This is a genomic window from Crocinitomicaceae bacterium (assembly GCA_016708105.1).
Taxonomy (GTDB): Bacteria; Bacteroidota; Bacteroidia; order Flavobacteriales_D; family Crocinitomicaceae; genus JADJGJ01.
The window spans coordinates 230,686-346,028 of record JADJGJ010000001.1; the positions used below are offsets into that span (position 1 = coordinate 230,686).

A 115,343-nucleotide genomic window follows, 5' to 3' on the forward strand; every position below is an offset into this window, starting at 1 on the left:
TAGAAATTTACCGAAAATAAAAAAGGGCACACCAACGGCTGCCCCGGAATCACAATTTCATTTTTTCAACTAGTTTTTATTTACCAATCTTTTTGGACGCAGCATGTGTAACACGCCCAGCGTTAGCCAGAAAGGAACAATAAATCCCATTAAAAAAACTAAAACCCAAAAAGCCAAAAGGCCAACACATAGAAAGATTGCAAGTCCGAGTGATGTCATGATGAGTAATTATTTAATTTTGTTTTTTGACGGGATAAAGTTAGTATTAATTCTGAAATAAAAATAAAAATGGAATATAGAATTGAAAAAGACACCATCGGTGAGGTAAAAGTACCTGCTGATAAATATTGGGGCGCACAAACTGAGCGTTCACGTAATAATTTTAAAATTGGCCCTGCAGCTTCAATGCCCATTGAAATTATCAGGGGCTTTGCATACTTAAAAAAAGCAGCAGCCTTTGCTAACTGTGAGTTAGGTGTATTGCCGGCTGACAAGCGTGATAAAATTGCTACCGTATGTGATGAAATTCTAGCCGGTAAGCTGGATGATCAGTTCCCGTTAGTTATTTGGCAAACCGGCTCAGGTACCCAGTCTAATATGAATGTGAATGAAGTAATTGCACATCGCGCACACGTTATTGCAGGTGGTAAAATGGGTGAGGGCAAAACTCTTGAAGCCAATGATGATGTAAATAAATCACAATCATCTAATGATACCTACCCAACAGGCATGCATATTGCGGTGTATAAAATGGTGGTTGAAGTTACCATTCCGGGTGTTGAGGCTTTAATCAAAACATTAAAAGCAAAAACTGCTGCATTTAAAGATGTGGTTAAAATTGGTCGCACCCACTTAATGGATGCAACACCACTTACCCTTGGGCAAGAATTTTCAGGTTATGTATCACAACTTGAGCACGGCATAAAAGCATTGCGCAATACCTTGCCACATTTGGCTGAACTTGCACTTGGCGGCACTGCCGTAGGTACCGGTCTTAACACCCCAAAAGGGTATGATGTGGTAGTGGCAAAATACATAGCGCAGTTTACCGGTCATCCATTCATCACGGCTGAAAATAAATTTGAAGCGCTAGCAGCGCATGATGCCTTTGTTGAAACACATGGCGCTTTAAAACAATTGGCTGTTTCACTCAACAAAATTGCTAATGATGTCCGCATGATGGCATCCGGTCCACGTTCAGGTATTGCTGAAATTATCATCCCTGCCAATGAACCGGGCTCATCTATTATGCCGGGTAAAGTAAATCCAACTCAGTGTGAAGCGCTAACCATGGTTTGTGCACAGGTTATTGGTAATGATGTAGCTGTTGCATTCGGCGGTGCCCAAGGGCATTATGAACTCAATGTGTTCAAACCCGTAATGGCAAAAAATCTACTTGAGTCAGCTCGTTTATTGGGTGATGCTTGCGTGTCATTTGATGAGCATTGTGCACAAGGTATTGAACCAAATTATCGTCGTATTGAAGAACTGTTGAATAATTCACTCATGCTGGTTACTGCACTCAATACTAAAATTGGTTATTACAAAGCAGCTGAAATTGCAAATGCCGCACACAACAACGGCACTACGTTGAAAGAAGAGGCTGTGCGCCTTGGCTACGTAACCGCTGCTGATTATGATGCTTGGGTTGATCCAACAAAAATGATTGGCTCATTACAATAATATTTTTCAGGGCATGCCCCAGCAAAAAAAGCTGGGTCGTGCTTTATGCTACAAATCCTCACCCCCGCTTTAATGGCGGGGGTTGCGGGTTTTCCGCGTCAATCACTCATGCGGCTTTTATACTTTAATACACAAACTCCTCACCATGGACAAACGCACTGAACTTGAAAAATTAGGTGAATTCGGCCTTATTGACAAACTTACAGCCAATACAAAAATTCATCATGCCTCCACCATCAAAGGGGTAGGTGATGATGCCGCCGTTATTGATACCGGTGATAAGTTTATGCTCGTCACCACTGATACGCTGGTTGAAAATATCCACTTCAACCTCATGTATACTCCGCTAAAACATCTTGGCTACAAAGCTGCCGTTGTCAATTTTTCTGATATCTATGCCATGAATGGTGATGTGCGTCAAATTGTTGTTTCAATTGCAATCTCCAATCGTTTTTCGCTTGAAGCTGTAGAAGAAATTTATGACGGCATAAAAAAGGCGTGTGAACTCTATCAGGTTGATTTGGTTGGCGGTGATACCACATCTTCACAAAGTGGTTTAGTTATTACAATTACAGCCATTGGAGAAGTGGCAAAAAATGAAATAGTTTATCGTTCAGGCGGGCAAGACAAAGAACTACTTGTCGTTAGTGGCAATCTTGGCGCTGCATATATGGGGCTTCAAGTGCTTGAGCGTGAGAAAAAAGTTTTTCTTGAAAATCCCGGCATACAACCCGTGCTTGAGCAAGTTGATTATATTCTTGAAAGGCAATTAAAACCTGAAGCGCGTAAAGATATTGTGCATTTTCTCAAAACCATTGGCGTGCAACCAACATCTATGATTGATGTGTCTGATGGCCTCGCTTCTGAATTGTTGCATCTCTGCAAAGCAAGCAACCTGGGTTGTATCATTTATGATGAAAAAATACCGGTTGATCAAGAAACCTTTCGCGTAGCGCGTGAATTTAATCTTGATCCCACCACATGTGCCCTCAATGGCGGAGAAGATTATGAACTGCTTTTTTCTATTCGTCAAACTGATTATGATAAAATCAAAGACAATCAACACATGAAAGTCATTGGTCATTATGCTGATAAAAATTCCGGTGCGCAAATCATTGGTCGTGACGGAAGCTCAGTACAGCTGCAGGCTCAAGGGTGGAATCATTTTACATCACATGAATAAATTCAGTGCTATTTGCCAATACATTAACCAATTTTTAACAAAGCCCGCTACCAACTTTTAGTAAATTTAGTCGTTCTAAACCTTGATCATACATTACAATTATGTACAAATATATTCTGGCAATCGCTTTAGCAATCAGCACTTCTCTAAATTCAAAGGCTGATGAAAATTTAACCTGGTACTCAAATCTTGATACAGCAATTACGTTGTCAAATGAAAGCGGCAAACCGGTATTTGGTTTTTTTACCGGCAGTGACTGGTGTGGCTGGTGTATGAAATTGCAACGTGATGTATTTGCTAAAACAGCATTCATTGAATGGGCTCAGGCAAATGTAATATTACTTGAAATTGATTTTCCGCGTACCAAAGTTTTGCCTGACGCGTTGCGCAAACAAAATCAAGAATTGCAAGTAGCATTTGGTGTACAAGGGTATCCTACCATTCATTTTTTTACCGGCACTAAAGACACTGCCAAAGGCACCTTTGCGCTTACCTCATGGGGTCAGTGCGGTTATCCAGGTGGCGCTGAAAAAGGCAAAGAAGAAGTAAAATTCCTTGAAACCGCCAATGGCATTCTTGCTAAAAATCCAAACAAAAAAACTACTACTGAATAAACTTTTGCTTATTCATTCCAACTCACCCATTGATTGAATTCGTCTGTTGAAACTATAGAGGCGGTGAGGCGGTTGGTTGTGTTTAACATGTTGTAATCATACTTAGCCATCACCAATTTATCTTTGTGAATAGCTACTATTGCAAATTCCATATTAGGCACAGCTGTAATTGAATAGCTATTGTTTGCATTGGTAAATGAAGTAATAACAGCGTTGTCACTCGGACAAATTTGGTAGTATTTATTGCAATCGAACTCCTCTCCATTCATGAACAATTGAACCGTTTTACTAACCAGAATTTGTTGTCTGTAATAGCGATCACAATTGTAATATCCCATTTGAGTGATTGAAAAAACACGTACTACATCTTCATTCAGCATTTCGGTTTTTTCTTGTTCAACCAAAGCCAAACTATCTCTTATCCAGTTATCTTTCTCTACTAAAAGTTGTTCAGCATAGCGGCGCATCTTTTCATCAAAAATTTCCTTTTGTTCTTTGTATTTTTCTTTCTCAAATAATGGTTGAACCACTACATCTTCATTAAACCATTCATTCTCTTTTACCCCATCAAAGCGCAAATTAAAATAGCCTTCGCGTTTATGTTGAGTTAAAGCCATTTCATACCACCAAATTCCTTGTTCAGCATATTTCAATTCTTCACCACGTGCAAGCATAAATCGTGAATTGTGCCAAGGTGCCAGCACTGGTCTATCAGGTGCATTTTGAATATCAACATGAATTATTCTATTCGTATCTGCCTTGTCGGCAAGTGCAGGTTTTAAAGGCATATCATCATCAACCACTGCGGCAATACTATCTTTCAGTTTCTGCCATTCGCCTGCAAGGGTATCAAAATAGTACAAGTTGTAGTCATCGTCTTGTGCTTTGTTAAGCAAGCCAATGTCAATCTTTTTATTTTTATCAATAAAAACAGGTTCTTGATTTTGAAAGGCGGCAACATAGCACATACCGGCTGATTGAAAAGTTTCTTCTTTCCCACCGTCATTAATTACCATAGGTATACCTGAAAAAAAAATGTCTGCGGCGTTTTTGTATTCTGTGAAATGAAAGTCAATTTCTCCCGTACAAGGTTCACCTGTTTTTGTTACAAAACAATTTGAAGGCACATGAATAAATGAGCCGTTTTCGCTTAACAAAATTGTATCATGTTCAGCAATTAATGCATAGTTTTCATTCATAGGTTCTGACTCGGCAATTGGAGGAATTATTTGAAGTGTTTTGGTATTTTCAACTTGTCCAATTTTGTCTTGCTTATCAACACAAGCGGTCAGTATGAGCATAGACATTAGAATGGAATTTTTCATAAAGATCATGTATCTTTACTTGAAATGATCCAATTGAAAAAAGTAACAATACTTTATTTGATAATTATTGAGTTGGCGCAAACAAAAGGAAAGGCGGGAACAAAAAAAATTCACCCCAATTTTCTGATACTAAAAACAGCAAACAATAAACTGCTCAGTAAAAACACAGCCATTAATTGGTGAATAACGCCAAGTGAAACCGGCACAAGATTTAAAAGGGTTATTACACCCAACACAACCTGTAAAATCGTAAAATAAAATATAACACTTCCGGTTTTCTTTACTAATGAATTTTGGCCTCGGGATTTGATGAAAATGATCACTGAAAATGCGGTGACCAAAATTGCCAGCCAGCGGTGTATGAATTGCACTACAAACGGAGATTCTGTCAAAGCTGAAAATCCTTGAGTACTGAATGCGCCACTCACGGATTGCGGTATCCATTCAGTGCCCATTTTTGGAAAAGTTGGGTAGAAGAGACCGGCTTTTAAACCGGCAACAAATGCTCCGTAAATAATTTGTAGCACAAGCAAAACCAGGGTTATCTTCAAAAATTGGTGCAATGATTTTTGAATTGAAACGGCCTTGTCTAATTCAGGTTTGAGAATTCTGATAGCATAAATAAAAAGTACGCTGAACAAAAGCAGCGCAAGGCATAGGTGTATAGCAAGTCGGTAGTGACTTACAGCAGGTTTGTCAACTAGTCCGCTGGCAACCATGTACCAACCGGCAAAGCCCTGCAATAGACCGAGCAGAAAAATAACAATCAATTGTCGGATGATTTTTTTATTGTTGAATTTTTTTCTGATTAAAAAATAGATGAATGGAATAATAAATGCAAGACCCATTACTCGCCCAAGTAGACGATGATAAAATTCAGGCCAATAAATTTCTTTGAATTCCGCTAGCGTAAAATCATAATTACGCAATTTATATTCAGGGCTGGTTTGATATTCTTGAAATTCGGTTTGCCATTGAGTTTCATTCATGGGCGGAATAACTCCCGTAACCGGTTTCCAGGTTACCATTGAAAGTCCTGAGTGAGATAAGCGTGTGTACCCGCCCAAAATAACCATGGCAATAACTAATGCTGCACCTGTGAGCAGCCAGTAGCCAATTGATTTTGAAACAGGAGAGGGCTGTGCTGTGTTGTCCATTTAATCGTGCCGGTTTCCTTTGAGTATGCCAAAGATATGCAAGACTTGTGGAAAAATTGCATCCATACTTTCTTTTGCTCCATTAGTTGAACCGGGTAAAGCAAGTATGAGCATATCTCCCTTCACCCCGGCAATACTGCGTGATAACATGCTATACGGTGTGCGGTCTTGACCATAGCTGCGAATAGCTTCTTCAATGCCTGAAATTCTTCTGTCAAGCATAGGTTCAAGCGCCTCTGGCGTCACGTCTCTTTTTGACAAACCGGTGCCGCCTGTATAAATCACCATGCTGTATTTTTCTTTGTAAAATTTGTTTACGCAGGCTTGAATTTGATCTTTTTCGTCCGGAATAATTTCATACGCACCAATTTCTACTTGACTCTCTTTCAATTTTGCAATAATGGCTTTTCCTGCTTTGTCTTCTTTTTGTCCTGCTGATATGGTATCTGAACATACAATGACAGCCGCTTTCAAATCATGTCGGTTGCGGAATTTATCTCTGAAATCTGATTTACCTCCCTTTTTTTCAAGCAGTTTAATGGATGAAATTTCAACTCCTTTATCAATTGGTTTCAGCATATCATACATGGTCAATGCAACAACACTTACCCCGTGCATGGCTTCAACTTCAACACCTGTTTTGTAAATGGTATGCACTTCTACTTCTATGATGATTTCAAGCCCTTCAACCCGATAGCGCACAGCCGTAAATTCTATTGGCAGTGGATGACAATCAGGCAATAGATCAGGTGTTTTTTTTACACCTAATAAGCCGGCCGCTTTTGCCATTTCAAACACATCGCCTTTTGGTACGGTGCGATTTAAAATGGCATCAATAGTTTCTTGCTTTGATACTTTTACAATGCCCGTGGCTGTTGCCTTTCTTAAGGTGTTTGATTTGGTTGTAATATCTACCATAAATTGATTTTATCTTGTAATGATTCTGAGAGTGTATTAAGGTTGATTTACTTTCCACTGATGTGTTTCATCTTCAAAAATTTCTTTGCCAAAAACCGGAACACGTTTTTTAATTTCTTCTACAATATAACGGCATGAATCCATAGCCATTTTACGATGTTTTGATGAGGTAAAAACAAACAGACAAATTTCACCTGCTTTTACAATGCCAACACTGTGATAAATGTGCATACACGTGAGATCATATTTTGCAAATGCCTCTTCACGTATTTCATGAAAAATATTTTCAGCCATTTCGGCATAACATGAATATTCAATAGCGGTTACATTTTTTCCTTCAATAGCATCAGCCCGCACCTGACCTAAAAAAATATCATGTGCACCAATATTTGTTTTCACTTGATGATGCGCAATAGAATCTGCAATTTTTTGCGGACTGATGGGTCCGTCCCAAAGCACTTTTTTCATATTATGTTATTTTACAATAGTTAGTATTATTTTCATCATCATCAGTTCTCAATATAAGCTCTGATGCCGTTTTTCAAATTTTTTAATCGGGTAAAGCCATACTCTTTTGATAGAATTTCTATTGCTGTTTTTGATCTTCCTCCGCTTTGACAAATCACCACGATATCTTCATCTAACGGCAACTCATTTTTACGCACGTGCAAGGTGGCAAGTGGTATATGCACTATTTTTTCATGAGCAAGTTTTGGCTCTTCCCATTCTTCTCGTACATCTAATACCAATATTCCTTGATCAAGCATTTTACTGAACGTTTGGTTGTCTAAATCAAGCGTATTGAGTTCACATTTTTCAGTAATGTTGTAATCTTCATTGCTGCCCATTTTTTGTATTTCTGCATGTGCGCTTCTGGTAAGTTGCAGGGTGTAAGTTGAATTGTGAAGTGTATTGAAGAATATAATTTTTCCGTTTAATAATTCGCCGGTGTTCAGTATAAGTTTAATGGCTTCAGTTGCCATGTAGATACCTGCCATGCCTGGTAAAACACTGAGTACACCTGCTTCAGCACAATTTGGCTCATTGCCTGGTTTTTCAGGGAATAGACAGCGATACGTGGGTCCGTTTTGATAATTGAAAACAGATACTTGTCCCTCAAATCTAAAAATTGCACCATACACCCAAGGTTTGTTTTCTAAAACACAGGCATCATTTACAATATAACGTGCTGAAAAATTATCAGTGCCGTCAATAATTAAATCATAGTTGGCAATAATCTTACGCGCATTTAGTGCATCTAATTTTTCTGTATAAACTGTTGTTTGAATGGTTGGATTTAATCGTTGAATTTTTTCAGATGCTACTTCTGCTTTGAATTTCCCTACATCATCCGTCTGATATAAAATTTGCCGATGAAGATTTGAAATATCAACTTTGTCATGATCAATGATGCCGATTTGTCCAACACCGGCTCCGGCTAAATATAATAGAACCGGGCAGCCCAATCCGCCAGCACCAACAACTAATACTGAAGATTGTTTCAATTTGATTTGCCCAGCCTCTCCAACATTGGGTAGATTGAGTTGTCTGCTGTATCTATATTTTTCTTCTTGACTCAGCATGTTCATCCTCCGGCAAATGGCGGTAAAAAAGCAATGCGGTTATTTTCAAGCGTTAGATTTGTAGCATTACTTGTCATCATTTCATTCAGCGCTAACCGATAATTCATGCTGCTGATTGCAGGATATTTTTTAAGAACAAATTGCTCAGCATCATGGACAGTTATAAATGAATCACTGCATTCAAATTTGTCGGTTCCGGCAGCTTCGGCAATCATCCCAAAAAACAAAAAGGTAGTATTCATACTTAAATCATGATTAGTTTGAATGAGGCAAAAAGCAAAACCAGAGCAAGAACTCTTTTCAGCATCACGCTATTAAATTTAAAAGTTCCAAAGTAAGATCCGGCAAAACCGCCTGCGGCTGCAAGGGCAATCATGATGCCGCTTTCTGGTGAAAGTGTGATGCCGTTAACCAGTTGACCTCCCAGCCCTGAAAGTGAATTAACAAAAATGAAAAGGGCAGATATTGCAGCGGACTCTTTTACAGTACTCCATCGCAATAATAAAATAACAGGACTTAAGATAATTCCGCCACCAATACCAATCAAACCACTTAAAAAACCAATGAGTGCGCCAATAATTACTGCTAATATAAAATTGGGTGCTTGAAGATTTTCTTTTTCAGTCAAAGATTTTTTATCAAAAACGCCTAGCAATTTCAGCGTGGCAAGAATCAGAAAAATACCCAGTGTAATTTTATACAATTGCGGCTCTACTTCAATCATTCCGCCAACAAATGAAAGCGGAACCGAACCAGCTGCAAATGCGAAGAAAATTTTTGATCTGAAATATCCCGCTTTCCAAAAATAGAAGAATGCGATACCTGATACCAATACATTCAAAATTAATGCAGTTGGTTTCATAATTTCAATGCTAAACCCTACAATACCCATCAAGGCAAGATATCCGCTTGCACCGCCGTGCCCAACTGAGGCATAAAGGAATGCAATCAAAGGGAGTGCTGCAAATAATATCCAAATGGAGGTAGTTGAATCCATAGAGTTAATCGTTATGCTAAATTATACATAACGACGCAAAGATACGTCATCATCCTATTTCAAAAATGATGATCGTCATTTTATACATGAACTTGATTTAATCTTGAAATTAAGTGGTGTGAGTTCACTATTTGACATGGCTGAATGATGATATGCTTTTAACCTGGCAGCACATTGTTTGCATTGGCTTTATCTAAGACAATCTATTTTATCAAAGGCTACTGAGTTAAACCGCCACATTATCAGTCAACTAAATTAGCATCACACCTGTTTTTAATCAGCTATTATTTAGGCTGAAACGAATTACAGACATGACATAAATCATGTAAAGGAATGACCTTGCATTCACCGCTTTGTGACTGAAACAAGCTAACTTTACAGAAAATTAGCCTGTATGAAGAATGCAAAAGTAGAGATGCCTTCTTGTGAAGACTGCCCAAATAAGGGTGGTATGTTTTCATGCCTATCGCGTGAAGACAAGGCACAATTAGGTGAGGACAAAGGCAATAATTTTTATAAAAAGGGACAAGTCATTTTTTACGAGGGAAATCACCCGCATGGTCTTTATTGCATTTACAAAGGCAAAGTAAAAATTTCCAAACTTGGTGATGAAGGCAAAGAGCAGATTGTGAGGATTTCAGGCAATGCGGATACGCTGGGTTATCGCTCTCTTTTGTGCAATGAACCATACAAGGCAACCGCAACAGCTCTTGAAGATAGTTACGTATGTTATCTTTCTAAGAAAAAATTCTTTGAATTATTAGAGTCAAACAATACTCTTTGTTTAAATACCATTCAATTACTGGCGCGTGAATTACGTCAATCAGAGCAGCAATTGGTAGATATTACGCAAAAAACGGTGCGTGAGCGTGTGGCAGAAGTGTTGTTACAATTGAAAAGCAAGTTTGGGGTGAAACAAGATGGTAAAACATTGGACATTCGGCTTACTCGCCGAGAAATTGGTGATATGGCAGGAGTCACAACGGAAACAACAATCAGAACCCTATCTGAGCTGAATAAAGAGGGATTCATTGCTATTTCAGGAAAAGACATTCAATTACTGTCTCTTGATAAACTTCAGGCTCTTGCCAATATTGAGGATTAATCCAAATTTTTTTAGGGTTTCAAGATGTGCTATAATTTAGTGTTGTGAAATCAGTATAATTCCTTGAAATTTCGGGCATTTTCAAAACAAATTCAATTCGATTCTCCGACAATTTTATGATTCAACTCATTTTTTTCGGTTTGAGATTACAGCAAATTTGGTCAGAATTACAAGTTGGCCTGATGCAGGATTTTGAAAATCTTATAAAAAAATTTGGTGGTCGTGAAAAAACCTATCATGCCGGTGACGTTATTTATGACCAAGAGTCAGGCATTGAGGGAATTTATTATTTGAAAAACGGAAAAATCAGAATTGATAATTCAAGGGTAAAAAGCAAGCGTGACGTTTTGGTTTGGCTGCTTTGTTCAGGAAATTTCTTTGGTTTATCTTCATATTATAATGGTTATGTTGCTTACTCCTATATAACTACTGTAATTAGTGAAAAGGCTGAGGTGATTCTTATTTCGCGGGATGATTTTATCAGACTTCTTAAAGCGGAAAAAGAATTCAGAGCATATATCATCAATTTGCTTTACAGACGAATGGATTATATTGAGCAAAGAAAAACGTATTCAAGCAAAGTAAGTTTTTTAAAAAAATTAGCTGACGCAATTGTTTTTTTAAGTCCTTCTCATGCCGTACCTTCGGCCACTGAAAACAATAAGCCATTGCGAATTGAAGTTTCTATCAGTGAACTTGCTGCAATTACCAACGCTAATAGAAAGCAGCTGCTGCATTCGCTAGATGAATTGTGTAACAAGAAAATTCTTGACCGCGACGGCGAAAGTATTACTGTCAGAAATTTTGAAAAATTAATTCATGTAGATTGATGAGTCTTAAAACCAGAAGGACAATTTTTTTCACGCTTTTTATTGGTTATATCGGATATAGCATATTTGTATATACCATAGGTACTGAAACTAATGCACCAATAAATGAATTTGCGCGAGAAGGCAAGCGCGTTTTCCAGGAAAAAAATTGCATTGCCTGCCATCAGTTTTATGGGCTGGGTGGTTACATGGGACCTGATCTTACCAATGTCATATCAAATAAAGGCGAAGCTTACGTGCGTTCATTCATCGCTAATGGCACACAGAAAATGCCAAAATTCAATTTGAGCATTCAGGAAATTGATTATCTGGTGGCGTATCTGACATATATTGACAGTACCTCAAAATATCCACACAAAGATGCCAGTGTAACTTGGTATGGAATGGTTAACAAGAATTTAGAAAAATGATTAGTATAGGCAGATTATTCATTGTAACGGGGATTGCCTCGTTAGTATTAGCGTTGATTTTTGGAGTGATTGCCGCTATTCAATTTATTTTTCCTGATTTCATTCCTGATATTGCATTTTTTAAAACACGCCCACTGCATGTTTCATTGGCAATTGCTTGGATATTTTCTCTTGGTATTGGGGCAGTTTACTCTTATCTAGAAGAAAAAAAATTACTTCGATTTTATTATCTTGGTCTTGCGCATTGGGTTATCTATTTCGTTACAGGTATTCTCATTATTATTTCATACCTCACTGGTACATTTGGTGGTCGTGAGTATTGGGAATTTCCGCCGGTGTATAGTTTGCCAATTTTATTTTCATGGATTTTGTTCGGCATTAATTATTTCACCGCTGTCTGGAAAATCAAAAACTGGCCTGTCTATCTATGGATGTGGGCTACCGGCATTGTCATTTTCTTCATTACATTTTCTGAAGCTAACTCATGGATTTTTGACTATTTCAGTAATTCTCTTGTGCGTGAATTAACTGTGCAATGGAAGTCATACGGCTCTCTGGTTGGTGCATGGAATATGTTTGTTTATGGTGCCGGGCTCTACGTAATGGAAAAAATCAGTGGAGATGATTCGTATGCAAAATCAAAAATGGCTTTTGTTCTTTATTTTGTAGGATTGACCAACCTATTCTTTAACTGGGCGCATCACGTTTATATTGTTCCCTCATCACATTATATTGGTACTATAGCTTATATTATCAGTATGACTGAGTTGTTCATCATTGGCCGTATAATTTGGAAATGGAAATCAACGCTTACCACGGCTCAACGGTTTAAAAATCGCAACGCTTACTTATTCATTTTGGCTTCTGATATCTGGGTTTTTTTAAATCTTGCCTTGGCAATTTGTATTTCTATACCGGCAATCAATTTATATACACATGGAACCCACATCACCGTGGCACACGCAATGGGTAGCACCATTGGAATTAATTCCATGATATTATTGGCATTTGTTGTATTTCATTTTCAGAATATCCGGTCGGCATGGGTGCGTATTCCCTTTTGGTTAATTAATTTATCGTTGGCAATTTTCTGGGGGGCATTAATTTTTTCAGGAATTTTGAAAGGGATAGCCACCATTGAAACTGATCAGTCTTTTGCGCAGATAATGGCTGATATTGAACCTGTTTTGCGTGTTTTCATGTACTCAGGTGTTTTTTTAGCACTAGGTTTTCTTATCCTTCTTTTTCATCTTGTATTTGAGTATTTACAAGACTTTCCAGAGAACATGAAGTCAAAAAACTGAATTATATCAGTTTTTCCTAATCCTGACAAGAAACCTAGAAAGTATGACGTATATCATTTTGTACCCATACTTTATTAATGACTTTTGACTCGTTAACAGCACTCAAAAAAAATCAAACGATGGAAACGAATATGTATAAGTCCGCAAAAAGCTTAGCTCTGGGCGTGTCTTTCCTGTTCCTGTCTTTTCAGGCAACTGCTCAGGATGGAGCTCAGATATTTCAATCTAACTGTGCGGCATGCCACAAAACAACAGGTGACAAGCTAGTAGGTCCTGGTATGGCCGGTATTACTGAAAAAAGATCAGCCGACTGGTTGAAATCCTGGATTAAAGATTCTCAGGGATTAATTAATTCTGGTGATGCAGATGCTAAAGCCATTTATGCTGAGTACAACAACTCACCCATGCCTGGTTTTCCGCAACTTTCAGATGCTGACATGACAGCGCTGATTGACTATCTTGGAACGCTTGGTGCTGCTGCTGCCGGTGAAGCTGCTCCGGTGGTTGAAATAAATTATACCGATGCACAAATTGCAGATGGTAAAAAATATTTCACCGGTGAAAAAGGATTCTTTAATGGTGGTCCTTCTTGTATCAGCTGTCACGATGTAGCTGCTGAAGGTGTTGTTGGAGGATATCTTGCAAAAGATCTGACTGACTCATATACAAGAATGGGTGAAGCCGGAATTCTTGCTATGGTGCAAAATGCCCCTTTCCCTGCAATGAATGCTGCTTATTTAAATAATCCTGTTACAACTGCTGAACAAACAAGTATTGCAGCTTTCTTAAAATCTGTTTCTCAAAACCCACTTGAACCAAAATCTTCTAGTATAATGATGATGCTGATGATTTCAGGTGCCGGATTTATTGGGATTTTGATCATCATCATTTTAATTTGGAACAAACGCAAAAAACACTCGACGAAAGACCAAATTTTCGCGAGACAAGTACGAGCAATTAACTAACAACTAATACCTGGAAATAATGAGCTGGATAGAAGACATAATCTCCCCTAAAACCAGAAAATGGGAAGAGTTTTACAGAAATAGATGGCAATACGATAAAGTTGTCAGATCTACACACGGCGTCAATTGTACCGGTGGATGTTCTTGGGCAATTCACGTGAAAGATGGAATTGTGGTGTGGGAATTACAACAAGTAGATTATCCACAATTCAACAAAGAGGTTCCGCCTTATGAGCCTCGTGGATGCCAGCGTGGTATCTCTTATTCATGGTATCTTTATAGCCCAATCAGGGTAAAATACCCAATCGTGCGTGGAGCATTGATTGATCTTTACAGAGAAGCAAAAGCAAAACATAATAATGATCCGGTTGAAGCTTGGGCAAGTATTCAGGCTGACCCAGTTCAACGTCACCGTTATCAACGTGCACGCGGTAAAGGTGGTTTCAGAAGAGTTCATTGGGATGAAATTCTTGAACTCATTGCAGCATCTAATATTTATACTGTAAAAAAATATGGCTCTGACCGTATCATTGGTTTCTCACCAATTCCGGCTATGAGTATGTTGAGCTACGCATCAGGTGCTCGTTACCTGCAGTTGATGGGTGGTGTTAACTTAAGTTTCTACGACTGGTATTGTGACCTTCCAAACGCGTTCCCTGAAATTTGGGGTGAACAAACTGACGTGTGCGAAAGTGCTGACTGGTATAAATCAAAATATATTGTAGACATGGGTGCTAACTTGGGTATGACACGTACTCCGGATATCCACTTCTTCTCTGAAGCTCGTCACAATGGAACCAAAACCGTGGTAATGTCTCCTGACTTTAGCATGGTGGCTAAACACGCTGATCAGTGGATTCCTGTTCACGCTGGTTCTGATGGTGCTTTCTGGATGGCTGTTACTCATGTTATTTTGAAAGAATTCCACGCTGACAGACAAGTACCTTACTTCATTGATTACGTGAAGAAATTTACTGACTGTCCTTTCATTATTAAATTAGATCAGAAAGATGGTGTTTATCATCCTGGTAAAATGGTGAAAGCAAGTGAAATTGCTAAATACAAAGATGCTGAACATGCAGCATGGAAATATCTTAACTATGACTCCAAATCAGGAGAACTTGTTTGTCCTGGTGGAACAATGGGTCACCGTTGGCAAGAGAAAAAAGGAAGATGGAATCTACTCTTCCAAGATGGTGAGACAGGAAAAGATTATGATCCTGAATTGACGTTCCTCAATAAAAAAGATGGAGTATTACAAGTAGAATTTGTTGACTACGGACACAAACGCAAATATCTGCGCGGTGTTCCGGTTCGTTATATCAATGATGTAAACGGAAATAAAGTAGCCGTTGCAACTATCTATGACGTAACCATGGCGCAGTACGGTGTAAGCCGTGGTCTTGAAGGAGACTATCCAACAAGCTACGACGACAAAGAACAATCTTACACTCCATCATGGCAAGAAATTTTCACCGGTATTGGACCAAAAACAGTTATTCAGATTGCACGTGAATGGGCAAGCACAGCTGAAAAAACTGAAGGTGCTTGCATGGTGATTGTTGGTGCCGGTATTAACCACTGGTTCCATGAAAACTTGATGTACCGTTCTGCAATCATGGCTCAAATGCTAACCGGTTGTAACGGAAAAAATGGTGGTGGTATGAATCACTATGTGGGTCAAGAGAAATTGGCTCCAATGGATTCATGGTCTGCGATCATGAGTTCAAAAGACTGGGGTACTGTTCCGCGTCTGCAACAAGGTCCACTTTGGCATTATATCAATACAAGTCAGTGGAGATATGATGGTAACCAACGTTTCTACAACAGCGTTCCTGATAATAAATTAGCCAACATGCACACTGCTGACTGGGTAGTTAAATCTGTGCGCAACGGGTGGATGCCTTATTATCCTCAATACAATCAAAACAACTTTGAATTGGTTCAAGAAGCTCAGAATGCAGGAGCCGGTGATGATAAGGCAATCGTTGATTACATCGTTAAAAAATTGAAAACAGGTGATTTGAAACACGCCTGCGTTCAACCGGATGAAGAGATCAACTTTCCACGTGTTTGGTTTATTTGGAGAGGTAATGCTCTTGGAACATCTTCTAAAGGACACGAGTACTTCCTTGATCACTATCTTGGAACACATACCAACCAAATTGCGAATGAGGTAGCTGAAGATTTAGTAGAAGATATAGAATTCAAAAAAGTAGGTGCACGTGGTAAAATGGATTTGGTAATTGATATCAATTTCCGTATGGATACTTCGGCGCTTTATTCAGACATCGTGTTGCCAACAGCTTCATGGTATGAAAAAGCAGATATCAACTCAACTGATATGCACTCGTTCATTCACCCGTTATCTGAGGCAATTCCTCCGGTATGGGAAGCTAAATCTGACTGGCAGATTTTCCAAACGCTGGCTAAAAAAGTTCAGCAAATGGCGCCAACCTATTTGCCAAACGTGATGAAAGATGTGGTGAACTCACCTTTGTCTCATGACTCAAAAGATGAGATTTCACAGTTGACTATTCAAGATTGGGCACATGGTGAGTGTGAACCAATTCCTGGAAAAACAATGCACAAAATTGCTATTGTTGAGCGTGACTACACTAAAATTTATGACAAGTTTATTTCACTTGGAAAAGGTGTTGCTAAAAATGGCTTAGGTGCTCACGGTAACAGCTACATGTGTGATGATGTATATGATGAAATGCTTACTAATCGTCAACACATTACAAAATGGAGCGACGGTACTGAATATCCTTCATTGAAAGATGATGTAGAAGGTATCAATGCAATTTTGAAACTGTCTACACTTACTAACGGTAAATTGGCAGACAGATGTTACCGCAACATGGCTGAGAAAATTGGTGTTCCTGCGATTGCAGAATTAGGTATGCCATACCGCGATATTCAAATTGAATACCGTGACTTGCAGGCACAACCTAAACGTTATAATTCATCACCACTTTGGTCAGGTTTAATGCATGACGGAAGAACGTATGCAGCATATACGTATAACGTAGATTTCTTTGTTCCATGGAGAACACTTACCGGAAGACAACATTTCTACCTTGATCATGATGCATACATTGCGTTTGGTGAGCACCTTGCAACCTATAAGCCATCACCAACTCCTGATGTATATGGTGACATGCGTGTAACCGTGAATGATGGAAAAGCAAAAGTGCTGAATGTACTTACTCCACACGGTAAATGGCATATTCACTCAACGTATGGTGATACACTGAGAATGTTAACACTTTCAAGAGGTGGTGAACCATGCTGGTTAAGTGAAACAGACGCTGCGTCACTGGGTATTAAAGACAACGATTTTGTGGAAGTGTACAATGACCATGGTGTATATGTAACCCGCGCCTGCGTGAGTGCTCGTATCCCAAGTGGTGTATGTATTGTTTACCACGCGGTTGAAAGAACTTATAATGTTCCAAAATCTCAAATCAGAAGAGGTAAAAATGGTGAACCACGTCGTGGAGGTATGAACAACTCATTCACTCGTGTTCACTTGAAACCAAATCTGCTTTGCGGAGGTTACGGACAATTTACTTACCACTTCAATTACTGGGGTCCTGTAGGTGTGAACCGTGATACTCACGTTCTGGTACGCAGAATGGATGTAGTAGAATATTAATAAGCGATAATAATTAGGAATTAACGAAAAAGAAAATATTATGGACGTTAGATCACAAATTTCAATGGTATTTCATCTCGACAAATGTATCGGATGTCACACCTGTTCTATCGCTTGTAAAAATATCTGGACTGACAGACGCGGTGCAGAATACATGTGGTGGAACAACGTTGAAACAAAACCCGGAACCGGTTATCCTACCAAATGGGAAAACCAGGATATCTATAAAGGCGGATGGGAAAAAAATGGAGATTCAGTATCTCTTAAAGGAGCAGGAAAACTGAAAGGATTGAAAAATATCTTTCATAATCCTTATATGCCGGTATTGGAAGATTACTATGTTCCGTGGGCATATAAATATCAAGATTTGTTCACAGCTCCTGAGGGAGACGATCAACCAACTGCACGTGCGGTATCATTGATCACAGGTGAGCATATTGACATTCAAAGCGGACCAAACTGGGACGATGACTTGAGTGGTACTCCGGATTACGCCCGCAACGACGTAAACTTTAAAAACCTCACACAGGCAGAACAAGAAAGTATGTTCCAGCTTGAGCAAATGACCTTGCATTATTTGCCACGTATTTGTAATCACTGTTTGAACCCTGCCTGCGTTGGATCATGTCCTTCAGGTGCATTGTACAAACGCGGTGAAGACGGTGTAGTATTAATTAATCAAGATCGTTGCCGTGCATGGAGAATGTGCGTAACAGCGTGTCCTTACAAGAAAAGTTATTACAACTGGAATACCGGTAAATCTGAAAAATGTATTTTGTGTTATCCACGTCTTGAGTCTGGTCAGGCTCCTGCATGTATGCACTCATGCGTTGGTCGTATCCGTTATCTGGGTGTGATGTTGTATGATGCTGATAAAATTCAAGCAGTAGCTGCATCAAATGATGATCAGTTATTAGAAGCACAAATGAATATTTATCTGGATCCATTTGATCCGGAAGTGATCAAAGCTGCACGTGAAAACGGAGTGCATGACTCTACAATAAAAGCAGCACAAGAATCACCGGTGTATAAATTTGTAAAAGAGTGGAAAATTGCTCTTCCTTTACACCCTGAATTCAGAACTATTCCAAACTTGTTCTATGTTCCACCAATGTTGCCTGCTATGGCAAGTGTTGAGAATGGTACATACGAGACTACATCAGAACACATGTTTGCAAATCTTGATCAGCAACGCTTACCAATGAAATATTTGGCTTCACTTTTCACAAATGGGGACACGAACAGAATCGCACAAGTGATGAAAAGATTACTTGCGGTGAAAATCAATCGTAGAGATATTACCGTTGGTGACTATGACAAGATTGAAGTGAAAAAAGCACTTGAAGTTGCAGGTTATGATGTTCATACAGCAAACGCAATTTTCCGTTTAACTTCACTTGCAACTTTTGAAGAGCGTTTCGTGATTCCGCCTGCACACCGTGAAGAATCAATTGAAATGCTTGAAGCAACTGCTGACGCAAAAGGTGAAACCGGATTTGGATTTAAAACCCGCCCTGAAAGAGGATTATGATAACTAACAGAGACCACTATAAGGTGCTTGCGCAGGTGTTCAAATACCCAACGGACATGAATTATGTTCGTGAGGTGAACAATTGCCATGACTTGATCAGGGAGAAATATCCTGATCTGGCATCAGGGTTCTCACCATTTGTATCATTCATCAATGACAGTGACTTTTTCAAAATAGAAGAAACATTTAATCTGACTTTTCATATTCAGGCAATTTGTTTTCTTGATCTTGGATATGTGCTATTTGGTGAAGATTATAAACGTGGAGAATTTCTGGTTCACATGAAAACAGAACATGAAAAAATAAATCATGACTGTGGGTGTGAATTGGCTGACAACCTGCCCAACGTGCTTGAGTTGATGAGTTTGTCCGAGGATGATGAATTTATCAAGGAACTAGGAGTACGGATTTTAATTCCATCACTTGAAAAAATGGTGAAGGAATTTGATCAGGCCAGAATAGCGATGAGACATAAAATCCATAAAAAGAATGACCGAGTAGTTTTGGATAAAGAAGAAATCACCGGGAATATTTATGGAAACGCAATTGAAACATTGTATGCCATTGCTCAACGTGATTTTGCCGGCATTGCCTACGATGCCGGATTTCAGCCAGAGTACGGACGTAATTTCCTTGCAAATTGCGAAGGAGGTTGCAGCACGAGCAGCACAACCAGTGGGACCACAACAACAAAAATTAGTCAATAATTAATACGAAAAGAACATGTTAGAGACAGTAAAAAATCCAGGTAAAATTTCAAAACTTGTTTGGTTTACACTGGTGGCACTTTTTGCTACGATATCAAATTATAGTTCGGCTCAAACAGGAGAAGAACTGTTTAAAAACAATTGTGCGGCCTGCCACCGTCTGACTGCTGATAAGCTTGTTGGGCCCGGTTTGCTTGGTGTAGGTGAACGCCGTTCAGAAGAATGGTTACTGAGCTGGACAAAAAACAGCGCAGCACTTATTGAGAGTGGTGATTCAACAGCCGTTGCACTTTTTGCGGAGTTCAATAATTCACCAATGCCTCCATATGAGCAGCTTGGCGACAGTGCGATTTTGTCAATTTTTGACTATATCGCCACTGCTTCAGAAGCACCTGCTGAGCCGGTAGTTGCTGAAGCACCTGCAGCTGAAGCACCTGCTGCACCTGCGGCTGAAGAACCGGTAGCCACTGACTATACAGGAAAAATGGTTTATTGGTTTGCAATCGTTATTGTGTTACTTGTAGCTTGGATGCTTTGGGGCACATACCGCAATGCTAACCGTGCGATGGATGAAAATGGTTTTGTTGGATACAAAAATTACAACAAAAATTACCTCACCACTTTTGCTATTGTGTTGTTGTGTACTATTCTGGTTATTTATCTATTAAAAGAAGCGCTTGCTGAAAAAACACCGGGCTTCTCCTACTTGATGTTTGGTGCATTCCCATATGTTGCACTGATTATTTTCTTAATCGGAAGTATCTTCAGATACAAAAATCTTGGATTCAAAGTTTCATCTTTATCAACTCAGTTTTTAGAAGGTCGTCAGCTTTTCTTTGGTAGCCAACCTTTCCACTGGGGTATGTTGATTATTTTCTTTGGTCACATTACTGCGTTTTTAGTGCCACGCGCAATTATTGTTTGGAATGGTCATCCACTTCGTTTATTAATTCTTGAAGTTTCATCGCTCGCGTTTGCACTTGCTGCATTGATTGGTTTAGTTCTTTTGATTAAACGTCGCTATAGCCATAGCAAACTGATGGTGTTGTCAAACAATATGGATACCTTGGTTTATGTTATACTTCTTGTTCAAATTGTTTCCGGTATTGCTATTGCATTATTCTCACGTTGGGGATCAACTTGGTTTGCAACTTCATTAACTCCTTACCTGAGATCAATCTTTACATTTGATCCACAAATTGGAGTTGCTGATGCAATGCCATGGTGGGCACAAATTCACATTGTATCTGCGTTCTTCATTATTGCTATCATTCCGTTTACCCGCTTTATGCACTTCTTGGTTTATCCTATTGCATATACTTGGAGAAGATATCAAGTGGTTTATTGGAACTGGAACAGAAAAGCAATTCGCAAATCAACTGCACATACTTACGGTAAATTACCACGCAATCATTAGTTGTCCAATCCGGTGTGGTAATTACTTTACCCAGGCCTTCGGGTCTGGGTTTTTTTTTCAAAATCACCATAATTTGCATTGAATGTTTTTTTAGCAGACTAATAATAAACACCACTGGAGTATGAAAAAAAATAAGTCAGAAATTCGTTTACGTGTGTGGATTGAAAAGGGTGACAAACCTTTTATTGGTCCTGGCAGAATTACCCTATTGGAAAACATTGCCACGTACGGTTCAATTTCCAAAGCGGCCTCTGAAGTAGATATGTCATACCGCAAGGCGTGGCAATTGATTAGAGATATGAATGCCTCAGCGGGTTCAGTGTTGGTTGACCGGCAAATTGGTGGAAAAACCGGTGGTGGTGCTGTATTAACTGACGAAGGAAAAAAAGTAATTAAACAATATCGGCAATTAGAAAAAGAAATTGATAAAGCACTGAAGAAGTACGAGGGTAAAATGACGATTTAGTTTGCACGATCGGTATTCTGATGACTTGATAAATGAAGAACTTTGTAAATAATTGGTAGCTACTAAACTTTAAACAAATGAATTGGCTGTGCTTTAATTATAAGATTTATTCTCTGGTATTTTTTTTCATGATTACTAATTTCAGTTTACATGGACAATCAAATACCCATAGCAACCAGCAATGGGTTCAATATTATGCCCAGAAAAAAATTAGCGATAAATTTTCACTTGGTGGAGATGTAGGTTTTAGATGGCGGAATTGGATGAACGAACCTGCTCAATACATTGCGCGCGTTTCATGTTGGTATAAATTGAACAGTGGTTTGAAATTAGGTGGAGGTGTTGTGCACAGCGGTTTTTTTGCACAAGATTTGGCGAATGATACTTATTTTAGTTCGTCAGAATTTAGACCATATCAGGAGATTGGATATGACATGAAAAAAGAAAAATTCGTTGTCAACTTTAGATATCGTTTGGAAGAAAGATGGTTTACGCAATTTTCAATATTTGATCAAAAGAGTCATACATTTTTATTGCGCAATAGATTGGCAGCAAATGCGCAGTTCAAATTATTCAATATATCAGAGAATAAAGAAACCAGTTTATGGTGGCTTATTGGCAACGAACTTTTTTTAAACTGGATTACGCCTGATGCCACCGGAGCTTATGATCAAAACCGTATAATGACAGGTCCGGTACTTAAGTTTTCTGAAAACTTGTCTTTGCAATGTATTTATAATTTGCAGATAACAAGCTCAAAACTTACAAATGCAAACCACATGTTTACTCATGTTATTTGGGCTTCAGTCAGGCATTCATTCTAAAAAAAAATCCGCCACAGCGCGACGGATTTTCATGTACATTTAGTCAAAGGAATTATTTTGTCAATATGATTTGACAAACCGCTGTACCTGTCCGTTCTGGGTTTGAATGAAATACACACCCGGTGCAAGATCAGAAATATCAATCACTGTTTTACCGTTGGCGTATTGAGTTGAAATTATTTCTCCGGTAATATTTACGATGTTAAAACTAAAAAGCTGATCAGTGATGATGGTTAATTCATTTTGTGCAGGGTTAGGATAAACGTCAAATAAGATTGATTCATTCTCATGAACACCGGCAGTGAGATCTTCAACAGTTACAAGTATCACCCCCATGCAACCCAAAGAATCCATCACAGCAATAGTGTAATCACCCGGTGTCAGACCATTTAATGTCATAGGTTCAGCATACGAAACCATGATGCGCGTATTTTTTCCGGTTCCAAAGCAAGGGTCATAACCAAAGGTTGCATTAGCGCCCATAAAAGTGCCTGAGTAATTTCCAAGGAGTGAATCTTGCACGGCCTGCATTGTTTCTGGTGAATGACAATTTGCATAAATAAATTCACCGCATGTTCCTGATGGATTACCATACGATGCAAAATTTACCGAAGTAAAAGTTGCTAAACCCGGAGCAGTGAGCGTTGAAAGATTTGCTTCACTCATAGTGCTGCATACTTTGCCTGATGTTATGGTTGTGAAAGTACCTCCGTTGAAACTTACCTGGTAAGGTGCGTGACCACCACTTACATTGTAGTTGATGACACCTGTGTTTGAGGAGGTGTTAGTGACATTGATAATATCAATAGCAATATCTTTGCAATACACTGCTGACATTTCATATAACGTATCAATTTCTTCAGCTGACAATACGCGATCATAAATTCTAACGTCATCAATAGCGCCTTGAAAAAAGCGATTTGGTGCAGCACCAGATCCATTCACATCATTGTATTGTGCACCAATAGTAAGATTTGTACTGCTTGTTGTGTTAGTGTAAAAACCACCGGGCGTGTAGGTAGAAACCAGGCTATTGTTTACGTAAAGGTTTTGCTGATTGGTTGTTTTATTAAATGTAAAAGCAACAAAGTACCAACCTGTTGTTGACATGGGTAGAGCAACAGACGTTCCCATATTGTTAATGGTGCGAATGGTGTACACACCGTTAAGGCCATCTTGATAAATCCCGTATTCCTCATTGGTTGCGTCATTCCATTTTGCAACGATAGCTCGCATGCCTGAAAAACCATTTGCCGGTTCAATCCATGCAGTGATGGTAATTTCATCCATGTTGTCAAGATTGGTAGTGGCGTTATCACCAAAATAAACAAAGTCTGCTCCATCAAAATAGAGTGCCATATTTTCAACACCAAACCGATCATCTGTTGGAGTTGCGCCTATATTATAACCGTGATTTGTACCTACCTGATCAAATACGTTTCCATAAGTAAATGGAACATCCATCACCAAGCCATCATTGACTTGTGAAAACGAAAACGATGCCGAAAGCAGCCCTGAAAGAAGTATAATTTGCTTCATAATGAATTTAATTTTGAACAAAGAAAGTCTCTTCACTATGAAATAAAAACAACCGCTTCATGAATGGTAGATTTGAATTCATGAAGCGGATGAAAATGTTAGGATCTAAAAATCAATGCTTGAATGCCGCGATGGTTTCATGCGATACCGGAACCAATGCCCCTTGAAAACCGGCCATATAAGTTTTTCCGTAGGTTGAACCGTCCCAGTTTTGTTTCATGATTACCGGAATGTATCTTCCTTCACTGCCTTCTGTCCATCCGGTTGAAACGGCAATTACCGTGCACCATCTGTGAGTTTTTACATTGCCTTTATATTCGTCTTTCCAATCTGTATTAATATAGCAGTAAATAAATTTATCAGCCCAAGCAACCGGCTTATCTTGTGCGGCCATACCTGAAATGATTTCAAAATATTCTGCCTCGCGTGTGTCATCATCTATTGCCAGTTTTGGCAATGCAACTAATTCGCCCAATGATTTGCTAACGTAGTCTGCATTCAGTTTTTCATATCTGAAAAGTTCTGTTACAATTTTTGTACTGTCCCAATTTTCAAGTTTTGATTTATCTTTTGACAGTGCATTCAGATTTCCTCCGTGTGAAAAACTTTGATCATAATTCACTCTATTTTCTTTTGCGTAAACGCTTCCAAATACAAGTACATCCGGATCTTCAACCGTGCGATACATCATACCGCTTTTAAAAGCACCACTTTTGCTTACACCCATAATTGAACCAAAGGTGTAGTTTTTGCAGTTTACTTCTATTGCAATGAAATTAAATAGACGACAAACATTTTTTTGTACATCTTTTAATCCGTTTGCATATAATTCATACATGTTTTCTAATTGATATCCGGCAATGCGAACGGTGTTTTCAATGGCATTATCAACCACGTGTATTCTGCCGGTAAATGTTGCCGGGTCAAATTCAATTACAAGTTGGTCAACGGTAAAAGTTTTATATGCATTCATGGCATTTTTATACATGAATTGTACGGGAAAACGCAAAAAATACGTGCCGGAAATTCCAAGCGAATCAGTGTGAGTTTTTGAATAGGCCGTCATTCCTTTAGGATACTCATTCAGCGGGTCAGTTGCAGTGCCATTCAATTTGCTTTCAAGATTTTTACCTAGTTGGCAGAAGCCTGTATAAGCAGAAAAAATGAGAGCCGTAAGAAAAATAATTTTTTTCATAGTTGGTCAAGAATTTAGTTGCTGCAAAGCAAAATAATTTTAACCGGATAAAAAATTCTAATTCGTGAATCGTTAGTTTTAATTCACTAAAGAAGATAGAATTAAATGACAAGCGTCAAATCAGTTTTCAAGTGAGCGATGAATATGCTGAATAGCCGTTTCAAAATCATGCTTGCGATCACGGGCTATTGGAATTACAGCGCCATTATCCAGCGTAAGTTCATGATCTCCTTTGTTAAATTTGCTCACGTGATAGAGATTGATAAGATAGGAGCGATGAGGCCTGAACATGAAGGGAGTATCTTCTAGTGCATTTTCAAAATGTTTCAATTTTTTACTTACCAGCATTTTTGTTTGGTCAGTTTTGAAAATGGTAGTATATGCTCCTTCAGCTTGCAAATATAGAATTTCAGTAAGCGGAATTAAATGCGTTCCATCTGATGAAGGCACGGCAATGCGTGTTAGTGGATTGCCCTTAAATGACTGCTGTAAAATTTCAAGACGCTGATAAATATCGTTTTTGTGCAAGTTATTTCTTACTTTTTGAACAGCAGTTTTTAGCAATTCCGGATCAACAGGTTTCATTAAATAATCAACTGCTGATACTTCAAATGCACGTATTGCATATTCACTGTACGCAGTGACAAACACAACCTGAAAATCAATTTCACGAAAAAAACCAAACAATTCAAATCCGTTATATTCGGGCATTTCGACATCCAGAAAAACTAAATTGGGTTTAGTGCGATTGATTGCTAAAACAGCAGACGGAACATCTTTACAAATTTCTAAAATTTCAACATCAGAACATACCAATGCAAGTAAGGCTGAAAGAGCGCTGCTTGCCCTGCCTTCATCATCTACCAGTATGGCTGTAATTTTATTCATTCTTATGCTGCGCTAAAGATATCAGAAATTTATTTTGATTATGCGCTGGTTTCATGAACGGTGCATTTTACTTTATAAAAATCTGATGCACCTCACTTTTTTTGTGTTAATTTATCTTTTACATCAGCGGTGACAGTGATGTTTACTTGCGTGCCTGCAGCCTCATTGTCTGAATACAAATCTTCAATTGCAAATGTTACACGGTAATCATCACGGCCGTTTAGTAATTCTAGTCGCTGTTCAGTTGCGCGTGTTGCAAATGACTGGTGACTAACTGCCATTCTTTCTTTTATCTCTTGAGATCTTTTGCGCCCTATTCCATTATCCCGAATAGTACAATGTATGGTACACGATTCATCCTTTGACCGAGTCACCTCAAAATGGATGTATAATTTTTTTTCTCCTCGCTTATGAAGCAGACCATGCTTGATTGCATTTTCTACAAATGGCTGAATGAGCAGTGGCGGTAGGTTCGCATAATAGGTCTCATTTTCATCAGGGGTATGCAATGCGTATTCAAAATCATCGCCAAAGCGCAGTTTTTCAATTTCGAGATAGAGAGATAGAAATTTTATTTCATCAGCCAGACTGATTTCATCTGTATCTGTGAGGTCAATAACCATACGTAGAATGCTTGAAAATTTTGTAAGATAGAGATAGGAATTTGAAATATCTTTTTGTAAAATTAAATCCTGAATTGAGGTGAGTGAATTAAATATAAAGTGTGGATTCATTTGCGCTTTAATAGTTCGCAGTTGATACCGGATCAATTTTTCTTTGAGTAAACTTTTCCTTCGTATACTTCTGATTTGCCAGGTATAAAATAATGCTGCCAACATGCCGGTGAGCAAAACAATCACCAGATAAAACCACCATCGTTGCCAAAATGGAGGATAAACCACCAGCTGAATTTTGAGAAACGATTCACTGCTGTACCCATCTTCATTTACTGCATCTAGCCACAATTCATATTCACCTGAAGCAAGCGAATTGAAGTAGAGTTCACGGTTTTTTCCATCAACATAATTCCACGCATTATCTTTCGAAAATTTGTATCTGAAAAAGAATTGACCCCGGCTCCTAAAAGAAGCTGCGTTGAATAGAATTCTGAGATCATCATCATAATACATTTCAATAGGTTCAACCGATGACACAGGTTGATTGTTGATTAAAACATCTTCAAGTTGTACCTGAATTTTTGTTTTATTTTTTCTCAATGCATTTAACGGATATTGATACAATCCACGCGTGCTGGCAATAAATAGATAATCATCATGCAAGGCAAGCGCATTGATGTCTTTGGTGTTGATTCCATCTGTTAAGTCAAGCAGAAAAGTTTCTCTAGTATCCGAAAAAATTAATTGAATTCCTTTTTCCGTTGCACATGCAATAAGCTTATCATTGATAGCAAAGGCAATAACGCTATTGCCCATGAGTACGAGTTGATTTTGCCAATGATATTTTACGCTGTCGTTGACAAAACCATATAATCCCTGATCAACAGTACCCACCCATAAAACACCGCGATGAAAAGACATAGTGGATGGAAAAATTCTCTCACCCTGATGTGTCAAATAAGTGAGACTATCATGCCCATAAACTGCCAATCCTTCACTTTGCGCAAACCAAACTTTATGATTGGTTGTATCACATTCAACTAAACGACCACTTTGTTTTGATATCATCACCGTGGAATACAAATTGGTTTGCAATACTTCATCAGTATAATTAAAGTATCCTGAGCCAAGAGCAGATGTAAAATAAAATCGTCCTTGATCAACCGCGATATCACGTGTATAATTTGTGCTTATGGTTTGTTCATGCTTAAATAAAGAATCAAAAACTGAAATATAATTTCTTGCTATCAACCACTGGTTATTGTATTTGAAAACAGACGAAACTGTGCGGTATCTCAGTTCTGCATTTTGACTTAAATAATTTACTTCACCAGTTGTTATATTCATCAAAAAAGATGAACCGTCAAATGAACCGCAAATCAAGGTAGAATCATTCATCACATGAATTGCGGATATGTTTTGATCTTTAATTAGATTGTCTGTTTCACTGTATATACGCATGTCAATTTCAGGAATCACATACATGCCGTTTTCAAGTGAGGTGAACCAATAATTCCCTTCACGATCAATCAACATATTTGAAATTTTTTCTCCGCTGAAAAGATGCATTCTAAGTTTTTGGCTTGGCAAATCATAACACCAGGCTCCGTTTGTGGTTGAAATCCAAACCGTATTTTCGTCGGTTTGATAAAAAGTATACCATAATGAATAACCTGCACCTGAAATCGGTAAAAAAGTTTTGTTAAGTACTTGATGGTTTTCCAAATTCAATACATGAAAAATCTGACTTGAATTATTTGAAAACACGGCGTAACCCGGTTTGTTTCTTTTATCAATCCAGCATGAATGTATGGGTTCATTCACTGTGTTTAATGGAATAATATTTTCTGAATTCATCAGTAAATAATAGAATGAACTTTGATTTTGCACCAGCAGAGAATCGCCTCCTAAATAGGTGATTTCAGTGATGTCTATCTGGTCTTTAAACAGATGTTTTTTATTGCCCTCATCATCAATTATCAAAAGTCCGTCAGGCAGACCAATGAACAAGTCACCTGCTTCATTGAAATCAAAGCCCGGGTGATTTTTGATTTTGTCTTTAACATCAGCATAAATAATCAAAGAATCATTTCTTACCAGATAAATTTGTCCTGCAAAATTCTGACACCATAATCTGCTTTGATTGTCAAAACGAAGAGAAGAAATAGCTCTTCCATTTTGTTTCAGATTTGTATAATGTTTGAATTCAAACCCATCATACCTGAATAATCCGGCTTCGCAACCAATCCAAATGAATCCTGACGAATCTTGCACCGCACAATAAATTTCATTGGATGGAGCACCGGTCTCATCATTCACGCCGTAGTAATAAGGCGTCTGTCCCTTCATTGCAAAGCAGAAGAGAGCACCTATTACAAAACTAATCAGACGAGGCATGGAGCAAAGATAGGATATGAACTTGATTTTTATTAGGCACAAAAAAACAGCCCTCATAACTGAGAGCTGTTAACTATTGAATTTATTATCAATTAATTTTTTTGGATTTTGAAAGCATTTTCATTTACAAATAGAATGTATGTTCCGTTTGAAAATGATGACAAATCAAAACTCATAGAGCTGTTGATTGCCTCTTTTGAAAGGAGCAATTTTCCATCAACGTTATAAATGATAATTAGATCACCAGTAGTCAATCCGTTTAATGTAATCAGGCCAGTTGTTGGATTTGGAAACACTTCAATATTTTGTGAATTGTTGTCATTCAGACCCAGACATGCCGATACGGTAAAGGTCACAGTATCACTTGAGCTACATCCATTCCCATCAGTATAAGCGTAGACAACATCATAATTTCCGGCAGTTTGATTTGGGTCAAATGTTCCGCCAGAAACACCGGTTCCACTAAAAGTTCCTCCTGCAGGTGTTCCTTCTGTTAAAGTAACCGGAGCAAAATAATTACACAGCGTTGTGGCTGTCTCGCTATAAGTAACAACAGGTAATGTAAACGCGTCAATTACTACCGTTGCATCATAGGTACAGCCGGTAGATGTTACGGTTCCTGTTACGGTATAAGTAGTAGATCCTGCTGTTGCGGCAAAAGCTACCCCATCAGTAACACCGTTGTCCCAAACGTATGTGTCAGCACCTGTGCCGGTAAGTGTTATCATTTCTCCTTCGCAAGGAGTGGTTTCAGTTGCATTAGCTGTAACGGTAACCGGCGCACACCCAGATGCACTAAATTTTACTGCCAGAGAATTTGTTGGCATATTTCCGGTTTGGTCACATACGTATTCAAGTCCAAGAGTTGGATCATTTTGAATTCCGATTGTGAAGAAATCCGTACCCATATTTGATAACTCTTCATATTGCATAACAATGTCACCATTGTCATAGAGAATTACTTGCCATGAATCTCCATCACCAGGTCCGCAGCATGGTACAGCGTCATAAAATTCTATTACAAAATAATTTGTGAAAGCCTGATAATATACTCCGCCTTGTGAACTTGGATCAATATCACCCCACATGTGCGCAATAAAATTATATTGCGTCATGGTGTAACCAGGAGTACCCGGTATACATGAGTTGCTATATCCTAAATATACGTCTTCAAAATAAACGGTTCCGTTTGAAGCAATAGAAATATCGGTGAAGTTATTTCCATAAAAAGGGAAAGTAAATCCCAATGGGATACTTGCAATATGACAGTCATCACAAACTAATCCTGTTGCAAAAGTACCGCTACCTCCTGCAGGCACTGCAATTTCAATCCAGTTATAAACAGGGCCGCCTGGTTCGTTAGAGTCAATATAGGTATATCCAAATGCATCTGGTCCGCCAACAGCAGCCATAGATGTTAACCCAAGCAATGAAGCGAAAGTTAGAAGTAAAGTCTTTTTCATAAGTTTAATTAGTCAACGTTTTTAATTTATTTTCTGCAGCAACAATTTCAAGTTCAATAATTGCTTTCAAAGAATCATCCAGATACAAATCTGAATTGCGCAAAGCTTGAATGTACGATTGATAAACCGCTTGCTGATCTTCAGTGCGCACTTCTGCTTTTGTGTTTAATTTTTGTACTGAGCTCCACTTCGCAGAAATTTTTGAGTCAGTGAGTAACTGAGCAAAGTCTTCTCGTGAGACTTCACTACTTAGTTGAGTATGCCCTACAAATGAAATTGCGAGTAGACCCAGAGAGAAAATAGTTTTTTTCATAATTAGATTTTAAAAGACAAATATATATAAAATGTGTCTGAAGGCCTGTATATTGCATTGAAGAATATAAGTGACCAATGAACACTTTTATAAGAATTGCAAATTGATAATAGAAAACGTCAATAACCGCAATTTTCTATTTGACAAAGAAAAAGCAATAATAAAACGTATTAAATCGGAATACTGATGGGGTTAGACACAAAACAGCATTTAGATGGAATAATCTTTCACCCATGTACAATTTTACATACTTCTTTAGTTGGCTTTCTTTTTGAAAGCATGAAATCAGTATTTTTACTTTTGGGGTTGTTAAGTCAACCTACCAAACCAACGTCATGAAAAAGTTCCTCATCATTATTGCTGTATTTGGAATTATTTATGTCCCGTGTTTGTTTTTAAATTTTCTCCCTCTGACAATTGAGTTCTCTGAACTTGAATTATCCGAAAAGAAGGTGTTGGACTCCGGAGATGTTTTTAACCCTTTTGCAAACATTGAAATGACTGAAGGTAAATGTATAGCATATGTCATCTATTCTTGGGACGACATGCAGTCTGACTTGAATCTATTGGAAGGAAAAGCACTTTATTCAAATGATGAAATTGTGTTAAATGAACTGAAGAATCTTACATTCCAATATACTGCAACAGATATGACAACGGTGAATAGTTTCTTTTACATTTTTAGTGACGGCATCTTGAAATTTAAATCCGGTATCATCCTTGAAAAAAACAAAGTAGGATTTCAAAATTCTGATTTTGGTTGGATTGAAAATAATGAACTGTTGAATACCTTTAGAAAATTCAAGAGGTGTTGGATGCCGGTTATCTTGTTATAGAATGCTATATCGCTGTTGAAATTCAAAATTATTGAAACTCGTAATAATCACACAAAATGTGTGACACAAAATGTGTGATTATTTATTCTGCAACCAGCGCATCAAAAATTTATCATATACTGCGTAATAAGGACGTTCAACTGAGGTGTTATAATAGATTAGTTCTTTTTCTAGTAATGATTGGATCCCCCGCGTTATCATAGATGACGTACCAAGCTTGTATTTATGGATAAATTGTTTAGCGTGAGCATTATATAATTTTTGTTCTCGCGCTACGGCAATTAACAAATTCCATTGTGCATCTGTAAGTAAATTACGGTATTGATAATAAATTCCCTCATGTTGACTAAGAATTTCAATGGCTGCACTTTGTGCTGTTTCCAAACTTATTTTTTTGTCATGCCTAGCGTAAATATAGTTACACAAAAACTGAACGTAAAAAGTGTGATTACATGTCCAATCAAGAATGAATGAGATAGCTTCAGAATTTATTTTCCTTTTTTTCAGAGAAAACATCTTATCAATAAACCGACTATAGTCATCTATGCTGATATAGTCAAGATGTATAGGACTGCAACTTGCAAAAAATGGTCGTTTTGCATTGTCAAAAAGCTCATGCATCATCTTTTGATTACTGCCACAAAAAATAAATCGTGTGTTTTTCAATGGTTGAATGGCTGTTCTTAGTAATGCTTCTGTGTTTTTTTCAGGATATTCTAATATTTGCTGAAATTCATCAATGGCAAATACAATTTGAATGTTTTGGTTATCCAAAAATTTGAACAACTGACTTATTGTTTTTTCATATTGTTTAGCCTCACCTAAATCAAAACTGAGCTCCGGATTACCTGATAACGAATCAAAACTGATGATGGGTCTCAATAATTTAATAATGTCCATTAATTTTTTCCCAATGCTTTTATTTTCCGGAAAACGTGTATAAATGGCCGTGCCTAATTGATTAGTAAACTCTTTGAGATTGCGGGTGCCAAGTATGTCTAGGTAAATACAGATAACCTGACGGCTGCGTTGGTAACTGTTGAATACGTGATGAATCAATCCCGTTTTGCCTAAACGACGAATGGCAAACACCGTGGTGTTTTTATGGTTTTTAATATGACTTTGAATCAACGAAGTCTCTTTTTTCCTGTTGCAAAAATATTCAGGCCCTCTGTACCCCGTTATCGGGAATGGATTGAAGTCTTCTTTCATAATTCAAATATAGAACATTTTATGAATCACACAAAATGTGTCACACAATTTGTGTGATAAATATCTATTGTCTGAACTTTTATTAGACGGCCTGTGTGTGGCGGGGGGGGCTAATGACATGCGATCAACAGGCGCAAAAAATTAATGATATGAATTCGATTCTTTTGTTTAGCGTTATTACTTCAATTATTTTGTATATTTACTCGGTATTGCTTCGCTCCATTTTCAAAATGCCTGTCCGACTTTTTCAGTCGGATATCTTTGATTTATTGACGAACAACTTTGGATTGAGTGATTTTTTAGTGACAATTGTTGTGATTTGCTTTAGCTCAGAATTTATTTTTTTGATTCGCTGAATTCCGCTACGCTCCATTTCAAAATGTATCTTTGATTTATTGACGAACAACGGATTGTACGTCGGTACACTTGCTTCACCTGTTGTGATTTGCTTTCAAAATGTATCTTTGATTTATTGACGAACAACTTCGGGGGTTTTTTGTAACTTTGAATCAATGTTGTGATTTGCTTTCAAAATGTATCTTTGATTTATTGACGAACAACCGAAACGTCAATGGCGTTGGTTGGTGTGATGTTGTGATTTGCTTTCAAAATGTATCTTTGATTTATTGACGAACAACAGCCGGTAACTATAAACAACTACGCCGCCGGTTGTGATTTGCTTTCAAAATGTATCTTTGATTTATTGACGAACAACCCTGATTATGAATCATGGTCAGGTGCTTAGTTGTGATTTGCTTTCAAAATGTATCTTTGATTTATTGACGAACAACAGACCGTTTTTTATCATTTGTTTGTCCGTGGTTGTGATTTGCTTTCAAAATGTATCTTTGATTTATTGACGAACAACCATTCGACCATACACCAATCGCACCCTTCTGTTGTGATTTGCTTTCAAAATGTATCTTTGATTTATTGACGAACAACATCAAAGCCAAACGGTAAGAAGCCCATGCTGTTGTGATTTGCTTTCAAAATGTATCTTTGATTTATTGACGAACAACGGGTTGACTGGTGATAAATTCCAAGTGTTCGTTGTGATTTGCTTTCAAAATGTATCTTTGATTTATTGACGAACAACTTGCAGCGTGGCTTACATTGAACCTACCTGTTGTGATTTGCTTTCAAAATGTATCTTTGATTTATTGACGAACAACACGGGGTTATCAATCGTTAGTACGTCATCAGTTGTGATTTGCTTTCAAAATGTATCTTTGATTTATTGACGAACAACGTAAACTTCGTGAAAATGCTAACCAACAATGTTGTGATTTGCTTTCAAAATGTATCTTTGATTTATTGACGAACAACTAGACCTAAGTTGGTTTCTAAGTTGTGCGGGTTGTGATTTGCTTTCAAAATGTATCTTTGATTTATTGACGAACAACAATCCCCATGTTTTTGACAAACCACCTGCGGTTGTGATTTGCTTTCAAAATGTATCTTTGATTTATTGACGAACAACCAATAGCGTCCTAAACGAATTTTATTTAGTTTAAAGTTATTGAATTTGCCGGGTTTCGATATAGAAAATGGTTAAATTCAAAACAGAACCCCCTGATAAATTTCTTTGTCCGGAGGTTTGCTTTCTTCAAATGGTTTATTGATCCACTGCTGAAGATCAATTTTCACGAATAAATTGAGTCGCAGAAAAGCGACAAGGTTTGAGAGATGCCATTTAAATTTGGCCATTGCTTTCATTGCTTTTAAAATCAGAATTGTTATTAATGCCGTCCATATTTGAATCATTACGGCATTATGACTTGTTCCAATGAACGATTTAATGTGAAGGAGTTGTTTTATTTCTCTGAAAAAAATTTCGATTTGCCACCGGCTTTTATAGAGTTCCCCGATGGTATTGGCAGTCCAGGTTAATTGATTGGTGATGATTTCAATTACCTGCTCATTTACCTCATCCCAAACAGATACTCTCCGTAACGGTTTGGGATATTTCTTTTTCGAAAGGACACCCGTTAGTTCAATGAGTTCATCTTTGAGTATATGCTGATGTCGATTATCTAGTAGAGGATTTTCTTTTTTTGGTTTTGTATTGGATGTTTTCTTTGTGCCTGATGACAAAATATACTCCGCTGCTGTCCCAAATGTTTAACAATGAAAAATCGTTGTAATATCGGTCTGCTACAATCACACTTCCTTTGAGTAAAGGAATATCATATGCGCCTTTATTGTCGGCTGTTTTTCCATCGGTGATATTTACATAAGCCGGCAAATTGCCATCATAATCAAGCATTGTATGCATTTTCACAGCTCCCTTTGCCGTCTTGTATCTTGCCCAATCAAATAATGAGAGGCACAAACTTATGGTACTTGAGTCTACTAAAAATATTTTGGATTTGATTTTAAATTTAACCTGTTTAAATCCCACCTGCTGTCCTAAACTTCCCAGCAAATGATAATAGTATGTTCTAAATAGCTCCCAATCCCTGTGTTTATTTTGGTAGCTTATGGTTGATTTAGAAGGAGCTCTTTCTATGCCCATATGATTTAAGTTACCGGTTGCTGATCGTAAACCGTTGCTAATATCCCGTATTGATTGACTTTTTGCAAATTGACAAAAGAGCATTGAAATCAGATGTGTCCAGCTATTGTAACCCTTTTTGATGCTTGTCTGTTTGTTTTTCCTTTACAATCTTATTGAATTTTAATCTATCCAGTTTGGAGATTATTTGAGAAAACAAGGTTAATTTTACCATAGGAGAAGGTGTTGGTTTTTTGTTGTGGCCCTCAAAGATAATTTGAGTTACAGAAACTATCCTTCTCTTACTTTTTTTAATTGATCGTTTAGGACGCTATTGACGAACAACCTATTTTTATGCTTGGTTACGACGTAGCCAGTTGTGATTTGCTTTCAAAATGTATCTTTGATTTATTGACGAACAACTTTGGAATGAACCACGATGAACACGGCCTCGTTGTGATTTGCTTTCAAAATGTATCTTTGATTTATTGACGAACAACTTCCCATTTACCGTTGGATAAAAGTTGGCTGTTGTGATTTGCTTTCAAAATGTATCTTTGATTTATTGACGAACAACGGCGTGAACGTCAGAAATCCATGAGATCCAGTTGTGATTTGCTTTCAAAATGTATCTTTGATTTATTGACGAACAACACCGGGATTTGGTAGTTGCTGAGGGTAAAGTTGTGATTTGCTTTCAAAATGTATCTTTGATTTATTGACGAACAACATCTGACACCGATTACGGCGCTATCGTTCAGTTGTGATTTGCTTTCAAAATGTATCTTTGATTTATTGACGAACAACGCAATGATTGCTGAGTCTGGAGCGTTCCCTGTTGTGATTTGCTTTCAAAATGTATCTTTGATTTATTGACGAACAACACAAAGTGCAAATAATGGTGAAACTGTGTGTTGTGATTTGCTTTCAAAATGTATCTTTGATTTATTGACGAACAACCCGTTTACATTCACTGGTTGATTGGTGGTAGTTGTGATTTGCTTTCAAAATGTATCTTTGATTTATTGACGAACAACATAGAGTTAGATCTCGCACAAAGAAAATAGTTGTGATTTGCTTTCAAAATGTATCTTTGATTTATTGACGAACAACAAACAGTTTAGAGTTATATTAATTGTATTAGTTGTGATTTGCTTTCAAAATGTATCTTTGATTTATTGACGAACAACTGAGCGCCGCAGCGATGCCTGAATCCGACAGTTGTGATTTGCTTTCAAAATGTATCTTTGATTTATTGACGAACAACTTGATCGGATGAAAATAGCCATCGTATCATGTTGTGATTTGCTTTCAAAATGTATCTTTGATTTATTGACGAACAACCGTAATACCATTACTAATTGAAGGTTTTCAGTTGTGATTTGCTTTCAAAATGTATCTTTGATTTATTGACGAACAACATTCCACGTGTTCGTGAGGTTGGAGGGTTTGTTGTGATTTGCTTTCAAAATGTATCTTTGATTTATTGACGAACAACTTAATTGAAAGATTTAATTCAATATTATCTGTTGTGATTTGCTTTCAAAATGTATCTTTGATTTATTGACGAACAACTCGCCAGGCAAAATAACCACCTGATAACAAGTTGTGATTTGCTTTCAAAATGTATCTTTGATTTATTGACGAACAACCATCTGTTCCGTTTGCCTCGTCAGAGGATCGTTGTGATTTGCTTTCAAAATGTATCTTTGATTTATTGACGAACAACGATATTAATACTGATGTATCAATGTCGTGTGTTGTGATTTGCTTTCAAAATGTATCTTTGATTTATTGACGAACAACTCCGCCATCACCTGTATAACCACCCTCTGCGGTTGTGATTTGCTTTCAAAATGTATCTTTGATTTATTGACGAACAACAATATTGATCCTCGATACTCATCTAGTTCCGTTGTGATTTGCTTTCAAAATGTATCTTTGATTTATTGACGAACAACCAACACAACGATAATTCTACCGTATAACAAGTTGTGATTTGCTTTCAAAATGTATCTTTGATTTATTGACGAACAACTTAGCTACCCGGCTGAGGTCTATGTCGTCAGTTGTGATTTGCTTTCAAAATGTATCTTTGATTTATTGACGAACAACTTTAATGTTCTAACTATTTGCACGTTTTCTGTTGTGATTTGCTTTCAAAATGTATCTTTGATTTATTGACGAACAACGCCAGTCATGGTGTACGCAAAGGAGGCCGGGTTGTGATTTGCTTTCAAAATGTATCTTTGATTTATTGACGAACAACTTTGCAGGGTATTTAGTGTATTCCATTTCAGTTGTGATTTGCTTTCAAAATGTATCTTTGATTTATTGACGAACAACGACGCTAAACTAAACCCTAACCGAAGATATGTTGTGATTTGCTTTCAAAATGTATCTTTGATTTATTGACGAACAACGGATTGTACGTCGGTACACTTGCTTCACCTGTTGTGATTTGCTTTCAAAATGTATCTTTGATTTATTGACGAACAACCCAACTTAACTTGGGCCAACACAATTTCAGGTTGTGATTTGCTTTCAAAATGTATCTTTGATTTATTGACGAACAACTCACGCAGTCGTGGATTATTGCGGTTGAGTGTTGTGATTTGCTTTCAAAATGTATCTTTGATTTATTGACGAACAACATCTCATGTTTTTTCAGACGATTACCCCAGTTGTGATTTGCTTTCAAAATGTATCTTTGATTTATTGACGAACAACAAGAATCAGCCAAGGCATTCAAACAGGCAAGTTGTGATTTGCTTTCAAAATGTATCTTTGATTTATTGACGAACAACTTCTCAGCAACCGCAGTTTGTTTCACACGAGTTGTGATTTGCTTTCAAAATGTATCTTTGATTTATTGACGAACAACAGGTCAACCCGACTGGACTTACATGCCGACGTTGTGATTTGCTTTCAAAATGTATCTTTGATTTATTGACGAACAACGATAAATATATTTTGAATGCACCGAACATAGTTGTGATTTGCTTTCAAAATGTATCTTTGATTTATTGACGAACAACCAGATAAATGATTCAATGACCAAGTTTGGTAGTTGTGATTTGCTTTCAAAATGTATCTTTGATTTATTGACGAACAACTTGGGTGACATTAAAGTATCAGAGCTAGGTGTTGTGATTTGCTTTCAAAATGTATCTTTGATTTATTGACGAACAACAAATAATTTCTATACTGTCCGGCGAAACCGGTTGTGATTTGCTTTCAAAATGTATCTTTGATTTATTGACGAACAACTGTGTGCATCTTGTTCCGTTGTAAATCCTGGTTGTGATTTGCTTTCAAAATGTATCTTTGATTTATTGACGAACAACTGGGTAATCATGGCGTATAATGCACTCACCGTTGTGATTTGCTTTCAAAATGTATCTTTGATTTATTGACGAACAACTATCCAACGGCAAATGGGAACACTACAATGGTTGTGATTTGCTTTCAAAATGTATCTTTGATTTATTGACGAACAACCACAAAGGAATGACAATCACAATTGGGGGGGTTGTGATTTGCTTTCAAAATGTATCTTTGATTTATTGACGAACAACCAAAGACTTTTGTAAAATTGCAAGCAGCAGTTGTGATTTGCTTTCAAAATGTATCTTTGATTTATTGACGAACAACTGTCGTTTTTTATTGGGCATAACACCCTCCGTTGTGATTTGCTTTCAAAATGTATCTTTGATTTATTGACGAACAACTTTGAATCCTATAAAAAACTGCGCTTACTTGTTGTGATTTGCTTTCAAAATGTATCTTTGATTTATTGACGAACAACTTAAATGGAAATCATACTCTTAATGGTCAAGTTGTGATTTGCTTTCAAAATGTATCTTTGATTTATTGACGAACAACCTTTTGTTGGTGATGGGAAAAGAATAAGTAGTTGTGATTTGCTTTCAAAATGTATCTTTGATTTATTGACGAACAACAGCAACAACACCGCATAACGTGGTCAGATGGTTGTGATTTGCTTTCAAAATGTATCTTTGATTTATTGACGAACAACTGAATTATTGCAAGGTTACCAGGGCGCCGAGTTGTGATTTGCTTTCAAAATGTATCTTTGATTTATTGACGAACAACTATTGATACTTCACTGGTTTACTCTACTTAGTTGTGATTTGCTTTCAAAATGTATCTTTGATTTATTGACGAACAACAGACCGTTTTTTATCATTTGTTTGTCGGTAGTTGTGATTTGCTTTCAAAATGTATCTTTGATTTATTGACGAACAACGTTGGCAGTGTTAAGGTTTCCAATTATCGGGTTGTGATTTGCTTTCAAAATGTATCTTTGATTTATTGACGAACAACGCTCCAACTGCGAAATATCGACCGGTTGTAGTTGTGATTTGCTTTCAAAATGTATCTTTGATTTATTGACGAACAACGGTGGGGTGTGATGCTCAAGTCGATAGAGTGTGTTTGCTTTCAAAATGTACTTTGATTTATTGACGAACAACGTTGCAGGTTACAACATTCAGGCTCAGTTGTGATTTGCTTTCAAAATGTATCTTTGATTTATTGACGAACAACAGATAGATCAAAAAACTCAGTAAAATCAATGGATTCTGTGCTTTTTAGAAATGAAAAAAATGGTTTCGTCAAACATTAAATCCGGTCTTAGTGCCGGATTTTTTTATTCCTGTTTTTGTTTCTGAAGTTATGTTACAAGGGAAAAAATGGATGCATTTCTCTTTCTGCCCGAGCCTTACTGCGCTTTTATTCCAACAGGCATACGACTCAATCTTGCTATATAAAGAAGTTTGTTCTGAAAATAGCTTAGCAAAAACCTCCCCCTCAATCCCCCTCCGCGAGGGGGAAGCCAGTTGTAAATTCTCAGCCAACAAACTTGTACCAGTCCCTCCCTCGGAGGAATTTATAAATAACCCATTTCGTAAATCACTCAACTAAAAGCCTCCAATCAGTCCCTCTCTCGGAGGAATTTATAAATAATCCATTTCGTAAATCACTCAACTAAAAACCTCCAATCAGTCCCTCCTTTGGAGGGATTTAGGGAGGAAGGGAGGAGAGGGGGGAATTAAAACAACTCCAATTGCTGCGGAACATCAGGTGATGGACTTACCTTAGTGCCTCTGAAAATTTCCATTTGCCCAAATTGTTTATCAGTAATTTGTAAAATACCAACTAGACCTTTTTCAGGTAATAAACCCAAAACCCGTCTGCGATGTACCGCTGCATTTTCACTGCTGGCACTGTGTCGTATGTACATACTGAACTGAAACATCGCAAATCCGTCTTTCTGCAATTCTTTTCTGAAACGCGCTGCAGCTTTCCGTTCTTTTTTTGTTTCGGTAGGTAAGTCATACATCACCAAGGTCCACATAATCCGGTAGGCATTTAAACGTTCTGTGGTCAAATCCATAAACTATTCAATCTGCGGAAATAATAATTTCCGTTGTTCTCCATTCAAACATTTTACTAAACTCACGGCTGTGCGTTGTGTTGCCAGCATGAGCGGGCTACTCTCATCATCCAGCTTTACATCCAGTACCGGAATTTTTAGTAATTCAGCTTTTACTTCTTTGGTCACTCCTGCCGGTATGCCTGATTTTGCTACCAGCTGATACACCATCAAATCAATATACGGACGATAAGGTTCCATCAAATCATCAGCAAGACAAAAAGCGTTGTATCTGTTTTTATGAAATAAACCCAGGGTAGGAATCAATCCTGCACCTACAATGCTTCGCGCAACCGTGCCACGCAAAATGGCATAGCCATAATTTAAAAGTTCATTGGGTGAAGGGCCACTGCGTTGCCGCACGAAACCGTCAATATGTCCAAATAATTTTTGCCAGTAGAATGATGCGGCGGTTGCTTCATGATTATCCGCATCACCGCTCTTGACATTTTTGTACAAAGGATGCAGGTATTCATGCTCTTTATCCAAGGCACGCAAAACAGCCATTTGATTTTTTATTTTTTGTGAGATGGTTTGTGCCCACAATTGTTTTTTAAGTGGTTCACTTGCCGCAATCTGATTCTCGTACCGTTCTTGTTGCAAGGTATTCCCCTCTAACGGAAAAGTCAAACTCTGCGGCATGTGACGCTGATCACAAGTTATCAATGCCACATTATTTTCTTGCAATGCCTGAATCAAGGCATGCGAAATCAATAATTGCTGATGATCTAAAATAACAATTCCAATATCTTCAACCGGAATGGTGGTAGTTTTTACTGCTCCATCCAATTGCACCTCAATGCTCATTTGTTTGTCTTTGAGTCTGAGTGTGCCCGCGTTGCCGAAGTATAGGGTGCGTTTGATCATATGGAGATATTAATATTCGTTCATCTGTATAATTTGCCCAATATGATCAATGCGAACCTTAATAATATTTGTCAGTCCTGATAATCCAGTTCTTATCCAAGTCAGACCTTTGAGATCGTTATTGGTTTCAACTTTTGTTTCAAGATGATGACGAAAGAAGTAGTCCTTAGTAGCAATTTTTTGCACCCTAAACAAGTTCGGACTAAACTCGGAATATTTATTAGTGTCGGTTAAGTCAATTTCTTTCGGGTTGAAACCGGTTTTTTCATTTGGAAAAACGAAATATTCATTCTGTTTCATGCTGAATAAAAATTGCCAACCTTCATTTTTCCTGTAGTTTTTATCAATGATCGGAAACCCCAAATTTCGTCTGGAAACTGCTTCGTAGAATGAAATGACATTTTCTTGCAGATTTCCTTCTGCGTCACGGTAAACTGCAACGTGGTGATTGTTTCCAGTGTTTACAAAATCTACCGCTTGCGGTTTGCCATTATTGTCTAATAGTAATTTACCTTCTTTATCTTTTTTATGATGTAACGCTTCTGCATTAGCAACTCCGGTTATCGTGACACGTTTAATAGATATTCCCTTCTCTTGGTTAAGCCATATTGGATTTTCATCTAAATTTGAAAATGCTTTCTTTGGATCACCTTTATAATCAGAAAGCCTCTTTTCCAATATTTTTCTAATACCGGTATCAACTATTTTATCCAGTTTTAAATCAGGAGAAATTTCTTTTCGAATTGTAAAGATTCTGTCAAGAGACACTGTTTTCAATTTTTCCGGTACCACTTTTGTTTTCGCCTCATCTAAATAGATTGGATTTTTTGTAAGTGAATTTTTACCAGTAAAGGCTAATTTTGGATCTTCATTGAATTCATGCAAACGATTCAATAGGGCAACTTTACATTTATGATTTGCTACTGTTGCGATAATTTCTTTGGTGAAGTTGGCGCCCACTTTTTCTAACTTTGTCACATATTGCATCTGACTTCCATATACTGTTTCTAAATGCAATTGACCACGTGGAGTTTTTACCACTTGCCCTCTGATTATTTTCTCCTCTCCTGTTTGGGTAATGATTTTTGTGAAAACCTTATTTTTCGCTTTATTAATATTGGTTGTTACAACTTTGTTTTTTGATTTTATTGAAATCAATGTGTTCTCCAGTTGTTTTTTTGCTTCAGTTCTAAATTCTGTGATTTCGAAAGGAGGTTTAAATAACAATTTTCCTTTCTCGTTGCGCTTGAGTTCTTTTTGTTCTATACCATATATGGCGGAATTTTTATCACTCCTTGCATTTAAATTATTCAAATATTGGATGTATTGTCTTTTGGTAAATGCAATCGTCAAGGCATCCATTGCGTGGTGACGATGATCATTTCTTTTAGTCCAGTCTTTAATGCGACGAATAATTTTTCCGTCTCCATTTGTATGTTCTTCTGTTAATCCCAGAGCATGATATTTTTTCCAGTTGAGTTCTTTCATTACGTCAACTAATTGCCAGTCTTCTCTCAGTCTATCTGTGATAGTACCCGTAGTGCTTATTACATATTTTACTAAGTCTTCTAAGATTGATTTAGCGTATTTGGCTATATACTGGGTGTTCCCTAAATCACGATTTATAAATCCATCAGGTATTTCTTTTTCAGACATTTTTAATTTGCTCAGTTTACTTCTTTTTTTACTGTCGTTTTTAAGCAAGCGATCAACTCTTTCGATATATGCATGTAAACCAGCGTCGCCATATTTTTCTTTTACAAAATCAATTGCAGTTTTGTTTCCTTTCTCAATATTTATACTCCTGAGTTCTATTGTCTTATTTGATAAGGAGTCATCAAACAATCTTGATTGGGGTATTATGTGTTCTATATCTATCTCTTTGCTGTACAATTTTGCAGGTTCAATGTAAGTGTTACTGTAAAGAGTTTTGTATCCATTATCTTTAAGTTCTTCATAAAGCTTATATCGGATAATATCATTTCGACTCACATTACTTAATCCAAATTCTTTTTGCAACTTGAGTTTGATTTCCTCATGCATTTTCGTGTTTGAATCTATTGACTTAGTCAGTTCTTCACGTTGTTTCGCATTTTTTTTCAATTCACGCGCAAGCTCAATTCTTATCTCATCTGGTTTTCCATAGGTAATTATTAACGTGTTAACGACGTTGATCATCTGATTGAGGATTTTCTCAACCACTGGATTACGCAAACTATTTTTCTGTAAAATATCTAAGTGATCTTTCAGAATTTTGTTTTCAATTTCTTCTTTATTTAATGAAGATTTGGAATGACGATAACCTACATATTCACAAGCAACATCATATTGATTTCCATCTTTCAGGTGTGGCAGTATTTTTCGAATTGCTTTTGCTGATAGATTTCCATAGTCGTCTTGAAAGTTTATTGCGGATAGAATGGTGGCTGCTTCTTTCTCGAAACCAAAATCTGACATTAATTTATTAATAAGTCCTTCATTGCCTGTTTTGGAATTATCACCTTCAAATGAATACAGTAAATGCCACAATCGGAAAGAATTTTGACTATCTAATTCCTTTGATGAATCAAAAAACAATATGTCCGTATTGTAGCCAAGCGTTTTGAAGATATCGACTATATCATTCAGTATGTCTTCTGCAGATTGCTTCAAATTCAGTGAATGTCCAGACAATTCAATGATTTTTTGATAAGCGCCAAATAATTGAAATTGTGTTAGATTGCCTTGAATTTCTTTAAAATTGATATCTAATTCGGTTGGATTGTTAAACAGTAATTTCAAAGTATCGATGCCAGTTAGTTTATCTCTGATAGAAAGTTCTCTAGCAATCAATTCCTTTTCTTCTTGATTAAGGAGCCTTCTCTCCTTACCAAGTAATTCAACTTCTATCTGATCCTCCTTCGTATTTCTTCTGCTCTTCTTGCCTTTTCCGAAAACTTCGATATTATTGATTGTTTGCCAAATTTTAAATTCTTGAAATAGTGGTGATGAACGTGGTGTCACCCTCAATCCAATCGTTTTTTCTTTCTTTTTACCATCGACAACTACTTCAATTTTTCTACTTTCAAATTCGCAAAAGTTAATTAGGCCTTTTTGAGATTTAAGCCTACGTTGATAAAAAATTACGATATCACGTATTTGATTTTTCAAATCTTCAGTTAATATGGTGTGGTGCTTTGCTTGTTCTTCCCAGATTGAATTGAATTCATCTAAATAGTCTTGCCGGTAAAATACCATGTTACGCAAACTCGCATTTGGATTTTTTTCGAGAATAGCCATTTGATATTGACCAACTGTCTGCTTGTCGAAGTAGAGTTCTTTGCTGCGATCACTAATCGCACCCAAATAGCCGCTGGACCCGCTTATTTGTCCGTTTATTTTTTGCAGAACTATTGCTAGACTTTCTAAATCTAATTTTTCCGAAAGTGCTTTGTGTCGCCATAAAAAATTCTCTTTCTTAAGTTCCTCACCCTTAGTATCACGTCTTAAACCGACTATTTTGAAAGGTTCGGCACAAATAGCCCATGTAGTTTTTTCGTTTTTTCCGCGTAAATTTTCTCGAAGGCTATCCGTCAGAATTTGGCTGTAAAATTCCTTTTGTTTGACCCAAATTCTGTCGAACTCATGTTCTAAATCAGAACGATAAAAGTTGGGAAAACTTTTTTTGCCTGACGCAAGTAGTTGTAGGCATAACTGACCTGGAGTTAATTTGTCATGATATAATTTTTTTGCTACTTCCATTCCGTCAATTAATGTTCCCTCCTCTGACCCGTCCGCCTTTCGACTGCTGCGATATCCTCTTTTTTTATTGATCATCAATAATACGCGTGCGAATTCTTCTAACGAGATTTTTTTAGTTACCGCTTGAGCCCTTAAACGGTATGTCTCAAAAGTGGTGCGATTGCCGTTTTCTGATAAAATTGTGTCGTTATTGATAATATTATGTTCAATCAAAACTTGAATTAGATTTAATCTGCGCAATTTGTATCGTTGCAAATTTCGGCGCATACTTCGTTTGAGTGTCCTATCAGCATTTGTTGTAATCGCTTTTCCTTTCTCAAAATTTTGCTGTTCATCAACACTTAGAGGATTTACTCTGACTCCTAGTTTTATTATAGAAGATTTTTCCTTCTCGTTCTCGGCTTCATTGACCAGAGCCCATCCAATTGAAGTAACACCTAAATCAAGTCCCAATATTTTTTTCATATCAAATTATTTTATTATCTTCGTTTTACATTTTGAAGCAAATCACAATAAGGATTATTCCGTTGTGAAAACATTCAAGGCGGGAGAAATCTCGCCTTTTTTTATTTGCTTCCATATATCAAGTATCATTTCATTCTTTTATTAGCACGCAGCTTGCATTCCAAGTCCCGCTGAAATCAACAAGTAAGCAACAATAAAAAGCGTAGTTTTGGGTTAAACGCAGTTGAATATTTATAAATCAACAGTTGAATGTAGTGAATTTTTTTGGAAATGCAGTTTTGGAAATTGAATATAGTTTATTTCAACCATTTCAACTATATGCCAATATACTCTTCTAAAGAGCAGGCATAAATAGTCGTTCCTTACCAACCAAATTTTATTTGAGTCCGAACCATTAAAAAATCGACTCTGAACCAATTTGAAAAATCACCAAAAATATCACGAACTAATTTATCCATTAGTTTCTTTAAATTCCATCCGGTGGCTGCGAACATTGCATTGATTTTTGATGAACTTTCGCCGCCCAAGTAATTTTTTTCCATTCTGTGATCTGTCTTAAGATGTCCTATTACTGGCTCGATGGCTGCTCTTCGACGGAATTTTTTTCGGGTCGTAATTTTTTGATAAGGCGTTGTGTTTTTTGTAGGTTTTGTTGGTGTACATATTTCAACTCCGTAAATTGTTTTTTTCCCTTTTCCACCTCTGTCATAAACAATTTCTTTTGGTAAATAGTTTAGATTATTTTTTATTTGATTAAGCAGAGGTTCTATTGTGTTACTGTCATGCGGATTTCCAGAAAAACTTTCTATCCCCAGGATAACTAATGTTTTTGGATTCACCATCAATCCAATTTTATTACCAAACTCATATTGCTTGTGCGCCTTTCCTTTAGCAATACAAGTGGTAAACGGTTTGTGAAGACTGTAAACTTTATTTTTATCAAGCCGCGTTTGTGTAATTGCTCTCCAACATAAATCAAGGTCTTCTTTGTATTGTAAAAGTGTTTCTTGTGGAAGCTCACGTTCTAGTTCTCGAAGTTGTCTTTTGCAATTGTGCGTAGTTTTAATTTTGCCTTTCTTGGTTTTTTTTATTCTTTTAGGGTGATGTGAATTGTGCGTGTCACGAACAAGTTGTTTACTTGTTCTAGTGTACGTTTGGCGTTGGTTAATCCCTTCTTCCTTAGCAATGGCATTGCACCTGTCAATAACTTTTTTGCCAGTTTTGCATCCGTTGGAAAAGTGGTATTGTTTTCTTGAACAGTTGTATCAGATAACAGCATCTGATTTTTTGCTTTTGTTCCGTGAAGATTTATTGAATGAACAAATATTTTTCCACTCCGGCTTCACCAATTCGTTTACGAAAATGTACAAAGTCGCTTGGATCACATGGGAAAATATGTTGAAAGTTTGATGCACCACAAAAATACTGCATGTAAGGATTCATCACCCATGCCTTAGCCAGAGTCTCATCTCCCAAATTGTAAATGTGCTTTAACAAAAGACATCCAATCATAAATCTTATTGGCATTGATGGCTGACCGGTATTTGAATAATGAACTGAGAATTCTTTTCAAAATATTTCCAATCCATTTTATTTGATAACAAAACCAATTCATGACGCATATCGATAAAATCCGACAACAGTGGCGAGAATAAATTTCGTTGGTTTTGATCTGAGCTTTTTCCTAACATATTCTGCAAGATTTTTAGCCAATATCTAAAATATCTTGCAATTTATATCACACAAAAAGCACTAATTATCAACATTATATTATTGAATGTCAATATTTTGAAGAGTTATTAAGGAACGACTAAATAATCATTAACGGGTATATTATACCATTTGAAATTTTGCAAATACAACATCAGCTTATTATTGGCTCAATATTGCTATTAAGATTCCTTATTTTTCGTATCAACCCAAATAGTAACCGGCCCGTCATTGGTTAAACTTACTTGCATGTTGGCGCCAAAAATTCCGGTTTGAATGGGGTGATTTAATTCAAGTTCAAGTTGAGAAATAAATTTTTCATAAAGCGGAATTGCTTGTTCCGGTCGTGCGGCATCTATGAATGAAGGGCGGTTGCCTTTTTTTGTTTTGGCGTGTAAGGTGAATTGACTGATGAGTAAAATATTTCCGTTGATATCTTTTACCGATAAATTCATCAAACCATGATCATCAGAGAAAATGCGCAGGTTGCATATTTTTTGCGCAAGCCATTTCAAATCGTCCTCTGTATCTGCTGTTTCAAATCCAACCAGTACAAGTAATCCGCTGTCAATTGCGCCGTGCACTTTTCCGTCAATGCTCACTGAAGCAGAAGATACTCGCTGAATTACGGTGCGCATAAAACATTATTTGTAAATATCTTTTCTAAAAGTTTCATCCTCGTCAGAATTCATCATGCTCATGTATGAGGCGTAACGGCTGGGGTGAATAATATGTTCATCCACCGCTTTTTTTATGGCGCAGCCGGGTTCATTGATGTGCTGACAATTATTGAATTTGCATGCATGAATCAATTCTCTCATTTCAGGAAAATAATGGGAGAGATCATCTTTATCAAAATCAATTAAACCAAATGCGCGAATGCCCGGTGTGTCAACAACAAATCCGCCTGATTTTAACTCGTGCATTTCAGCAAATGTTGTGGTGTGTTGCCCGGCTAAATGCTGAATTGAAATATCTCCCGTTTTTAAATTCAATGAAGGATCCAATGTATTAATCAAGGTAGATTTTCCAACACCGCTGTGTCCGCCAAACATTACTTTCTGATCACGAATTTCGTCACGCAGAAATGCGATAGAATTTTCATCTTCAGCACAAATTAAATGACAAGGATATCCTGCCTTTTCATAAATAGCCATGAACTTTTTTACCTGATCCAAATCTTGCGGCTCATAAATATCTGCCTTGTTAAAAAGTAAAGTAGCCGGAATATGATACGCTTCAGCCGTGACTAAAAACCGATCAATAAAACCAGGTTGTGTCTGCGGTGCTACCAGGGTAACCAATAAATAAACCCGATCAATATTTGCCGCCAAAATGTGTGAACGCTTGCTGAGGTTAATTGATTTTCTGATGATATAATTCTTGCGGGGTAGAATATTTTTGATCACTCCCTTATTGTCTCCCTCTTCTTCAAATTCAATTTCATCACCAACTGAAACAGGGTTTGTTGTGTCAATTCCGCTCATGCGCAATTTACCTTTAACTCTGCATTCCCACAACCGATGTGTGTTGTCAAGTACACGATACCAGCTACCGGTTGATTTTATAACGAGACCTTTTTTCAAGTTGATTGTTTTTGTAAAGGTAGGGATTTAGAAGAGAATTGGGGTTTACGTTAGGCACGAGCGGGACGCTCGCGCCAGCGGATTTTAGTTATTACTTTGCCCAATACCATTCCTCGGCGTGAGAAGTGGTTTCTTGTTGAAGCCAGAATTTTTTTGATACTACTTGGCCTTCTTTGGTTTTTAGTTCGCGGTTATATACAGCGTTGATGGGGTTGAATGAAACGTCGGTGACGCCCACAGTAAAAGTAGTTGCAACAACAGGGGCAGGTTCATTTTCTGTTTCGGGTTTTGATGCTTTTGGTGGAGGTGATGGAACAATGACCACTTCGTATCCATTGTGGGTTAACAAATTTTTAATGAATTCTGCACGATCAGTTGTGCAATTTTTCTCTACGATTGCACATTTGATTCCGTTCAGATCATCAAATTGATGGTTTGCATTGAGTGCCATACGTTTTATTTTATCAATGAATCAATATATGCATACATGATGCTGAAAAAGCCTGTGAATATGATGCCCGCCAGACAAATTGCAATAGCTATTTTTGAACTGATCACACTTTCAAGGCGAGGTATGGGTTGCTCATTCTGATCAATAAAAATTGCTTTTACAATGCGCAGATAATAATACAGAGAAACTACCATGTTCAGCGCGGCAAAAAGTAGCAGGTAGAAATCACCATCTGAACTACCTGAAGACAGTAAAAATAATTTACCAAAAAATCCTGCAGTTGGTGGCACGCCTGCCAGTGAGAAAAGTGAAATGCCCAATGCCCAAGCCAGAATAGGATTTGTTTTATGCAGTCCTTTATAGTCTTCCAGATTTTCTTTTTCAGCGTGTAAAGAAATCAATGCAACCACGCCAAATGCACCAAGATTAGAGAATGCATACACCACGAAAAAATAAATAGCAGAACTTGCCCCGTCATGTGAAGCAGTGAGTAAACCAAAAAGCACGTAACCCATTTGCGCAATAGATGAAAAAGCAAGGAAGCGTTTGAGATTATTCTGTCGCAATGCAAATAAATTACCCACGGTGATGGTGAGTACAATGAGCACGGTCATCATAGGTTTCCACAATTCAGCCAAATGAAAAAACAAAGGCATAAGCACTGAAATAAAAACAAAAACCATGGCGCCTTTTGATATGACAGAGAGATACGATGTGATAACAACCGGCGCACCTTCATATACATCTGCTGTCCAGAAATGGAATGGAACGACCGACATTTTAAAAGCAAATCCTGCAAAAACAAAAACCAGCGCCATAATTTGCAAGGGTGTCACCGCTTGACTTGCAGTAAATATTTCATAAAAAGACAAAGAACCAAAAGCACCGTAAAGCAAAGAGATGCCAAACAAAAGAATTGCAGAAGCGAATGCTGAGAGAAAAATCATTTTCACGGCTGCTTCAGATGAACGGCGTTTTGTGTAATCAAAATTCACCAATACGGCAATAGGTAATGATGCCAGTTCAAGACCGATATAAAACATGAGCATATTTCCGCTTGACAACATGAAATGCATACCTAATAGTGATGCGCAAATCAACATGTAAAATTCATGCAGATGACGGTGTGGTTTTAAATAATCCCACGCTTGCAATGAGATGATGAGGGTGAAGAAATTCAGAAAATTTTTCTGGAGTGCAATCAAATCATTGGTATGATACATGTCACCGAAAAGTGATCCGCTTTCATTGAAAAAAAATCCTGCAATACAATTTACGGCAAGCATGGCATTGGCAATTCTCAGCAAAGAATTATTGGTATTAATACCGTCACGTATTTTGATAAAAAGCAAAATCAACAATACGGCAACTAGTCCGAGTTCAGCCTTCATCAATATGAAAAAATCAGTACTCATGGCATGTTACAGCTTGAAAATTGTTGAAATAAAATATCCGTTTCTGATGAAATCATTCCGGTAAATAAAAAGGGTAAAACTCCAATTAATAAAATCACAAGAATGAGAATAATGCCGGCAGATTTTTCATACCAGGCTGCATCTTTCAAATGTAAAAATTCAGGATTCGTGATTGGTCCCATCACGGCTTTACCTGTTGCTCTTAAAATATAAACCGCGGTAACAACAATAGATGCGCATGCAAGCAACGTGGCAATCCGATATCCTATTCTGTTAACTTCCCATGAACCTGTAAAAATGGTCATCTCAGAAACAAAGCCGCTGAAGCCGGGTAAGCCTAATGAGCATAAACCGGCAATCACATAGACGGCACCAATGAATGGCATCACTTTTAATAATCCTCCAAGCTCAGCCAAATTGCGTGTATGCGTGCGTTCATAAATCATTCCAATCACACCAAAAAATAATGCGGTCATTAATCCGTGAGAAACCATTTGCATCACCGCGCCCATCACGGCAGTTTTTGTGAGCATGCCAATTCCAAACAATACAAATCCGCAGTGACTAACTGAAGAATAGGCATTGATATATTTGAGATCAGTTTGTTGTAAAGTAGCAAAGGCACCGTAAATAATTGCGATGGTTGAAAGTGCAACAATAATTCCGCTGTAATCTTGTGCTGCTTCAGGCAATAAATAAACAGCTACGCGTAAACAGCCGTAACCACCAAGTTTCATAGAGATGCCTGCCAAAAACATGGATGCCGCTGTTGGTGCAGATGAATGTCCGTCAGGTACCCAGGTGTGGAATGGAAATAGTGCAGTGAAAACACCGAACCCGACAAAAAGCAAAGGAAAAATAAAAAGTTGCACATCATGCGGTACACCTTGTTGAGCAATTTGCATCATACTGAAACTGCCCGGTCCAAAAATACCGGATGTATGATATTTCAATGCAAGTATGCCGGTAAGAATCAAAGCAGAACCACCCATTAACATGAGTGCAAGTTTCATGGCGCTGTATTCTTTTTTTCCGCTTCCCCATTTTGCAATGAGCAAGAATTTTGGAATAACTGCCAGTTCTAAAAAGAAGAACAAGGTAAACAAATCAAGCGAAATGAAAAAGCCATAAGCGCCAATACTCATCATGCTGAGAAGAAAGAAAAACTCACGCGGATTTTTTTCAATTTTCCATGAGATGAGTGTACCGGTTAAACCAACAATGGATGTGAGCGCAATCATCACCATGGAAATTCCATCAACGCCAATGTAATATTCAATGCCTAAAGATTCGTACCAAGCGTGTCTGGCGGTAAAAACCATTTCACCGGGATTCAGATCACGAACCTGTAAAAATTCATACCCGATGTAAGAGACAAGGATAAGTTGTACACTATTTCCAATGAGTGAAATACTGCGCACCATGTTCTGCTTTGCAAACAGTGAAATGATTGCAAACAGCAGCGGAACAACAATAAGCAGTGATAAAATACTCATATCTTTTTTAATCTCATTTTTACAAACACAACAACAACAATGTCAGCGCAAGTGTGGCTGATAAAAAATAAATAGCGTAATCCTGAACATGCCCTGACTGAACTTTTTTTACTGATTCGGCAAGACGTGTAGTGATGGAGCCAACCGCATTTATACTTCCATCAACAAGATGTTTATCAACCCATGCCGCGGGTTTACTTACCAGGTTGAAAATGATTTTTTTTGTGATGAATAACCACAACTCATCCATGTAAAATTTATGGTATGACAATTTGTATAATCCTTTGAAAGATTGAGCGAGTTGGTCAGCCTTTGCTGATTGTTTTTTGTAGATAATCAGCGCAATAATAATACCTGTAACAGCAACTAAAACCGGAGCAATGGAAAACAAGATATGAAACTCACCATGATGCGGATGTCCGTCAGATGAAATAAAATTCCCAAACGGAATAAAGCCACAACCCAGCGTAAGCAATGCAAGCAAGATAAGTGGCAACATCATAGAAAATCCACCTTCACCGTGATGATGTTCGTCGTGAGCGTGATACGATTTACTCCAAAAAATATTAAAATACAATCTGAACATATAAAAAGCAGTTATGCCTGCAGTAAGTAATGCGATACCGTAAATTATTTTGTTGCCTTGCCAAGCAGCCAGCATAATTTCTTCTTTACTAAAAAATCCTGACAACGGCGGAATACCTGCAATGGCTAAACAAGCAATTAAAAATGTGATATGGGTAATAGGCATAAATTTTCGCAAGCCACCCATTGCAGAGAAATCATTATGATGTACAAAATGAATAACCGCACCTGCACCTAAAAACAACAACGCTTTAAATAAGGCATGCGTAAATAAATGGAACATACTTGCGGTATAACCTGTTCCTGCTTCACCTCCATAACCTGAAACGCCCAGTGCAAAAACCATGAAAGCAATTTGTGAAATGGTTGAATACGCCAAAACCCGTTTGATATCTGTTTGCGTGCAGGCAACAATGGCAGCAAATAGTGCGGTGATAATTCCTATCCATGAAATAATTTCCAATGTAACCGGACTACCCAACGCGTATAACGGAAACAAACGAGCAACCAAATAAACACCTGCAACAACCATTGTAGCGGCGTGAATTAAGGCTGATACAGGGGTAGGTCCCTCCATGGCATCAGGCAACCAAATGTGCAACGGGAACATGGCAGATTTTCCGGCACCACCTACAAATATCAACATCAACCCCCAGGTGAAGGCAGATGCTCCAAGGAATGATGCAGACGAAAGCGGAATAGAAAATTCAGGACTGAGTGCTCGCTGAATCATGGTTTGAAAATCAAATGTCTGTGTATAATATGACAAGATTAAAATGCCGGCCAGAAAACCGAGATCAGCAAAACGTGTAACAATAAATGCTTTTTTAGACGCAGCAACTGCGCTGGGTTTGTCATAGTAAAATCCAATTAATAAAAAGGAAGATACACCTACTAGTTCCCAAAAAATATAGATTTGAAAAATATTGGCAGATAAAACCAAACCGAGCATAGAAAATGTAAACAAACCGAGATAAGAAAAATACACGGCATATCTTTTTTCACCTTTCATATATCCAATACTAAAGAGGTGAACCAGCGTAGAAACAAACGTGACAACAAGCAACATCATCACAGAGACAGAATCAAGCACAATGCTCATGTCAATAGAAAAACCAGGTGCAAAGCGTAGCCATTCAAAATCAAAAACACGATGCGGGATATAAACGCCGTCCACCATGCCGTAATCAAAGAAATAATTTTTAGCAGCAATTACGGAAAGAATAAATGAAATAAACAGCACTGTTGTTCCGAGGTGTCCGCAGAGAGCAGGGAAAAACCTGCGCCCCACCAACCCGATGAATAAAAATGCACCAAGCGGCAAAAGCGGAATCAATGCTATGTTGAGTAATTCATTCATGTTAGTGCTTCAGTGAATCAGCTGAATTCACGTCAATAGATTTATAATTTCTGTAAAGATTAATGATGATGGCAATGGCAAGAGATGCTTCAGCAGCGGCAATGGCAATGCAGAAAAGTGTAAAAAATAATCCGTCCAGATTTTCAGGATAGAGATAATAATTGAATGCAACAAAATTGATATTGACACTATTTAAAATTAACTCTATTGCCATGAGCATGGTAATCATATTGCGCCGGGTGAGGAATCCATAAATTCCAATAAAAAAAAGCACCGTGCTTACGAACAAAATATGTATCAAACCGGGTTCTTCCATTATAGCGTTTCTTTTTTTATTGTGTCAGTTGATGCAGGTATATCTTTATCTTTTGATTTGATGGCTATGACAATACAACCCACCATGGCAATGAGCAGTAAAATGCTTATCACTTCAAACGGCAACATATATCCCTTGTCTCCGGTGCTTAACATGAGGCGTCCAATATTTCGTGCGGTGGGTTCCATGACACTTGAAGTTGACATGGTGAAATGATGCCATGCATAAACTGTGCATACCAGAGCAGTTCCGCAACTCGCTGCAAGTGCTGAAAAAAATGCGCGTAAAAAAGTTGGTTTCTTCATGTCAGATCCTGCATCACTGGTCAGAAAAATTGAGAAGATCAGCAATACCACAATTCCGCCCACATATACAACAATTTGAACGGCGCCTAAAAATTCATAATTCAGATAGAAATATAAGCCAGCAATGCCAACCAATGAGAACAATAGAAAAACTGCTGCTCTGAAAATTTTTCGCGAGGTAACGGCAAGCCATCCTCCACCCAGAATTATGCCGGACAAAATATAAAATATGACAGTGGATGCACTCATTCTTCTACTCCTGACATTAATTTGGAATCGGGTTTATTCAATATTTTTTTCAGTTGTTTTTTATCGTACACGCTATGTTCAAAATTCTGACCCATCACAATGGCATCTGATGGACAAGCATGAACGCACATATTGCATAAAGTGCACATATCAAAGTGATACACCCACGTGTCTAATTGTTTTTTCTTTTTACCATCAGGCTGCACTTCCATTTTGGTGACAATTTTTATTGAACCATTTGGACATGCAATTTCACAAGATTGACAACCCGTGCAACGATGTTCATTTTTATCGTCATGCGGCATGATAACTTCACCTCTGAAGCGCTCATTCATTTTTAATTTTTCACGATTATTCGGGTATTCTTCTGTGACAATTTCTTTCGGATGCACAAAATAATAGCCGGTGAGTTTCATTCCTGTAAGGAGTGATTTCACCGAGGTGAATATGGAACCAAAATAATCTTTTAAAAACAAAATAGTCTCTTTTAAAAATGCCAGCCGAAAATCGTCATGGCGGTTATCAATAATATATTTATCATGCTGATTGGCAGCAAATATTTCCATTCTAAATTCAATAATTGATCAATGCGCAAGCGTGGAAAAGTCCATCTAAACCACATGATGATGAAAATGATTAAAAATGTTTTTCCAAAAAACCAAATAGATGACGGAATGTAATCCATCGCGTGATTAAATCCATCTAATCCTCCAATGTGAAATGGCATCCAACCTCCTAGAAAAATAGTTGCTGCAATCGCTGATACAATAAACAGGTTGATGTACTCTGACAATAGAAACATGGCGAATTTCATGCCTGAATATTCGGTGTGAAAACCACCGGTTAATTCTTGTTCAGCTTCTGTAAGGTCAAACGGCGCACGATTAATTTCTGCTGTTGATGCAATAATAAAAATAACAAATGCAATGAGTACCGGAATATGTCCTTTGAAAATCCACCAACCGTTTGCCTGGCTTTCTACAATTTCAGAAATCTGCATACTACCCGCAAGCACAACAATTGAAATCAATGACAGCCCAACAGACAATTCATAACTTACAATTTGTGCTCCACATCGCATTGCACCAATGAGTGAATATTTATTGCTGCTTGACCAACCGGCCATTAACACACCAATTACGGCCATAGATGAAATTGAAGACACATAAAGTAATCCAATATTTAAATCCCATATCTGAAAATTTTTCGCGAATGCTAAAGGGGCAATAGCAAGTAGGGCAGTAATTACCATGATTGCCGGCGCAAGATTGAATAAAAATTTATCTGCCTGATTTGGTGTTAATCCTTCTTTGAATAATAGCTTAATGGTATCTGCAATAATTTGCAAACTTCCTTTGGGGCCAACACGGTTAGGACCCAAACGAATCTCCATGAAGGCAGCAACTTTTCTTTCCATGTATCCTAAAAAGAAACAGAGCAGTACCAGAAAAACGAGAAGCAGGACACCAGTAATGATGAGTTCAGTGACTTGCAAAATAAAATCACTTTCAATAGCCGCATCCAGCCAGTTGTGAAAACGTGCGGCTAGTGCTGAAAAACTATATGAAGGTTCGTTTTGCATGGTTATCTGTCAATGTCAGGTATTACTAAATCAACGGTTGCCATTATAGCTACAAGATCTCCGATTTTCGATCCCTGTGCTATTTCAGGAATTGCAGAAAGGTTAGACAAATTAGGTGATCTGAATTTGCAACGATAGGGTGTATTACCTCCGTCGCTTACCAGATAAACTCCAAAATCTCCGCGTGCTGTTTCCACACGCTGGTAAAATTCTCCTTTTGGTAATTTGATCACAGCTTTTGTCTTTGCTTGAAAATCTCCGTCGGGAATATTGTCTATTAGTTGTTCAATAATTGAAACTGATTCACGCATTTCTGCTATTCTGACCAGATAACGTCCCCAGCAATCTCCCTCGTGTCGCACTATTTCATTAAACTGCAATTGATCATATCCTTCATAAGGTACTTTTTTACGCACATCACAACTGATGCCTGATGCACGCGCAGTTGGACCAGAGCAACCATAACTAATTGCATTTTCTGGTGATAGATATCCAACTCCTTTTAAGCGTTGCTGAAAAATTACATTCCCGGTGAGCAACTGATCGTATTCATCAAATTTAGATTTGATTTGTTGCATGGCTTCCTTCACTCGTTTCTGAAAGTCAGGATGAATATCTTGCATGATACCACCCGGAATGATAAAATTTTGGGTGAGCCTTGCACCACAAGTTTGTTCTATAATATCATTGAGTAATTCTCTTTCTCTGAATGCGTAGAAAAAAGGAGTAACCGCTCCCAGATCAAGTCCAATGGCAGCCCACCAGAGTTGATGAGATGCAAGCCGCGTAAGTTCAGCCAGTAAAATTCTCACCGCTTTTGCACGTGGGGTTGCTTCAATTTGTATGGCCTTTTCAACAGCTAGCGCACATGCTTCATTATTAATATGTGAGGACAAATAATCCATCCGGCTGGTGAGAAAACTGAATTGCCGATAAGAAAGATTTTCACAAATTTTTTCTACTGAACGATGAATATAACCCAAGTTGGGTTCAATCTTCAGAATGGTTTCTCCATCAAGCCAAATTTTTAAATGCAACACGCCATGCGTTGAGGGGTGCTGTGGCCCCATGTTGATGATAAATTCACCTGATTCTGCTATATGGTTTTCTTCAATCAACATTAGAGTTTTATCATGTTGTCATCGGTATAATTTTTTCGCATGGGATAACCTTCCCACGCTTCACCTAAAAATATGCGGCGTAAATTTGGATGATTTGTAAATCGTACACCAAACAAATCATACGCTTCATCTTCATGCAATTCTGCCGTTTTCCATAGCGGATACAACGAATCAATTTCAGGATTTTCTACATCATTCAGTTTCACTTTTACCAAAATGATGGCATTGTGTTTTGTACTGCTCAGATGATACACCATTTCTAAATATTCTTTATAATCAACACACGTGATATTATGCAAATAATTCAGGTGAAGAATAGCATCATGCTGGAATAGTTTCATCAAATTAAAAAACAAAGTTTTGTCAGCACGCACTACCACAAAATCACCTTCAATTGCAGCCGGAACATCCGGAGCAAGGCGAAGAATTTCTGCCATGAGTGATTCATGATTCATGCTTTATTCTTTTTTTTAAAATTGGTTTCGTGTTTAATTTTTTCTTGCAGAGAAATCATTCCATGCAACAAAGCTTCAGGTCGTGGAGGGCATCCCGGAATATACACGTCAACCGGAATGATGTGATCAACCCCTTTCACCACTGAATAAGAATTGTAAAAAAATGGACCACCAGAAACTGCGCAAGCGCCCATGGCAATTACGTATTTTGGATCAGGTAATTGATCGTAAAGTCTTTTGAGTACCGGTGCCATTTTCATTACAATGGTACCTGATACGATAATTAAATCTGCTTGTCTTGGTGATGCGCGCGCTACTTCAAAACCAAATCTTGACCAATCATATTTGGCATCTGCGGCAGACATCATTTCAATAGCGCAACAACTGGTGCCAAAAATTAAGGGCCACAATGAATTTGAACGAGCCCAATTGATGGCGTCATCTAATTTGGTAACAACAAATCCGCCTTGCTCATTTTTTTCAGCAAGACCCGGAAAAACTGTTTTGTTATTTTCATCTATACCCATTTCAGCGCCCCCTTTCTCCAGGCATATAAAAAGCCCATGAACAAAATGAACATGAATACGAGAATTTCAATGAAAGCAGGTAAACCAACTTCACGCACAACAACTGCCCACGGGTACATAAATACCAACTCAACATCAAACACCAAAAAAATCAGTGCAAACAAATAATATCCTACGTTGAATTGAATGAATGACGTTCCAACGGTTGGTATACCGCACTCATAAGGCAAACCTTTAGTTGCATTAAATGATGAGCGAGCTAAGGCTTTGGATAATAGAATACCACCACCGGCAAACAAGATGCCGCAAATCAGTAAAAGTATTAGTGAGACAGAACCCATATAAATACCTGATATCAGTGACCAAATATATCCGTAATCACAGAGTTGAATTATGACATATATCATTTTAGATATGATGAATTACCTGTTCCTTTACAGCACGAAATTCTTAGATAAAGACGTATGGCTATCAGGATTACAGACGATTGCATCAATTGTGGGGCTTGTGAACCCGAATGTCCTAATGGGGCAATTTATGAAGGCGGAACAAGCTGGATGATGTCAGACAAAACTTCTCTTAGTGGAAATGTAGTCACCAAAAGTGGATTAACTTTAGATGCAGATACTGAACAAGAGGCTGTGTCTTCAGACTTCTATTACATCGTTCCGGATAAATGTACTGAGTGTATTGGTTTTCATGATGAACCTCAATGCGCATCGGTTTGTCCGGTTGATTGTTGCCAGCCTGATGCAGAACGTGCAGAATCAAAAGACGAGTTGCTCGCGAAAAAGCAAATGTTACATTCTTAATCATCATTGAACATGAGTACAGAAACCAGTTCACCATTACAAAAAAAAGTTATTGAGTCAGAAAGCGCCGTTGTGCGTTTTGCAGGTGACTCAGGAGACGGAATGCAGTTAACAGGTATGCAGTTTACTGACACTGCTGCATTATTAGGGAATGACCTGAGTACTTTCCCTGATTATCCTGCTGAGATACGTGCCCCAATAGGCACCATTGCCGGTGTATCCGGATTTCAGGTGCATTTTGGAAGTAAAGAAATTTTTACCCCGGGTGATAACTATGACGTGCTAGTTGCTATGAACGCAGCTGCATTAAAAGTTGATTTACCACGCTTGAAAAAAGGAGGCGTTATCATTGCAAACATTGCCGGCTTTGATAAAAAAAATCTCAATCTTGCTAAATATCCTGAAGGTGCAAGTCCGCTTGATGATAGCTCACTGGATGAATATACCGTGCACAAAGTTGACGTTACCAAACACACCAAAGATTGCCTTGCTGCATCAGGTTTGGGAATGAAAGAAATTGAGCGTTCAAAAAACATGTTTGTATTAGGACTGCTTTTCTGGATGTTTGATAAATCACCGGATTCTACCATTGCATTCATCAAAGAAAAATTTGGAAAAAAACCTGAAATCGCCGATGCAAATATTAAAACATTGCAAGCCGGTTGGGATTATGGTGATAATACAGAAATTTTTAATACCCGTTATGTTGTCAATGCGGCTAAATTGCCTTCAGGTACTTATCGCTCAATTACCGGTAATCACGCAACAGCCATTGGTTTGATTGCAGCTGCAGAAAAATCAGGATTACCATTATTTCTTGGTTCATATCCTATTACGCCTGCAACAGATATTCTACATGAGTTGGCAAAATATAAAACCAATGCGGTAAAAACTTTTCAGGCTGAAGATGAAATTGCCGGAATTTGTTCTGCCATTGGTGCTGCTTATGTTGGAAATCTTGCAGTGACCACAACATCAGGGCCGGGAATGGCATTGAAAACTGAAGCAGCTGGTTTATCTACCATGCTTGAAATTCCGCTCGTGATTGTGAATGTGCAACGCGGTGGACCATCAACAGGATTACCAACAAAAACTGAGCAAGCTGACTTATTGATGGCCATGTATGGTCGTCACGGTGAAGCGCCTGTTGCAGTGATTGCAGCCTCATCTCCATCTGATTGTTTCAGTATGGCATTTGAAGCGTGCCGCATTGCAGTTGAACACATGACACCTGTAATTCTGCTTACTGATGGATACATTGCGAATGGTTCAGAACCATGGTTGTTTCCAAAAGCTGCAGATCTGAAAGATATCAAAGTAAATTTTCTAGATAAACCAAATGGAGCTGAAGGAACATTATTACCATACAAACGTGACGAAAAATTAGCACGCCCATGGATTGTTCCAGGTACTAAAGGATTAGAGCACCGCATTGGCGGATTGGAAAAACAGCATGAAACCGGTAACGTTTCTCATGATCCAATGAACCACGAAAAAATGGTTGCAATCCGCGCTGAGAAAATTCAGAAAATTGCAGATACTCTTCCATTGGCAAAAGCAGAAAGTGGAAAAGATAAAGGCAAATTATTAGTTCTTGGATGGGGATCAACTTATGGCGCAATTAAAACGGCAGCCCGTGAATGTATTAGTGAAGGGTATGATGTTTCACACGTTCATTTGCGTCACTTGAATCCATTTCCAAAAAACTTGGAAGAGGTGTTGAAGAGCTATGATAAAGTGCTTATCCCTGAAATGAACTGTGGTCAGTTATTGCAATTAATCAGAGGAAAATTTTTGATTCCTGCAATTGGATTATCAAAAGTACAGGGCTTGCCATTCACCACTACAGAGCTAAAAGAAAAAATTGTTGAATTGTTAAAATAAACGAAGATGGACACAACAGTAACAGAAAATAAACTGACGGCAAAAGATTACTCATCAAGCCAAGAAGTAAAATGGTGTCCGGGTTGCGGAGATTATTCTATTCTCAAACAAGTGCAAACCGTTTTCCCTGATTTGGGAGTGCCAAAAGAAAAATTTGTTTTTATTTCCGGTATCGGATGTTCATCACGTTTTACCTACTACATGGATACGTTTGGAATGCACAGTATTCACGGTCGTGCTGCAGCTATTGCATCCGGTGTGAAAGCGGCAAATCCTGATTTGAGTGTTTGGGTTATTTCTGGTGATGGTGATGCTTTTTCAATTGGAGGTAATCACTTCATTCACGCCATGCGGAAAAATTTCAACCTGAATTATCTGGTATTCAATAATCAGATTTACAGTTTGACTAAAGGACAATATTCTCCAACATCTGAACGCGGTAAAGTAACAAAAACATCGCCGTTAGGAAGTGTTGAGGAACCATTCAATCCATCAGAATTGGCATTGGGTGCAAACGCTTCTTTTGTTGCACGTTCATTAGATCGTGATCCAAAACACATGCAGGCAGTTTTAAAACGCGCACATGCATTTAAAGGAACATCATTTGTTGAGGTATATCAAAATTGCCCTGTATTTAATGATGAAGCGTTTTTTGCTTTTTCAGAAAAAGACACAAAAAAAGAACAGGCAATTTATCTTGAACATGGCAAGCCGCTCATTTTTGGAAACAATGATGAAAAAGGAATCATGTTGGATGGTTTGATGCCGCGCATTGTTGACATCAAAGCAAACAATATTCCTCATGATCATTTATGGATACATGATGAGCAAGATAAAACAAAAGCCAATTTGATTTCACGTTTTTTCAATAATGAATTTGATGGGGTGGTATTCCCTCGTCCATTTGGTGTGATTTACGCAAAAGAGCGCCCGGTCTATGAAGAAGGCATGACACATCAAATTGAACAAGCACAAAAATTAAAAGGAAAACAATCATTAGACTCTATTCTTTCAGGTGACAAAACTTGGGAGATTAAATAAATTATTCCTGATAAACACAAAAAACCCGGATGAATTTTGTCCGGGTTTTTTTTTGAGGTGACTTAGAGTATATTCTTTTAATACAAATGATCCAAAGAATATATTGGTAAAAACTATGACGATTTGTTTTGTCAGAATTTCATCAAACCAATCCCTCCAAAATCTGATCACTCACCAAATTGGGTAAGGTGACTTTGAGTAGTGGAGTGCGTTGCATTTCACGTTGGATGGCAAAAATTGCACCTTCGTTTCGTGCCCAGCTGCGGCGCGCTATTCCGTTGTTGACATCCCAATGGAGCATCATGTTGAGGCGGCGGTCAGAATCTGCTGAGCCGTCAAGCAACATACCGAAACCACCATTAATTACCTCACCCCATCCAACGCCACCACCGTTGTGAATGGAGATCCATGTAGCACCACGGAAGCCGTCTCCAATGACATTGTGAATGGCCATGTCGGCGGTAAATTTTGATCCGTCGTAAATATTGGAGGTTTCTCTGAATGGTGAATCAGTGCCAGAAACATCATGATGATCACGCCCCAAAACAACGGGACCAATTTTTCCGTCTTTGATTGCTTTGTTGAATGCAGATGCTATTTTTATTCTTCCCTCAGCATCGGCATATAAGATGCGGGCTTGTGAACCAACTACCAATTTATTTTCCTGCGCTCCTTTTATCCACTGAATATTATCAGCCATTTGTTGCTGAATTTCTGCCGGAGAATTTTTTCTTATTTCTTCCAACACTTCACAGGCAATGTTATCGGTTGTTTTTAAATCCTCTGGTTTACCTGATGTACAAACCCATCTGAAAGGTCCGAAACCATAGTCAAAACACATAGGACCCATGATATCTTGGACATAACTTGGATACTTGAAATCAATTCCGTTTGCCGCCATGACATCTGCACCTGCACGACTTGCTTCAAGCAGAAAAGCATTTCCATAATCAAAAAAGTACGTTCCTTTTGCAGTATGTTTATTGATTGCGTCAGCGTGTTTTCTTAATGTATGTTGAACTTGTTTTTTAAATTCCTCCGGATTGTTTGCCATCAATGCGTTGGCTTCATCAAATGAAATACCTACCGGATAATAACCACCTGCCCATGGATTATGTAACGAAGTTTGATCAGAACCCAAATCAACATAAATATTTTCTGCATCAAATTTTTCCCATACGTCAACCACGTTTCCTTGGTAGGCAATGGATACAATTTCATTTTCTGCTTTTGCTTTTTTTACTCTTTCGCAAAGCGCATCCAAATCAGAAATTACTTCATCAACCCATCCTTGCGAATGTCTGGTATGCGTAGCTTTTGGGTTTACCTCGGCAGTGACTGAAATTACACCGGCAATATTTCCTGCTTTAGGTTGGGCTCCACTCATGCCACCTAAGCCGGATGTCAGGAATAATTTTCTCTTCCCATCTTGTGCATTTTTTAATTTGCGACATCCATTCAAAACAGTGATGGTGGTGCCGTGAACTATACCTTGCGGACCAATGTACATGTATGATCCGGCAGTCATTTGTCCATATTGACTCACACCTAATGCATTGAATTTTTCCCAATCATCTTGTTTTGAATAATTAGGAATTACCATACCGTTGGTTACAACAACACGCGGTGCATCTTTGTGTGAAGGGAATAATCCAAGTGGATGCCCGCTGTACATTACCAGAGTTTGTTCATCTGTCATGTTGGCAAGGTATTGCATGGTTAACCGGTATTGTGCCCAATTCTGGAACACGGCTCCATTACCGCCATACGTGATTAGCTCATGCGGATGTTGCGCAACGGCATAATCCAAATTGTTTTGAATCATAACCATGATAGCACGCGCCTGTTCACACTTGCCCGGATATTCAGAAATAGGACGAGCATACATCTTATAATCCGGACGATACCGGTACATATAAATACGACCGTATTTTTTTAATTCATCTGCAAATTCCTTTGCCAATTCAGCATGCTGTTCTGCCGGAAAATACCGCAGTGCATTTTTGAGTGCTAATTTTTTTTCTTCCTTTGAAAGAATGTCTTTCCTTTTTGGTGCATGATTAATTGATGCATCATATTCTTTTTGTGACGGAATATTTTTTGGAATTCCGTTCAGTATATCTTGTTTAAATTCTTCTGCGTTCATAACCTTTTCTATGCCTACAAAGATAGATGTTTTAGAAGAATAGGGTAGAACAAGATTGGGCAGACTGAATTAGTAAGAAGAAAAAAATGATGGTATTGTTTTCAAAATACATCGCTGATTTGTAGGCGCAGGTCGAGACCTGCGCCTACAATCAAAAACCCTAAGGTGTGTTTATTTCACCACAACCACTCTACTAACCTGCGCAGCATGTGTTTCAGAAATTGTTTTAATCAGGTAAACACCTTCAGCCCAATTTTGGACATTCAATAATTGGGTTGATGAAGTTGGTTTCCATGCGCTCACCAATTCGCCTAATTCATTGTAAATTTCAACTTGTGAAATAGCAGAATAATTGGTGAATTGCAAGGTGATGACATCATGTGCGGGATTAGGGAATATGCTGAGCACGTTTTGCGTAAATTCATCAGTGCCTGAATCATCAATATGATCTGTATAGATAGCAAAATCATCAAAGTAAAAACCATCTTCAGTTACACCGGCATCTGAAATTAATCTGAATTTAAAGCGGACATCTGTCATGCCAACAAAATCTGAGAGATCAACTTCTTCAAGAACCCATTCAGTTTGAAAATTATCATAGAGCGGATTATCTAAATCTTGATTTGAATTGCCTGCATTGGTGTATTTTCCACACAAGGGAATCCAACTGGTTCCACCATCCGTTGAGGCCATGAACTGAACGTAGTCATAGTCATTTTCAATTTCCCATTTTGCATAAAAATTAGCGTAAGCATACGTTGCATTTTCAAATGAGAAAGATTGGTTTAGTTCAATTTCTGAATTTTCATCATCAGAATAATTTGTAAAAGGACTATCAGTAATAGAATTTGACGCAGAGATAAAATCTTCAGAAGTAAAATTCCAGTCGCCTGTCCAATTTGCAAGATCATTGCAGTCATCAGAAAATACTGCGGTTCCTGAACCATAGGTTTTCGTAATAGTATCAATTTTAATCCAGGTTCCGTTGTCTGTTTTTAAAAGATATTTTATTTCATCACCAAATTGAATTCCGGGGTCAAGCACAAAACTGATAGAATCATTTTCAATATCCATGATATTCAATGTATGCACGTTTGGTGTGCCCAAGGTTTGAATGCCTGTGAGCGCAGTCATGCTTACTGTGATGTCTCCGTTTTCAAGACCGAGACGTTCAATCTCATAATGAAAATATCCACTGGTTACGGCAATCTGATTAGGATCTTGATCAGTAACTACCCCATACACGTGTGGCATGTGTGCAAGCGTTTTATTCATCCAGATATTAACTGCACAAATATCATGAATACTTGATTGCGGCGGCCAGAAATCATTTGAGGTTCCTTCACTTGAACATTCAGGAGTCATGGCAAAAATTTTAGGTTTGGCAACTAAATCGTCTGCATACATCCAGTCATCAGAGTCACCTGAGGCAGGATAGAGATCAGAACTTTTTATCGCGCTGTATCCATTATATAAAACCATGTGATTGGTGAACGCCTGAAAATAATCATGATCAGGAGCCATTGGAGTGTCATATCCGTATGGGAAAAGAAGCATATTACCATGAGTATGCGCGTTGAATGCAAATTGAATATCATGATTTTCACAGAACCATTTCACGGCTTGCGTCTCAGGTTCACTGAAGGCTGCTGTTCCGCAATAGGTATCATTATTAGGCGAGAATGAGACGCCGGTTGTACCCCATTCATAGCTATAATTCCGGTTTAAGTCAACGCCTTTGTTTGAGGTACCCACGTTGCGTCTGTTTTTACGGTGCATACCGCCTCCGCCTGGATTTGTAGTTTCATTATAAACGTAACCATCAGGATTAATCATAGGAATAAAATACATTTCTGTTTCATCAACCAAATAAGTTACCTCATCATTGGTGCCGTAATTTTCAAGTATCCACCACATGTAATAAATCAATTGAGAAAGGCTGGCGGGCTCACGTGCATGATGAATGCTTGTATATAGAACTTCTTCTTCTGTTTCATCAGAGTTTGGATTATCAGAAATGCGCACCCAATAAAGTGGGCGACCCTCAATAGAAGTGAACGCTGAAATTTGTGCTTTGCTGGTGATGAGGTTTGGATATTTTGATGCCATTGAATCCAACTCATCCAGAAATTCTTGATAGGTATAAAATCCTGCCATTGAACCCAACTGCCAGTTCATCGGATCATTCACAACAAAACCACCTGAACCGCCCGCTGAAGGACAAGCAGAGCGCTCATCATCTTTATGTTGGTGAATCGTAGTAAGGCTATTGGCAACATAATACGCACTCACATCTTCAATCATAATTTCATAATGATACCCAAGTGAATCAAGTATTGCCATTTCAGTCTCAGAAAGATCAGTGATAAACCAGGTATTGGTTTTGTATTCACCATGATCAAGAGAAATGCCTAGATTTCGCGCCTCGTTGAGTTCTTGCGCTGTACCGTAAATTTTAATGCGCGAATAATTTTCTTGGCTGATTGAAGAAAAAATAATAAACGCTGAAGCCATTAGCGTGAGTAGCAGTTTTTTCATGGTTGTTCTTTTTTGAGAATTCTAAGTTATGAATAAATACTGCCCGTTGAGTCATATTAATATGTGAATGGAATATTTGGTGGATTAATCGGTGACCAGTTTCGTACCATATTATACGTTTGGATATTGTGATACAGCTCCTTAATTCTGTAATGATGGCCGATTGAACATCACAAATATCAAGCAAAGAAAATTTCCTTATCTTTACCCAAAATTCAACTTGTATGTCAGAACATCATCACGATCATGGACATGACCACGGGCACGACAGCCATGGCCACGCAGCAGATAACCGTACTTATTTTGATGACTCTACCACGATCATTGCACCGATTATTATTGTGCTGTTGTTGATAGGTGTGGCATTCTATCTGTTCGTCTGATCAACATCAGCGTACTTTTTCATACACCTTGGTCAATCTCAGGTGAGCTATGCCGTTTAATTCTATTTTCTCATGGTTCATCAAAAAAAGATTGCATCAAATTGATTTGTTCAGAAAATATCCTGTTGAGGTACAACGTGAAGTTTTGTTTTCATTGATTGATCGCGCAAGCGAAACCCAATTTGGTAAACAGCATAACTTCTCATCCATTAAAAATTTTCAAGATTTCAAAAAGGCAGTTCCGCTTACTGATTATGAAAATTTCAAACCTGTAATTGATCAGCTATTTAAGAATGAGCAAATGATTACCTGGAATACAGAAATCAAATGGTTTGCAAAATCATCAGGCACTACTTCAGGTAAAAGTAAATTTATTCCCGTTTCACGAGAGTCATTAGAAGATTGCCATTATAAAGGCGGAAAAGATTTGCTTAGTCTATACTATCACCAATTGCCGGACAGAAAACTCTATAAAGGAAAACATCTGGTATTAGGCGGCAGTGCAGAAATAAATTATCTCAGTGACGATTCATATTTTGGTGATTTATCAGCCATCATTTTGAAAAATATGCCCTGGTGGGCTGAAATCAGAAGAACCCCATCAAAGGAAATTGCCTTAATGAGTGCATGGGAAGAGAAAATTGAAAAACTTGCGCACAGCACCATGCATGAAGATATTTATATACTTGCAGGTGTGCCAAGCTGGACCTTAGTTTTGTGCAATAGAATTTTAGAAATTACCGGCAAAAAAAATATGCGTGAGGTTTGGCCTAATCTTGAATTATTCATGCATGGCGGAGTAAATTTTGAACCGTACCGTGATCAGTTTAAAAAAATAATTCCGTTTAAAGACATGCATTATGTTGAAACCTATAATGCATCTGAGGGATTTTTTGGTATTCAGGATCAATTGGACCAAACTGATTTATTACTCATGCTTGATTACGGAATTTATTTCGAATTTATTCCCATGGATTCATTTGAAGGTATTGATTCAAAAATTGTTTGCAGCATTGATGAAGTTGAGGCGGGAGTGAACTATGCCCTGGTGATTTCAACTAATGCAGGTTTGTGGAGATATCTTGTTGGAGATACTATCCGTTTTACATCCACCTTGCCATACCGATTTAAAATTACCGGGCGCACAAAAAGTTTTATCAATGTAGCGGGGGAAGAGTTGGTAGTAGAAAATGCTGAACAGGCAATTGCTGCAACATGCATTAAAACCCAAGCTGCCATCAGAGATTACACCGTTGCCCCAATTTACATGTCAGAAAATCAAAGCGCCCGACACGAATGGTTGATTGAGTTTTCAAAAATGCCTGAAGATTTAGTTGCTTTCATTCATATTTTAGATGGAGAATTGAAAAGCGTGAATTCAGATTATGAAGCAAAGCGCACCGGAAATCTTTCATTGAATTTACCGACGATTACACTGGCAAAAGAAGGTCTATTTGATACCTGGCTAAAATCAGAAAATAAGTTAGGAGGGCAACATAAAATTCCGCGCCTTTCAAATCACCGTGAACTGGTAGAAAAATTGTTGAGTATTTGATCTACTCAAATGAATATAAAAAATGCCAGGGTAATTGCGGTGAGAATAAAAAATGAAATCACCACCGTGCGTTTCTCTTTGTATGAAACGGTTTCTTTGCGCTCAAACATTTTATCAAAAACATAGGTAACTACTCTAGACATAGTTTGCAGTACTTGGTCTATACAAAGTAACGTTAAAAATGAAACAAGGTTTGCTTAAAATTGAAAAAATAATGTTCTTTTTAAAAGGATTTAATTTAGATCAAGCCCCAGATTTTTTTACCTATTCAGTATCAGTGGAATCTGCTGAACCGGGTGATTTGAGATTATCAGAATGTTAGCCAACTGCATGTATCCCAATTTAAGCAATAGAATCTGCATGTCAATTGAAGGGTTGCAAATCAAATTCTTCGCGTAGGCGCAGGGCGCTACCTGTGGCAACAGAACGATTATTTATTACAACCCGTCTTGTTCAGTATTCATTCATGTTTGCAGAATTAAAAACCATTGATACCATTCACGGTGGTATATTTTAATACCTGTTTTTTATCCGGATAGATGCGAGCAAAGGCTGCTTGTACAGCAAGTGTTGCTTCATGAAAACCGCAGAGTATAAGTTTTAGTTTTCCGTCGTACGTATTGATATCTCCAACGGCAAAAATTCCTTTGCGGTTGGTGCTGTAATCTTTTGTGTTGACAACAAGTGATCCTTTGTCAATTTCAAGTCCCCATTCAGCCATAGGACCCAAGCTAGGTTTTAAACCAAAAAGCGGAACAAAATGGTCAGCGCTTAGTTGAAATTCTCCCTGGGTAGCATGTTTTATTGTCACTGATTTGAGGTGGCTGTCACCGTCCATGGAAATTACTTCTGCTTCAGTAATCAAATTAATTTTGCCTGCTGCGCTAAGATCCATTACTTTTTGCACTGAATCAAGATGTCCTCTGAATGAATTGTTGCGATGTACCAGCGTAATGTGAGAAGGAATATTATTTTCTGCCAGATAAATTGACCAATCTAAAGCAGAATCTCCGCCACCGGCAATAACCATTTTTTTATTTTGGTAGATCTGTGGATCTCGCACCATATATTCAACTCCTTTGTTTTCAAAAAATTCAAGTTTATCTACCGGAGGTTTTCTGGGTTCAAAAACACCAAGTCCGCCGGCAATAATAATTACCGGAGCTTTATGTTGTGTGCCTAAATTGGTTGTTACAATAAAATTTCCATCTTCTCTTTCATCAATTTTTTGTGCTGATTCTCCTAATGTAAAACCAGGTTTAAACGGAGCAATTTGTTCCATCAACCTGTCAACTAATTCGCCGGCATTCACTATTGGAAAACCCGGAATATCATAAATGGGTTTTTTAGGATATATTTCTTTCAACTGCCCGCCCGGCTGAGGTAGCGAATCAATTAAATGACAGCGCAACTTAAGTAAACCTGCTTCAAAAACGGTAAACAAGCCTGCGGGTCCGGCGCCAATTACAATAATGTCTGTAGTAATCATAACAAATCAAAATAATCTTTACTAAAAAGATTGAAGAATATTTTCATCACTTCAATCAAATTGGATTCAATTTTATCACCAAGGTAAATTTCTTTTTTGCTGACTAAAGAAAAAATGAAAGTGCAAATCAAGTCCGCTCTATTAACAGACAAGGACATGAATTGTTCAATACCTCAATGCGGGAATAAAAATTAAATGCATGATAATTCTAAAATAATTGTACTTTTATTCTCGTAAAGAGCGAAGGCGCAAACAACTAGCCACAATTGGCACATTGAAAACGGAGCTGGGGAAAATTCAAAACACAGTTTCATGCGGAATCGCATTTGGCTCATACTAGTTTTTTTTCTGACGGCTCTCAGTGGCAAGTCACAATACTATGATGGTCAGAAAGGGATAGGGATTTATCAGCCTTATGACAATTCAAATATCACACCTGATTTCAGACGAAAAAATGCTATTTCAATTGGTGTTGAACATTGCTGGACAACTCCGTTAGACGGACCATTACCCATGAATTTTGGAGTACATCTCGGCTACAATTATTTGGTACTGAAAGAAAAAAACAGATGGTTATCTGCCAAAAAGAAAACGCGTGATGAGTTACATTTTGGTATGGGATTTCATCTCTCTTACTTTAAAAACGGTGAATGGTTTGCGCAGGTTAAAATCAAGAAACCCCTGTTGGCAATCAAAGGAAATCTTGTCAGTTTCTTTTTCTTTTACGATATTGGATTTGGCTTGCACAAAACAACTAATGTCAGTGAGCTGCATCCAAGTCCGCTCAGTTGGTCAATTACTTCAGAGGTTTTTAATATTCGTTTTGGACGATCGCTGTTTTTTATCAACGGATTGAGTTATGCAACGCGCAATGATATGTCAGGTAAATTGCCTTATGATGTGTCAGTCATTTGGGCTTTGCGCTATTATATCTACAAAAAGAAATGAAAGCGCGTTTACATATCATAAGTTGTGTGATATTTATTGTCACTTCATCAACTTTATTTTCGCAATCACTGGATATAGGTTTGATGACCGGCACCAATGTTTTTCGCAGGGCGCATGCAGCTGATAGTTCATTCTTCACATCCAACGGAAATTTATTTTACAAAGAGCGTTCAACCGGAAGCGGTGTTATCAATAAAAACAGTGTATTTAATGCCTACATGTTTGGTGTGATATCAAATTTTTCATGGAAAAGATATACGGTTAATGCTGAGATGTATTTTGCAAATCAGCGCACGGTATATCATTTTGAACAACCGTATGAAGTGAATCGTATCATTGGCACAAAAAGTTTCAGATTGCCTGTGTATGTAACGTACAAATTTTTTAAGTCAGCCAATAGCCCATACCTACTTGCAGGATTAACTTTTAATGCAGAAAAAAACACAGACATTCAAGGGCCATCAGATGACGGAAATTTACTGGGTGGCAAACCAATCTATTATGCAACACCTGATTTTGGTGACTATCATTTATACGGTCTGTTATATGATGAGCATCCTTATTGGTATAGCACACTAGGTTTAGGAATCAGAACAAAAAATCTAAACTGGTCATTGCGGTTTAATCGGCCAATCAATAGTGCAAAGAGAAATGTAATTGCATCTCATTGGCAAGTGGAATTTCATATTGGAATTTATCTTTTATCAACGAAAGATTTCACAAAAAAACATTACTTGTATGTGGATGAAGAGTAGGAGAAATTTCATAATTGCCATATCATGGATTGTGCTTGGCTGTGACAAACAAGTTTATGTTGTGGATGAGCAAGATGTACTTGTGATGGATACGGCTTCATTCATTGTGGGCACGCAATATATAAGTCATACAGCAACTGAGTTAGAATTAGATGTGGATATTGTGACCTTGATTGGTGACCAAAGCATCAGTGATTATTCAGCGTATACTTTTGTTGACTCAAGTCTCAACAACAGCGATTTGAGTTTTACCCAAACGTCATCAACCGTTATCAGCTCGAGCGCCCAGAATTATTCAACTATTTTGTTGATTGACAGAGCTTCATTAAACTGGCATCGTTATAACTATACAGGGCATTACATGGAGCGATATTTTAACAGCAAAGCATTATCTGACCATTTTGCCATGGCTATTTTTGAAGCGAATGATTACAATTCTCCAGATTTTATTTGTGAAAGTGCAGGTGATATGTATGGTAATACGTCTTCATTTAATATTCAGCAATTTTACCATTATACTGAGACTGAGCCTGACATGCCTGAAAACAATCAACATACTCCTTTGTTTATTCTTACTCTTCTGGATAGAACGTTAGACTCATTGATTGCATCACCTAATTCAACCGGAAATAGATCAATAACGCTGCTAACCGGAAATCGGATTGACGGCCCTTCTACAGAGCCTGATTTTACAAATTTTATTACCAAAGCGCAAAGCAACAACGTAAGCATTAATATCATTTGTGATGATGGCAGCGGAATGATGGCAATTCAAAAATTAGTTCATTACACAGGTGGTTTTGTTTTTGACAATAATGTAAATAGACAAATGGTGCCGGGTGATGATTATGAACACGCAGTGTATGGTTACGGTGTGTATATGCAGAATTTAGACAATGTTTTTCAAAAAGAATACACGTTTAATCGTTGCCGCTTATTAGTATCCAGTGCATCAGGAAACTTTTTTTCAGGCAGTGATCAAATATTTACTTTGGCATACGGTGGACATATTTTTAGAAATGTGGGTGTGAAAATTCCATGAGCAAAGTAGTTCTAGTCATATTATTATTGTTTTCTATCAACGGATTTACTCAACGGGTTGATCTTGCTATTCAAAAAGGACATTCAGACCAGATTGTGCTGCTTGAATATTCTGTGCAAGGTAACTACCTCGCGAGCCTTGCGGCAAATAATGAGGTATTGATTTGGGAAATGAATCACCTCAAAACCATGAGTAGTTTTAAAATTGATCATCGGGATCATATCCTGGGAATGAAATTTTCTGATGATGAAAAAAAGCTCATTGTTAAAACTGATTTTTCAGTGTATGAATATGAATTGAAAACATCAGAATTGAAAGAGAATAAAAATATTACTGACACTGATTTCAGAAAGAAAACTTACTTTTTTGATCAAACAGGACAGTACGAAGTGTACATTGAAAACGGCGCCATTAAAAAGAAACTTAAAGGCAAAAAAAGAAAAAAATACAGCCTTGCCGTTAACTATCTGAATGCACCATTTAATGCAGTGGATGTTTCAGTTGAAAAGAATTTATTAGTGGGTGTGGCGGCAGATGAAATCATTTATGTTTATAATTATCAAAGCGGGAATAAACTAAAAGAATTGCGCGCGCACCGCTCAGCCATTTTGGATGTACGGTTTACCAAAGACGGAAAATATTTTGTGACTGCCGGCAAAGATAGAAGTATTGTGGTGTGGGACTCAGAAACACTGGAAATTAAAGCACGAATCAGCTCAAACGTATTCCAAAAAAATACGGCTGTTTTCAGTGAAGACGGAATGAGAATTTATATAGGTGATGAGTTGGGATATATTTATGAAATTGATTTTGCTGATTTGTTTCCGCGCGTAAATGTTACCCGGCCTGATTTGCATGCCGTGAATCGTATATTGCGCGTGCACCAAGGTGATAAAATGGGATATTATGTTTCATCTTCAAGTAACCAGGTTTACTACAAAGAAAATCTTGCCGCAAAAAAACCAATTGCATCTTATACTTTGCGTGACAGACAATTTGTGCATACTAAAAAAATGATTTTGCAAAATTGGTTTGGTACTTATCAGGAACCAATTGGATCTGTTACCGCCATGGACGTGTCACCTGATAAAAAACATATTGTATACACCGGCTGGTCTGAAATTCCCAATATTGCACTGGCTAGCACAGAGAAAGGAAAAACACGACATCTCTATAATACCGCTGATTGGAGACAATGGACTGATGTAGCATTCAGTTCTGATTCAACCTTTGTCGCAACGCTTGATTCATCCAATATTTTATTCAAATGGAAAATTACCGGAAAACATGAAAATGATTTTTTAATACAGAAAGATACTTTGCCTTTCATGATTAAAAATTTTGAATTCCTTGGCAATGACAAGTTATGGTTGAATTCTCTAAAGTATGGTCAGTTTATTTACCAAATGAATGATCGTAAACTTGTGCAGACATTAACGCAAGACGCTAATCAAATATTTTTTCGTGATCATTTTGTTATTGTAAGTACACCAGCGCACAATTTAATTTTCTATGATTTAAATGAACAAAAAATTCATCATGAGTTTGCCGGACATTCAGATTATATTACAGACATTAATTTTCATCCGGATGGAGATAAATTTATCACATCAAGTAAAGACGGAACGCTGAAACTATGGAGCTTAAAAAACAAAGAAATGCTGGTAACCCTCATTCCGTTCAGAAATAAAGAATTCGTATTCATTTTAGAAAATAATTACTACCTGATAACCAAAGGGGCATTGAAAGAAATTGGATTTAAACATGAGGGCGAATATTTTTTTCCTGATCAGTTTGACTTGAAATATAATCGTCCGGATAAAGTGTTGGAGAAAATTGGTTTTTCAACACCTGATGTGATAGAGGCATACCATAAAGCTTATTTGAAGAGATTGAAAAAAATGAACTTCACCGAAGATCAACTCAATGGAGATTTTCATTTGCCGAGTATTGAAATCACTAATTTGGCAGAACTGAGCCGCAACACATTTGATGCAAGCGTTTCTATTGGAATTCACGCCATAGATACTAAGTATGAGCTTGACCGAATCAACGTATGGATTAATGAAGTAGAAGTAAAAGAAATCAATTTAAAATCACAACAAGTGAAAGAATTTTCAGACCGTTTTAGTTTATCACTTGGGCGCGGAAGAAATAAAATTGAAGTAAGTGTGCTGAATCAGAATGGTGTTGAAAGTTATAAAAAAACAGTGATCATCCATTCTGATGCCGGAAAAGAAAAACCTGATTTATATGTGCTTGCAATTGGCGTGAGTAAATATCAGCAGACAGAGTTTAATTTGAATTATGCTGCAAAAGATGCCTTGGATATTTGTACTACCATGCAAAATAGTCCGGGCTTTTCTAATGTGTACACGAAATCATTAACCGATGATCAGGTAACATTAGAGAATTTAACGCAGGCAAAACCATTTTTAGAACAAGCTGATATCAATGATGTAGTGCTGGTATTTGTTGCAGGACACGGAGTATTAGATGAAAATTTTGATTATTATTTTGCCTCACATGACATTGATTTTAGAGCGCCTGAAAAAAGAGGCATACCGTATGAATCAATTGAATTTTTATTAGATAAAATTAAAGCGCTTAAAAAATTATTATTCCTGGACACCTGTCATAGCGGTGAAGTAGATAAAGATGAAATTCAAATTGATACCACTGAGTCTCGTCCCGTTGATGGCGAATTACTTTTCAGATCAGCCGGTAATCTAGTAAAATATACCGACACGCCATTTGGTTTAAAAAGCATCAATGAATTAACAAAAACCTTGTTTACTGATTTGCGTCGCGGAACGGGAGCAACAGTTATTTCTAGTTCAGGTGGAGTAGAACTATCTATTGAGGGCGGTGAATACAAAAACGGATTATTCACCTATTGTTTGATCCAGGGATTAGTAAACGGTCAAGCCGACATCAACAAAGACAAACAAATTAATGTTTCAGAAATTCAGGTGTATATCCGCGATGAGGTGTTTAAACTTTCCAAAGGATTACAAACGCCCACTTCACGCATCCAAAATAATGAGTTGGATTATCGAATTTGGTGAGAACATATCTTCACTTCGTGTTATGCAACACAATAGAATCGTGTCAATTGGGTTGTAATAGGTAGGCGTTCATGCAGGCTCATGTCGCAATCTGAGCTTACGCAGGAAATTCAGTTTGCAACCCGTGGAATTTTCTTTAAAATCCTAATGCTAATTAGAAATTATCGAGTTAAATTTTATCGCCGGATCACTGCATCACTTATCTCCCCTGCAATATCAATTTCTCCGTGTGTATTACATCATCTGAAACTATTTTCACTAGATAAATTCCGTTTGTGAATTCTTGCAAATCGGCTTGTATTTGTTGATATCCTTCAGCGTTATTGTCAGTGATTTCATAATAATAAATTACTTCACCAAATTCATTATAAATACTTACGGTTACTGTATTACCGGTAACATTATCAAGATTTATATTGACTATTCCATCTGTTGGATTTGGAAAAATTTGCACCACATAATTTTCATTTTTTTGTTCATCAATTCCAACGGCGTAACCAACGCTGAACGAATATTTGCTGTAGTGTCCGAAATCATTTTCAAATACGTAAAGTGTGCTGCCGCCGACTTGACGCAGGCGTAAAAATCCGCTGGTTTCTCCTTCTCCTCCGCTTGAGGTTGGTATGGCTGAATACCAGAATCCAAGTCCGTCATGATCGCTGTCAGTGATTTCTACTGTATAACATCCTTCAGCTAAATAAAAGGTGTCTTTATACTCAGTGGTATTGGTTAAATCTGTACGTGAAAAAATAATATTTCCATCACCGTCTTTTAAAAATAAATCATTCTCAACGGCTTTATTATTTGTTTTAAACCAGATATAAAATGGCTCGTTGATTACCGGTGCGGGTTCAAAATAGACGGTGAATTCATTGTTGTTTTCGTACTCGTCAAATTGTCCGTTTGCTTTGTAAACACGGGCCGTAAAATAATTTTCACCCAGGTAATCATTCCACCAAATTGGATCAATAGGAATTTCAACAATTTCTTGTTCCAGAAATTCCAAACTACCGGTCCATGTATAAGTAATTACGTTATTTCCAAATTGACCAATCCAAATATTTATTTCTGCAGATGTGAGTGTTTCAGATCCGGTGTTTTGTAAAATAATGCGCGGATTTTGGCAAGTAGGATTAAACTTGCTGTAATATTCCCAATCATTTGGATTAAGTACGTCAACAATGGCCGCATCTAAGTTAAAATTAGGCGCACCATACGTGATCAGGTGCATACTCATAACGTAATTTCCATTGCCTTGCGCAGGATCTGTTGATGGCACATCTTCAATGTCATAATCAATACTGGTAGTTGAACCCGGACTTACAAAAGGGGTAATATCAAATTCATAATCCGTTACTTTATCTCCAGGGCACCAACCTTCACGAGCGTAAGGCCAAGTTCCCCCTTGTCCGGTATTTGGGTTATCACCACATTCAGTTTCTTGCCAAATTTCCCATAAAAATCTTGGCGTGCCATCTATGAGAATTTCATGATCACGACCAACTCCATTGCCCCACTCACAACAATTGTTTGATCCGTTGTGTCCATGACCTGTAATGCGAGTTTTGATTTTAAACATATCACCTGCTGCATCTAACGAAACAGTTTGTGCTGACAAATTCAAATCGTTATCTAAATTTGAATACGAATAACTTTGTAAACCATCCCATAATTGATCAACACCAAGTACATCACGCGGTGGTGTTCCAACTACAAAAACAAATTTTACATCAATTAATTCTTGTGTATTATGTGCGCTGAAATCAACATCACCCATGAGCAATGACTGATAGTCTGTCACGTCATACACATAGGTGAATCCGTTGGGGCCAAGATCAAATCCAATTCCGTATGGCGTAATGTATCTTCCAATTTCAAACGGAATAATTACTTCATAAGGCTCTTCATAATACGTGAGAGTTTCGTTGGTTAGGTTTACATCTGCTCCAACATAAACTGAATCAGTTTTTGCACCAAGATGATTGTAGGTGTATGAATATCCGGCAGGATACTGATGCAGAATTTGTGCCATGGTAAATTTTCTTCCTTCAACTTGGAATTCGATTATATCAATAGATGGCGCCATCAACGAATCAATAATCAAAACTGAATCAAGTACGGCCGTGAAAGTTCCCTGTACGAAAGAAATGTCCGGGCGAATATTACTCAAAGAAAATCCGGTTTGAGATTCACCATAAAATTCAATCATGTCAGGTGTATTGCTTGCAGCATCATGATTATTTCCTGATTTATCAAGCACTGAAGCAGTGTTATCAAAATCATAATACAGTACAAGATTACCATAATCAGGATGTGCGGGAGTAATTTTTTCATTGGTCCAAGCGGCAATTACTGCGGGTGATAATTCAGTATTCCAAACTGTGAATTCATCCAGTTGACCTGCCCAAAAATAATTTCCACCTTCAGAATTACCAATGCGGAATTGATTGATGATACCTGCATCTAAATTTTTTGCTGTACCGGAGTGCCATAAAATTCCATCACGATAAATTTCCATCGTTCCATCAGATGAATTTTTTGTAAATGCCCAATGATGCCATTCACCTTCATAGTCTGATGTGAGAGCTGCTTTTTCAATACGATCATAGCCTGCGCCTTCACCGGCATCCCAGTAAATAGTTCCATTTGACCATGGAAAATGCACGTTGAGTAAACGATTATTCAAACTGTCATATCCTTCCAAAACAGATGTGTTTGCAGGCAGATAATTTACATCACCATTAGCCCAGAACGTGATGGTAATCTGATCTTGAAAATTATAATTAGTTAAATCAACATCTACAAATTCTCCGGCAGCAATATTGAGATAGCCTAATCGTTCGTTTGTATATGCAACGCTGTTGTTAGTAGTTGTCTCACCATTTAATACAGTGGCTGTTCCTCCGCTTACAAAATTTTCAAATGAAATGTCAAGTAAAATTCCTGAAGAGCCGTCATAATTAAATGCGTTTGTAAGATCAATAGTTTGAATTCCGGCAGATGCAAAACTGGTATTTTTATCATAGACAATTGTCCAACCTGAAAAATCTGTCGCGGTAATTTCAGTGGCAGATGTATGTTTCATTTTAATGGTCAGATGGCCCATTGAACTGCCCTGAATAGACAGATCAAATCGCAGTTTTGAAATGTCTCCGGCGGTAATAAGTGCGGTGGCAATTTCTGATGCCGTCCACAAAATTTGCGTGTGTTGTGTTGCATTGTCAGCAGCAAAGGGATAATTGCACGCAACAGTTCCTGAGCCTATTGCATGATCTTCATCTGTACCGGTATAGGTGGTGAATTTTTGGTAATTTTCATAATAGTGATAGTATGGATTATTCACATAAGAAACGGTTGCAGGATCAGTTCCATTCACAAAATATTTTGACTTGTTTACTTCAACACTGTCAAAGGTGCCGGTATGATTCCATATTTGCGAATATACCAGGTAATCCCATTCACCGCAATTGTAAGAATCCCACGTGGTGAGCGGGTCACATTTCAGGTTGTAATACATGAGCACTTTTTCAAATTCCATACTTTGCAATTCAGGTGGAAAACTGAAAATAGCACGTCTCGTTGTTATGGAATCATAGGTAAATGTCTGCACGGTGATGGTGTCTTGCGTCCATGAATTGAAATGGAGAAGACCGATTATTAAAAAACAGAAAACAGAAGATAGAATGCGCATGATGTAAATTTTGTTATCTGTAAAGATAAGATTACATGCTCAAAATCACGAAACGGAAAAGCGCTTAAATTGAAATCCTAACTCGATTTAGGATTCTTGTTTGTTTTGTAACCGAACGAACTGAAATATAAATACAATCCAAGCAATCACAAAAGAAACACCGCCAAGCGGAACGAGATAAACAAAGAATTTAAGTACAGGTACTTTCTCATGAAAGCAATATAAATAAATACAACCTGAAAACAAGGACACACCGATTAAGGTGAGAATAAAAAACCAGCGCAAATTGCATTTTAATTTTTCGAAACCAATACCAAAAATGAGAAGAGCGAAGCCCGCATAAAATTGATAACGCACTCCTTTTTCAAAACTATCAATCAAGTTGGGTTGGGCAAATTTTTCAAGTGCGTGTGCGGCAAAGGCGCCAAGCAGAATACCGGTGCAAATCAAAATTGATCCGGTAACAATAAATTGTTTGGACATGATGTGTGGGGTTAGGTGAGGATAAAGGTAGGGAAAAAATCAGGTATAGGTTTTTACTTTTTAAATGCGTAATGGAAATTAATTTCTGGTGATGATGCATCTCATTTTACCCCAACGTAAAAAGTAATCGCTTCACATGCGCACGAGTCTATTTCGTTCGAAAAAAAATAATATATGCAAATTGCCAGAGCGAGAGTCTCTCTCGTGCTGAGGTAAAAAAAGAATCTTAGTTAATCTTTTTTCCGACTTCTGGTATTCATCCCTTCCTGAATTTCCCAAACTATAATCTGCACGGCCACTTTAAATTTTCTGACTGATGATTCTTCATGGAACTATTCTGCTATGCAATTATCATGTACACTTTTCCACAAGTTTTCAAATAGTCCCACAATTTACCACTACGAATTATTTTCTTTAAATGCTTATTAATGCTGTAACCAAATAGTGGTTTGTGCGTATATTGTTACCATCATGAGTCAAAAGATATCAACAAATCATGGTTTGGTGGTAATTTGTGGGAGCTTAATATTTATTTTTACGCTTTAATCCATGTAAAATGGCTGGTTTAGTAGGAGAATTCGAATGTGCACTTGATTCTAAAGGGAGGTTTTTATTCCCGGCTGGATTGAGAAAACAATTGGATCCTTCAGCGAACGAGATTTTTATGATGAACAAAGGTTTTGAGAACTGTCTCACCCTTTACCCAATGAATGAATGGGACAAGGTGAGTAGCAAATTATCAAAGCTGAATTTGTTCAAACCTAAAAACCGGATGTTCTACCGCCTTTTTCATCAGGGAGCCAAACAGCTTACGCTCGACAACGCAGGGCGTCTGCTTATTCCGGTTTCTATGACTGAGCGCATTGGATTGAAGAAAGAAATAATGTTGACGGCATACAATGACAGAATTGAGATCTGGGACAAAAAAGAATACTTCCGAACTATGGAAGAAAATATGTCTGATTTCTCTGATCTGGCTGATGAGGTGATGGGAGAAACTGACTCCGCACATGACGAATAGTGTATATCACGTACCTGTTTTATTTGAAGAATCTATACATGCACTGAATATTCCAAAATCAGGCGTGGTGGTAGATGTCACCTTTGGCGGTGGTGGTCATTCACGCGAAATTCTCAAACATCTTGGAAAAAAAGGAACCCTGATTTCGTTTGATCAGGATGATGACGCAATCAATAACCGAATTGATGATGTACGCTTCGTACTCGTAAATGCAAACTTCAGATTCCTGATCAATTTCATGAAATTTTATGATCTCATGGATGCCGATGCAATATTGGCTGATTTAGGTGTTTCATCTCACCAGTTTGATACCGGTGATCGTGGTTTTTCTATTCGTGAAAATGCAAAACTGGATATGCGCATGAATAAAAATGCCAGTCTCACCGCGCATAAAATTATCAATCATTATCCTGAGCAGGAATTATACAGAATTTTCAATGCTTACGCAGATTTGCAGAACACGAAAAAAGTGGTTTACACCCTCATTAATACGCGCAAAAAAAACAGCATTGATACAACGGGTGATTTGGTAAAACTGCTTTCTGAATTGGTACCACAACCAAAACGCAATCAATTTTTAGCACAAGTTTTTCAGGCTTTACGCATTGAGGTCAATGATGAAATGGGCGCATTGAAAGATATGCTTGAGCAAAGCGCTAAGGTGTTGAAAAAGGGAGGACGATTGGTGGTTATTTCATATCACAGTATTGAAGATCGTCTGGTGAAAAATTTTATTCGCACAGGAAATTTTGAAGGTGAAGCGGATAAAGACTTGTATGGAAATATTCGCAAACCATTTCAGGCGGTGAATAACAAACCCATTGTACCGGGTGATGAAGAATTGGAGCGCAACCCACGATCGCGCAGCGCAAAAATGAGAATAGCAGAACGCATATAAATAATAGAGAAGAAAACATGGCAAAAAATCAGTACAATGAAAATACTGAGCCCGCACCTGAAAAAGAACCGGATCAAATAATTAATGAACCGGCAGGTGAAGAACTGAAAGAACCGAAAAAAGAGAAATTTTTTTCAGGTCGTGTTTTTGTTCAGTTTGTCAATGGAGAATTTCTTACAAGAGATTCTTTCTTGCGCAATTTGCCTTTTTATTTCTATGTCGGATTTCTTTTTGTGTTTGTCATTGCCTGGGGATATTATGGTGAGACTGTTGCAAAAAGAGAAGTACAACTTGAAAAAGAATTGGGTGAACTGAATTCTGAATTCTACACCCTGGCGGCAGATTACAATATGCAGCGCGGACGCAGACAAATTGCGCTGAGACTTGAGCCAATGGGCGTGAAAGAAAGTATGATATCACCAAAAAAAATACGAGTTAAAAAATATGTCTTCCCGTAATGGACGATAAAAAAAGTATCTATATCAAAGCTTACGCATTCTACATCATGGCATTTATCATGATGCTGGTGATCATTGTGCGCATTTGTGTGATACAATACGGTGATGTCGTTCCGGATAGCGCATACATCAATGAAGATGGTGAAGAAGTAACAACACGTGTTGATTCCATTGAGCCTGCTCGCGGGCGCATACTGGCTGATGATTACAGTGATTTGGTTACCTCGGTGCCTTTGTATAATCTCTTCATTGACCTCACCGTGATGAGTGATGAATTGTATCAGGAGCTGGACTCACTATCATATCGTTTATCAATTACGTTCCCTGAAAAATCAAAAGCTGAATGGGAAACTGAATTGCGCACCGGACGTGAAAATGAAAACCGATATTTCCCAATTGCAAAAAAAGTTAAGCATGACGTGGTGAAAGATGTTCGCACATTTCCAATTCTGCGTGAGAAAAAATATAAAGGCGGTTTTATTGAAGAAAAATTTACTAAGCGTGAAATGCCTTATGGTGAGTTGGCGCAACGCACATTGGGTTCTAAACGTGAAGGTGCAAAACCAATTGGTTTAGAAGGGGCATTTGATTATTATCTCTCAGGTGAATATGGTTTGCAAATGAAACAATGGGTGAACAATTCATGGAAACCGGTGAGCAGTGAGTACATGAAAGAACCCGTTGATGGAGCTGATATTGTAACCACTATCAATATAGGTATTCAGGATGTAGCAGAAAATGAGTTGAGACATCAGCTTGAAATGCAAAGTGCTAAACATGGTACCGTGGTTCTCATGGAAGTTGAAACGGGTTTTGTGAAAGCAATTGCAAATCTCACCCGGGGTGAAGATGGAAAATATTATGAAAGTTTTAACCACGCCGTGGCAACAAAAACTGACCCGGGCTCAACATTCAAATTGGCATCGCTCATGGCGCTGCTTGAGGATCATAAGGTGGATATTACGGATACTGTTGGCGCTTATGGTGAATATCATTTTTATAATCACACCATCAAAGATCATGATGAAGGTGGGTATGGTCGTATATCAATTCAACAGGCGTTTGAGAAATCATCAAACGTGTTTTCTAAAATTGTGAATGATGCGTATGCGCAAAATCCTCAACAGTTTATTGATAGATTAAAATCTTTTGGTTTGGGTGATACGCTGGGTATTGATATTTCAGGTGAGCCTGTACCGGTTGTAAAAAACGTGAATGAAGACGGTTGGTCTGGTTTAACCTTGCCGCAAATGGCTATTGGATATGAGGTGGAATTAACTCCATTGCAAATACTGGCTTTCTATAATGCGGTTGCAAATAATGGTGAATTAATCAAGCCGCAATTCGTGAAAGAAATTCGCAAAGATGGTCGCACGATTAAAAAATTTGAAAAGCTGGTGATCAAAGAAAAAATTTGTTCTGAAGAGACACTTGAAAAACTAAAAATTTGCCTTGAAGGGGTTGTTGAAAGAGGCACCGGAAGTGGGTTAAAAAGTGCCAATTTTAAAATTGCAGGCAAAACCGGAACAGCAAAATTGGTGAATACAAATCAAGGTTACGGAAGTGAATATCTTGCGTCGTTTGTTGGATATTTTCCGGCGGATAAACCTAAATATTCTTGCATTGTTTCAATTGCCGGACCCACACAACAAATTTATGGAGCTCAAGTTTCAGGTACTGTGTTTGCCGCAATTGCCAATAAAGTTTTCTCATCATCACTTGAATATCACCCTAACTACAATGCACGCAATAGAGTAGCAACCTATCCAAAAGTAAAATCAGGTAATGCGCATGACGCTGTGGTAGTACTTGATTTACTCGGTGTGAAATATAAAAATCTAACTCAAAATCAAAGTTGGATGGTATCTGGTATGGCAGAAGAATATGTAACGCTTGAAGCTCGGTATGTAGAAAAAAATCATGTACCCAACGTGGTAGGTATGCCGTTGAATGATGCCGTTTATCTCTGTGAAAACAGTGGCTTACGCGTTTCAATTCTAGGCAATGGAAAAGTAGTAAGTCAATCTCTTACAGCAGGAGATGTTTTCGTAAAAGGTCAACAAATTAAATTGGAATTACGCTAGTGAAAAATTTACAAGACATATTGTATAAAGTAAATATTGTTTCAGTGCACGGTACAACTGATCGTATGATTGAGGCAGTAGTTTTTGATTCTAGAAAAGTGGTTGAAAATTCAGCTTTCGTTGCCGTACGTGGTGTACAAGCTGATGGTCATGCATTCATTGAAAAAGCAATTCTGCAAGGTGCAACAGCAATCATTTGTGAGACCTTACCTGAAAAACGAATTGAACAAATCACCTATGTGCAGGTGAAAGATTCATCTGTTGCGTTAGCGTACATGGCGACAAATTATTTTGATAATCCGTCTCAAAAAATAACGCTGGTTGGTATTACCGGAACGAATGGAAAAACTACCACAACTACTTTATTGCATGATTTATTTACCGGTTTTGGTCATGCATGCGGATTAATTTCTACAGTAGTAAATAAAATTGGAAACAGAGAAATTCCATCTACGCATACAACGCCTGACCCGGTAGAATTGAACAGGCTTTTGAATGAAATGGTAAATGTGGGATGCAAGTATTGTTTTATGGAAGTGAGTTCACATGCCATACACCAGCACCGCATCACCGGACTTGAGTATAAAGTTGCAGCATTCACTAACATCACGCATGATCATTTGGATTATCATAAAACATTCAAAGAGTATATTCTTGCCAAAAAAGCATTCTTTGATCAATTGCCTTCATCAGCTATTTCGGTCATTAATATTGATGATGCCAACGGTGATATCATGGTGCAAAATACCAAGGCAAAAGTGCGTAAGTTGGCATTATTAACACTGGCAGATTACAAAGCAAAAATTATTGAAAATAGTTTTTCCGGATTAGTACTATCAATAAACGGGCATGAAGTGTACACGCATTTAATTGGTGGATTTAATGCCTATAATCTCTTAACAGTTTATGCCGTTGCAGTTGAGTTAGGATATCAACCATTAGATGTTTTAGTTGGCATTAGCAGTTTAAAATCTGTAGAAGGTAGATTTCAATATTTCAATTCAGACAAAAAAATTACTGCCATTGTAGATTATGCTCATACACCTGATGCGTTGAAAAATGTTTTGGGGACAATTCAATCTGTGCGTACGCGCAATGAACAAGTAATTACTATTGTAGGTTGTGGTGGTGATCGTGATCGCACCAAAAGACCGGTGATGGCAACAATTGCGGCAGACATGAGTGATCGTGTCATTTTAACTTCTGATAATCCACGTTCTGAAAATCCTGATGAAATTATTCGTGAAATGCAAACCGGTGTTCCGGCAGAAAGATATCAGCGTGTTTTATCAATTACCAATCGTGCTGAAGCAATCAAGGTAGCGTGCACACTTGCGCAACCGGGAGATATTTTGCTCATAGCCGGAAAGGGGCATGAAAAATACCAAGAAATAAATGGTGTAAAACATCCCTTTGATGATTTTGAAACTGTAAAACAAACCCTTAAATCCCTTCAGAAATAATGTTGTATTATTTGTTCCATTATCTAGATTCATTAGGCGTGCCAGGGGCTGGCGTGTTTGATTATATCTCCTTCAGATCAGCTATGGCTATCATCACATCATTGCTTATCTCTATGGTGTTTGGTAAAAAAATCATTGCTCTTTTGCGCAAACAGCAAATAGGTGAAACAGTACGTGATTTAGGTTTGGAAGGTCAAAAAGCAAAAGAAGGAACACCTACTATGGGTGGTCTAATCATTTTAGCTGCGGTGCTGATTCCAACTTTGCTTTTTGCCAAATTAGAAAACATCTACGTGATCATTATGTTGATTGCTACCGTGCTTTTAGGTTTGATTGGGTTCATTGATGATTACATTAAAGTATTCAAAAAAAATAAAGAAGGTCTTGCCGGACGTTTCAAAGTAGTTGGTCAAATTCTGGTAGGTGTAATTGTTGGTTCAATATTATATTTTCATCCTGATGTGCAGGTGCATGAAAATATTCCGGTAACTGAAAATATGCCAAACAGTGTTGAGGTTTCATCCAAGCATCAACATACTGATGCTGGAACCAAATGGGTGATGACGAAAGACATGACAACCACCATTCCTTTTGTAAAAGACAATGAATTTAATTACAACTGGCTGATTGGTGACACGGCAAAAAGTTATGGATGGTTGCTGTTTATTCCGGTAGTTATTTTCATCATCATCTCTGTTTCAAACGGTGCAAATATGACAGATGGGTTAGATGGTTTGGCAACGGGCACATCGGGTATTATTGCTATTGCTTTAGCTATCCTTGCATACGTTTCAGGTCACATTGAATTTGCTGATTATCTCAACGTGATGTACATTCCTGATTCAGCTGAATTAGTAATTTTTATTGCAGCTTTTATGGGCGCCTGTATCGGGTTTCTCTGGTACAATTCTTATCCTGCCCAAGTGTTTATGGGTGATACCGGAAGTTTAGCAATTGGTGGAATTATAGCAACGTTTGCAATTCTCATCCGAAAAGAATTATTGATTCCGGTTCTATGTGGTGTTTTCCTGATTGAAAATTTATCGGTTGTTATGCAAGTGATGTGGTTCAAATACACCAAGAAAAAGTTTGGTGAGGGACGAAGAATTTTCAAAATGGCTCCTCTGCATCATCATTACCAAAAATTAGGAATTCATGAAGCAAAAATTGTTTCGCGTTTCTGGATTGTCGGATTAATTCTGGCAGTTATAACCATTGTCACACTCAAATTGAGATAGAAATAACATGAGTAAAATTAGTTATACTGTTATTCTTGGCGCCGGTGAAAGTGGGGTAGGCGCAGCCTTGCTTGCAAAAGCAAAGGGTCATACTGTTTTTCTGTCTGACTACGGAAAAATAAAACCGTCATACAAACAAGAGCTTGAAGAAAATGACCTGGAATTTGAAGAAGGAAAACACAGTGAAGATAAAATTCTGAATGCAGATTTGGTAATTAAAAGTCCTGGCATTCCTGAAAAAGCTCCCATCATAAAAAAATTGCGAGAGAAAAAAATTCCTGTGATTTCTGAAATTGAATTTGCATCACGGTTTACTAATAAGAAAATGGTTTGTATCACGGGTTCAAATGGTAAAACCACCACCACCATGTTGGTTCATCACATCTTGAAAAAGGGAGGGAAAAAAGCTGAACTGGCAGGTAACGTTGGTAAATCATTGGCGCGTCAGGTCATTGATGATACGGCAGATGTTTATGTGATTGAACTCAGTTCATTTCAGTTAGATGATATGTATGATTTCAAAGCTGACATTGCCATCCTGCTTAATATCACACCAGATCATCTTGACCGGTACAATTATGAAATGCAGAATTATGTGGATTCTAAATTCCGCATTATTCAAAACATGACAAAAGGAGACTGGTTCATTTATAATGCAGATGATCCGGTTATTCTCACCGAAATGCAAAAAAGAAATATTGCCGCACAACTGGCACCATTCTCTATTGAAAAACAAGAGGGAATGATTGGATATGTAAACAACAACCAAATAAATATAAACCTTAAACCTGAATTCACTATGTCAATCCACGACCTGTCCCTCAAAGGGAAACACAACACGCAAAACTCACTGGCAGCTGCAATTACCGGCCGTCTGTTAGAAATCAGAAATGAAAGTCTGATAGAGAGTTTGTCTGATTTTAAAAATGTTGAACACCGACTTGAATTTGTTGCTAAAATAAATGGTGTTGAGTTCATCAATGATTCAAAAGCAACCAATGTAAATTCTGTGTGGTATGCACTGGATTGTATGGATAAACCTTTGGTTTGGATTGTAGGTGGTGTTGACAAAGGCAATGATTATGACTCCTTGTTGCCCTTGGTAAAGGATAAAGTAAAAGCCATTGTTTGCTTAGGTACTGACAATGAAAAAATCAAATCTACTTTCAGCGGCTTGGTTGAACATATTGCTGAAGCTAAATCAGCTTATGAGGCGGTTGCTTTATCGTATCGCTTTGCAAAAAAAGACATGGCGGTTTTGCTCTCACCTGCCTGCGCAAGTTTTGATTTGTTTGAAAACTATGAAGACAGAGGAAAACAATTTAAAGCGGCTGTAAGACAATTATAATTTATTTTGACTTGAAAGATTTGTTCAAATATCTAGGCGGAGATCGCAATATCTGGGTACTGGCAATTTTCCTTGGATTAATTTCCGTGGTGTCGGTTTTCAGTTTTATCCCCATTCTTGTAAAAGTGAAAGGGATGAGTTATGCTTATTTATTTTTCAAACATTTCTCCTTGTTATTGCTTGGTTTTGTGCTCATGTATGTGGTACATAAAATTCCGGTGAAAGTGTATTCAAGGCTTGCCCGGTTTTTGATGTATGTAGCAGTAATTCTGCTTGTGCTTACCATGTTGGTTGGTGAAAGTGTAAATGGAGCAGATCGTTGGTTGAAAATTCCTTTTGTTCCGTTTTCATTTCAGACATCTGATTTTGCAAAGCTTGCACTCATAGTTTATCTGGCAAGACAATTTACAAAACGCAAAGATGAGTTTGGTGATTTTAAAGTTGTGTTCAAACATATTTTATTACCAACCGGAATGATTATTTTACTCATTCTGCCATCTAATCTTTCAACCGCCGGACTTGTTGCAATGCTCGCTTTTGCTATGATGATTCTTGCAAAATTTCCATGGAAATGGATTGGTTTATCTGTTGGTTCCATGGTGGCTGTTTTTCTCTTGTTGTTGTTGGTTGCAAAACTACAGCCTGAAGTATTACCGCGTGTTGAAACATGGCGCATGCGAATTGTGAGAATGTTTGGAGATGATGTAGAACAGAAAGAACAAATTCAAGTAAACAATGCGCTGGCCGCTATCAAAAATGGTGCAATCACGTGGAATGATCCATTGCCTGAAGGTCCGGGTAATGGTGTGCTTAAACATTATATTCCTGAAGCGTATGCAGATTTTTATTTTGCAGCGCTGATTGAAGAAGGCGGTTTGCCAACGGCTATACTTATTATAATTCTGTATCTGGCAATGTTTTTCAGGTTTATCAAAGCCGGATTAGGAGCAGAAGATTTGTATGGAACATACGTGGCACTAGGTATAGCAGTTATGCTGATGTCGCAGGCATTAATCAATATGATGGTAAGTACAAAATTAATGCCTGTCACCGGGCAAAATATGCCCCTGCTTTCAATGGGTGGTACATCATCATGGTTTACGTGCATTGCATTTGGAATGGTATTAAGCATCAGCCGGAATCAATTTAAATCAACTAATCAAACCGAACCAAATGTCATTGAATAGAGTAATAATAAGCGGCGGAGGTACCGGTGGACATATTTTTCCGGCGGTGGCAATTGCCGATTGTATAAAGCAACATTACCCGGCTTGTGAAATTTTGTTTGTAGGTGCAGATGGAAAAATGGAGATGGAAAAAGTGCCACGCGCGGGTTATAAAATTGTCGGACTGCCTATTCGTGGATTACAAAGAAAATTAACCCTACAAAATCTTTCATTTCCATTTAAATTATGGAAAAGTTTGCGCATGGCTAAAAAAATAATTCGTGAATTCAAACCGCAAATTGCCATTGGTGTTGGTGGTTATGCAAGTGCTGCAACATTAAGGGTGGCCGCTAAAATGGGAGTGCCTACTTTATTGCAAGAACAGAATTCGTATCCCGGAATAACGAATAAATGGCTGGCTGATAAAGCAAAAATAATTTGTGTTGCGTATGAAAATTTAGACAGATTTTTCCCAAAAGAAAAACTGGTCATGACAGGTAATCCCGTGCGCATGGAGATGGTGGCTATTGAAGGTAAAAAACAAAAAGCCATTTCTCATTTCCGTCTTGATCCGGCAAAAAAAACAGTGCTGGTGATTGGTGGTAGTTTGGGTGCACGCACAGTGAATGAAAGTGTTTTGCATAACATCTCAAATTTATTGGATCAAAATGTTCAGTTGATTTGGCAATGCGGAAAAGTATATGTTGAACAACTAAAAGCAGATTTAGAAAAATTGAAAGGAAAAACTGTTTTTTCAGATCAAGGCGGTCCGGTTTATCTTTCGGATTTTGTTTTTGAAATGGATTTGGCTTATGCAGCGGCTGATCTGATAATTTCACGTGCGGGAGCTATCTCTGTCTCTGAAGTTTGCCTGGTTGGAAAGCCCGTAATTCTGGTCCCTTCACCAAATGTGGCTGAAGACCATCAGACAAAAAATGCTATGGCACTGGTGAATAAAAATGCAGCCATTTTAGTAAAAGATATTGAGGCGAAAGAAACGCTGATCAAAAAAGCGTTGGATCTTTTTGCTGATCAAAAATTGGCTGAGCAATTGGCTGAAAATATTAAAAAATTAGGAATTGCAGATGCTCCCGTTCGCATTTTAAAAGAGATTGAAAAAATTATCAGATAAAATTCAAAATTGGGAATTGCATATATATCATGCAAGCAGAGTAAAGAATTGAAAAATGAAATTTGAAGAAATACATACAGTATATTTTGTCGGAATTGGCGGCATAGGTATGAGCGCTTTAGCTCGTTATTTCAAGTCGCAGAACAAACAAGTGAAAGGCTATGATAAAACACGCACTGACTTAACTGAACAGCTTACTGCTGAAGGTATTCAGGTGCATTATGATGATTGGGGTACTAAGGTTTTAGAGGGGTTGAATAAATTAAATACACTGGTTATTTATACTCCTGCAATTCCAAAAGATCATGGTGAATTATTGGCATTTGAACAAGAGAATTTTTATTTGATCAAACGGGCAAAAGCACTCGGTATTATTTCAGGTGGCTTTGAAACATTCGCTGTTGCCGGTACGCATGGCAAAACTACAACCAGTACTTTACTTGCCTGGGTATTGAGTAATACTGAACTTGGTTGTAATGCTTTTGTTGGTGGTATTTCAGCCAATTTCCAGTCTAATACCATCATCAATGCTTCATCAAAAAGAGTAGTAGTAGAAGCTGATGAGTTTGACCGCTCATTTCTTCAGCTTGATCCATATTACACCATTGTCACAAACATGGATCCTGATCATTTGGATATTTATGGTGATGGTTCACATCTCTTGACTTCATTCAATGATTTTATGAATAGAACCAACGATGATGGATTACTGGTTCTAAATGTAAATCTAAAAGTAGATCAGTTTATATTCACATCCTCGGTTGGGCGCATAACCTATGGTTTGCATAAGGATGCAGATTATTTTGCAACCAATATCCGATATGAACAAGGTAAGTTTTTATTTGATATTCGTAAACCTGATCGTGCGGTAGTTGCCGCAATTGAACTTGGCATTCCGGGGGAACATAATTGTGAAAATGCAACGGCAGTTTTTGCCTTATGCAATGAGTTAGGAATGCCTGAAAAAACTTTGCGCAATGCTCTGGCATCGTTTAAAGGTGTTCAGCGCAGATTTGATTTTCAGATTAGACGAGATGATATTGTAGTGATTGATGATTATGCGCATCATCCAACAGAGATTACAGCATTTTTAAGTGCGGTTAGAAAATTGTATCCTGATAAAAAAATCACGGCAGTTTTTCAACCACATCTTTTTAGCAGAACAAGGGATTTTATGGATGGTTTTGCCTCATCATTGGCATTGGCTGATGAATTGTTTTTGCTGGATATTTATCCGGCTCGTGAGCTCCCAATACCAGGCATTACCAGTTCTGCATTGCTTGAAAAAGTGAACCTCAAAAACAAATGGATGAGCACGAAAGAAACCATTGTAAAAGATTTGAAAAAAGAACGACGAGAGGTTGTTGTCATTGTTGGTGCAGGTGATATTGATACTTGTGTAAAACCCATTACAGAAGCTTATATATAGCCTATGAAAAAGTGGATTAGAAATATTTTGTGGTTTTGTTTTCTTGCAGCCGTCTGTGTGTTAATGGCATTTGCAAACCGCAGTCAATCAAGTCAGATTGTGGGTATGCCGCAAATAGAAATTGAGGTGTCTGACCACATGTTGCTCCTCACAAAAGATCAAGTAACTGAGCGCTTAACAAGTCGGAATCTTATTTCACCTGATCATAATTATAGTCAGCGTGATTTGGAAAAAATTGAAAAAGAAATTTCAAGTATGACTGAAGTGAGATCAGCAAAAGTGTACTCTTACGTGTCCGGTTCATGGGCTATAGATATCTCATTGCGCAAACCCATTGCACGAATTTTTAACCTTGATTCATCAAGCTGTTATCTTGATTCAGATGGCCGATTGATGCCGCTTTCTGATACCTATACGGCACGCGTATTAACCGTAAACGGTTTCATCAATGAAAACAACTTTAGCAAAAATGTGGATGAGATAATCAACAATGACAGTTTGAAAACTATTGAAATTCTTGATGATTTGTACGCTATTTCGCAATATGTTTGTTCAGATGAGTTCTTTTCTGCGCAGATTACACATATATACGTTAATCAGTTCCGTGAATTTGAACTGATACCAAGAGTGGGTGATCAGCGAATACTTTTTGGAGATGCTGAACAGGTACAAGGTAAATTTAAAAAACTACGGTACTTCTACAGTGAAGGGCTGAGTCGCGCAGGTTGGGAGAACTATGATACCATCAACGTGATGTATAAAAATCAGGTGGTTTGTTCAAAAAGATAGTACATCTCGGAATAAGAACAAGAGAATAAAAAAAATAAAACTATGTCAGAAATAGTAGTAGGATTAGATATAGGGACAACAAAAATTGCATGCATTGTAGGCAGACGCACGCAGCATGGAAAAATTGAAATTTTGTCTATTGGTAAGGCAGAAAGTGTTGGCGTAACACGAGGTGTTGTTTCCAATATTGAAAAAACTGTGCAGTCAATTAAAGCGGCTGTTGAAGAGGCACAATCCAAAGTGAAAGGTGAACTGAAAGTTCGTGTAGTAAATGTTGGTATTGCCGGACAGCACATCAATTCATTGCAACACCGTGGCATGCTTACCCGCCGTAGTTTAGACACTGAAATTTCACAAGCTGATATTGATGCTTTGATTGAGGATATGTACAAACTGGTTGTTCAGCCGGGTGAAGAAATTATCCATGTTTTGCCGCAAGAATATATTGTAGATCAAGAGCAAGGTATCAAAGATCCGATTGGTATGTCAGGCATGCGCCTGGAAGCAAATTTCCACATTATAACAGGTCACATTGCTGCAGCAAAAAACATTAAAAAATGTGTTGACAAGGCAGGTCTTGAAATTGATGAAATGATTCTTGAACCATTGGCATCTTCTGAAGCAGTATTGAGTGAAGAGGAAAAAGAAGCCGGTGTGGTATTGGTTGATATTGGTGGTGGAACAACTGATATTGCCATTTTTCAGGATGGAATAATTCGTCACACAGCGGTGATTCCTTTTGGTGGTAACGTGATCACTGAAGACATAAAAGAAGGATGCACCATCATGAAAAGACATGCTGAACTGCTGAAAGTGAAATTTGGTTCTGCTCTTGCCAGTGAGTGCCAGCATAATGAAGTGGTTTGTATTCCGGGCTTGCGCGGACGTGAGCCAAAAGAAATTTCTGTGCGAAATCTTGCATCTATCATTCAAGCGCGAATGGAAGAAATTATTGAGCACGTTTATTATGAAATAAAAAATTCAGGCTTTGAGAAAAAACTCATTGGTGGTATTGTTGTAACAGGCGGTGGTGCCCAAATGAATCACATTACACAGTTATTTGAATACATCACCGGAATGGATACGCGCATTGGTTACCCTAATGAACATCTTGCGCCTACAACCACTGCTGAAAATATTACCAGCCCAATGTTTGCAACCGGAATTGGATTAGTAGTTAAAGGATTTCAGGCAATGCAACGTGTTATGCCTGATGCCACAGAAGAGAAAAAAACAGAAGAAGAACAACAACAAAAACCCGCAAATAATAATACGGTGAAAACACATTCTACCAAAACCAAAGGTGGTTTCTTCGACAAAATTCTGTCAAAAAGCCGCACCTGGTTTGAAGAAGAAGATTAAAAAATCGTAGGGGCGAATCGAATTCACCCTAACGCAAAACGAAAACAATAATTAATAATAACAGTCCAATACATCAGGACATAAAAACGAAAGCTATGGAATTTGATTTGCCAAAAGAACTGTCGTCAATTATAAAAGTAGTTGGCGTTGGAGGAGGAGGAAGCAATGCCGTGAATCACATGTTCAATCAAGGCATTAAAGGAGTTGATTTTGTTGTATGCAATACTGATCAGCAGGCTCTGGATTTGAGTCCGGTTCCAATGAAAATTCAGTTAGGCTCAAGCCTTACTGAAGGACGCGGTGCAGGCGCAATTCCTGAAATTGGAAAAAATGCCGCACTTGAAAATATTGATGACATTCGTCGGTTTTTATCTACTTCCACTAAAATGGTTTTCATCACGGCCGGTATGGGTGGTGGAACAGGAACAGGTGCTGCTCCGGTGATTGCAAAAGTTGCTCGTGAAATGGATATTCTCACAGTTGGAATTGTGACCGTGCCTTTTGCTTTTGAAGGTAAAAAACGTAAACAACAAGCTGAAGAAGGTTTAGAGCAAATGCGTCAGAACGTTGACACTTTGCTAGTGATCAACAATGACAGATTGCGTGAAATGTATGGTAATCTTTCACTAGGATCAGCTTTTGCACAAGCAGATAATGTATTGTCTATTGCCGCAAAAGGAATTGCTGAAGTAATTTCTGTTACCGGTTTAATCAATGTTGATTTTAATGATGTGAATACGGTGATGAAAAGCAGCGGTGTTGCCATCATGGGATCAGCAACAGCAGAAGGTGAACATCGTGCAATTGAAGCAGTGAAAAGTGCCCTTGCATCTCCATTGCTTAACGATAATGATATCCGCGGTGCTAAATATGTATTGCTGAATATCACCTATGGAAATAAAGAAATTCTGATGGATGAAATTGGAATCATCACAGATTATATTCAGGATGAAGCCGGCTCAACTGCTGATGTAATTTGGGGACATGGTTATGATGAAAGTTTGGGTGAATCAATCAACCTTACTCTTATTGCAACCGGTTTTAAATCAACTCCAATGACCGGTCTTGAAAAAGCACCTGAAAAAACAGTCATTAATCTTGAAGATTCAATTGCCAAACCTGTTGTTGCTCCGGTGACTTCGCCGGTGAGTGAAAGTATTACAGACATAGTATCTGATTCGGTATCAACTAATGATCAGGATTTGTTTTCAACTCAAAGCAATGTTTTTAAAGAAGATGAAGAAGAGCAACCATATATTAAGGTTAAAGAAGAAACACAGCCTGAAATTAACTGGAGCTTTCAATCAGAATCTGTTAAATCAAGCTCAGATGAATTGACATTTGAAACTGAGAAAGATAATTTTAGTTTGTCATCAGAACCATTTGATGCAAAAAAATCTGACGATGCTCCGATTGAAGAAAAGGAATCAGTTATTCGTCACATGCTTACTGATGACTTAGATGAGCGTGATGAAACCAATGAAAATCTTCAGACTAAACAACCTCTCTCATTAGATGAGCAGCAGAAAAGAACCAAAGAACGATTAGAGAGAATTCAGTCGTACACATCAAAAATGAAAACCTCGTCAGGTCTTTCAGATCTTGAAAAAGAACCTGCATACAAAAGAAAGAATATTACCATTAATGATATTCCTCATTCATCAGAAGATCAGATGAGCAAGTTCACTTTATCAGAAGAAACTGAAGAGGGCAAACGCAAATTTGGTTTGAAAGAGAATAACTCTTTCCTGCATGACAATGTTGATTAGGAAACAGTTTTTATATCAGAAAAACGTCTCTTAAGGGAGGCGTTTTTTTTTGGATATAATTAAAGAAATTACATTCGTTTTTTCAGAATAAAAACACCTTGAAAGCGAATTTTACTAATAGATTTTTATATAGTACATCAAGTCCTCTTCCAAACAATTGCCGGATGTGTAAGACCGGTAGCGTTTTCTGATGCATTACCTGTTGCAGGTGATTGTTCTTCCACTAAAAATGTCCAGTCATTTTTAATGATGACTTTCATAAAACCGTAGGCTTCAAAATTTGTTGGATCATTTTCATTGCGTATACGATGATAATATCCTTCACCAAATTTCAGGTTGAAGGGATTCATGATAAATTCTCCGTTGAATAATTTTGTACCTGACGGGCTGATAGCAGTGAATAATATGGAATGTTTTTTTACTTCACATTTCACGGTATAATTTGCCGTATCACTGCTGCTTTGCAAAAAAACATCAAACGTTGCGTGATGATATTTGTTGCGAAGAAATAACCAGAATCGTCCAAGTTGTGTTGCATAAAACAAACCAATTAGACATAATCCGATAAATACTCCGTAGAGCAAACTATCAAAAAAATAACTACCTGCATTCACTGGCATAACCTTTCAATTAAATATGGTAGCCTTTTGATACGTAAGATTAGCAGGAAGGTTATGCGCCCTTTCTTAGACAGAGTTTGAAATCAATACTCAAACTTATATCCAACGCCTTTTACCGTGATGATATGGTCTTCACCCAATTTTTCACGCAGCTTGCGGATGTGAACATCAATGGTGCGTTCTCCTACCACTACTTCATCACCCCAAACAGTTGACATGATTACGTCACGCAGAAATACTTTTTCCGGTTTTGACATAAGCAAGGCAAGCAGTTCAAATTCTTTGCGTGGAAGTGACATTGGTTTGCCATCTTTAATGACCAGATATTTTTCTTTATCTATTTCAATACCCTGGGGAATATTTTTTTCATCAGCACTCTTGCTGCTTGTTTTGGCTGATCTTCTCAATAAAGCACTGATGCGGCTGGTGAGCAATTTTGGTTTGATAGGTTTGGTGATATAGTCATCTGCACCGGCTTCAAGACCTGCAATTTGTGAATAATCTTCACCTCGCGCCGTGAGAAAACAAATCATGGTAGTTGAAAGTTCAGGAACAGCTTTTAGTTTTTCACATGTTTCCATGCCATCCATTCCGGGCATCATGACATCAAGCAAAATCAAATCAGGTTGATGAGCCTTTGCAAGTAATAATCCCTCTTCACCGCTTTTTGCATCATGTACGGTATATCCTTCCTTTTCAAGATTGTAACGGATTAACGTCCTGATGTCCGGTTCGTCGTCGATGATTAGAATGGAATAACTCATGATATTATTTTAACCAAAGGTAAAAAAATATGTACATGATTCTATTAAAATCAGGATTAGAAATTCAACTGTACTTGAAGTCTTATCAGAGATCCCATCTCGTCATAATCAGTGGTAAAATCTTGATATTGTCGGTTTGAGAATACATAGGCAGCAGTGATTTCAAAATATTTATAAGGTTGCCATTCAATACCGGCTTCAATTTCACGAACCAGATAATTTCTTGCGTCTTTTTCAAGTTTTTTACCTCCTTCGTAATACTGATATCGAGTGTAAGGAGTGAATGACTGGTTGAATATTTTTGTTTTATAACATAACGTAACATATCCTCCTTGTAGGGGTAGAGTTTTAATTGTTGAGTCAGCACGGTCAAAAGTTGGACCTACCCCACGCGTGTATTCAGCTTGAATTCCAAAAGGTTTTGGATATAATACCAAGGAGACTGCTGATCTTTTATCGGTATATGTTGCACTTGTATTTGTTATAACACCGCTAGACAAAAGATCTTTAGGCATAGTATACTGTCCTGTGTAGCCCATCAACGAAATCTCAGCAAGCTGATTTTTTATTCTGAATGGATAAGTAATTCTTGCTGCCATATGAAGTTCGTTATTTAACTCAACTTTGTTGGCTGTCTGACCATTGTACACGCCAAAGCTTAGCAATCCATAGTTACCTGATCCCTTGAGATCCTGATCAGAAATTTCTTTGTACAAATCAATGATTGGTTTTGGAGTGTACATGAAAAACACCCCCATATCACGTTCATTAAAAGTCCCACTATTCATTGCATCAGAGCGGTCTATACTTAAACGAACCTGACTTGACTGTAAATTGTCAAATCCATATGGGACTTTACTCTGTCCTATTCTAAATTTAAATGAGTTATTCTTGTCAAGACTAAGGTCAAGATAGAAATCTCTGAGTTGCGCAAAATGTTGTCCTGTAGAAGATCCGGAACTAACATTATTGGCAAAGTCTGTTTGCATATAAAAATAAACTCGTGGGTGCAGTTGACCTGAAACCACCAAACGAGCCCGACGAAGAAAAATGCCTCCGTTATTGCCCCATGATTTATCACATTGGTCGCAACGCAAATCAGGATTTGTTTCTCCCAACCTGTTATATCTTACCTGGGCATACCCTTTAATTGAGAATGAGTCGTACCATTTTTTTTCAGTTTTATTCACTTGTTTGTTGGTGCTGTCCGACTGAGCTAAAACTTTTGTGTTTGAAATCATCAATGTGATTAATACTAAGAAACCAATTTTCATTTACGTTTTTTTTAGTTGCAGGAATCATCTACTTTCCATTTTCATATTCAGTTTACAGTTCCATTTTTACATGCCTGATAAACAGTCAAACATTATTGAAGTGTTAAAAAAATGTTGCCGCAAAGTTGTTATAATGTCTTTTAAGTAAAACTATTGTTAAGTAAATCGTAATATTAATTTAACACCAACATGATGCACTGTATGTTGAATATCTGCTCTGAAATGCTTGTAAATTAGTATTTAAGCGTCTAGTGATAATCACATAGAAAATAGATCGACAAATCTTGTTTTGGATGCCTATAACTTAACATTAGCTTAACATAAGTTTTGACTTTTAGAAAACACGTTCCTTTACATTTGCCTTTCTTTGAATTTATGCTTTCAGTGGCCAGAAAATTGGTTTACCTCATCTTTCTTCTGATTGGATTTCACGTCCACGCTGCTGATTATGTCAATGAATCAAATCAGCAACCAACTTATTTAAGCAGCAACCCATTTGTACATACATCTGCCGTTGTTGAAGATGATGCAGCCATCATATCATGGGTTATAAATAGTGAAGAAAATTTTGCCGGATCTGTTCAAATAAGATATAGTACTGAAACAAAAATTGCGCGCATCAATACCGGAATATCTTATTCTGAATGGACAACTATTACTGATATTCCGTTTGATGCAGGTGAATTTAAAATTGAAAAACTTGAAACGGGTCAAAGTTATTTGTGTGAAGTTGGATTGCAACATGATGGTAAGATTGTGTGGTCAGACACCATGAGTTTTGAAATTCCAGGCAGAGGTCCATTTATCAGTATTTTAATTCTTATTGGTGCCCTCGCTCTATTCTTGTATGGCATGAAAGTAATGAGTGAAGGCATTCAAAAAGCAGCCGGTCAACGCATGAGAAGTGTATTACATTCCATGACATCAAACCAACTGAGGGGAATTACTACGGGCTTTATCACCACAGGTATCATTCAATCATCAAGCGCTACTTCGGTGATGATTGTAAGTTTTGTCAACGCCGGATTACTCAATTTGCGCCAGGCATTTGGTGTAATCATGGGAGCAAATATTGGTACCACAATTACCAGTTGGCTCATTGTAATTTTTGGTTTTGGTAAGTTTGATATATACACCCTTTCATTGCCGGTTATGGCAATTGGTATGCCGCTGCTCTTTTCAAATAAAAGTGTACGTAAAGCTATTGCCGAATTTCTAATTGGTTTCGCACTTTTATTTTTAGGGCTTGAATTTTTGCAAGAGAGTGTGCCTAATCTTTCTCAATTGCCTTCCGTGATGAATTTTATCAAAGACTGGTCAGGTGAAGGATTTTTGTTTTTACTGGTTGCAATTTTAATTGGCACAGTCATTACCATGATCATTCAATCATCAAGTGCTGCTATGGCGCTTACGCTTATCTTGGTGAGTCAAGGTTACATTTCATTTGAAATGGCTGCAGGTATGGTGCTTGGTGAAAATATTGGAACAACGATCACGGCAAATCTTGCTGCGCTGGTGGGTAATACTGACTCCAAAAGAGCCGCTTTGTCTCATACCATTTTTAATTTCTCCGGCGTACTTTGGATGATCATTGTGCTGCCCTGGTTTTTAAAATTGATTGAATTGACCATGGTGAGCGGATTTGGTTTTGTTGATCCTTTTGCTGACCCAAGAGGACAAATTATTGCCCTGTCTGCTTTTCATACTTTGTTCAATTTATGTAACGTGTTGGTGCTTGTTGGATTTACTGATCCAATTATCAACTTAACACGTAGAATTTTTAAATCAAAAAATAAAGATGAAGAATATCATTTGAAATTTATTCGGTCTGCAACTATTTCAATTCCTGAACTGGCAGTTCTTGAAGCCCAGAAAGAGGTTGCGCATTTTGGTAAAATTACTGCGCGCATGGCAGAATTTTCAAAACAATTATTGTTTGAAAAAGAAGGTGCTGAAAAGAAAAAGATATACGAACGTATTGAAAAATATGAAATCATCACAGATCGTATTGAAGTAGAAATTGGCGATTATCTGGCAAAAGTTTCTGAAACTAATTTGTCTGAGAGCACCATGTTACATATTCGTTCTATGTTGAGTATTAATGGTGATTTAGAACGTGTAGCTGATATTTTCTTTCAGATGTCTAAAGCGATTGAACGCAAAGACAATGAAAAAATGTGGTTCACCCCTGAACAAAGAAATAACCTGGCCGAAATGTTTATCCTTGTTGAAAAATCTCTGACTATTATGAATGAAAATCTTGACAGAGAATTCCTCAAAGCTGATCTCAACAAGGCCATGGAATGTGAAGAACAAATTAATGCTAAGCGAAACGAACTGCGCTCAGATTATTTTGAAGAACTTGAAAAAACAGAACACAAAATAAAAAGTGGCATTATCTATAGTGATCTTTTTTCATCGCTTGAAAAAGTGGGTGATCATGTCATCAATGTTTCTGAAGCTATGGCAGGAAAAATTTAATCTTCTGTTTTGCTTGCAATCACTGAAAAATTAATTTACGAAATCATTACTGTCCGATAAAATATTTTAGAACGACTTTGAAACCAATGGCACCAATTGATTTCAATAAATAATCAACCGTGGGGCTTACTTTTGGTTATCGGTTTTTATTTTAGTTTCTTTCTTCTTTTGGCTTGACCCAAAAGAAGCAAAAAGTCAAGGCCCGCAAAAAAGACAGGCAATACTTCTTGCAAATTCTAAGTGCGGACGGGTGATCTCCGGAACATTTGTAATTGAAGGAACGTTATCTGCACGGAGCTTCCCGTCCTTACTAAGAATTCGCCGCGAATTATCACCTATCTTTTTTGATGGCCGGGGAAGCTTTATCTGAATATTTTACTTTTTCCCCGGACAATAGTGTTACGAAATAAAAAAAAAATCCCGAAAGATTTTCTTCCGGGATTTCCTGCTCAGCTGCGTGACACTTTCGCTATTGTCTTAACAGCCACGCATTGTACAGATCGAAATAACTCTTTGTTTCTAATATCACTACACCACCTGTTGTGTCACCATATTTAGCCGGTATACCACCGGTATATGCCTCAACACTACCTACCGCAGCCCCTGGTACCATAGCCATGTCAGTTGCCTTTACTCCATCAATATAGTAAACTGCATCTCCCGGACGTGAACCGCGAATAATCACTTCTCCACTTCCTTCAACTACTGAAATTTCTGATGAATAACTATCAAGTATGCCAAGTGGGTTGCGAATATCAGGGCTTTGTTCAATGTAATCCAATGGTATTTTTATACGCGGAATGTTTTTGTCAATCATTGGTTTTGGTGCATTGACAATGATGGGAGGCAAGTCAATAGCGCTTTTTTTCAGAACGATATTCAGGAACGTCATAGCATCACCAAAAACTTCTACGCCGGCATAAATCACCTCACCATAATTCATATCCTTTGCGTGCACATTGTAGATGCCTGGTTTTAAAACGTCAATTTCAAAATTACCATTTTCATCCGTGATGGCTCCGCGTTTTGATCCATCTTGCTCTATCCAAACTGACGCAAAAGGTATTAGTTCAGTTGAATCAGGGTTGAAGAGTTTTCCTTTAATAGTGCCGGTAGTTACCTGTGCGTGCAGCATGTTCCCTGTGATCAGTAGAATGGCTGCCATGAATAATTGTCTCATACTTTTTTTGTTTTTGTTTCTGATGATTAGATGCAGGGTAAATTATAATTCCATAAAAAAAAATCACCGCTACACTTTTTTTATTCTTGAATGCCTGATTTTTGTTGAGATGCGGGCAGATAAAAAAAATTGCAGTACTTTCAACACATGTTAACAGTACATTGTATTGTGCCCAAGTATTTTCATGTCAGAAAAAAAATCAGTTAATACCACCATTCAGCCGCAATTGCGCCTGCTTGATTTAACCATGATTGTGGTGGGTTTGGTTATTGGCATGGGTATTTTCAGAACTCCACCTGAAGTTGCACAAGCTGCCCACGTGCCCTGGATTTTTTTTACAGCCTGGCTTGCAGGTGCTGTTGTCACCTTAATTGGTGCCTTAACATTTGCTGAAATTGGTTCACGTTTTCCACAAGCCGGAGGTTATTATAAATTATTTTCTCATTGCTACCATCCGGCTTTTGCTTTTATGGTAAACTGGATTATTGTAATTAGCAATGCTGCGTCAACTGCGGGTGTGGCTATTATGGGTACTGAATATATTTTGCCTATGGTAATGCCAAACGCACAAGATGAAGTATGGGTAAAAATATTTTCAGCCTTAGCGGTGATGATACTTTTTTTATTTAACTGGCTTGGAATTAAGGCGGGTTCACGTTTGCTCAACCTGCTGATGTTTGTGAAAATTACCTTGCTGGTAATCATCATTTCATCCATACTTTTTGTTGATGCACCGACAGATACGATTAGTCATACATTGCCGCAGGGCGTAACATGGTGGCATGCACTTGGTCTTTGTTTTATTCCGGTTTTTTTTACTTACGGTGGTTACCAACAAACCATGAATTTTGGTGGTGATGTGGTGAACCCGGCACGCACTTTTCCACGCGCAATATTTATTGCCATGATGCTTGTAATGGTACTTTATTTTGCGGTGAATTATGCCTACGTGCATGCGCTGGGTTTTTCAGCTGTACAAAATTCAAAAACGCTTGCCGCTGATGTCACCGGATTAATTTTTGGCGACACGGCTCATAAAATTGTTTCTGTGCTCATGTTTTTTTCCGTGATGGCCTATGTCAATGTTTCCCTAATGAGTAATCCACGAATTTATTATGCCATGGCACAGGATGGCGTATTGCCAAAAGCAATGAAAAAAATAAATTCAAAAACTCAGGTCCAGGAAGCAGGCTTGATTTTATTTACGGCATTTATTGTAGTGACTTTATTTTTTACCGGATCATTTCAACGCATTTTAGAATACGTGATGTTTTTTGACAGCATTGGATTTATTACCGCTGCCGCTGCACTTTTTATTTTGAGACGAAAAACAAATACCCTTGCAGAAAATAAAATATTTACCATGTTCGGATACCCATACCTGCCCATAATTTTCATTGCCGGATATATTATGCTAAGTGTAGTTGTACTAACCGCCGAACCCAATGTGGCAATCTATGGCGGACTGCTTTTTATTTCAGGCTGGCCCTTGTTCTACCTGTTGCGTTATCTTGTGAGGGGTTAGGGCTTAGGGAATAGCCAATAGGGATTGGGAGTTGACCAAAGCCACACTGACGCATGGAGCCGAACACGTAAAGGTGATTGCGCCCTTACAAAGTCCAACCTGACCATTACAATTACCTTGAAACGTCTGAAACTAAAAGGCTACGATTTTCTGTTGAAAGATTATTTTGCCGCGATATTTATTTAGATAAACCCCTGCTTGCATGAGACCGTCAGGCAGGCATCACTTTGCGAACCGCCGTATGCGAGACAGCATCTCGAAAACTTTCGGGAGTGGTGTGAGAGGCGAACACTATCGAGGTAACTCGGTAGGGCCGTCTACTCGAATAGCGGCTGTTACTAGGCTAATACATTCCGCTGGCAAATTGTTCTGTGTCAAAACGCCAAAGAAATTTGTCAGTTTGTTCCTTATGTGTTCTGAAAAACTCTAATGCTAATTTAGACATTAACTTTTTTGCATCTTTTTTTACTTCTTCAGATTCTAGTGTTTCCTTCCAACTACCGCCGTAAATGAATTCCGCGCCACGAACGGTGCAGACTAGGACTAGTCCATTAAGAAACTTCTTCCGCTTAATCTTAAAGGTGGACAAGTTATTTTCTTTTACATAGATTCTGCAGGCGTTTATTAATCCATCCATAACACCATCCACTAACGAACCACCACAAACTGTGTGAACGTCATTTGCAAAACTAATTATGTTGGGTTTAGGAAACCAGTCGGTGCGGTAGGCCAGCCCGATTTGATAATTGCGCGAGTTAATTGTATCGTCAAAGGTTAATAGGAATTCTGGTTTGCCTAAAACTTCCTTTGTAGCACGATTAAATAGATAAAAGATTCCTTCTGGGAAATGATAATAGTTCTGAGTGAAATATTTCTTTCGGTTATCAATTGTGACTATTTCCGATTGACGGTTCAAAAGTGCAACTGTAATAATTTTTTCGTCCAATTTTATCGAATCAATGACATCCGAAAATATCCCATGATCAATTGAGAAATTTATTTCTAAATTATTTTTGTTAGAGAAATTCAGGTCAAATTTTCCGGAAAGCGCTTTCATGACATTCGGGAAATAGTGCTGGGAAAGCCTATCTTCATTGAACTTTTCGACAATTACGGTTAAATCATTTGGCGATTCGAGATGAATTGAAAAATCGTCGTCTCCGGATATAATAATCTTAAAAGTTATTTTGTCGCTTTTACAAAGTTCAATGCAGTCAACTAAGAATCCACGTAGGAGTCCAGCAACACCGTCATTACCAATATACATGGATGGACGTTTCCTCATGTGGTCCATGTATTCCTTTGATGTTGATGGTTCGCTTTGATTATTATTCATGCTTCTTTGGATAATTGCTGCTAACGGCAGTCTGTCTAAAAACCAAAATCTGCCTCTTGAGAATCGAATATATGAAATTTTTCATGGATCACTACCCGAATATTTAATTTTCAGCAGGAGGTTTTTAGACAGTCTGACGGACTACGCATAAAAGTAGTAGCGCAACCTTGATTAAATGTACTGAACTTAAAAGTACCCACCAAGCGGAACAAAAACTTTTTTAATAATCCATAGAAATCGGGAGTGGTGTGAGAGCCTAACCCTATTCCCATTTGGGGGTAGGGTGGGCTACTCGATTACCTGCTGGCATTTTATTTCATTTTTTTCAATTCATAATTTGTACTTCTTCCGCCTGCGGACTTTTTTTGTAATATATCCTTATTTATCAAGTCATTAATGTCTCTGATTGCGGTATCTTTTGAACATTTTGTAAGCTTAGCCCATTTCATTGAAGTCAGTTTGCCCTCAAATCCATCCAGTAATTTGTTTAATACCTTCTTCTGTCTCTCGTTAATTATTGTCTTTGAATTTCTATTCCAGAAATCTGCTTTTAACAAAACTCGTGTAAGAATATTATCGGTTGCTTTTAATGCATTAATTAAACAGCATAAAAACCATTTTATCCATTCGGATATGTCAAGGTCTCCTTTTTGGGTTTTTTCAAGAATTTCGTAGTATTCTTTTCTTTCTGTCCTAATTTGAGCAGACATACTATAAAATCGCTGTGTGCTTTTATCTGATTGAGCTAATAACATATCAGTTAAGGCTCTTGTAATTCGTCCATTCCCATCTTGAAATGGATGAATTGTCACAAACCAAATGTGAGCAATTGCAGCTTTTATTACTAAATCAATTTTATTTTCTTCGTTAAACCATTTTATAAAACGGTTCATTTCCATTTCGATTAAATCAGCATCGGGAGCTTGAAAATGAATTTTTTCTCTCCCAGCAGTACCCGATACAACTTGCATTTGTCCAGATGTATCTTTTCTCCAATCGGCAACTGTTATTTTGAAAATTCCACTTCTACGCATTGGAAACAATGCTGCGTGCCAATCAAAAAGTCTCTCTGTTGTCAATGGATTAAAACAATTTCGGGTCGCATCAATCATCATTTCAACCATCCCATCTACATTTCTATCTGACATAATTGCACCAGCAAATTCCATTCCTAATCTTTGAGCAATTGAGGAACGGACTTGCTCAGGATTTAATATTTCTCCTTCAATCTCTGCAGATTTTAATACATCCAAAGTTAACGTTTCAAGTAAAGCTTCATCTCGTAATTCAAATCCCAGAGATTCCATTTTACCAATTAATCGTCCTTGTAAATTTCTCGCCTCGCTCAGAAAATTAAGGAACTCGTCATTATTCCATGTGAAATTTGGCCAATTATCTTTCTGATGTATATAATACCCCATTCGTCTTAAAACTTGCAACAAATATATGGTTTATTCGTCGCAACTTAAAATATTCGTCGCATTATTTGCATCCAATAGACCGTTTATTCGTTGCACGATGCTCTTTTATGCTTACCGCTAACGGCAGTCCGTCCAAAAACCTTTTTTGATATAACCACTAACCTAAAATTAATCAATTAAACGAGTTTTAAGCAATGATTTTTTGAGATTTTATTAAAGTGAATTTGCGTTTGACAAAAAAAAATTGTGCTGAAAAATTTCTTAAAATCATATCAAATTATACAAAAGAATATTGCTGGTACGCATGAGGGTTGCAAATGAAAATCCGTGACGTAGGCGCAGGTCGCGACCTACGCCTACACGACGATCAAACTTGCAACCCGTTTGGTTCAACCTTTAATGTGTCAAGTCAAAATATTTTTCGATTTATAATGTTTGGTTGTGAAAAATTCCGGTGCAAAATGGCAACACAATTTTCCAAGAATTAACAGCATAAAAAATAAATAAATTATTTTGACATATCGAATCCAAGGTGAGCGCTGAGATCAGGGCTTGAGGTTTTACATAGCAGGAGGTGTTAGCCAAAGTTTATTAACCTATTGGCGGTTCGAATTGCGCTCCAGTAATTCCGTATTCAAAATATTTTTCTTTAGTGCTCTCAGAAACGAAATGAGCTAGATTGCTATACTTTCCGTTTTGAACAAAATTTATTTTAAATATTGGCGGATAATTTATGTTAGATAGGTACTTAGCATTCTGAGGATTGAAGTATTCTTGTCCATTTGACTGATTCAGTTTGGTCCGAGACCAATCAACACAATCAAATGGTTCCAACAGATAGAAAGCAACAAAGTTTTCATTAATTGCATCGTGATTTTTTTCGTCATAAATTATTACAGGATACAATTTATGCTTCATTTCTCGGATGCCTAAAAAAATATTTACAAGTTCTTTCGACATAATCGGAAGTTTAAAGTCCGCCTTGAGCCATTGATGTTCGTCGAGATTTTCGAATTTGCACAATGATGTTACAAACTCAAGTGGAACTTTAATATTTAGTTCTGGGTCGAAAGAATTTACTTGAGCTTGAACTTTGCGCCATATATAGTCCGGAGTGCCGTCTAAAGTATAATGAATGTGTTCCTCATAGTACTGGAGTCCTCCACGTTTAGCTCTTAAACCATATAATTTCATTTCTGATCAATTTTGCATAACGGCAGTCTGTCTAAAAACCAAAATCTGCCTCTTGAGAATCGAATATATGAAATTTTTCATGGATCACTACCCGAATATTTAATTCTCAGCAGGAGGTTTTTAGACAGTCTAACGGACTACGCATAAAAGTAGTAGCGCAACCTTGATTAAAAGTACTGAACTTAAAAGTACCCACCAAGCGGAACAAAAACTTTTTTAATACTCCATAGAAATCGGGAGTGGTGTGAGAGCCTGACCTATTCCCATTTGGGGTAGGGGGGCTACTCGATTATGCGATGTGAATTTATCCATTGTCAATTAGAGTAATATAAAATCCCGATTCTTTAAATTCCTTTACAAAAAGTTCTCTTGATACCTTTTCTCCATTCTCCAAGTGCGGTGTCGCAAGAGTGACTTGTCTACCAAATAAAGTCATTGTTGCGGTACCTGAAGTGTATTTTACTTCTGTCGTAGTCTCATTCTTTTCACCATAGTTGTGAGTGATAAAAGATGAAGATTGGAAAGTGTCAACTACACAAACAATTGAGTTTTCGGCAATTTTTAGGTACTCATTAATTTCTGCCTGCGAATAAACCTTTTTTAGTGCACGGGTCAACGTCCCGTTAGAATGATTTGAGTATTGAGGTAAAAACATATTTATTATGCTGTCATACATTCCTAAGCCTTCATAAGCAAGGCTATATAAACCATCTATTTCTCCTCGATACCACATATATCCTGTACCGCAGTTCTGTTCTACAATGTATTTTTTGTCGGCATACTCAATGTATTTAAGTGCTTGGTCAAATTTCTTTTCTTCAAGATAAATTTTGGTCAAGTATCTGCAAGCATAATTTTTATAATTCGATGTGTAGCTGCCATATCCATAAATTTTAGTAGTCGTGTCACCAGGTATGTCAGAGGAATTGTAGTATGTTCCAACGTAGTATGGTTCGTTGGAAGCCATAATTTTCAAAAACATATTTTCTGCTTCCGTCAGTCTGCCTAATTGCCAAAGTGAGCATGCTAAGGAATAGAAATCTGAATGATTCTTTTTTGTCGGTTCAGCAGTTATTAACTTTGAATGTTTTTTACAAAGTATTGAATCTTCTTTTGATGGATAATGAGATATTGAATAGTCCGTGCTTATTGATGACATTGAAAAAGAGAATGCAGAGAAGTTCCATGTCGTGTCAATTTGGAATTTAAGACTGGTTGTGTCTTGCGAAAAACAAATCTGTCCGACAAGTACAAAAGTCAAAGTCAGAAGAAAATATTTTGTATATCTGTCGTTCCTATTCATATCGCATAACGGCAGTCTGTCTAAAAACCAAAATCTGCCTCTTGAGAATCGAATATATGAAATTTTTCATGGATCACTACCCGAATATTTAATTCTCAGCAGGAGGTTTTTAGACAGTCTGACGGACTGCGCATAAAAGTAGTAGCGCAACCTTGATTAAAAGTACTGAACTTAAAAGTACCCACCAAGCGGAACAAAAACTTTTTTAATACTCCATAGAAATCGGGAGTGGTGTGAGAGCCTAACCCTATTCCCATTTGGGCGTAGGGTGGGCTACTCGATTAGGCACAGTGGTTCCTTATAGGGACGTATCCAAATAATCGTTGGTCGTTTCCGGAATATCTGGATTGTATCTTTCGACAAAAGTCTTTACGATCTTTTTAAGTGGCCAGATTCCCCACCTGGAGTGAAAAATATAAACGTGCTTGTCCATATAAAAGATATAAGCGCCACGATGCATATAGGCATACTCCATACAATAATCCAATTCCTCTGCGATTTCTTTTGCAGTATTACTATCGGAGAATTCCCATTCTTCAAAAAAAGCATCTGATGTTCGGTCTTCAGGGAAGGTAAAAAAATGGCCCCAAACATTTTTAGCCTTAAGATATTTGGTGGTATCAATGTGAAAGGTTCTACTTAGGCTGTCGTTAAAGCCTGAACGATGACTCAACAAAAAATTGGAATTATTTTGGAATGGTGCTGTCTGCCTTGTGTCTAATTTGTAAATCGGAAAGCCATCGGCGTTTATGATTTCATAGTTGTGATTGGGATAAAGGGAAACTTTAGTAAACCGAACTGTGTCTGTCTTGATTTCTATTGAGTCAAGGTATTTAATGAAACTTAAATATGTTTCTGAAGGTAGTAGGGTTGTGCTATTATTTAAAGTATCCGACGGGTTTGATATTAGAGTATCGGTATAATTTTCGCTATTGGTGATTTTCTCGTCGCTATTCGGAGCGGAACAAGATGCTAAAATTAAAAGGAAGAATATTTTTATACCGGTTCTCATAACATTGTGCCAACGGCAGTCTATCTAAAAACCAAAATCTGCCTCTTGAGAATCGAATATATGAAATTTTTCATGGATCACTACCCGAATATTTAATTCTCAGCAGGAGGTTTTTAGACAGTCTAACGGACTACGCATAAAAGTAGTAGCGCAACCTTGATTAAATGTACAGAACTTAAAAGTACCCACCAAGCGGAACAAAAACTTTTTTAATAATCCATAGAAATCGGGAGTGGTGTGAGAGCCTGACCCTATTTCCATTTGGGCGTAGGGTGGGCTACTCGATTACCGGTAAGTACCTTATATATTTACACTCAACTTCAAGTGTCCACCTAAACCTTCTCTTATTATTCTCATAAGTGTTGAAAGTCGAATGTCGCTTGCGTTATTCTCTATGCGTGATATATAAGTCTTGGTCGTGCCACATTTGTCTGCAAGTTGCTCTTGTGTCATACCTTGTTCTTTACGAAGTTCTTGAAGCATTACTCCGAGTTTAAAGGCTTCAAATTCTTCTTCATATTTCTCTCTCTTTTTTGTCCCAAGGTTTACCGTACTGCTTGTCTAAGTGTTCTGTAAACGAGGTCAAATTTTTATTTGTCTTTTTCATTGAAGTATTGTTTTTTAAGTTTCTCTGCTAATTCAAGTTCATTCTTTGGTGTCTTTTGAGTCTTTTTTTGAAAGCCATTTGCTAATATTATTATTTGTCCTTTGTCAAAAAATGCAAATACTCTAAAAATTTCAGACCCAACTTCAACTCTTATTTCGTAAATACCTGTCGAGCCAGTTAAGTGTTTAAAGTATTTCTCAGGTACTCTGTCTATTGACATTATGAGTTGTAATGTCCAGTTGAACTTTTTCTTAACTTCTGGTCTTAACTTTTCAAAAAAGTCAAGATAATATCTCTTATAGTAAAAGATTTCTCTGTTAGGTTTTTTCTCCACGAAACAAAGTTAGCTAATTAGGTAACATTTTCCAAATAGTCAATGAATTATTTTTCTGTGAGGGAGGATTTTTCGAGGTATTACCGGTAACGACTTGCCGCTTTGCCTAGTGGCGGATTTCTACCACAAATGTCTATACGAAGCACATACTTCAAGTATAGCACAAATGTTTCTACGAAGAACGTCACCCGCCATTACGATAAACCGATGTGTGCGCCCCGCATGAGCGGTAGCGCACCACTCCCGATTTCTATCGGGACTATTCAAAAAGTTTAAAAGTGCAAATTAAATTTCAGAAAAGCAAACGGTGGGTGAAAAGTTTCCAGAGGATGAAAGTTCCTTAATTGCGGAAGTAACGTTCCGAAAATTTAGCAAGTCGCAAGGTGGTTGAGAGTGATTTCAGCACTGAAGGAAGCGAGACTGCAAAAGTTGGTACTGAAGAACATGAAGTACATAAGAGGCTAATTAAAATGGATGAGCAAGCACACCATTGTGAAGTCCAAAGAACACAAGAAATTTTAATTAGTAGATGTAACAGGAATCGACGGAAGGAACACGCTCTTACCGGGGGAGGTCTTCAATGCTACGAGTTAGCGATGAAGAAGTCAGCAGAGGTCATAGTACTTTAAGCAACGAGCTGTGCGAAAAATTGGAAAACACAGATGGTCTCACAAAAGAAGGAAGGACTGAACGTAAGTTTTCGGGAAATAAACTTGAGAATGTTTCGACATAGCTCCTGATTAAAGTATCCGAATAAGATAGAATGGTGTAAAGAGCATTTTATCTGATGACTTACGAACCGCCGTATGCGAGACCCGCATCCCGATAGCTATCGGGAGTGGTGTGAGAGCCTAACCCTACTCCCATTTGGGCGTAGGGTGGGCTACTCGATTATGCAGCGTTGTTTACGAATTTTTTTATTCCACTCAGTTCCTTTTGTTTTGCACGAAATTCTTCTTCAAGATCGAAGTCGTCCTGAAGTCCGAGCCAGAATTTTGCACTGTTACCAAAATACTTCGATAGTCTCAAAGCAGTGTCAGCGGTAATTCTGCGGTTACCTTTAAGTATTTCTGAAATTCTGGTCTGAGGAATTGCAATGTCTTTTGAAAGTCTGTATGCAGTAATTTCCATTGGAATCAGAAATTCTTCAAGTAAAATTTCGCCTGGATGTATGTTTTTTAATTTTCTCATATCGTTCGGTATTAATGATAATCTACTATTTCAACTTCGGAAGCGTTCCCATTATTCCATTTGAATATTATTCGCCACTGATTATTTATTCGGATTGAATAAAAGTCTTTCAGATTTCCTTTCAATTTTTCAAGTCGATTCGAAGGCGGAATCATAAGGTCGTTAAGGTCTTGCGAGTTGTTTAACATTCTTAATTTTCTTCTTGAAGTTTCCTGAAGTTCTGTAGAAAGTCCTTTGATTCGTTCTCCCTCCCAAATTTTCTTTGTGTCTTTGTTTCCAAATGAAATAATCATGCTAACGTTATTCGTTACTTACGTCAAAGGTAAGTATTTTATTCCAGAAAAACAAATTTATCAATAGATTGCTCGGTATGCTTTGGAATCATTGCAATGCGGCATAACGGTTTCGGGCTTTGCGTTGGTGGGCTTTTGAAACCGTAAACTGTCTGCCAGCACCAAAGTTTATTAATTGCTCAAATGTTTCTCTTCGCACTGTCCGCCCACTAACGCAAAACCCGTGTGTGCGCCCCGCATGAGCGGTAGCGCACCACTCCCGATTTCTATCGGGACTATTCAAAAAGTTTAAAAGTGCAAATTAAATTTCAGAAAAACAAACGGTGGGTGAAAAGTTCCAGAGGATGAAAGTTCCTTAATTGCGGAAGTAACGTTCCGAAAATTTAGCAAGTCGCAAGGTGGTTGAGAGTGATTTCAGCACTGAAGGAAACGAGACTGCAAAAGTTGGTACTGAAGAACATGAAGTACATAAGAGGCTAATTAAAATGGATGAGCAAGCACACCATTGTGAAGTCCAAAGAACACAAGAAATTTTAATTAGTAGATGTAACAGGAATCGACGGAAGGAACACGCTCTTACCGGGGAGGCCTTCAATGCTACGAGTTAGCGATGAAGAAGTCAGCAGAGGTCATAGTACTTTAAGCAACGAGCTGTGCGAAAAATTGGAAAACACAGATGGTCTCACAAAAGAAGGAAGGACTGAACGTAAATAGGTTTTCAATTTTGAATGGACTGAAATTTATTTCATAGCCACCGAAAACGAAAGCAGGAAAAGAACAAAATAAACCAAGAATGATTGCACAAGTTGTACATCCTTACAATCTTCAAAAAGCACTACAACAAATAGTGAAAAATGGAGGAAGTGCTGGCGTGGATAAAATCCCGACAGAAAAACTAACGGAAAAATTCCGTGAGCAAAAACTTTCTTTACTTGAAGAATTGAAAAAAGGAGCGTACAAATCAAAACCCATTCTTGGGGTTGAGATTCCAAAGCCAAACGGAAAACACGTTTGTTAGGAATACCAACCACCACAGAGAGACTGCTCCAGCAAGCGGTTTCACAAGTGATAATGCCTTTGTTTGAGAAAGAATTTCACAAAGACAGTTATGGATTTCGTCCAAATAAAAATGCACGTAATGCAGTAGGCAAAGCGTGGCAAAATATCCACGACGGATTTCAGTATATTGTTGATGTAGATTTGAAAAATTTCTTTGATGAAGTTGATCACTGCCTTTTACTAAATTTAATTTACCAAAAAGTAAAATGCAGAAGTACACTTGCATTAATCCGCAAGTGGTTAAGAGCGCCTATACAAATCAAGGGCAAACTTTACAAACGCAGAAAAGGAGTTCCACAGGGAAGTCCGCTGAGTCCACTTTTGTCAAACATTTTGCTCCACGAGTTGGACAAAGAACTAAACAAAAAGGATTAAAGTTTGTAAGATACGCCGACGACTTTAGCATCTTTACCAAAACCGCAACACAAGCA

91 protein-coding genes, 3 pseudogenes and 1 CRISPR repeat array (2 of these 95 only partly in view) are annotated in these 115,343 nt (G+C 37.7%); of the genes and pseudogenes, 41 read left to right on the forward strand and 53 right to left on the reverse strand.

All coding sequences use genetic code 11. The features are described from left to right. From IPH66_00900 to IPH66_00915, 4 genes are all read left to right on the forward strand, one after another. On the forward strand, positions 1-20 hold the 3' portion of the coding sequence (locus tag IPH66_00900; protein MBK7127911.1) for an arsenate reductase (glutaredoxin). 325 nt of this gene lie to the left of the window's left edge; the window shows 20 of its 345 coding nt (coding positions 326-345); its start codon lies beyond the left edge, outside the window; the stop codon is at positions 18-20. A 268-nt stretch (positions 21-288) separates the two neighbouring features. Then, on the forward strand, positions 289-1,683 hold the full coding sequence (gene fumC / locus IPH66_00905) for a class II fumarate hydratase (protein MBK7127912.1): 1,395 nt from the start codon (positions 289-291) through the stop codon (positions 1,681-1,683). Between the two features lie 145 nt (positions 1,684-1,828). Further along, positions 1,829-2,866: a thiamine-phosphate kinase gene (gene thiL / locus IPH66_00910; GenBank protein ID MBK7127913.1), complete on the forward strand. Its 1,038-nt coding sequence runs from the start codon at positions 1,829-1,831 to the stop codon at positions 2,864-2,866. A gap of 101 nt (positions 2,867-2,967) precedes the next feature. Then, entirely contained in the window at positions 2,968-3,480 is a 513-nt protein-coding gene (locus IPH66_00915) for a thioredoxin family protein (GenBank protein MBK7127914.1), read from the forward strand. Between the two features lie 8 nt (positions 3,481-3,488). Here IPH66_00915 and IPH66_00920 read toward each other — a convergent pair whose 3' ends face one another. From IPH66_00920 to IPH66_00950, 7 genes are all read right to left on the reverse strand, one after another. Continuing rightward, positions 3,489-4,781 (reverse strand): hypothetical protein, encoded by a 1,293-nt coding sequence (locus tag IPH66_00920; protein MBK7127915.1) that lies wholly within the window; start codon positions 4,779-4,781, stop codon positions 3,489-3,491. Between the two features lie 134 nt (positions 4,782-4,915). Next, positions 4,916-5,962: a COX15/CtaA family protein gene (locus IPH66_00925; protein MBK7127916.1), complete on the reverse strand. Its 1,047-nt coding sequence runs from the start codon at positions 5,960-5,962 to the stop codon at positions 4,916-4,918. Further along, complete coding sequence (locus tag IPH66_00930; GenBank protein MBK7127917.1) at positions 5,963-6,880, reverse strand: bifunctional molybdenum cofactor biosynthesis protein MoaC/MoaB; 918 nt, start codon at positions 6,878-6,880, stop codon at positions 5,963-5,965. A gap of 36 nt (positions 6,881-6,916) precedes the next feature. Next, positions 6,917-7,348, reverse strand: coding sequence for a molybdenum cofactor biosynthesis protein MoaE (locus IPH66_00935; GenBank protein ID MBK7127918.1), 432 nt, complete (start codon positions 7,346-7,348; stop codon positions 6,917-6,919). Positions 7,349-7,389: 41 nt separating this feature from the next. Next, entirely contained in the window at positions 7,390-8,463 is a 1,074-nt protein-coding gene (locus IPH66_00940; GenBank protein MBK7127919.1) for a HesA/MoeB/ThiF family protein, read from the reverse strand. Between the two features lie 2 nt (positions 8,464-8,465). Beyond that, complete coding sequence (locus IPH66_00945; GenBank protein ID MBK7127920.1) at positions 8,466-8,705, reverse strand: MoaD/ThiS family protein; 240 nt, start codon at positions 8,703-8,705, stop codon at positions 8,466-8,468. Positions 8,706-8,707: 2 nt separating this feature from the next. Beyond that, complete coding sequence (locus tag IPH66_00950) at positions 8,708-9,460, reverse strand: sulfite exporter TauE/SafE family protein (GenBank protein ID MBK7127921.1); 753 nt, start codon at positions 9,458-9,460, stop codon at positions 8,708-8,710. A 394-nt stretch (positions 9,461-9,854) separates the two neighbouring features. Between IPH66_00950 and IPH66_00955 the strand changes: the two genes are divergently transcribed. The 11 genes from IPH66_00955 to IPH66_01005 all read left to right on the forward strand — a co-directional run bounded on the left by IPH66_00955 (position 9,855) and on the right by IPH66_01005 (position 22,680). Then, on the forward strand, positions 9,855-10,565 hold the full coding sequence (locus IPH66_00955; protein ID MBK7127922.1) for a Crp/Fnr family transcriptional regulator: 711 nt from the start codon (positions 9,855-9,857) through the stop codon (positions 10,563-10,565). A 116-nt stretch (positions 10,566-10,681) separates the two neighbouring features. After that, positions 10,682-11,395 (forward strand): Crp/Fnr family transcriptional regulator, encoded by a 714-nt coding sequence (locus IPH66_00960; GenBank protein ID MBK7127923.1) that lies wholly within the window; start codon positions 10,682-10,684, stop codon positions 11,393-11,395. Continuing rightward, positions 11,395-11,805, forward strand: a complete 411-nt coding sequence (locus IPH66_00965) for a cytochrome c (protein ID MBK7127924.1) — start codon at positions 11,395-11,397, stop codon at positions 11,803-11,805. Before IPH66_00960 ends, IPH66_00965 begins: the two co-directional genes overlap by 1 nt. Then, positions 11,802-13,109: a cbb3-type cytochrome c oxidase subunit I gene (locus tag IPH66_00970; protein ID MBK7127925.1), complete on the forward strand. Its 1,308-nt coding sequence runs from the start codon at positions 11,802-11,804 to the stop codon at positions 13,107-13,109. The genes IPH66_00965 and IPH66_00970 overlap by 4 nt, the downstream gene beginning before the upstream one ends. A gap of 164 nt (positions 13,110-13,273) precedes the next feature. Further along, positions 13,274-14,074, forward strand: a complete 801-nt coding sequence (locus tag IPH66_00975) for a c-type cytochrome (protein MBK7127926.1) — start codon at positions 13,274-13,276, stop codon at positions 14,072-14,074. Positions 14,075-14,093: 19 nt separating this feature from the next. Beyond that, positions 14,094-17,735: a nitrate reductase subunit alpha gene (locus IPH66_00980; protein ID MBK7127927.1), complete on the forward strand. Its 3,642-nt coding sequence runs from the start codon at positions 14,094-14,096 to the stop codon at positions 17,733-17,735. 40 nt (positions 17,736-17,775) lie between these two features. Beyond that, positions 17,776-19,266, forward strand: coding sequence for a nitrate reductase subunit beta (narH, locus tag IPH66_00985; protein ID MBK7127928.1), 1,491 nt, complete (start codon positions 17,776-17,778; stop codon positions 19,264-19,266). After that, positions 19,263-19,973: a hypothetical protein gene (locus tag IPH66_00990; protein MBK7127929.1), complete on the forward strand. Its 711-nt coding sequence runs from the start codon at positions 19,263-19,265 to the stop codon at positions 19,971-19,973. Before narH ends, IPH66_00990 begins: the two co-directional genes overlap by 4 nt. Before the next feature lie 16 nt (positions 19,974-19,989). Further along, on the forward strand, positions 19,990-21,390 hold the full coding sequence (gene narI, locus IPH66_00995) for a respiratory nitrate reductase subunit gamma (GenBank protein ID MBK7127930.1): 1,401 nt from the start codon (positions 19,990-19,992) through the stop codon (positions 21,388-21,390). Positions 21,391-21,511: 121 nt separating this feature from the next. Further along, positions 21,512-21,856, forward strand: coding sequence for a winged helix-turn-helix domain-containing protein (locus IPH66_01000; GenBank protein ID MBK7127931.1), 345 nt, complete (start codon positions 21,512-21,514; stop codon positions 21,854-21,856). A gap of 77 nt (positions 21,857-21,933) precedes the next feature. Further along, entirely contained in the window at positions 21,934-22,680 is a 747-nt protein-coding gene (locus tag IPH66_01005; GenBank protein ID MBK7127932.1) for a DUF2490 domain-containing protein, read from the forward strand. 60 nt (positions 22,681-22,740) lie between these two features. Here the strand turns inward: IPH66_01005 and IPH66_01010 are convergent, their stop codons facing one another. From IPH66_01010 to IPH66_01035, 6 genes are all read right to left on the reverse strand, one after another. Next, positions 22,741-24,219, reverse strand: coding sequence for a T9SS type A sorting domain-containing protein (locus tag IPH66_01010; GenBank protein MBK7127933.1), 1,479 nt, complete (start codon positions 24,217-24,219; stop codon positions 22,741-22,743). 112 nt (positions 24,220-24,331) lie between these two features. Next, on the reverse strand, positions 24,332-25,414 hold the full coding sequence (locus IPH66_01015) for a hypothetical protein (protein ID MBK7127934.1): 1,083 nt from the start codon (positions 25,412-25,414) through the stop codon (positions 24,332-24,334). Between the two features lie 120 nt (positions 25,415-25,534). Beyond that, a complete protein-coding gene (locus tag IPH66_01020) occupies positions 25,535-26,302 on the reverse strand; it encodes a response regulator transcription factor (protein ID MBK7127935.1) in 768 nt (255 codons plus the stop codon). 92 nt (positions 26,303-26,394) lie between these two features. After that, positions 26,395-29,316 carry a histidine kinase gene (locus tag IPH66_01025; protein MBK7127936.1) on the reverse strand — a complete coding sequence of 974 codons (2,922 nt, stop codon included), beginning with the start codon at positions 29,314-29,316 and terminating at the stop codon, positions 26,395-26,397. 92 nt (positions 29,317-29,408) lie between these two features. Continuing rightward, positions 29,409-30,779 (reverse strand): T9SS type A sorting domain-containing protein, encoded by a 1,371-nt coding sequence (locus tag IPH66_01030; GenBank protein MBK7127937.1) that lies wholly within the window; start codon positions 30,777-30,779, stop codon positions 29,409-29,411. Positions 30,780-30,783: 4 nt separating this feature from the next. Further along, a complete protein-coding gene (locus IPH66_01035; protein MBK7127938.1) occupies positions 30,784-31,092 on the reverse strand; it encodes a hypothetical protein in 309 nt (102 codons plus the stop codon). A 335-nt stretch (positions 31,093-31,427) separates the two neighbouring features. Here IPH66_01035 and IPH66_01040 point away from each other — a divergent pair, with 335 nt between their 5' ends. Further along, positions 31,428-31,928 (forward strand): hypothetical protein, encoded by a 501-nt coding sequence (locus IPH66_01040; protein ID MBK7127939.1) that lies wholly within the window; start codon positions 31,428-31,430, stop codon positions 31,926-31,928. 78 nt (positions 31,929-32,006) lie between these two features. Here the strand turns inward: IPH66_01040 and IPH66_01045 are convergent, their stop codons facing one another. From IPH66_01045 to IPH66_01145, 21 genes and pseudogenes are all read right to left on the reverse strand, one after another. Beyond that, positions 32,007-33,140 carry an ATP-binding protein gene (locus tag IPH66_01045; protein MBK7127940.1) on the reverse strand — a complete coding sequence of 378 codons (1,134 nt, stop codon included), beginning with the start codon at positions 33,138-33,140 and terminating at the stop codon, positions 32,007-32,009. A 437-nt stretch (positions 33,141-33,577) separates the two neighbouring features. Further along, positions 33,578-34,623: a CRISPR direct-repeat array (repeat unit 47 nt; unit sequence GTTGTGATTTGCTTTCAAAATGTATCTTTGATTTATTGACGAACAAC). A gap of 77 nt (positions 34,624-34,700) precedes the next feature. Continuing rightward, positions 34,701-35,872: pseudogene (locus IPH66_01050) on the reverse strand (IS4 family transposase). A gap of 4,839 nt (positions 35,873-40,711) precedes the next feature. Next, complete coding sequence (gene cas2, locus IPH66_01055; protein MBK7127941.1) at positions 40,712-41,056, reverse strand: CRISPR-associated endonuclease Cas2; 345 nt, start codon at positions 41,054-41,056, stop codon at positions 40,712-40,714. Positions 41,057-41,059: 3 nt separating this feature from the next. Further along, positions 41,060-41,962 (reverse strand): type II CRISPR-associated endonuclease Cas1, encoded by a 903-nt coding sequence (cas1, locus tag IPH66_01060; GenBank protein MBK7127942.1) that lies wholly within the window; start codon positions 41,960-41,962, stop codon positions 41,060-41,062. A gap of 9 nt (positions 41,963-41,971) precedes the next feature. Next, the gene (cas9, locus tag IPH66_01065; protein MBK7127943.1) at positions 41,972-46,168 is read right to left on the reverse strand and encodes a type II CRISPR RNA-guided endonuclease Cas9; all 4,197 of its coding nucleotides are present in this window, start codon (positions 46,166-46,168) and stop codon (positions 41,972-41,974) included. A 362-nt stretch (positions 46,169-46,530) separates the two neighbouring features. Beyond that, the gene (locus IPH66_01070) at positions 46,531-47,373 is read right to left on the reverse strand and encodes a transposase (GenBank protein ID MBK7127944.1); all 843 of its coding nucleotides are present in this window, start codon (positions 47,371-47,373) and stop codon (positions 46,531-46,533) included. 103 nt (positions 47,374-47,476) lie between these two features. Beyond that, complete coding sequence (locus IPH66_01075; protein ID MBK7127945.1) at positions 47,477-47,695, reverse strand: transposase; 219 nt, start codon at positions 47,693-47,695, stop codon at positions 47,477-47,479. Between the two features lie 365 nt (positions 47,696-48,060). After that, positions 48,061-48,516: a D-tyrosyl-tRNA(Tyr) deacylase gene (locus tag IPH66_01080; protein ID MBK7127946.1), complete on the reverse strand. Its 456-nt coding sequence runs from the start codon at positions 48,514-48,516 to the stop codon at positions 48,061-48,063. Positions 48,517-48,522: 6 nt separating this feature from the next. After that, a complete protein-coding gene (gene rsgA / locus IPH66_01085; GenBank protein ID MBK7127947.1) occupies positions 48,523-49,464 on the reverse strand; it encodes a ribosome small subunit-dependent GTPase A in 942 nt (313 codons plus the stop codon). 91 nt (positions 49,465-49,555) lie between these two features. Continuing rightward, a complete protein-coding gene (locus tag IPH66_01090) occupies positions 49,556-49,915 on the reverse strand; it encodes a hypothetical protein (protein MBK7127948.1) in 360 nt (119 codons plus the stop codon). A gap of 5 nt (positions 49,916-49,920) precedes the next feature. After that, positions 49,921-51,330, reverse strand: a complete 1,410-nt coding sequence (locus tag IPH66_01095; protein MBK7127949.1) for an NADH-quinone oxidoreductase subunit N — start codon at positions 51,328-51,330, stop codon at positions 49,921-49,923. Beyond that, on the reverse strand, positions 51,327-52,826 hold the full coding sequence (locus tag IPH66_01100) for an NADH-quinone oxidoreductase subunit M (protein ID MBK7127950.1): 1,500 nt from the start codon (positions 52,824-52,826) through the stop codon (positions 51,327-51,329). Before IPH66_01100 ends, IPH66_01095 begins: the two co-directional genes overlap by 4 nt. 19 nt (positions 52,827-52,845) lie before the next feature. After that, positions 52,846-54,771: an NADH-quinone oxidoreductase subunit L gene (nuoL, locus tag IPH66_01105; protein MBK7127951.1), complete on the reverse strand. Its 1,926-nt coding sequence runs from the start codon at positions 54,769-54,771 to the stop codon at positions 52,846-52,848. 1 nt (position 54,772) lies between these two features. Beyond that, the gene (gene nuoK / locus IPH66_01110; protein ID MBK7127952.1) at positions 54,773-55,087 is read right to left on the reverse strand and encodes an NADH-quinone oxidoreductase subunit NuoK; all 315 of its coding nucleotides are present in this window, start codon (positions 55,085-55,087) and stop codon (positions 54,773-54,775) included. Further along, positions 55,087-55,641 carry an NADH-quinone oxidoreductase subunit J gene (locus IPH66_01115; GenBank protein MBK7127953.1) on the reverse strand — a complete coding sequence of 185 codons (555 nt, stop codon included), beginning with the start codon at positions 55,639-55,641 and terminating at the stop codon, positions 55,087-55,089. Before IPH66_01115 ends, nuoK begins: the two co-directional genes overlap by 1 nt. Further along, positions 55,638-56,207 carry a 4Fe-4S binding protein gene (locus tag IPH66_01120; protein ID MBK7127954.1) on the reverse strand — a complete coding sequence of 190 codons (570 nt, stop codon included), beginning with the start codon at positions 56,205-56,207 and terminating at the stop codon, positions 55,638-55,640. The genes IPH66_01115 and IPH66_01120 overlap by 4 nt, the downstream gene beginning before the upstream one ends. Continuing rightward, positions 56,129-57,223: an NADH-quinone oxidoreductase subunit NuoH gene (gene nuoH / locus IPH66_01125; protein ID MBK7127955.1), complete on the reverse strand. Its 1,095-nt coding sequence runs from the start codon at positions 57,221-57,223 to the stop codon at positions 56,129-56,131. Before nuoH ends, IPH66_01120 begins: the two co-directional genes overlap by 79 nt. A gap of 2 nt (positions 57,224-57,225) precedes the next feature. Further along, positions 57,226-58,344, reverse strand: a complete 1,119-nt coding sequence (locus IPH66_01130; GenBank protein MBK7127956.1) for an NADH-quinone oxidoreductase subunit D — start codon at positions 58,342-58,344, stop codon at positions 57,226-57,228. After that, positions 58,344-58,799 (reverse strand): NADH-quinone oxidoreductase subunit C, encoded by a 456-nt coding sequence (locus tag IPH66_01135; GenBank protein MBK7127957.1) that lies wholly within the window; start codon positions 58,797-58,799, stop codon positions 58,344-58,346. The genes IPH66_01130 and IPH66_01135 overlap by 1 nt, the downstream gene beginning before the upstream one ends. Further along, on the reverse strand, positions 58,796-59,326 hold the full coding sequence (locus IPH66_01140) for an NADH-quinone oxidoreductase subunit B (GenBank protein ID MBK7127958.1): 531 nt from the start codon (positions 59,324-59,326) through the stop codon (positions 58,796-58,798). The genes IPH66_01135 and IPH66_01140 overlap by 4 nt, the downstream gene beginning before the upstream one ends. After that, a complete protein-coding gene (locus IPH66_01145; protein ID MBK7127959.1) occupies positions 59,317-59,667 on the reverse strand; it encodes an NADH-quinone oxidoreductase subunit A in 351 nt (116 codons plus the stop codon). The genes IPH66_01140 and IPH66_01145 overlap by 10 nt, the downstream gene beginning before the upstream one ends. 123 nt (positions 59,668-59,790) lie before the next feature. Between IPH66_01145 and IPH66_01150 the strand changes: the two genes are divergently transcribed. The 3 genes from IPH66_01150 to IPH66_01160 are packed head-to-tail and all read left to right on the forward strand — an operon-like array spanning position 59,791 to position 63,063. Continuing rightward, complete coding sequence (locus IPH66_01150) at positions 59,791-60,138, forward strand: 4Fe-4S dicluster domain-containing protein (GenBank protein ID MBK7127960.1); 348 nt, start codon at positions 59,791-59,793, stop codon at positions 60,136-60,138. 12 nt (positions 60,139-60,150) lie between these two features. Further along, on the forward strand, positions 60,151-62,022 hold the full coding sequence (locus tag IPH66_01155; protein MBK7127961.1) for a 2-oxoacid:acceptor oxidoreductase subunit alpha: 1,872 nt from the start codon (positions 60,151-60,153) through the stop codon (positions 62,020-62,022). 6 nt (positions 62,023-62,028) lie between these two features. Further along, entirely contained in the window at positions 62,029-63,063 is a 1,035-nt protein-coding gene (locus IPH66_01160) for a 2-oxoacid:ferredoxin oxidoreductase subunit beta (protein MBK7127962.1), read from the forward strand. A gap of 142 nt (positions 63,064-63,205) precedes the next feature. Here the strand turns inward: IPH66_01160 and IPH66_01165 are convergent, their stop codons facing one another. Together IPH66_01165 and IPH66_01170 are read right to left on the reverse strand one after the other, a co-directional pair. Then, positions 63,206-65,209 (reverse strand): urocanate hydratase, encoded by a 2,004-nt coding sequence (locus tag IPH66_01165; GenBank protein MBK7127963.1) that lies wholly within the window; start codon positions 65,207-65,209, stop codon positions 63,206-63,208. A 171-nt stretch (positions 65,210-65,380) separates the two neighbouring features. Continuing rightward, the gene (locus IPH66_01170) at positions 65,381-67,747 is read right to left on the reverse strand and encodes an immune inhibitor A (GenBank protein MBK7127964.1); all 2,367 of its coding nucleotides are present in this window, start codon (positions 67,745-67,747) and stop codon (positions 65,381-65,383) included. Between the two features lie 224 nt (positions 67,748-67,971). On the opposite strand from IPH66_01170, the gene IPH66_01175 reads away from it, so the two are divergent. Together IPH66_01175 and IPH66_01180 are read left to right on the forward strand one after the other, a co-directional pair. Next, entirely contained in the window at positions 67,972-68,130 is a 159-nt protein-coding gene (locus IPH66_01175) for a hypothetical protein (protein MBK7127965.1), read from the forward strand. 49 nt (positions 68,131-68,179) lie between these two features. Beyond that, positions 68,180-69,685, forward strand: coding sequence for a GH3 auxin-responsive promoter family protein (locus IPH66_01180; GenBank protein ID MBK7127966.1), 1,506 nt, complete (start codon positions 68,180-68,182; stop codon positions 69,683-69,685). Between the two features lie 5 nt (positions 69,686-69,690). Here the strand turns inward: IPH66_01180 and IPH66_01185 are convergent, their stop codons facing one another. Together IPH66_01185 and IPH66_01190 are read right to left on the reverse strand one after the other, a co-directional pair. After that, positions 69,691-69,828, reverse strand: coding sequence for a hypothetical protein (locus tag IPH66_01185; protein MBK7127967.1), 138 nt, complete (start codon positions 69,826-69,828; stop codon positions 69,691-69,693). A 335-nt stretch (positions 69,829-70,163) separates the two neighbouring features. Then, entirely contained in the window at positions 70,164-71,174 is a 1,011-nt protein-coding gene (locus tag IPH66_01190; protein MBK7127968.1) for an NAD(P)/FAD-dependent oxidoreductase, read from the reverse strand. A 312-nt stretch (positions 71,175-71,486) separates the two neighbouring features. On the opposite strand from IPH66_01190, the gene IPH66_01195 reads away from it, so the two are divergent. Genes IPH66_01195 through IPH66_01210 form a run of 4 tightly spaced genes read left to right on the forward strand, consistent with a single transcriptional unit; the run spans position 71,487 to position 76,987 of the window. Continuing rightward, complete coding sequence (locus IPH66_01195; GenBank protein ID MBK7127969.1) at positions 71,487-72,122, forward strand: hypothetical protein; 636 nt, start codon at positions 71,487-71,489, stop codon at positions 72,120-72,122. Next, complete coding sequence (locus IPH66_01200; GenBank protein MBK7127970.1) at positions 72,119-72,877, forward strand: hypothetical protein; 759 nt, start codon at positions 72,119-72,121, stop codon at positions 72,875-72,877. Before IPH66_01195 ends, IPH66_01200 begins: the two co-directional genes overlap by 4 nt. Beyond that, complete coding sequence (locus tag IPH66_01205; GenBank protein ID MBK7127971.1) at positions 72,867-73,919, forward strand: hypothetical protein; 1,053 nt, start codon at positions 72,867-72,869, stop codon at positions 73,917-73,919. Before IPH66_01200 ends, IPH66_01205 begins: the two co-directional genes overlap by 11 nt. Further along, positions 73,916-76,987 (forward strand): caspase family protein, encoded by a 3,072-nt coding sequence (locus IPH66_01210; GenBank protein MBK7127972.1) that lies wholly within the window; start codon positions 73,916-73,918, stop codon positions 76,985-76,987. The genes IPH66_01205 and IPH66_01210 overlap by 4 nt, the downstream gene beginning before the upstream one ends. Positions 76,988-77,186: 199 nt before the next feature. Here the strand turns inward: IPH66_01210 and IPH66_01215 are convergent, their stop codons facing one another. Next, positions 77,187-80,678 (reverse strand): T9SS type A sorting domain-containing protein, encoded by a 3,492-nt coding sequence (locus IPH66_01215; protein MBK7127973.1) that lies wholly within the window; start codon positions 80,676-80,678, stop codon positions 77,187-77,189. A gap of 87 nt (positions 80,679-80,765) precedes the next feature. Next, on the reverse strand, positions 80,766-81,161 hold the full coding sequence (locus IPH66_01220; protein MBK7127974.1) for a DUF423 domain-containing protein: 396 nt from the start codon (positions 81,159-81,161) through the stop codon (positions 80,766-80,768). 556 nt (positions 81,162-81,717) lie between these two features. Between IPH66_01220 and mraZ the strand changes: the two genes are divergently transcribed. From mraZ to ftsZ, 13 genes are all read left to right on the forward strand, one after another. Continuing rightward, a complete protein-coding gene (gene mraZ / locus IPH66_01225; protein ID MBK7127975.1) occupies positions 81,718-82,182 on the forward strand; it encodes a division/cell wall cluster transcriptional repressor MraZ in 465 nt (154 codons plus the stop codon). Next, complete coding sequence (rsmH, locus tag IPH66_01230) at positions 82,172-83,080, forward strand: 16S rRNA (cytosine(1402)-N(4))-methyltransferase RsmH (protein ID MBK7127976.1); 909 nt, start codon at positions 82,172-82,174, stop codon at positions 83,078-83,080. The genes mraZ and rsmH overlap by 11 nt, the downstream gene beginning before the upstream one ends. Before the next feature lie 17 nt (positions 83,081-83,097). Continuing rightward, complete coding sequence (locus IPH66_01235) at positions 83,098-83,538, forward strand: hypothetical protein (protein MBK7127977.1); 441 nt, start codon at positions 83,098-83,100, stop codon at positions 83,536-83,538. Continuing rightward, positions 83,538-85,622 carry a transpeptidase family protein gene (locus tag IPH66_01240; protein ID MBK7127978.1) on the forward strand — a complete coding sequence of 695 codons (2,085 nt, stop codon included), beginning with the start codon at positions 83,538-83,540 and terminating at the stop codon, positions 85,620-85,622. The genes IPH66_01235 and IPH66_01240 overlap by 1 nt, the downstream gene beginning before the upstream one ends. Continuing rightward, positions 85,622-87,085 (forward strand): UDP-N-acetylmuramoyl-L-alanyl-D-glutamate--2,6-diaminopimelate ligase, encoded by a 1,464-nt coding sequence (locus IPH66_01245; protein MBK7127979.1) that lies wholly within the window; start codon positions 85,622-85,624, stop codon positions 87,083-87,085. Before IPH66_01240 ends, IPH66_01245 begins: the two co-directional genes overlap by 1 nt. Beyond that, complete coding sequence (locus tag IPH66_01250; protein ID MBK7127980.1) at positions 87,085-88,323, forward strand: phospho-N-acetylmuramoyl-pentapeptide-transferase; 1,239 nt, start codon at positions 87,085-87,087, stop codon at positions 88,321-88,323. Before IPH66_01245 ends, IPH66_01250 begins: the two co-directional genes overlap by 1 nt. Before the next feature lie 7 nt (positions 88,324-88,330). Further along, positions 88,331-89,671, forward strand: coding sequence for a UDP-N-acetylmuramoyl-L-alanine--D-glutamate ligase (gene murD, locus IPH66_01255; protein MBK7127981.1), 1,341 nt, complete (start codon positions 88,331-88,333; stop codon positions 89,669-89,671). An 11-nt stretch (positions 89,672-89,682) separates the two neighbouring features. After that, positions 89,683-90,858: an FtsW/RodA/SpoVE family cell cycle protein gene (locus IPH66_01260; GenBank protein ID MBK7127982.1), complete on the forward strand. Its 1,176-nt coding sequence runs from the start codon at positions 89,683-89,685 to the stop codon at positions 90,856-90,858. Further along, positions 90,845-91,969 (forward strand): undecaprenyldiphospho-muramoylpentapeptide beta-N-acetylglucosaminyltransferase, encoded by a 1,125-nt coding sequence (gene murG, locus IPH66_01265; protein ID MBK7127983.1) that lies wholly within the window; start codon positions 90,845-90,847, stop codon positions 91,967-91,969. The genes IPH66_01260 and murG overlap by 14 nt, the downstream gene beginning before the upstream one ends. Before the next feature lie 55 nt (positions 91,970-92,024). Next, a complete protein-coding gene (locus IPH66_01270; GenBank protein MBK7127984.1) occupies positions 92,025-93,398 on the forward strand; it encodes a UDP-N-acetylmuramate--L-alanine ligase in 1,374 nt (457 codons plus the stop codon). A 3-nt stretch (positions 93,399-93,401) separates the two neighbouring features. Further along, positions 93,402-94,187, forward strand: coding sequence for a hypothetical protein (locus tag IPH66_01275; protein ID MBK7127985.1), 786 nt, complete (start codon positions 93,402-93,404; stop codon positions 94,185-94,187). Between the two features lie 42 nt (positions 94,188-94,229). Next, positions 94,230-95,549, forward strand: a complete 1,320-nt coding sequence (ftsA, locus tag IPH66_01280) for a cell division protein FtsA (protein MBK7127986.1) — start codon at positions 94,230-94,232, stop codon at positions 95,547-95,549. A 95-nt stretch (positions 95,550-95,644) separates the two neighbouring features. Further along, positions 95,645-97,318: a cell division protein FtsZ gene (gene ftsZ / locus IPH66_01285; GenBank protein ID MBK7127987.1), complete on the forward strand. Its 1,674-nt coding sequence runs from the start codon at positions 95,645-95,647 to the stop codon at positions 97,316-97,318. A 137-nt stretch (positions 97,319-97,455) separates the two neighbouring features. Here ftsZ and IPH66_01290 read toward each other — a convergent pair whose 3' ends face one another. The 3 genes from IPH66_01290 to IPH66_01300 form a co-directional block, all read right to left on the reverse strand. Next, entirely contained in the window at positions 97,456-97,938 is a 483-nt protein-coding gene (locus IPH66_01290) for a hypothetical protein (GenBank protein MBK7127988.1), read from the reverse strand. An 83-nt stretch (positions 97,939-98,021) separates the two neighbouring features. Continuing rightward, positions 98,022-98,702: a response regulator transcription factor gene (locus tag IPH66_01295; GenBank protein ID MBK7127989.1), complete on the reverse strand. Its 681-nt coding sequence runs from the start codon at positions 98,700-98,702 to the stop codon at positions 98,022-98,024. A 56-nt stretch (positions 98,703-98,758) separates the two neighbouring features. Continuing rightward, on the reverse strand, positions 98,759-99,976 hold the full coding sequence (locus tag IPH66_01300) for a porin (GenBank protein ID MBK7127990.1): 1,218 nt from the start codon (positions 99,974-99,976) through the stop codon (positions 98,759-98,761). Positions 99,977-100,747: 771 nt separating this feature from the next. Here IPH66_01300 and IPH66_01305 point away from each other — a divergent pair. Continuing rightward, the gene (locus IPH66_01305) at positions 100,748-102,457 is read left to right on the forward strand and encodes a Na/Pi cotransporter family protein (protein ID MBK7127991.1); all 1,710 of its coding nucleotides are present in this window, start codon (positions 100,748-100,750) and stop codon (positions 102,455-102,457) included. 469 nt (positions 102,458-102,926) lie between these two features. On the opposite strand, the gene IPH66_01310 is transcribed toward IPH66_01305, so the two are convergent. Continuing rightward, positions 102,927-103,637, reverse strand: coding sequence for a carboxypeptidase regulatory-like domain-containing protein (locus tag IPH66_01310; protein ID MBK7127992.1), 711 nt, complete (start codon positions 103,635-103,637; stop codon positions 102,927-102,929). 184 nt (positions 103,638-103,821) lie between these two features. Here IPH66_01310 and IPH66_01315 point away from each other — a divergent pair, with 184 nt between their 5' ends. Then, positions 103,822-105,162, forward strand: a complete 1,341-nt coding sequence (locus tag IPH66_01315; protein ID MBK7127993.1) for an amino acid permease — start codon at positions 103,822-103,824, stop codon at positions 105,160-105,162. Between the two features lie 343 nt (positions 105,163-105,505). On the opposite strand, the gene IPH66_01320 is transcribed toward IPH66_01315, so the two are convergent. From IPH66_01320 to IPH66_01360, 9 genes and pseudogenes are all read right to left on the reverse strand, one after another. Beyond that, positions 105,506-106,498 (reverse strand): hypothetical protein, encoded by a 993-nt coding sequence (locus IPH66_01320; protein ID MBK7127994.1) that lies wholly within the window; start codon positions 106,496-106,498, stop codon positions 105,506-105,508. Positions 106,499-106,809: 311 nt separating this feature from the next. Beyond that, on the reverse strand, positions 106,810-107,919 hold the full coding sequence (locus IPH66_01325) for a Fic family protein (GenBank protein MBK7127995.1): 1,110 nt from the start codon (positions 107,917-107,919) through the stop codon (positions 106,810-106,812). A 591-nt stretch (positions 107,920-108,510) separates the two neighbouring features. Beyond that, on the reverse strand, positions 108,511-109,113 hold the full coding sequence (locus tag IPH66_01330) for a hypothetical protein (protein ID MBK7127996.1): 603 nt from the start codon (positions 109,111-109,113) through the stop codon (positions 108,511-108,513). Between the two features lie 304 nt (positions 109,114-109,417). Further along, complete coding sequence (locus IPH66_01335) at positions 109,418-110,080, reverse strand: hypothetical protein (protein ID MBK7127997.1); 663 nt, start codon at positions 110,078-110,080, stop codon at positions 109,418-109,420. A gap of 634 nt (positions 110,081-110,714) precedes the next feature. Then, positions 110,715-111,428 carry a hypothetical protein gene (locus tag IPH66_01340; protein MBK7127998.1) on the reverse strand — a complete coding sequence of 238 codons (714 nt, stop codon included), beginning with the start codon at positions 111,426-111,428 and terminating at the stop codon, positions 110,715-110,717. 300 nt (positions 111,429-111,728) lie between these two features. Further along, positions 111,729-112,035: pseudogene (locus IPH66_01345) on the reverse strand (helix-turn-helix transcriptional regulator). Then, positions 112,019-112,369, reverse strand: a complete 351-nt coding sequence (locus tag IPH66_01350; GenBank protein MBK7127999.1) for a type II toxin-antitoxin system RelE/ParE family toxin — start codon at positions 112,367-112,369, stop codon at positions 112,019-112,021. The pseudogene IPH66_01345 and the gene IPH66_01350 overlap by 17 nt, the downstream one beginning before the upstream one ends. 891 nt (positions 112,370-113,260) lie before the next feature. Further along, positions 113,261-113,560 (reverse strand): HigA family addiction module antidote protein, encoded by a 300-nt coding sequence (locus IPH66_01355; GenBank protein MBK7128000.1) that lies wholly within the window; start codon positions 113,558-113,560, stop codon positions 113,261-113,263. Positions 113,561-113,571: 11 nt separating this feature from the next. Further along, a complete protein-coding gene (locus IPH66_01360) occupies positions 113,572-113,853 on the reverse strand; it encodes a type II toxin-antitoxin system RelE/ParE family toxin (GenBank protein ID MBK7128001.1) in 282 nt (93 codons plus the stop codon). Between the two features lie 793 nt (positions 113,854-114,646). Between IPH66_01360 and ltrA the strand changes: the two are divergent. Continuing rightward, positions 114,647-115,343: pseudogene (gene ltrA / locus IPH66_01365) on the forward strand (group II intron reverse transcriptase/maturase); it runs 551 nt beyond the window's last position.

Coding starts and splice junctions, on each gene's coding strand:
- IPH66_01220 (MBK7127974.1), bottom strand. CDS start 81,161: ATGTCCAAACAATTTATTGTTACCGGATCAATTTTGATTTGCACCGGT.
- IPH66_01320 (MBK7127994.1), bottom strand. CDS start 106,498: ATGAATAATAATCAAAGCGAACCATCAACATCAAAGGAATACATGGAC.
- IPH66_01155 (MBK7127961.1), top strand. CDS start 60,151: ATGAGTACAGAAACCAGTTCACCATTACAAAAAAAAGTTATTGAGTCA.
- IPH66_00965 (MBK7127924.1), top strand. CDS start 11,395: ATGAGTCTTAAAACCAGAAGGACAATTTTTTTCACGCTTTTTATTGGT.
- IPH66_01020 (MBK7127935.1), bottom strand. CDS start 26,302: ATGAATAAAATTACAGCCATACTGGTAGATGATGAAGGCAGGGCAAGC.
- IPH66_01310 (MBK7127992.1), bottom strand. CDS start 103,637: ATGAGACAATTATTCATGGCAGCCATTCTACTGATCACAGGGAACATG.
- IPH66_00945 (MBK7127920.1), bottom strand. CDS start 8,705: ATGAATACTACCTTTTTGTTTTTTGGGATGATTGCCGAAGCTGCCGGA.
- IPH66_01040 (MBK7127939.1), top strand. CDS start 31,428: ATGAAAAAGTTCCTCATCATTATTGCTGTATTTGGAATTATTTATGTC.
- IPH66_01240 (MBK7127978.1), top strand. CDS start 83,538: ATGGACGATAAAAAAAGTATCTATATCAAAGCTTACGCATTCTACATC.
- IPH66_01000 (MBK7127931.1), top strand. CDS start 21,512: ATGAAAAAAAATAAGTCAGAAATTCGTTTACGTGTGTGGATTGAAAAG.
- IPH66_01030 (MBK7127937.1), bottom strand. CDS start 30,779: ATGAAAAAGACTTTACTTCTAACTTTCGCTTCATTGCTTGGGTTAACA.
- IPH66_01005 (MBK7127932.1), top strand. CDS start 21,934: ATGAATTGGCTGTGCTTTAATTATAAGATTTATTCTCTGGTATTTTTT.
- IPH66_01100 (MBK7127950.1), bottom strand. CDS start 52,826: ATGAGTATTTTATCACTGCTTATTGTTGTTCCGCTGCTGTTTGCAATC.
- mraZ (MBK7127975.1), top strand. CDS start 81,718: ATGGCTGGTTTAGTAGGAGAATTCGAATGTGCACTTGATTCTAAAGGG.
- narH (MBK7127928.1), top strand. CDS start 17,776: ATGGACGTTAGATCACAAATTTCAATGGTATTTCATCTCGACAAATGT.
- IPH66_01335 (MBK7127997.1), bottom strand. CDS start 110,080: ATGGCTTCCAACGAACCATACTACGTTGGAACATACTACAATTCCTCT.
- nuoK (MBK7127952.1), bottom strand. CDS start 55,087: ATGGAAGAACCCGGTTTGATACATATTTTGTTCGTAAGCACGGTGCTT.
- ftsZ (MBK7127987.1), top strand. CDS start 95,645: ATGGAATTTGATTTGCCAAAAGAACTGTCGTCAATTATAAAAGTAGTT.
- IPH66_01355 (MBK7128000.1), bottom strand. CDS start 113,560: ATGAGAAAATTAAAAAACATACATCCAGGCGAAATTTTACTTGAAGAA.
- IPH66_01210 (MBK7127972.1), top strand. CDS start 73,916: ATGAGCAAAGTAGTTCTAGTCATATTATTATTGTTTTCTATCAACGGA.
- IPH66_01235 (MBK7127977.1), top strand. CDS start 83,098: ATGGCAAAAAATCAGTACAATGAAAATACTGAGCCCGCACCTGAAAAA.
- IPH66_01090 (MBK7127948.1), bottom strand. CDS start 49,915: ATGGCACTCAATGCAAACCATCAATTTGATGATCTGAACGGAATCAAA.
- IPH66_01270 (MBK7127984.1), top strand. CDS start 92,025: ATGAAATTTGAAGAAATACATACAGTATATTTTGTCGGAATTGGCGGC.
- IPH66_01160 (MBK7127962.1), top strand. CDS start 62,029: ATGGACACAACAGTAACAGAAAATAAACTGACGGCAAAAGATTACTCA.
- IPH66_01170 (MBK7127964.1), bottom strand. CDS start 67,747: ATGAAAAAACTGCTACTCACGCTAATGGCTTCAGCGTTTATTATTTTT.
- IPH66_01025 (MBK7127936.1), bottom strand. CDS start 29,316: ATGCCTCGTCTGATTAGTTTTGTAATAGGTGCTCTCTTCTGCTTTGCA.
- IPH66_01180 (MBK7127966.1), top strand. CDS start 68,180: ATGCCGTTTAATTCTATTTTCTCATGGTTCATCAAAAAAAGATTGCAT.
- IPH66_01325 (MBK7127995.1), bottom strand. CDS start 107,919: ATGGGGTATTATATACATCAGAAAGATAATTGGCCAAATTTCACATGG.
- IPH66_01045 (MBK7127940.1), bottom strand. CDS start 33,140: ATGAAAGAAGACTTCAATCCATTCCCGATAACGGGGTACAGAGGGCCT.
- IPH66_01135 (MBK7127957.1), bottom strand. CDS start 58,799: ATGAATCATGAATCACTCATGGCAGAAATTCTTCGCCTTGCTCCGGAT.
- IPH66_00960 (MBK7127923.1), top strand. CDS start 10,682: ATGATTCAACTCATTTTTTTCGGTTTGAGATTACAGCAAATTTGGTCA.
- cas1 (MBK7127942.1), bottom strand. CDS start 41,962: ATGATCAAACGCACCCTATACTTCGGCAACGCGGGCACACTCAGACTC.
- IPH66_01075 (MBK7127945.1), bottom strand. CDS start 47,695: ATGCCAATAAGATTTATGATTGGATGTCTTTTGTTAAAGCACATTTAC.
- IPH66_01330 (MBK7127996.1), bottom strand. CDS start 109,113: ATGAAATTATATGGTTTAAGAGCTAAACGTGGAGGACTCCAGTACTAT.
- murG (MBK7127983.1), top strand. CDS start 90,845: ATGTCATTGAATAGAGTAATAATAAGCGGCGGAGGTACCGGTGGACAT.
- nuoH (MBK7127955.1), bottom strand. CDS start 57,223: ATGCAAAACGAACCTTCATATAGTTTTTCAGCACTAGCCGCACGTTTT.
- fumC (MBK7127912.1), top strand. CDS start 289: ATGGAATATAGAATTGAAAAAGACACCATCGGTGAGGTAAAAGTACCT.
- IPH66_01015 (MBK7127934.1), bottom strand. CDS start 25,414: ATGAAAAAAATTATTTTTCTTACGGCTCTCATTTTTTCTGCTTATACA.
- IPH66_00935 (MBK7127918.1), bottom strand. CDS start 7,348: ATGAAAAAAGTGCTTTGGGACGGACCCATCAGTCCGCAAAAAATTGCA.
- IPH66_01315 (MBK7127993.1), top strand. CDS start 103,822: ATGTCAGAAAAAAAATCAGTTAATACCACCATTCAGCCGCAATTGCGC.
- IPH66_00920 (MBK7127915.1), bottom strand. CDS start 4,781: ATGCTCATACTGACCGCTTGTGTTGATAAGCAAGACAAAATTGGACAA.
- thiL (MBK7127913.1), top strand. CDS start 1,829: ATGGACAAACGCACTGAACTTGAAAAATTAGGTGAATTCGGCCTTATT.
- IPH66_00950 (MBK7127921.1), bottom strand. CDS start 9,460: ATGGATTCAACTACCTCCATTTGGATATTATTTGCAGCACTCCCTTTG.
- IPH66_00990 (MBK7127929.1), top strand. CDS start 19,263: ATGATAACTAACAGAGACCACTATAAGGTGCTTGCGCAGGTGTTCAAA.
- IPH66_01300 (MBK7127990.1), bottom strand. CDS start 99,976: ATGAAAATTGGTTTCTTAGTATTAATCACATTGATGATTTCAAACACA.
- IPH66_00925 (MBK7127916.1), bottom strand. CDS start 5,962: ATGGACAACACAGCACAGCCCTCTCCTGTTTCAAAATCAATTGGCTAC.
- IPH66_00980 (MBK7127927.1), top strand. CDS start 14,094: ATGAGCTGGATAGAAGACATAATCTCCCCTAAAACCAGAAAATGGGAA.
- IPH66_01035 (MBK7127938.1), bottom strand. CDS start 31,092: ATGAAAAAAACTATTTTCTCTCTGGGTCTACTCGCAATTTCATTTGTA.
- IPH66_01150 (MBK7127960.1), top strand. CDS start 59,791: ATGGCTATCAGGATTACAGACGATTGCATCAATTGTGGGGCTTGTGAA.
- IPH66_01195 (MBK7127969.1), top strand. CDS start 71,487: ATGCGGAATCGCATTTGGCTCATACTAGTTTTTTTTCTGACGGCTCTC.
- IPH66_00940 (MBK7127919.1), bottom strand. CDS start 8,463: ATGCTGAGTCAAGAAGAAAAATATAGATACAGCAGACAACTCAATCTA.
- IPH66_01185 (MBK7127967.1), bottom strand. CDS start 69,828: ATGTCTAGAGTAGTTACCTATGTTTTTGATAAAATGTTTGAGCGCAAA.
- IPH66_01095 (MBK7127949.1), bottom strand. CDS start 51,330: ATGAGTACTGATTTTTTCATATTGATGAAGGCTGAACTCGGACTAGTT.
- IPH66_01010 (MBK7127933.1), bottom strand. CDS start 24,219: ATGAAGCAAATTATACTTCTTTCAGGGCTGCTTTCGGCATCGTTTTCG.
- IPH66_01205 (MBK7127971.1), top strand. CDS start 72,867: ATGAAGAGTAGGAGAAATTTCATAATTGCCATATCATGGATTGTGCTT.
- murD (MBK7127981.1), top strand. CDS start 88,331: ATGAGTAAAATTAGTTATACTGTTATTCTTGGCGCCGGTGAAAGTGGG.
- IPH66_00915 (MBK7127914.1), top strand. CDS start 2,968: ATGTACAAATATATTCTGGCAATCGCTTTAGCAATCAGCACTTCTCTA.
- IPH66_01120 (MBK7127954.1), bottom strand. CDS start 56,207: ATGGAAATATTTGCTGCCAATCAGCATGATAAATATATTATTGATAAC.
- IPH66_01275 (MBK7127985.1), top strand. CDS start 93,402: ATGAAAAAGTGGATTAGAAATATTTTGTGGTTTTGTTTTCTTGCAGCC.
- IPH66_01360 (MBK7128001.1), bottom strand. CDS start 113,853: ATGATTATTTCATTTGGAAACAAAGACACAAAGAAAATTTGGGAGGGA.
- IPH66_01165 (MBK7127963.1), bottom strand. CDS start 65,209: ATGAACGCAGAAGAATTTAAACAAGATATACTGAACGGAATTCCAAAA.
- IPH66_01250 (MBK7127980.1), top strand. CDS start 87,085: ATGTTGTATTATTTGTTCCATTATCTAGATTCATTAGGCGTGCCAGGG.
- nuoL (MBK7127951.1), bottom strand. CDS start 54,771: ATGAATGAATTACTCAACATAGCATTGATTCCGCTTTTGCCGCTTGGT.
- IPH66_01175 (MBK7127965.1), top strand. CDS start 67,972: ATGTCAGAACATCATCACGATCATGGACATGACCACGGGCACGACAGC.
- IPH66_01295 (MBK7127989.1), bottom strand. CDS start 98,702: ATGAGTTATTCCATTCTAATCATCGACGACGAACCGGACATCAGGACG.
- IPH66_01215 (MBK7127973.1), bottom strand. CDS start 80,678: ATGCGCATTCTATCTTCTGTTTTCTGTTTTTTAATAATCGGTCTTCTC.
- IPH66_01130 (MBK7127956.1), bottom strand. CDS start 58,344: ATGTTGATTGAAGAAAACCATATAGCAGAATCAGGTGAATTTATCATC.
- IPH66_01145 (MBK7127959.1), bottom strand. CDS start 59,667: ATGGGTTCTGTCTCACTAATACTTTTACTGATTTGCGGCATCTTGTTT.
- IPH66_01290 (MBK7127988.1), bottom strand. CDS start 97,938: ATGCCAGTGAATGCAGGTAGTTATTTTTTTGATAGTTTGCTCTACGGA.
- narI (MBK7127930.1), top strand. CDS start 19,990: ATGTTAGAGACAGTAAAAAATCCAGGTAAAATTTCAAAACTTGTTTGG.
- cas9 (MBK7127943.1), bottom strand. CDS start 46,168: ATGAAAAAAATATTGGGACTTGATTTAGGTGTTACTTCAATTGGATGG.
- rsmH (MBK7127976.1), top strand. CDS start 82,172: ATGACGAATAGTGTATATCACGTACCTGTTTTATTTGAAGAATCTATA.
- IPH66_00970 (MBK7127925.1), top strand. CDS start 11,802: ATGATTAGTATAGGCAGATTATTCATTGTAACGGGGATTGCCTCGTTA.
- IPH66_01115 (MBK7127953.1), bottom strand. CDS start 55,641: ATGAGTGCATCCACTGTCATATTTTATATTTTGTCCGGCATAATTCTG.
- IPH66_01080 (MBK7127946.1), bottom strand. CDS start 48,516: ATGCGCACCGTAATTCAGCGAGTATCTTCTGCTTCAGTGAGCATTGAC.
- cas2 (MBK7127941.1), bottom strand. CDS start 41,056: ATGGATTTGACCACAGAACGTTTAAATGCCTACCGGATTATGTGGACC.
- IPH66_01340 (MBK7127998.1), bottom strand. CDS start 111,428: ATGAGAACCGGTATAAAAATATTCTTCCTTTTAATTTTAGCATCTTGT.
- IPH66_00930 (MBK7127917.1), bottom strand. CDS start 6,880: ATGGTAGATATTACAACCAAATCAAACACCTTAAGAAAGGCAACAGCC.
- IPH66_01305 (MBK7127991.1), top strand. CDS start 100,748: ATGAGTTTTGAAATTCCAGGCAGAGGTCCATTTATCAGTATTTTAATT.
- IPH66_00955 (MBK7127922.1), top strand. CDS start 9,855: ATGAAGAATGCAAAAGTAGAGATGCCTTCTTGTGAAGACTGCCCAAAT.
- ftsA (MBK7127986.1), top strand. CDS start 94,230: ATGTCAGAAATAGTAGTAGGATTAGATATAGGGACAACAAAAATTGCA.
- IPH66_01200 (MBK7127970.1), top strand. CDS start 72,119: ATGAAAGCGCGTTTACATATCATAAGTTGTGTGATATTTATTGTCACT.
- IPH66_01140 (MBK7127958.1), bottom strand. CDS start 59,326: ATGGGTATAGATGAAAATAACAAAACAGTTTTTCCGGGTCTTGCTGAA.
- IPH66_01190 (MBK7127968.1), bottom strand. CDS start 71,174: ATGATTACTACAGACATTATTGTAATTGGCGCCGGACCCGCAGGCTTG.